The organism is Pectobacterium polonicum, from assembly GCF_005497185.1.
In the GTDB taxonomy this organism is placed as follows: Bacteria; Pseudomonadota; Gammaproteobacteria; order Enterobacterales; family Enterobacteriaceae; genus Pectobacterium; species Pectobacterium polonicum.
In genome coordinates this window covers 345,770-461,112 of the sequence record NZ_RJTN01000002.1, presented here as the reverse complement: position 1 = coordinate 461,112, position 115,343 = coordinate 345,770, and the positions used below count along the sequence as shown (strand labels likewise).

Annotated in this window: 101 protein-coding genes (2 of these 101 running past the window's edge); 60 read left to right on the top strand and 41 right to left on the bottom strand. The window is 51.3% G+C overall.

Going from position 1 to position 115,343, the window contains the following annotated elements:
- Positions 1 to 131, top strand: the 3' portion of a protein-coding gene (locus EDI29_RS04430; RefSeq protein ID WP_137739897.1) for a DUF1289 domain-containing protein. It extends 109 nt beyond the left edge of the window; 131 of the gene's 240 nt are visible here — the last part of the coding sequence; its start codon lies off the left edge, out of view; it ends in the stop codon at positions 129 to 131.
- Between the two features lie 231 nt (positions 132 to 362).
- Positions 363 to 800 carry a transcriptional regulator SlyA gene (gene slyA, locus EDI29_RS04425; RefSeq protein WP_107167589.1) on the top strand — a complete coding sequence of 146 codons (438 nt, stop codon included), beginning with the start codon at positions 363 to 365 and terminating at the stop codon, positions 798 to 800.
- A 131-nt stretch (positions 801 to 931) separates the two neighbouring features.
- Here the strand turns inward: slyA and EDI29_RS04420 are convergent, their stop codons facing one another.
- The gene (locus EDI29_RS04420; RefSeq protein WP_137739896.1) at positions 932 to 1,399 is read right to left on the bottom strand and encodes an outer membrane lipoprotein; all 468 of its coding nucleotides are present in this window, start codon (positions 1,397 to 1,399) and stop codon (positions 932 to 934) included.
- A gap of 348 nt (positions 1,400 to 1,747) precedes the next feature.
- Here EDI29_RS04420 and anmK point away from each other — a divergent pair, with 348 nt between their 5' ends.
- The 5 genes from anmK to pdxY all read left to right on the top strand — a co-directional run bounded on the left by anmK (position 1,748) and on the right by pdxY (position 6,524).
- Complete coding sequence (anmK, locus tag EDI29_RS04415) at positions 1,748 to 2,860, top strand: anhydro-N-acetylmuramic acid kinase (protein ID WP_137739895.1); 1,113 nt, start codon at positions 1,748 to 1,750, stop codon at positions 2,858 to 2,860.
- A gap of 97 nt (positions 2,861 to 2,957) precedes the next feature.
- Positions 2,958 to 3,275, top strand: a complete 318-nt coding sequence (locus EDI29_RS04410) for an MliC family protein (RefSeq protein WP_137739894.1) — start codon at positions 2,958 to 2,960, stop codon at positions 3,273 to 3,275.
- Positions 3,276 to 3,382: 107 nt separating this feature from the next.
- Positions 3,383 to 4,066 carry a pyridoxamine 5'-phosphate oxidase gene (gene pdxH, locus EDI29_RS04405; protein ID WP_137739893.1) on the top strand — a complete coding sequence of 228 codons (684 nt, stop codon included), beginning with the start codon at positions 3,383 to 3,385 and terminating at the stop codon, positions 4,064 to 4,066.
- 235 nt (positions 4,067 to 4,301) lie between these two features.
- Entirely contained in the window at positions 4,302 to 5,579 is a 1,278-nt protein-coding gene (tyrS, locus tag EDI29_RS04400; protein WP_137739892.1) for a tyrosine--tRNA ligase, read from the top strand.
- An 84-nt stretch (positions 5,580 to 5,663) separates the two neighbouring features.
- Positions 5,664 to 6,524: a pyridoxal kinase PdxY gene (pdxY, locus tag EDI29_RS04395; RefSeq protein ID WP_137739891.1), complete on the top strand. Its 861-nt coding sequence runs from the start codon at positions 5,664 to 5,666 to the stop codon at positions 6,522 to 6,524.
- A 46-nt stretch (positions 6,525 to 6,570) separates the two neighbouring features.
- Here the strand turns inward: pdxY and gstA are convergent, their stop codons facing one another.
- Positions 6,571 to 7,179 carry a glutathione transferase GstA gene (gene gstA, locus EDI29_RS04390; RefSeq protein ID WP_137739890.1) on the bottom strand — a complete coding sequence of 203 codons (609 nt, stop codon included), beginning with the start codon at positions 7,177 to 7,179 and terminating at the stop codon, positions 6,571 to 6,573.
- 891 nt (positions 7,180 to 8,070) lie between these two features.
- On the opposite strand from gstA, the gene EDI29_RS04385 reads away from it, so the two are divergent.
- Positions 8,071 to 9,375 (top strand): dicarboxylate/amino acid:cation symporter, encoded by a 1,305-nt coding sequence (locus EDI29_RS04385; RefSeq protein ID WP_137739889.1) that lies wholly within the window; start codon positions 8,071 to 8,073, stop codon positions 9,373 to 9,375.
- Positions 9,376 to 9,673: 298 nt separating this feature from the next.
- Positions 9,674 to 12,346: an aconitate hydratase AcnA gene (gene acnA, locus EDI29_RS04380; RefSeq protein ID WP_137739888.1), complete on the top strand. Its 2,673-nt coding sequence runs from the start codon at positions 9,674 to 9,676 to the stop codon at positions 12,344 to 12,346.
- Between the two features lie 73 nt (positions 12,347 to 12,419).
- Here acnA and EDI29_RS04375 read toward each other — a convergent pair whose 3' ends face one another.
- The gene (locus tag EDI29_RS04375; protein WP_137739887.1) at positions 12,420 to 12,851 is read right to left on the bottom strand and encodes a putative T6SS immunity periplasmic lipoprotein; all 432 of its coding nucleotides are present in this window, start codon (positions 12,849 to 12,851) and stop codon (positions 12,420 to 12,422) included.
- 557 nt (positions 12,852 to 13,408) lie between these two features.
- On the opposite strand from EDI29_RS04375, the gene EDI29_RS04365 reads away from it, so the two are divergent.
- The gene (locus EDI29_RS04365; RefSeq protein ID WP_137739886.1) at positions 13,409 to 15,043 is read left to right on the top strand and encodes an ABC transporter substrate-binding protein; all 1,635 of its coding nucleotides are present in this window, start codon (positions 13,409 to 13,411) and stop codon (positions 15,041 to 15,043) included.
- Positions 15,044 to 15,111: 68 nt separating this feature from the next.
- Here EDI29_RS04365 and ribA read toward each other — a convergent pair whose 3' ends face one another.
- Entirely contained in the window at positions 15,112 to 15,705 is a 594-nt protein-coding gene (gene ribA / locus EDI29_RS04360; RefSeq protein ID WP_137739885.1) for a GTP cyclohydrolase II, read from the bottom strand.
- A 279-nt stretch (positions 15,706 to 15,984) separates the two neighbouring features.
- Between ribA and pgpB the strand changes: the two genes are divergently transcribed.
- Positions 15,985 to 16,761, top strand: a complete 777-nt coding sequence (gene pgpB / locus EDI29_RS04355; protein ID WP_137739884.1) for a phosphatidylglycerophosphatase B — start codon at positions 15,985 to 15,987, stop codon at positions 16,759 to 16,761.
- 35 nt (positions 16,762 to 16,796) lie between these two features.
- Here pgpB and EDI29_RS04350 read toward each other — a convergent pair whose 3' ends face one another.
- Positions 16,797 to 17,966, bottom strand: coding sequence for a MalY/PatB family protein (locus EDI29_RS04350; RefSeq protein ID WP_137739883.1), 1,170 nt, complete (start codon positions 17,964 to 17,966; stop codon positions 16,797 to 16,799).
- Between the two features lie 227 nt (positions 17,967 to 18,193).
- Here EDI29_RS04350 and EDI29_RS04345 point away from each other — a divergent pair, with 227 nt between their 5' ends.
- The 8 genes from EDI29_RS04345 (at position 18,194) to EDI29_RS04310 (ending at position 27,009) form a co-directional block, all read left to right on the top strand.
- Positions 18,194 to 19,135 carry a D-ribose ABC transporter substrate-binding protein gene (locus tag EDI29_RS04345; RefSeq protein ID WP_167494474.1) on the top strand — a complete coding sequence of 314 codons (942 nt, stop codon included), beginning with the start codon at positions 18,194 to 18,196 and terminating at the stop codon, positions 19,133 to 19,135.
- A gap of 44 nt (positions 19,136 to 19,179) precedes the next feature.
- A complete protein-coding gene (locus EDI29_RS04340; RefSeq protein WP_137739882.1) occupies positions 19,180 to 19,812 on the top strand; it encodes a DUF2291 family protein in 633 nt (210 codons plus the stop codon).
- Positions 19,812 to 21,365 (top strand): sugar ABC transporter ATP-binding protein, encoded by a 1,554-nt coding sequence (locus EDI29_RS04335; RefSeq protein WP_137739881.1) that lies wholly within the window; start codon positions 19,812 to 19,814, stop codon positions 21,363 to 21,365. Before EDI29_RS04340 ends, EDI29_RS04335 begins: the two co-directional genes overlap by 1 nt.
- A gap of 1 nt (position 21,366) precedes the next feature.
- Positions 21,367 to 22,464: an ABC transporter permease gene (locus tag EDI29_RS04330; protein ID WP_137739880.1), complete on the top strand. Its 1,098-nt coding sequence runs from the start codon at positions 21,367 to 21,369 to the stop codon at positions 22,462 to 22,464.
- A gap of 174 nt (positions 22,465 to 22,638) precedes the next feature.
- The gene (locus tag EDI29_RS04325; protein WP_137739879.1) at positions 22,639 to 23,469 is read left to right on the top strand and encodes a transketolase; all 831 of its coding nucleotides are present in this window, start codon (positions 22,639 to 22,641) and stop codon (positions 23,467 to 23,469) included.
- Positions 23,462 to 24,406: a transketolase family protein gene (locus tag EDI29_RS04320; RefSeq protein ID WP_137739878.1), complete on the top strand. Its 945-nt coding sequence runs from the start codon at positions 23,462 to 23,464 to the stop codon at positions 24,404 to 24,406. The genes EDI29_RS04325 and EDI29_RS04320 overlap by 8 nt, the downstream gene beginning before the upstream one ends.
- A gap of 2 nt (positions 24,407 to 24,408) precedes the next feature.
- On the top strand, positions 24,409 to 25,899 hold the full coding sequence (locus EDI29_RS04315) for an FGGY-family carbohydrate kinase (protein ID WP_137739938.1): 1,491 nt from the start codon (positions 24,409 to 24,411) through the stop codon (positions 25,897 to 25,899).
- Positions 25,900 to 26,010: 111 nt separating this feature from the next.
- Positions 26,011 to 27,009 carry a sugar phosphate isomerase/epimerase family protein gene (locus EDI29_RS04310; RefSeq protein WP_029368836.1) on the top strand — a complete coding sequence of 333 codons (999 nt, stop codon included), beginning with the start codon at positions 26,011 to 26,013 and terminating at the stop codon, positions 27,007 to 27,009.
- Between the two features lie 87 nt (positions 27,010 to 27,096).
- Here the strand turns inward: EDI29_RS04310 and EDI29_RS04305 are convergent, their stop codons facing one another.
- Positions 27,097 to 28,041 (bottom strand): sugar-binding transcriptional regulator, encoded by a 945-nt coding sequence (locus EDI29_RS04305; RefSeq protein ID WP_137739877.1) that lies wholly within the window; start codon positions 28,039 to 28,041, stop codon positions 27,097 to 27,099.
- A gap of 184 nt (positions 28,042 to 28,225) precedes the next feature.
- Here EDI29_RS04305 and EDI29_RS04300 point away from each other — a divergent pair, with 184 nt between their 5' ends.
- From EDI29_RS04300 to yciH, 4 genes are all read left to right on the top strand, one after another.
- On the top strand, positions 28,226 to 28,531 hold the full coding sequence (locus tag EDI29_RS04300) for a LapA family protein (protein ID WP_137739876.1): 306 nt from the start codon (positions 28,226 to 28,228) through the stop codon (positions 28,529 to 28,531).
- 12 nt (positions 28,532 to 28,543) lie between these two features.
- Positions 28,544 to 29,713, top strand: coding sequence for a lipopolysaccharide assembly protein LapB (lapB, locus tag EDI29_RS04295; protein WP_137739875.1), 1,170 nt, complete (start codon positions 28,544 to 28,546; stop codon positions 29,711 to 29,713).
- A gap of 181 nt (positions 29,714 to 29,894) precedes the next feature.
- A complete protein-coding gene (pyrF, locus tag EDI29_RS04290) occupies positions 29,895 to 30,638 on the top strand; it encodes an orotidine-5'-phosphate decarboxylase (RefSeq protein ID WP_137739874.1) in 744 nt (247 codons plus the stop codon).
- A complete protein-coding gene (gene yciH / locus EDI29_RS04285) occupies positions 30,635 to 30,964 on the top strand; it encodes a stress response translation initiation inhibitor YciH (RefSeq protein ID WP_137739873.1) in 330 nt (109 codons plus the stop codon). The genes pyrF and yciH overlap by 4 nt, the downstream gene beginning before the upstream one ends.
- A 75-nt stretch (positions 30,965 to 31,039) precedes the next feature.
- Here the strand turns inward: yciH and osmB are convergent, their stop codons facing one another.
- On the bottom strand, positions 31,040 to 31,255 hold the full coding sequence (osmB, locus tag EDI29_RS04280; protein WP_137739872.1) for an osmotically-inducible lipoprotein OsmB: 216 nt from the start codon (positions 31,253 to 31,255) through the stop codon (positions 31,040 to 31,042).
- Between the two features lie 336 nt (positions 31,256 to 31,591).
- Between osmB and araD the strand changes: the two genes are divergently transcribed.
- Positions 31,592 to 32,287: an L-ribulose-5-phosphate 4-epimerase gene (gene araD / locus EDI29_RS04275; protein ID WP_137739871.1), complete on the top strand. Its 696-nt coding sequence runs from the start codon at positions 31,592 to 31,594 to the stop codon at positions 32,285 to 32,287.
- A gap of 185 nt (positions 32,288 to 32,472) precedes the next feature.
- On the opposite strand, the gene EDI29_RS04270 is transcribed toward araD, so the two are convergent.
- The 4 genes from EDI29_RS04270 to EDI29_RS04255 form a co-directional block, all read right to left on the bottom strand.
- Positions 32,473 to 34,536 carry a carbon starvation CstA family protein gene (locus tag EDI29_RS04270; protein ID WP_137739870.1) on the bottom strand — a complete coding sequence of 688 codons (2,064 nt, stop codon included), beginning with the start codon at positions 34,534 to 34,536 and terminating at the stop codon, positions 32,473 to 32,475.
- A 377-nt stretch (positions 34,537 to 34,913) separates the two neighbouring features.
- A complete protein-coding gene (locus EDI29_RS04265) occupies positions 34,914 to 35,831 on the bottom strand; it encodes an aldo/keto reductase (RefSeq protein WP_137739869.1) in 918 nt (305 codons plus the stop codon).
- A 155-nt stretch (positions 35,832 to 35,986) separates the two neighbouring features.
- Positions 35,987 to 37,921, bottom strand: a complete 1,935-nt coding sequence (locus EDI29_RS04260; protein WP_137739868.1) for an exoribonuclease II — start codon at positions 37,919 to 37,921, stop codon at positions 35,987 to 35,989.
- Positions 37,922 to 38,157: 236 nt separating this feature from the next.
- Positions 38,158 to 40,470, bottom strand: a complete 2,313-nt coding sequence (locus EDI29_RS04255) for an FdhF/YdeP family oxidoreductase (RefSeq protein ID WP_137739867.1) — start codon at positions 40,468 to 40,470, stop codon at positions 38,158 to 38,160.
- 171 nt (positions 40,471 to 40,641) lie between these two features.
- Between EDI29_RS04255 and EDI29_RS04250 the strand changes: the two genes are divergently transcribed.
- The 5 genes from EDI29_RS04250 to EDI29_RS04230 all read left to right on the top strand — a co-directional run bounded on the left by EDI29_RS04250 (position 40,642) and on the right by EDI29_RS04230 (position 46,645).
- On the top strand, positions 40,642 to 41,544 hold the full coding sequence (locus EDI29_RS04250) for a LysR family transcriptional regulator (RefSeq protein ID WP_137739866.1): 903 nt from the start codon (positions 40,642 to 40,644) through the stop codon (positions 41,542 to 41,544).
- 351 nt (positions 41,545 to 41,895) lie between these two features.
- The gene (locus tag EDI29_RS04245) at positions 41,896 to 44,769 is read left to right on the top strand and encodes a flavocytochrome c (protein ID WP_137739865.1); all 2,874 of its coding nucleotides are present in this window, start codon (positions 41,896 to 41,898) and stop codon (positions 44,767 to 44,769) included.
- A gap of 88 nt (positions 44,770 to 44,857) precedes the next feature.
- The gene (locus tag EDI29_RS04240; RefSeq protein WP_137739864.1) at positions 44,858 to 45,829 is read left to right on the top strand and encodes an FAD:protein FMN transferase; all 972 of its coding nucleotides are present in this window, start codon (positions 44,858 to 44,860) and stop codon (positions 45,827 to 45,829) included.
- A gap of 104 nt (positions 45,830 to 45,933) precedes the next feature.
- Positions 45,934 to 46,257, top strand: coding sequence for a hypothetical protein (locus EDI29_RS04235; protein ID WP_137739863.1), 324 nt, complete (start codon positions 45,934 to 45,936; stop codon positions 46,255 to 46,257).
- 1 nt (position 46,258) lies between these two features.
- On the top strand, positions 46,259 to 46,645 hold the full coding sequence (locus tag EDI29_RS04230) for a DUF6331 family protein (RefSeq protein WP_137739862.1): 387 nt from the start codon (positions 46,259 to 46,261) through the stop codon (positions 46,643 to 46,645).
- Positions 46,646 to 46,716: 71 nt separating this feature from the next.
- Here the strand turns inward: EDI29_RS04230 and EDI29_RS04225 are convergent, their stop codons facing one another.
- The 7 genes from EDI29_RS04225 to sapA all read right to left on the bottom strand — a co-directional run bounded on the left by EDI29_RS04225 (position 46,717) and on the right by sapA (position 53,875).
- On the bottom strand, positions 46,717 to 47,364 hold the full coding sequence (locus EDI29_RS04225) for a hypothetical protein (RefSeq protein ID WP_137739861.1): 648 nt from the start codon (positions 47,362 to 47,364) through the stop codon (positions 46,717 to 46,719).
- 179 nt (positions 47,365 to 47,543) lie between these two features.
- Complete coding sequence (fabI, locus tag EDI29_RS04215) at positions 47,544 to 48,332, bottom strand: enoyl-ACP reductase FabI (protein WP_137739860.1); 789 nt, start codon at positions 48,330 to 48,332, stop codon at positions 47,544 to 47,546.
- A 191-nt stretch (positions 48,333 to 48,523) separates the two neighbouring features.
- A complete protein-coding gene (gene sapF, locus EDI29_RS04210; protein WP_005972439.1) occupies positions 48,524 to 49,339 on the bottom strand; it encodes a putrescine export ABC transporter ATP-binding protein SapF in 816 nt (271 codons plus the stop codon).
- Complete coding sequence (gene sapD, locus EDI29_RS04205) at positions 49,339 to 50,331, bottom strand: putrescine export ABC transporter ATP-binding protein SapD (protein WP_137739859.1); 993 nt, start codon at positions 50,329 to 50,331, stop codon at positions 49,339 to 49,341. The genes sapF and sapD overlap by 1 nt, the downstream gene beginning before the upstream one ends.
- Positions 50,332 to 50,347: 16 nt before the next feature.
- Positions 50,348 to 51,238, bottom strand: a complete 891-nt coding sequence (gene sapC, locus EDI29_RS04200; protein ID WP_040043321.1) for a putrescine export ABC transporter permease SapC — start codon at positions 51,236 to 51,238, stop codon at positions 50,348 to 50,350.
- On the bottom strand, positions 51,225 to 52,190 hold the full coding sequence (gene sapB, locus EDI29_RS04195; RefSeq protein ID WP_107167546.1) for a putrescine export ABC transporter permease SapB: 966 nt from the start codon (positions 52,188 to 52,190) through the stop codon (positions 51,225 to 51,227). The genes sapC and sapB overlap by 14 nt, the downstream gene beginning before the upstream one ends.
- On the bottom strand, positions 52,187 to 53,875 hold the full coding sequence (gene sapA / locus EDI29_RS04190; RefSeq protein WP_137739858.1) for an ABC transporter substrate-binding protein SapA: 1,689 nt from the start codon (positions 53,873 to 53,875) through the stop codon (positions 52,187 to 52,189). Before sapA ends, sapB begins: the two co-directional genes overlap by 4 nt.
- A 169-nt stretch (positions 53,876 to 54,044) precedes the next feature.
- Here sapA and EDI29_RS04185 point away from each other — a divergent pair, with 169 nt between their 5' ends.
- From EDI29_RS04185 to EDI29_RS04175, 3 genes are all read left to right on the top strand, one after another.
- Entirely contained in the window at positions 54,045 to 54,485 is a 441-nt protein-coding gene (locus tag EDI29_RS04185; protein WP_137739857.1) for an antitoxin Xre/MbcA/ParS toxin-binding domain-containing protein, read from the top strand.
- A complete protein-coding gene (locus tag EDI29_RS04180; RefSeq protein WP_040031582.1) occupies positions 54,482 to 54,970 on the top strand; it encodes an RES family NAD+ phosphorylase in 489 nt (162 codons plus the stop codon). The genes EDI29_RS04185 and EDI29_RS04180 overlap by 4 nt, the downstream gene beginning before the upstream one ends.
- A 382-nt stretch (positions 54,971 to 55,352) precedes the next feature.
- Positions 55,353 to 56,870, top strand: a complete 1,518-nt coding sequence (locus EDI29_RS04175; protein WP_137739856.1) for a cellulase family glycosylhydrolase — start codon at positions 55,353 to 55,355, stop codon at positions 56,868 to 56,870.
- A gap of 71 nt (positions 56,871 to 56,941) precedes the next feature.
- Here the strand turns inward: EDI29_RS04175 and pspF are convergent, their stop codons facing one another.
- Positions 56,942 to 57,928 (bottom strand): phage shock protein operon transcriptional activator, encoded by a 987-nt coding sequence (gene pspF / locus EDI29_RS04170; protein ID WP_137739855.1) that lies wholly within the window; start codon positions 57,926 to 57,928, stop codon positions 56,942 to 56,944.
- Positions 57,929 to 58,153: 225 nt separating this feature from the next.
- On the opposite strand from pspF, the gene pspA reads away from it, so the two are divergent.
- The 12 genes from pspA to tyrR all read left to right on the top strand — a co-directional run bounded on the left by pspA (position 58,154) and on the right by tyrR (position 69,917).
- Positions 58,154 to 58,819 (top strand): phage shock protein PspA, encoded by a 666-nt coding sequence (pspA, locus tag EDI29_RS04165; RefSeq protein WP_107167540.1) that lies wholly within the window; start codon positions 58,154 to 58,156, stop codon positions 58,817 to 58,819.
- Between the two features lie 84 nt (positions 58,820 to 58,903).
- Positions 58,904 to 59,128, top strand: coding sequence for an envelope stress response membrane protein PspB (gene pspB, locus EDI29_RS04160; protein ID WP_137739854.1), 225 nt, complete (start codon positions 58,904 to 58,906; stop codon positions 59,126 to 59,128).
- Positions 59,128 to 59,493, top strand: coding sequence for an envelope stress response membrane protein PspC (gene pspC / locus EDI29_RS04155; RefSeq protein ID WP_137739853.1), 366 nt, complete (start codon positions 59,128 to 59,130; stop codon positions 59,491 to 59,493). The genes pspB and pspC overlap by 1 nt, the downstream gene beginning before the upstream one ends.
- A gap of 159 nt (positions 59,494 to 59,652) precedes the next feature.
- Positions 59,653 to 61,050: a YcjX family GTP-binding protein gene (locus EDI29_RS04150; RefSeq protein ID WP_137739852.1), complete on the top strand. Its 1,398-nt coding sequence runs from the start codon at positions 59,653 to 59,655 to the stop codon at positions 61,048 to 61,050.
- The gene (locus EDI29_RS04145; protein ID WP_137739851.1) at positions 61,047 to 62,096 is read left to right on the top strand and encodes a YcjF family protein; all 1,050 of its coding nucleotides are present in this window, start codon (positions 61,047 to 61,049) and stop codon (positions 62,094 to 62,096) included. The genes EDI29_RS04150 and EDI29_RS04145 overlap by 4 nt, the downstream gene beginning before the upstream one ends.
- A gap of 204 nt (positions 62,097 to 62,300) precedes the next feature.
- A complete protein-coding gene (locus EDI29_RS04140; protein ID WP_137739850.1) occupies positions 62,301 to 63,461 on the top strand; it encodes a mandelate racemase/muconate lactonizing enzyme family protein in 1,161 nt (386 codons plus the stop codon).
- 23 nt (positions 63,462 to 63,484) lie between these two features.
- The gene (locus EDI29_RS04135; protein ID WP_137739849.1) at positions 63,485 to 63,790 is read left to right on the top strand and encodes a PTS sugar transporter subunit IIB; all 306 of its coding nucleotides are present in this window, start codon (positions 63,485 to 63,487) and stop codon (positions 63,788 to 63,790) included.
- 27 nt (positions 63,791 to 63,817) lie between these two features.
- Complete coding sequence (locus EDI29_RS04130; RefSeq protein ID WP_241664887.1) at positions 63,818 to 65,107, top strand: PTS sugar transporter subunit IIC; 1,290 nt, start codon at positions 63,818 to 63,820, stop codon at positions 65,105 to 65,107.
- A 32-nt stretch (positions 65,108 to 65,139) separates the two neighbouring features.
- Positions 65,140 to 65,445, top strand: coding sequence for a PTS lactose/cellobiose transporter subunit IIA (locus EDI29_RS04125; protein WP_107167532.1), 306 nt, complete (start codon positions 65,140 to 65,142; stop codon positions 65,443 to 65,445).
- Between the two features lie 72 nt (positions 65,446 to 65,517).
- Entirely contained in the window at positions 65,518 to 66,522 is a 1,005-nt protein-coding gene (locus EDI29_RS04120; RefSeq protein ID WP_137739847.1) for a LacI family DNA-binding transcriptional regulator, read from the top strand.
- Positions 66,523 to 66,667: 145 nt separating this feature from the next.
- On the top strand, positions 66,668 to 68,212 hold the full coding sequence (locus EDI29_RS04115) for a M20/M25/M40 family metallo-hydrolase (protein ID WP_137739846.1): 1,545 nt from the start codon (positions 66,668 to 66,670) through the stop codon (positions 68,210 to 68,212).
- 136 nt (positions 68,213 to 68,348) lie between these two features.
- Positions 68,349 to 69,917, top strand: a complete 1,569-nt coding sequence (gene tyrR, locus EDI29_RS04110; RefSeq protein WP_137739845.1) for a transcriptional regulator TyrR — start codon at positions 68,349 to 68,351, stop codon at positions 69,915 to 69,917.
- Positions 69,918 to 69,968: 51 nt separating this feature from the next.
- On the opposite strand, the gene tpx is transcribed toward tyrR, so the two are convergent.
- Both tpx and mpaA read right to left on the bottom strand, forming a co-directional pair.
- Positions 69,969 to 70,472, bottom strand: coding sequence for a thiol peroxidase (gene tpx / locus EDI29_RS04105; RefSeq protein ID WP_005972398.1), 504 nt, complete (start codon positions 70,470 to 70,472; stop codon positions 69,969 to 69,971).
- A 79-nt stretch (positions 70,473 to 70,551) separates the two neighbouring features.
- Complete coding sequence (gene mpaA / locus EDI29_RS04100; protein WP_137739844.1) at positions 70,552 to 71,271, bottom strand: murein tripeptide amidase MpaA; 720 nt, start codon at positions 71,269 to 71,271, stop codon at positions 70,552 to 70,554.
- Between the two features lie 164 nt (positions 71,272 to 71,435).
- Here mpaA and EDI29_RS04095 point away from each other — a divergent pair, with 164 nt between their 5' ends.
- The 3 genes from EDI29_RS04095 (at position 71,436) to EDI29_RS22685 (ending at position 74,881) form a co-directional block, all read left to right on the top strand.
- Positions 71,436 to 73,052 carry a peptide ABC transporter substrate-binding protein gene (locus EDI29_RS04095; protein ID WP_137739843.1) on the top strand — a complete coding sequence of 539 codons (1,617 nt, stop codon included), beginning with the start codon at positions 71,436 to 71,438 and terminating at the stop codon, positions 73,050 to 73,052.
- 124 nt (positions 73,053 to 73,176) lie between these two features.
- Positions 73,177 to 74,160: a zinc transporter ZntB gene (gene zntB / locus EDI29_RS04090; protein ID WP_137739842.1), complete on the top strand. Its 984-nt coding sequence runs from the start codon at positions 73,177 to 73,179 to the stop codon at positions 74,158 to 74,160.
- Positions 74,161 to 74,722: 562 nt separating this feature from the next.
- The gene (locus EDI29_RS22685; protein WP_167494473.1) at positions 74,723 to 74,881 is read left to right on the top strand and encodes a hypothetical protein; all 159 of its coding nucleotides are present in this window, start codon (positions 74,723 to 74,725) and stop codon (positions 74,879 to 74,881) included.
- Positions 74,882 to 75,002: 121 nt separating this feature from the next.
- On the opposite strand, the gene ttcA is transcribed toward EDI29_RS22685, so the two are convergent.
- Positions 75,003 to 75,938, bottom strand: a complete 936-nt coding sequence (gene ttcA, locus EDI29_RS04085) for a tRNA 2-thiocytidine(32) synthetase TtcA (protein WP_137739841.1) — start codon at positions 75,936 to 75,938, stop codon at positions 75,003 to 75,005.
- Positions 75,939 to 76,234: 296 nt separating this feature from the next.
- On the opposite strand from ttcA, the gene EDI29_RS04080 reads away from it, so the two are divergent.
- On the top strand, positions 76,235 to 76,603 hold the full coding sequence (locus EDI29_RS04080; protein WP_137739840.1) for a hypothetical protein: 369 nt from the start codon (positions 76,235 to 76,237) through the stop codon (positions 76,601 to 76,603).
- Positions 76,604 to 77,078: 475 nt separating this feature from the next.
- Here the strand turns inward: EDI29_RS04080 and EDI29_RS04075 are convergent, their stop codons facing one another.
- Positions 77,079 to 77,351, bottom strand: a complete 273-nt coding sequence (locus tag EDI29_RS04075) for a hypothetical protein (protein ID WP_137739839.1) — start codon at positions 77,349 to 77,351, stop codon at positions 77,079 to 77,081.
- Between the two features lie 683 nt (positions 77,352 to 78,034).
- Between EDI29_RS04075 and EDI29_RS04070 the strand changes: the two genes are divergently transcribed.
- Complete coding sequence (locus EDI29_RS04070) at positions 78,035 to 78,325, top strand: putative hemolysin (protein ID WP_137739838.1); 291 nt, start codon at positions 78,035 to 78,037, stop codon at positions 78,323 to 78,325.
- A gap of 223 nt (positions 78,326 to 78,548) precedes the next feature.
- Here the strand turns inward: EDI29_RS04070 and EDI29_RS04065 are convergent, their stop codons facing one another.
- From EDI29_RS04065 to EDI29_RS04055, 3 genes are all read right to left on the bottom strand, one after another.
- Positions 78,549 to 79,541, bottom strand: coding sequence for a 2-hydroxyacid dehydrogenase (locus tag EDI29_RS04065; protein ID WP_137739837.1), 993 nt, complete (start codon positions 79,539 to 79,541; stop codon positions 78,549 to 78,551).
- A gap of 118 nt (positions 79,542 to 79,659) precedes the next feature.
- Complete coding sequence (locus tag EDI29_RS04060) at positions 79,660 to 81,213, bottom strand: methyl-accepting chemotaxis protein (protein WP_137739836.1); 1,554 nt, start codon at positions 81,211 to 81,213, stop codon at positions 79,660 to 79,662.
- Positions 81,214 to 81,564: 351 nt separating this feature from the next.
- On the bottom strand, positions 81,565 to 83,118 hold the full coding sequence (locus EDI29_RS04055) for a methyl-accepting chemotaxis protein (protein WP_137739835.1): 1,554 nt from the start codon (positions 83,116 to 83,118) through the stop codon (positions 81,565 to 81,567).
- 372 nt (positions 83,119 to 83,490) lie between these two features.
- Between EDI29_RS04055 and EDI29_RS04050 the strand changes: the two genes are divergently transcribed.
- Both EDI29_RS04050 and EDI29_RS04045 read left to right on the top strand, forming a co-directional pair.
- The gene (locus tag EDI29_RS04050; protein WP_137739834.1) at positions 83,491 to 86,082 is read left to right on the top strand and encodes a YdbH family protein; all 2,592 of its coding nucleotides are present in this window, start codon (positions 83,491 to 83,493) and stop codon (positions 86,080 to 86,082) included.
- A gap of 15 nt (positions 86,083 to 86,097) precedes the next feature.
- Entirely contained in the window at positions 86,098 to 86,328 is a 231-nt protein-coding gene (locus EDI29_RS04045) for a YnbE family lipoprotein (RefSeq protein ID WP_107167517.1), read from the top strand.
- A gap of 48 nt (positions 86,329 to 86,376) precedes the next feature.
- On the opposite strand, the gene EDI29_RS04040 is transcribed toward EDI29_RS04045, so the two are convergent.
- Positions 86,377 to 86,982, bottom strand: coding sequence for an FMN-dependent NADH-azoreductase (locus EDI29_RS04040; RefSeq protein WP_137739833.1), 606 nt, complete (start codon positions 86,980 to 86,982; stop codon positions 86,377 to 86,379).
- A gap of 314 nt (positions 86,983 to 87,296) precedes the next feature.
- Between EDI29_RS04040 and hrpA the strand changes: the two genes are divergently transcribed.
- Positions 87,297 to 91,184 carry an ATP-dependent RNA helicase HrpA gene (gene hrpA, locus EDI29_RS04035; RefSeq protein WP_137739832.1) on the top strand — a complete coding sequence of 1,296 codons (3,888 nt, stop codon included), beginning with the start codon at positions 87,297 to 87,299 and terminating at the stop codon, positions 91,182 to 91,184.
- Positions 91,185 to 91,273: 89 nt separating this feature from the next.
- On the opposite strand, the gene EDI29_RS04030 is transcribed toward hrpA, so the two are convergent.
- The 3 genes from EDI29_RS04030 to EDI29_RS04020 all read right to left on the bottom strand — a co-directional run bounded on the left by EDI29_RS04030 (position 91,274) and on the right by EDI29_RS04020 (position 94,933).
- Positions 91,274 to 93,052 (bottom strand): sensor domain-containing phosphodiesterase, encoded by a 1,779-nt coding sequence (locus tag EDI29_RS04030; RefSeq protein ID WP_137739831.1) that lies wholly within the window; start codon positions 93,050 to 93,052, stop codon positions 91,274 to 91,276.
- A 504-nt stretch (positions 93,053 to 93,556) separates the two neighbouring features.
- A complete protein-coding gene (locus tag EDI29_RS04025) occupies positions 93,557 to 94,402 on the bottom strand; it encodes a trypsin-like serine peptidase (RefSeq protein WP_137739830.1) in 846 nt (281 codons plus the stop codon).
- Between the two features lie 234 nt (positions 94,403 to 94,636).
- A complete protein-coding gene (locus tag EDI29_RS04020; RefSeq protein ID WP_137739829.1) occupies positions 94,637 to 94,933 on the bottom strand; it encodes a type 1 fimbrial protein in 297 nt (98 codons plus the stop codon).
- A 736-nt stretch (positions 94,934 to 95,669) separates the two neighbouring features.
- Between EDI29_RS04020 and fimA the strand changes: the two genes are divergently transcribed.
- The 5 genes from fimA (at position 95,670) to EDI29_RS03995 (ending at position 101,359) form a co-directional block, all read left to right on the top strand.
- Positions 95,670 to 96,221 carry a type 1 fimbrial major subunit FimA gene (gene fimA / locus EDI29_RS04015; protein WP_137739828.1) on the top strand — a complete coding sequence of 184 codons (552 nt, stop codon included), beginning with the start codon at positions 95,670 to 95,672 and terminating at the stop codon, positions 96,219 to 96,221.
- Between the two features lie 81 nt (positions 96,222 to 96,302).
- Positions 96,303 to 97,007, top strand: coding sequence for a fimbria/pilus periplasmic chaperone (locus EDI29_RS04010; RefSeq protein WP_137739827.1), 705 nt, complete (start codon positions 96,303 to 96,305; stop codon positions 97,005 to 97,007).
- Positions 97,008 to 97,088: 81 nt separating this feature from the next.
- Positions 97,089 to 99,719 (top strand): fimbrial biogenesis usher protein, encoded by a 2,631-nt coding sequence (locus tag EDI29_RS04005; protein ID WP_137739826.1) that lies wholly within the window; start codon positions 97,089 to 97,091, stop codon positions 99,717 to 99,719.
- Complete coding sequence (locus tag EDI29_RS04000; RefSeq protein WP_241664886.1) at positions 99,710 to 100,765, top strand: fimbrial protein; 1,056 nt, start codon at positions 99,710 to 99,712, stop codon at positions 100,763 to 100,765. Before EDI29_RS04005 ends, EDI29_RS04000 begins: the two co-directional genes overlap by 10 nt.
- A gap of 15 nt (positions 100,766 to 100,780) precedes the next feature.
- Positions 100,781 to 101,359, top strand: a complete 579-nt coding sequence (locus EDI29_RS03995; protein WP_137739825.1) for a fimbrial protein — start codon at positions 100,781 to 100,783, stop codon at positions 101,357 to 101,359.
- 51 nt (positions 101,360 to 101,410) lie between these two features.
- Here EDI29_RS03995 and EDI29_RS03990 read toward each other — a convergent pair whose 3' ends face one another.
- From EDI29_RS03990 to rstA, 4 genes are all read right to left on the bottom strand, one after another.
- A complete protein-coding gene (locus EDI29_RS03990; protein WP_137739824.1) occupies positions 101,411 to 102,022 on the bottom strand; it encodes a helix-turn-helix domain-containing protein in 612 nt (203 codons plus the stop codon).
- A gap of 833 nt (positions 102,023 to 102,855) precedes the next feature.
- On the bottom strand, positions 102,856 to 103,326 hold the full coding sequence (asr, locus tag EDI29_RS03985; protein ID WP_137739823.1) for an acid resistance repetitive basic protein Asr: 471 nt from the start codon (positions 103,324 to 103,326) through the stop codon (positions 102,856 to 102,858).
- Positions 103,327 to 103,504: 178 nt separating this feature from the next.
- A complete protein-coding gene (gene rstB / locus EDI29_RS03980; protein WP_137739822.1) occupies positions 103,505 to 104,818 on the bottom strand; it encodes a two-component system sensor histidine kinase RstB in 1,314 nt (437 codons plus the stop codon).
- Positions 104,815 to 105,552: a two-component system response regulator RstA gene (rstA, locus tag EDI29_RS03975; protein ID WP_107169671.1), complete on the bottom strand. Its 738-nt coding sequence runs from the start codon at positions 105,550 to 105,552 to the stop codon at positions 104,815 to 104,817. The genes rstB and rstA overlap by 4 nt, the downstream gene beginning before the upstream one ends.
- A 208-nt stretch (positions 105,553 to 105,760) precedes the next feature.
- Here rstA and EDI29_RS03970 point away from each other — a divergent pair, with 208 nt between their 5' ends.
- Positions 105,761 to 106,957, top strand: coding sequence for an immunity 26/phosphotriesterase HocA family protein (locus tag EDI29_RS03970; protein WP_137739821.1), 1,197 nt, complete (start codon positions 105,761 to 105,763; stop codon positions 106,955 to 106,957).
- 162 nt (positions 106,958 to 107,119) lie between these two features.
- Positions 107,120 to 107,695 (top strand): YceI family protein, encoded by a 576-nt coding sequence (locus EDI29_RS03965; protein ID WP_137739820.1) that lies wholly within the window; start codon positions 107,120 to 107,122, stop codon positions 107,693 to 107,695.
- 51 nt (positions 107,696 to 107,746) lie between these two features.
- On the opposite strand, the gene EDI29_RS03960 is transcribed toward EDI29_RS03965, so the two are convergent.
- The 6 genes from EDI29_RS03960 to EDI29_RS03935 all read right to left on the bottom strand — a co-directional run bounded on the left by EDI29_RS03960 (position 107,747) and on the right by EDI29_RS03935 (position 114,080).
- Complete coding sequence (locus EDI29_RS03960; RefSeq protein WP_137739819.1) at positions 107,747 to 108,550, bottom strand: anti-sigma factor family protein; 804 nt, start codon at positions 108,548 to 108,550, stop codon at positions 107,747 to 107,749.
- Positions 108,547 to 109,062, bottom strand: a complete 516-nt coding sequence (locus EDI29_RS03955; RefSeq protein WP_193555639.1) for a sigma-70 family RNA polymerase sigma factor — start codon at positions 109,060 to 109,062, stop codon at positions 108,547 to 108,549. Before EDI29_RS03955 ends, EDI29_RS03960 begins: the two co-directional genes overlap by 4 nt.
- Before the next feature lie 30 nt (positions 109,063 to 109,092).
- Positions 109,093 to 109,815, bottom strand: coding sequence for a dihydromonapterin reductase (gene folM / locus EDI29_RS03950; protein WP_137739817.1), 723 nt, complete (start codon positions 109,813 to 109,815; stop codon positions 109,093 to 109,095).
- 165 nt (positions 109,816 to 109,980) lie between these two features.
- Positions 109,981 to 111,684, bottom strand: a complete 1,704-nt coding sequence (dauA, locus tag EDI29_RS03945) for a C4-dicarboxylic acid transporter DauA (RefSeq protein ID WP_137739816.1) — start codon at positions 111,682 to 111,684, stop codon at positions 109,981 to 109,983.
- A gap of 163 nt (positions 111,685 to 111,847) precedes the next feature.
- Entirely contained in the window at positions 111,848 to 112,948 is a 1,101-nt protein-coding gene (chaA, locus tag EDI29_RS03940) for a sodium-potassium/proton antiporter ChaA (RefSeq protein ID WP_137739815.1), read from the bottom strand.
- Positions 112,949 to 113,276: 328 nt separating this feature from the next.
- Positions 113,277 to 114,080 (bottom strand): siderophore-interacting protein, encoded by an 804-nt coding sequence (locus EDI29_RS03935; protein WP_137739814.1) that lies wholly within the window; start codon positions 114,078 to 114,080, stop codon positions 113,277 to 113,279.
- A gap of 431 nt (positions 114,081 to 114,511) precedes the next feature.
- On the opposite strand from EDI29_RS03935, the gene EDI29_RS03930 reads away from it, so the two are divergent.
- The gene (locus EDI29_RS03930; protein WP_137739813.1) at positions 114,512 to 115,198 is read left to right on the top strand and encodes a gamma-glutamylcyclotransferase; all 687 of its coding nucleotides are present in this window, start codon (positions 114,512 to 114,514) and stop codon (positions 115,196 to 115,198) included.
- Between the two features lie 75 nt (positions 115,199 to 115,273).
- Here EDI29_RS03930 and EDI29_RS03925 read toward each other — a convergent pair whose 3' ends face one another.
- A protein-coding gene (locus EDI29_RS03925) for a DUF481 domain-containing protein (RefSeq protein ID WP_137739812.1) crosses the window boundary here: on the bottom strand, positions 115,274 to 115,343 show its final stretch. The gene runs 971 nt beyond the window's last position; the window shows 70 of its 1,041 coding nt (coding positions 972-1,041); its start codon lies beyond the right edge, outside the window — the gene reads right to left on this strand; its stop codon occupies positions 115,274 to 115,276.

Here is a 115,343-nt window from a genome sequence, read left to right as displayed (position 1 = left end):
TTAGCTGGGGCCAAATGAGTGATGCTCAGAAACAGGATGTACTGCGTTTGTGTCGGCAAAGAATGAAACGGTCACAGCGTTCAGAGAAAACCGATACACCAGCAGAATCCCATCAGCCATCGTTGTTTTAAGTCATTTTGTCTTAGACGATCTATTTACGTGAAATTTTGTTTAAGCAACGCAGGAGCGTTCGATTGAATAAAATAAGCCAAAGATCATTTTTAAAAGACTTTTATTTGATAGAATCATGTTCAGGAAAGGTTCTATTTTTTTACGATAGTAATATCGTTTTTTATTCTTATAAATCAGAATTGATTGCAATCCAGGGATATAACTTAGCGTGCTAACAATAAGGAGAGGTGATGGAATTGCCATTAGGATCTGATTTAGCTCGTCTGGTGCGCGTGTGGCGTGCGCTGGTCGATCACCGATTAAAACCACTTGAGCTGACTCAAACGCATTGGGTCACGTTGCATAACATATACCACTTACCCCCTGGCCAGTCGCAGATTCAATTGGCCAAAGCAATCGGTATTGAGCAACCCTCATTAGTTCGAACACTGGATCAGCTTGAGGAGAAAGGGTTAATCACTCGTCACGTTTGTGCTCACGATCGCCGAGCAAAACGTATTATGCTGACTGAATCAGCGGAACCAATAATACAGGCAGTCAATGGTGTAATTAGTCATACACGAAGTGAGGTGTTATTTGGAATTACGCCAGAGCAGGTTGATGAATTAGCGCTGTTGGTTTCGCGTCTTGAAAAAAATATATTGGCATTGCATGAACATCAAGTGTAGCTAAATTCGGGTTACGCAGAGGGAGAATGAAATCCCGGTGATATTACCAATACCCGTTATTGGTTATTTATTCCGGGAGTTGATTATTCGTTGTGACGATCGCCGCGGAGAGCAGCGATCGTCACACAATGTTAGCGTGGAGAAACGGTGACGCTACGGCCATTGCTTGCCATGGCAACACGTTGACCCTTGCTGAATTTCGTATCGCCCTGTTTCTGTACCACCATAATGGTACTGCCGTCATCACGACGGATTTCCAGCTCTACGCCCTGTGTACGGTTCAGTGCACCTGTCGCGCTTTGACCTGCTACACCACCGGCTACTGCGCCAGCGGCCGTTGCCAGACTACGACCGGAACCGCCGCCGATAGTGTTGCCCAGGAAACCACCCAGAACAGCACCGCCCAGTGCGCCGATAACGTTAGAATCTTCCCCAGCCTGAATCTGAACCGGACGCATAGAAACGATGGTGCCATAGGTAACGGTCTGCACCTGTTTAGCTTCGGATGCGCTGTATACATCACCGGAAAGCGTACTGGTATTAGCACAACCAGCGAGCGTGATACCAGCAAGGGTAACCACAAGCAAACGCTTCATCATAATAAAAACTCCTTAATAGCGAATATGTCGGGCTGGCTCAGCCTCGGCCGACGCAGTGTTATACCAATAAATTATGGTCTGGCTCAGTGTAGCATGCCACTCTTTTTACTCTTTTTTTCAGATTATAATAGTGCGCTTAAATTGCGTTTAAACAGAGAAGTAAATAGCACAATACATGGCTTTTTTTGTAGCAAATATTATCAAAAATTCCTTTTTGGTTAAAACCTAACCCGTGTGGCAAAAACGTAAAAAATTTAATAATTCAGCGTGTTAACGTGCTATTTTTATTCTCAGCGTAACGGCTGTTATCGGTGTTCTCTTTTTATCCCATAGGGGAAAGGCTATATAATGAGGTCAGGCAGATATATTGGCGTGATGTCCGGCACCAGTCTTGATGGCGTCGATGTTGTGCTAGCCGCGATTGACGAGCATACGGTTGCACAGCAGGCAAGCTACTGTCATCCGATACCGCAGGATATCAAAATGGCCATCCTTGGGATGTGTCAGGGGCAGGCTGTGACGCTGTCAGCGCTGGGGCAGTTGGATACACGTTTAGGTATTTTGTTTGCCGAAGCGGTACTGACACTGCTTAAAGAGACAGCGTTGGGAGCGCAGGATATTACCGCAATTGGCTGTCATGGGCAGACGGTCTGGCACGAGCCTACGGGGGATGCACCGTGTACGTTACAGATCGGCGATAATAACCGCGTTGCCGCATTAACGGGCATCACCACTGTGGGGGATTTTCGACGCCGCGATTTGGCCTATGGCGGGCAGGGTGCTCCACTGGTGCCATCATTCCACCATGCGTTGCTGCTACATCCTGTCGAGCGTCGTATTGTGCTCAATATCGGCGGGATCGCCAATCTGTCACTGCTGGTGCCAGGTGCGCCCGTGCGCGGTTACGATACCGGGCCGGGGAATATGCTGCTAGATGCCTGGATCTGGCGGCATTGCGCACAACCGTATGATAAAGACGCGGCGTGGGCAGTAAGCGGGCAGGTGAGTCCGCTATTGCTACGTCGGATGTTGACCGATCCTTATTTTGCGTTACGGGCACCGAAAAGCACCGGACGGGAGTATTTCAATCTGGGCTGGCTGGAAAGAATGCTGGCTGGCTTGCCGCCGATTGCGCCGCAGGATGTTCAGGCGACGCTGGTCGAATTGACAGCCATGAGCATTGCTGAACAGGTGCTATTGGTTGGTGGATGTGAGCGTTTGTTGGTTTGTGGCGGCGGTGCGCGTAACCCGCTCATCATGATGCGCCTCTCGGCTCTGCTGCCGGGCATTGAAGTCAGCACCACGGATGAATGTGGTGTGAGCGGCGATGATATGGAAGCGCTGGCATTTGCCTGGCTGGCATCACGGACGTTATCGGGATTGCCGGGCAATTTGCCGTCCGTCACGGGGGCGAGTGAGGAAACGGTGTTAGGCGCGATTTATCCCATCAACGTGGATTAATCAGATTTTGCCGAAAGGCTCATGTTTATCCTCTTGTTAAACTTACATGAGCGGCAGTGATAGTTGCCGCCATTGACAAGTATAACCGGAGAAAAAAATGAAACGATTGCTGACGGGGACAGCGCTGATTCTGCTGAGCGGATGCAGTTATTTTGGTCATAAACAGACAGTGGAAACGCTGCATTATCAATGTGGCACGCTGCCGCTCACTGTCACGCTACAGCAGGGGGGAGAAACGCCTGCACAGGTGAGTTTCCTGCTGGATGGTGAACGGCTGGCGCTTCCTCAAGTGGTGTCTGCTTCTGGGGTCAGATACAGCAATGATGTCTATACATTCTGGAGTAAAGGCGATCGTGCATTTATCCAACGGGGTGAACGTGTTATTGTTGACGATTGCGTGTTGGCACCGATGTAACTGACGCTAAATGTGAGCTGTGCCACTGCTGATTGCGATTTTTCGGGTACGGGAGCAGAATGAGGTTTTCGCCCGCTTCTGGCCCGACATTGCGATAGCAGGATATTATGACTCAGGAACGCTCCCCCTCTGACACGACTCCTCTCCTTCAACCCACCGATATCGCCGACATCCGCCGCGAATACACGCGAGGCGGGCTTCGTCGCGGCGATCTCCCCGCTAACCCGCTGGATTTGTTTGAACGCTGGCTGAAACAGGCTTGTGAAGCGAAACTGGCCGATCCTACCGCGATGTCTGTCGCGACCGTTGATGAACACGGGCAGCCTTACCAGCGCATCGTTCTGCTCAAACACTATGATGAAAAAGGCATGGTGTTTTATACCAATATGGGCAGCCGCAAAGCGCATCATCTGGAAAACAATCCACGTATCAGTCTGCTGTTCCCTTGGCATATGCTGGAACGGCAGGTGATGGTGCTGGGACGAGTAGAAAAACTGCCGACGCTTGAGGTGCTGAAATACTTCCATAGTCGTCCGAAAGACAGCCAGATTGGTGCGTGGGTATCAAAACAGTCCAGCCGGATTTCAGCGCGCGGTGTGCTGGAAAGCAAATTTTTGGAATTGAAGCAAAAATTCCAAAGTGGCGAAGTCCCTTTGCCGAGTTTCTGGGGGGGCTTCCGCGTCGTTATCGATTCTGTCGAGTTCTGGCAAGGCGGTGAACACCGCTTGCATGACCGATTTTTCTACCAGCGACAGGAAGAGGGCTGGCAGATTGATCGTTTAGCGCCTTAATCACGAAATATCCGTGTTAAACGCTGGCGCTCCTACCATCGGCACTTTATCCTATGAAGTTTCGTGTTGGCTGGATATTGCCCAGCGATATGGCGTTCGTAGTTTGTTGCGTAAGGTAATGCAGCAGCGAAATCATCATGCGACAGCAGACAGGTATGCTGCGCATCCCTCACGGCTCGGTGCGTAAACCCCAAAGGGAACGTCACGGCCTGTTTTTATAAAAATGGAGTTATCGATGGCGAGTAGTAACCTGATTAAACAATTGCAAGAGCGGGGCTTGATTGCCCAGGTGACGGATGAGGAAGCGTTAGCAGAGCGGCTGGCGCAAGGGCCAATTGCACTGTATTGCGGTTTTGATCCTACCGCTGACAGCTTGCATTTGGGGCATCTGGTGCCGCTGCTCTGCCTGAAACGCTTCCAACTGTCTGGGCACCAACCTGTTGCGCTGGTAGGCGGGGCGACGGGACTGATCGGTGACCCAAGCTTTAAAGCCACAGAGCGTAAACTGAACACGGCTGAAACCGTGGGTGAATGGGTAGAAAAAATTCGCCGTCAGGTTTCTCCCTTCCTGGATTTTGACTGCGGCAAAAACAGCGCGATCGCCGCCAATAACTACGATTGGTTCGGCAATATGAACGTGCTGGATTTCCTGCGTGATATTGGCAAACACTTCTCCGTTAATCAGATGATTAGCAAAGAAGCCGTCAAACAGCGTTTAAATCGTGATGATGTGGGTATTTCATTCACTGAGTTCTCTTACAACCTGTTGCAGGGATATGACTTTGCCTCGCTGAACAAGCAGCATGGCGTCGAACTGCAAATCGGTGGCTCTGACCAGTGGGGTAATATTACATCTGGTATCGATTTGACGCGCCGTATGAACCAGAAGCAGGTTTACGGCTTGACCGTTCCACTGATCACCAAATCTGATGGCACGAAATTCGGTAAAACGGAAGGCGGCGCAATCTGGCTGGATGCCAGCAAAACCAGCCCTTACAAATTCTACCAGTTCTGGATCAACACGGCAGATGCCGATGTGTACCGCTTCCTGAAATTCTTCACGTTCATGAGCCTCGAAGACATCGATGCGTTGGAAGAAGAAGACAAGAACAGCGGCACAGCGCCACGCGCTCAGTATGTGCTGGCGGAAGAAGTCACCCGTATGGTACACGGTGAATCGGGTCTGGAAGCGGCTCGTCGTATTACACAAAGCCTGTTCTCTGGCGCGTTGCAGGATATGACGCAGGACGACTTTGCTCAGCTTGCTCAGGATGGCATGCCGATTATCGAACTGGAAAACAGCGCTGATTTACAACAGGCGCTGGTCAGTGCCGAGTTGGTGCCGTCACGCGGTCAAGCGCGCACGATGATTGCGTCGAATGCGGTAACGATTAACGGTGAAAAACAGGCGAATCCTGAATACACCTTCAGTGCTGCTGACCGTCTGTTTGATCGCTACACCTTATTGCGTCGCGGTAAAAAGCACTACTGCCTGATCTGCTGGCAAGCATAAGTATCACCGATAAGGGAGCGTTAGCTCCCTTTCTTCTTGTAAGTTGAGGCGCATAGGCGCTGGCAAAGGTTTGAGTCATAGCTAATGAAAAATATACTTTCCATCCAATCACACGTCGTTTTTGGTCATGCGGGCAATAGCGCGGCAGAGTTTCCGATGCGTCGGATGGGCGCAAACGTTTGGCCATTGAATACGGTACAGTTTTCGAACCATACCCAATATGGTCACTGGACGGGGTGTGTGATGCCTGCCAGCCACTTGACTGAAGTGGTACAGGGTATTGCGAATATCGACAAACTGAAGACGTGTAATGCGGTGTTGAGTGGTTATATCGGCTCTGCTGAGCAAGGTGAACATATTCTGGATATTGTTCGGCAGGTAAAAGCCGCTAATCCTGATGCGTTGTACTTCTGTGACCCTGTGATGGGCACGCCAGAGAAAGGCTGTATTGTTGCTCCCGGCGTATCTGGTTTTCACTGTCAGCAGTCGCTACTCGCGGCTGACATTATTGCGCCGAATCTGCCTGAGCTGGAACTGCTTGGTGGCCGTACCGTGCATAACGTGACGGAAGCCGTGGAGACCGCCCGCGCACTGTGTGAAAAAGGACCAAAAATCGTTCTGGTGAAGCACCTTAGCCGAGCGGCAAGCCGTGAAGACAGTTTCGAAATGCTGCTGGTCACGCCGACGGATGCCTGGCACATTAGCCGCCCGCTGGTGGAGTTTGAACGCCAGCCTGTTGGCGTGGGCGATTTGACCAGTGGATTGTTGCTGGTGAATTTGCTGAAGGGCGTGGCGCTGGATAAAGCGCTGGAGCACACAACGGCAGCAGTGTATGAAGTTATGCTGGTGACGAAAGAGATGAACGAGTATGAGCTGCAATTGGTTGCTGCTCAGGATGGCATCGCCAATCCGCGCCATCGTTTCCAGGCCGTTCGCCTGTCGTGAAACGAAGCACGCCCCGACATTCGGGGCGTGATTGCGTGTTATTTTTTCAACCTTTCAACCTTTCAACCTTAAGCGCGGTAGCGACGGAAGGCCGCTCGGCAATATGGTCGAGATAGGCGGCCAGCGCAGGGTAGCGGAACATATCCAGCTTTAACGACTGTGCCCAGCGCATTACGGTAAACAGATAGGCATCGGCGATACTGAAGCGGTTGGCGACCAGATAGTTTTGTTCACTCAGCACCAGATTGATATAACGGAATTTGACCTGCAAATACTCGGTCAATAGCTCTTTGTACGTTTCCGGCGTGCCGGGGCGGAAGATCGGCGTAAACGTTTTATGCAATTCAGCAGAGATGTAATTCAGCCATTCAATCGTATGGTAGCGTGCCATACTCCCGGTGGGGGCGATAAGGTTACAGTGTGGAACCAGATCGGCGATGTATTCAGCAATAGCGACGCCTTCAGTTAGGATCGATCCATCATCGAGTTCTAACGCTGGCACCATTCCCTTCGGATTGATGGACATATAGTCGGTTCCACGCTCTGTTTTTTTCGTGCGCAGATTGACCTTCTCCAGTTTGAACTCCAATTTGGATTCGAGCAAAACGATGTGCGTAAAAAGAGAACTGCTTTCAGCCTTGTAAAACAGTTTCATGAAAACCCCTTTCTATTATTATTTTTCCACCAACACATGCGCTGATGATTGTTGAATGACGACATGTCGTTTTTTTACAACAAAACGTAACGATAGAGTGTGAGGCTTCTTCCAAAATACTCCTTATGTATGACTGCCGTATGAGACTTGGGCGGTTTTGACGGAGTAAAGGCCCATTATCATGCCATCCTTGGGCGACTTTGTGGGTTTGAGCACTCCCATGCAGAGGACCATGTCACATGTAATACATACACCAGACGGTGGTACGGATCGCTCACTGGCCACCAGAGACGATGCCGGTGGAAGAGACGATAGTGCGGGTAAAACGACTAAATAAAGTACTCTGTCTGCTTTTGAGCGCAAATGTTGTTCAATCAGCTATGTGAATGCTGTTTTTCACCGAGAGAGCAATCGAAGTTAATTAATTATTACTAAATTTATTGATAAGAAAAATTTCATTAGTGACAGATTTCGTATTTTTCATGATAACGTCAATTTAAGTTATTTCTCCATGGTTAGCGTCTAATTAATATTTTTGAAAATAGGAAAGGGTATGAATGGACGTCTTTTTTGTTTTATTTTGACTGAGCTACCCCTTTATTTTTCATATGTAATAAAGGAGGAGTAGCTATGCGCAACGATTCTCTTAGCGAACACATAATATTAATTACCTATGATGTTTCCCATTATACGTCACGTGTCGTCAAAACATTCCTTGTCAGTGCTGGAAAAATAAACGCTCTCCCCGAGTAGAGATGAACATTATACCAACACACAGATAATACGACGAAAAATCGGATAAACCGTAAGTTGCGTGCAACGGTGTGTCAGGCGGCTAACTGTTGCCAATAATGTGTATTGCCTGAATCTACTCATTACCATGAGGTTACTATGAAAAAGAACCGGTTATTATTTTTTATAGCCTTGGCTATTGTTTTGGGAATTATTGTCGGCGGAGCTTGTCACGCTTTATTGACTGCGCAGGAAGCCAAAGAGGTGGTGTCCTATTTTAATTTAGTGACCGACGTTTTTCTTCGTCTGATAAAAATGATTATTGCCCCGTTGGTATTTGCAACGTTGGTCTCTGGCCTTGCTAGCATGGGGAACTCTTCTTCCGTTGGCCGAATAGGGCTGAAAGCCATGGTGTGGTTTATTTGCTCGTCACTGGTTTCTCTTTTTATTGGCATGGTGTTGGCAAATATTTTTGAGCCAGGCGTCGGGATGAATCTTGAAATACCCAGTGCATCAGTACAGGTCGATGCTGGTGTGAGCACGGGCGGGTTTACACTGAAAAGCTTTATTGCCCATATATTTCCACGCAGCATCGTCGAAGCAATGGCGAATAACGAAATATTACAGATCCTGGTGTTCTCCATGTTTTTCGGTTCGGCACTCGCCTTTGTGAAAGGCCAAAATAAGCATGCCGTCATGATGGAGTCGATGATAGAGGAACTGGCGAAAGTGATGTTTCGGGTGACGGATTATGTCATGCGTTTAGCGCCTTTGGCGGTATTTTCCTCATTAGCATCTTCCATTACGACCGAAGGTCTGGGGCTTCTCTTTGATTTTGGCAAAGTTATTGGTGAGTTCTATATTGGGTTGGCGCTGCTATGGGGGTTAATGTTCGGTGCTGGTGCGCTGTTCCTCGGGAAGAAAGCAGCCTGGGGACTGATCAAATTGCTGCGTGAGCCCAGTATGCTGGCGTTTGCTACCGCAAGTAGCGAAGCGGCCTATCCAAAAACAATGGAGGCGCTGAGCGAGTTCGGTGTTGCTAAAAAAATTACCAGCTTCGTACTTCCATTAGGGTATTCCTTTAACCTTGTCGGCTCGATGATTTATCAGGCTTTTGCGATTCTGTTTATCGCGCAGGCCTACAATATTCACCTAAGTTTGACGCAACAGACGCTGATTCTGCTGACGCTGATGATCACGAGTAAAGGCATGGCGGGTGTCGCTCGCGCAGCGGTGGTGGTCGTGGCAGCCACACTGCCGATGTTCGGCTTACCCGAAGCGGGTATCTTGCTGATTATTGGTATCGATCAGTTCCTGGATATGGGCCGCACGGCGACCAATGTGATTGGCAACGGCATGGCGACAGCGGTTGTTGCCAAACTGGAACGAAACCATGACCTGGAAGAACGAGACCATGACCATTCCGACGAAGAAGCCCCTGTGATGGCAACCGGGAATGTCTAAATCCGCTTCAGATTAATGTACTGAGACAGGCGGCCTTCGGGCCGTTCTTCTCTACATTGCCTTCCGTAGCCTTTACCCATTGCCGCTGTTGTGTTCCATCCCATTCTCGTTCCCATTTGCACTTATTCCGATGTGCTTCTTTTCAATAGTTAACGGCTATCGCTGCGTTCATATCGCATTGTTGCAAAAACGTTATTTTTTGTTTGTGTTATCTTTAAATAAGACCGCAAGCTCAGGCTGGTTATTCATTAATCGCCCGATGCAGAATAACGAATAGCAAGTTAATTTGGGAGGAAGCATGTCATCACACCTTCGCGACACTTGTCTGGACACACTGACGGTACAGAAGCAGATTTACCATTACTACAGCCTGCCGAAGGCGGCGAAAACGCTTGGCAATATCGATAAATTACCGAAGTCACTCAAGGTCTTGCTGGAAAATTTATTACGTCATCAGGACGGCGACACGGTAGAGCAGGACGATCTTCAGGCGGTGGTGGACTGGCTGAAAACCGGTCACGTCGATCGGGAAATTGCCTATCGTCCCGCGCGCGTTTTGATGCAGGACTTTACCGGCGTGCCTGCCGTGGTCGATCTGGCGGCGATGCGAGCGGCGGTGAAACGGCTGGGCGGCGATGTGAATAAGGTTAACCCGCTGTCGCCAGTCGATCTGGTTATCGACCACTCGGTGACGGTTGACCACTTCGGCGATCGTCAGGCGCTCACAGATAACACGCAACTGGAAATGGCGCGTAACCGTGAACGTTATGAATTTTTGCGCTGGGGGCAGAATGCTTTTAGCCATTTCAGCGTCGTACCACCGGGAACCGGGATTTGCCATCAGGTGAATCTGGAGTATCTCGCCAAGGCCATCTGGTATGAAAAGCAGGGCGACAAACAGTTTGCTTATCCCGATACGCTGGTGGGAACCGATTCGCATACCACCATGATTAACGGCTTAGGCGTACTCGGTTGGGGTGTCGGCGGGATAGAAGCCGAAGCGGCGATGCTAGGGCAACCTGTTTCGATGCTAATCCCCGATGTCGTTGGTGTGAAATTAAGCGGCAAAATGCGTGAAGGGATCACGGCAACCGATCTGGTACTGACGGTAACGCAGATGCTGCGTAAGCACGGCGTGGTCGGCAAGTTTGTGGAATTTTATGGCGATGGGCTGGATTCGCTGCCGCTGGCGGATCGCGCGACTATCGCTAACATGGCACCGGAATATGGTGCGACCTGTGGTTTTTTCCCTATCGATAATATCACGCTGGATTACATGCGGTTGACCAACCGCGCGGAAGAACAGATTGCCTTGGTGGAAGCCTACAGTAAGCAGCAGGGGCTATGGCGTAATACGGGTGATGAGCCGGTATTCACTAGCCAGCTCGCGCTGGATTTGGCAACGGTGGAAACCAGTCTGGCGGGGCCGAAGCGTCCGCAGGATCGTGTGCCTTTAGCCGGCGTGCCGGAAGCCTTTAAAGCCAGCCGGGAACTGGAAGTCAGCTCGGTGAAAAATCGCTCTGATTATGAAGAATTCACGCTGGAAGGCAAAACGCACCGCTTGCAGCAGGGCGCGGTCGTGATTGCCGCGATCACCTCCTGCACCAATACTTCTAACCCGAGCGTGCTGATGACGGCCGGGCTGCTGGCAAAAAATGCCGTAGAGCGCGGTCTGAAAACCAAGCCGTGGGTCAAAACCTCGCTGGCACCGGGTTCGCGGGTCGTCACGGATTACTATGCTAAAGCGGGATTGACGTCGTTTCTCGACGAGCTGGGATTTAATCTGGTGGGCTACGGCTGTACCACCTGTATTGGTAACTCCGGCCCGCTGCCGGATGCGATTGAAGCGGCGATAAAAGCAGGCGACCTGACCGTCGGCGCGGTGTTGTCAGGTAACCGTAACTTTGAAGGCCGCATTCATCCGCTGGTGAAGACCAACTGGCTGGCGTCACCGCCGCTGGTGGTCGCGTATGCGCTGGCGGGAAATATGAATGTCGATCTGACGCAAGAACCACTGGGGGAAGATCGTGACGGCAATGCAGTCTATCTGAAAGACATCTGGCCTTCGACGAAAGCGGTGGCAGACGCGGTATTGAACGTCAGTGCTGGCATGTTTCACCAACAATATGCCGCTGTGTTTGAAGGCACGGAGGAGTGGCAAGAGATCGAGGTCGATAACAACCCCACCTATCAGTGGCCGGAAGAATCGACCTATATTCGTCAAACGCCTTTCTTTCTGGATATGGGGAAAGAACCAGAACCGGTTCAGGATATCCACAACGCGCGCATTCTGGCGATGCTGGGGGACTCGGTCACCACCGACCATATTTCCCCAGCGGGTAATATCAAACGCGATAGTCCGGCAGGGAAATACTTGCTGGAGCGCGGCGTCGAAACCACGGAGTTTAACTCTTATGGTTCACGGCGCGGTAACCATGAAGTGATGATGCGCGGGACGTTTGCCAACATCCGTATCCGTAATGAGATGGTGCCGGGTAAAGAGGGCGGCTATACCCGGCATATTCCGTCGCAGAATGAGATGACGATCTATGACGCGGCGATGCGTTACAAGGACGATAATATCCCGCTGGCGCTGTTTGCCGGTAAAGAGTACGGCTCCGGCTCCAGCCGCGACTGGGCCGCGAAAGGCCCGCGTTTGCTGGGCGTCCGCGTGGTGATTGCCGAATCGTTCGAGCGTATCCACCGCTCTAATCTGATTGGGATGGGGATTCTACCGCTGGAGTTTCCTGACGGCGTGACGCGTAAAACGCTGCAATTAACCGGGGATGAACAAATCTCGATTACGGGATTAAATCAGCTGACACCGGGCGCCACAGTTGAAGTAAACATCACGGGTGCGGATGGCAATACGCAGGCGATCAAGACCCGCTGCCGCATCGACACCCGCAACGAACTGACCTACTACCAGAACGACGGTATCCTGCACTACGTTATCCGCAATATGCTGTAATTTTATGTCTAGCTACCGAGGGCAGAAAGCCTGCTCTCGGTGGATTCGCTCAATTCGAAATATAACGGGTACATCAATAATACGCGGCTTCATTCTTTCTAAGCGGTACGCTTCGGACACTGCCGCTGGTAAACGCTATCGCAGACACGACGCTTCTTCGTAAATCACCGTATTTTTTCGATTGCAGGATATACCTGACGACGTATGTGCTGTCGTCTAAAAAGCGGTAAAAAGAAGGCGGAATGCACAGTTCGCCCTGTGTAACGACTACGCTGGGATTTTCATACAGCGTCCATTCCTGTGGCTGAGCGGCTCTTGTGCTAATCGCAATAAGAGTGGGTTGGTAATCCCGAGCATCGCTAACTAAAAAGCAGAGATCGCTTCCCACTTGTCTGACTGATGTCAATTCGTCTAGCTTCAGGCGATCGCCCGAACCGGGGCAACCGACAAGAAGAAAACTCGTCACTATAAGCAGAAACGCAGACAATTTTGCAGTAAATGTCATCGTTAATTCCAGGGAAAGAACGGCATGGTTTTTTGATATTGTTGCCGTATGGCGGTCTTAGAAGTATCGCTATCAAGGGTGACATCTCCTCGTGCTCTCAACATTTTCCACACTTGATAGCCGTATGTTTTTAAAACGAAATAATCAGCGATTATTTATGCCTGCTGTTCCATTGGGTAGCATCTTAATGTGCGGTTACCACGTTGGTAGCGATAACTGACAGCCCAACTGACCAAACCTCTAAATTCTTTTTGATTGTCCATAACAATCTCCGTTTGTTATCGCTACATAGGTTTATAGCGTGGACTATTGACGGTTAAAAATGAAGCGTTAATCCCAGCAGTGTAACGTTCATTCCAGGCGGTTAAGAAAGATAGATTAACCCTGATGCACCAGCGCACGTTTTCCCACATTAAACTCTCGTATCCTCAGGCGAATTGTGGTTAGGTTGTAGTGATGCTAACTCTATGGGGAATAAGTAAAAACTATTTCTCATACATGCCCTGATGACAACGCGAATACCGCTTGAAGAATGACGGGATATAACAGGAGGTTATATGAATGGTGTAATCAAAAAACGTTTTAAACACTCGGTGTTGCTTCTTACTTTGTGTGCAACGGGGGCGATAACCTCGGTTTTTGCTGCTCAGGTTCCCGCTGGTGTGGTATTGGCGGACAAGCAAGAGCTGGTACGGGGCAATGGTTCAGAGCCTGCCTCGTTGGACCCGCATAAGGTAGAAAGCGATGTAGAAGGCCACATTATCAACGATTTCTTCGATAATCTGGTGCGCGTAGGTGATGATGGCACGATACAGCCGCGACTGGCTGAACGTTGGGACAATAAAGACAACACGGTGTGGACGTTCCACCTGCGGCCTGATGCTAAATGGTCTGATGGTTCGCCGCTGACCGCCGATGATGTGGTTTACAGCTGGCAACGCCTTGGCGATCCTAAAACACTATCGCCCTACGGCAGCTATGTCGCCAGTATGTATGTGAAGAATGCCGCAGAGATTATGGCTGGCAAAAAGGCACCGGATACGCTGGGCATAAAGGCGCTTGATAGTCATACGGTTGAGGTTACGCTGGAACGTCCGCTTTCCTATTTTTTGGAAATGTCGGCCTATCATGTTCTGGTGCCGTTGCCGAAAGCGGTGCTTGAAAAACACCCAGAAAACTGGACGCAGGTCGGAAATTTTGTCAGTAGCGGCCCTTACACGATGAGTGAATGGGTGGTGAACGAACGTATCGTCGGTAAGCGCAATACCCAGTATTGGGATGATGCGCATACTGTAATTAACAAGGTCACGTACCTGCCGATCAGCTCGCAGGCGGCGGAGCTGAACCGCTATAAATCCAGCGAAATTGATATAACCGGACCTTTATCGCCGATTCAGTTCGCGTCGCTGCAAAAAGAGTACCCGCAGGAAGTAAAAATATCGCCGCAGCTTGGTACGTACTTCTATCAATTTAATACGCAAAAACCGCCGTTTGATGATGCCAGAGTGCGCCGCGCCTTAGACCTGAGTTTGGATAAGACGGTTATCGCTGAAAAGGTAATGGGTATGGGGCAGAAGCCCGCATATAATCTGGTCCCTCAAAACACCGGTGGCTATACGCGGCAGGAGCCGGAATGGGCAAGTTGGACGCAAGAACAGCGCAATGCGGAAGCGAAAAAATTGCTGGGAGAGGCCGGTTTTAACGCGAAAAACCCGCTGCGCTTTAACCTGCTTTATAACACTTCAGAATCGCACCTGCGCGTTGCCATCGCGGCGAACTCAATGTGGAAAAAGAACCTCGGCGTAGAGGCGACATTACAGAATCAGGAATGGAAAACCATGCTGGATACGATCCGCACCGGCAACTATGAGGTGGTCCGCTATTCATGGATTGGAGATTACAATGAGCCGAGTACCTTCCTGGAGATTCTGCAATCGGGTAACAGCAATAACAATTCCAAATTCAGTAACGCGGAATATGATGCGCTGCTGCAAAAAGCGCTGGCAGTAGGCAACAGACAAGAGAAACAGGGTATTTATCAGCAGGCGATGACGATTTTGAATCAGCAAGCACCATTGCTACCTATCTATCACTATTCATTGCCCCAGATGGTGAAACCTTACATCGGTGGGTTCCTGCCAGATATTCGTGGTAACTACTACACACAGGATATCTACGTGATTAAACATTAGGTGAAAAAAAGACCGCCGGTAAAATGCTGGCGGTCTGTGTCTGTGAACAAATGACGCGAGCGGGAGCGTTATTTGATATCCAGCATGTGTCCCATTTTGGCCGCTTTGGTGGCCAAATAGTTTTCATTCTTCGGGTTGCGCCCGACGATTAATGGCACACGCTCAACGATGTTGATGCCTGCTTCGTTGAGAATTTTTACTTTCTGCGGATTATTCGTCAGCAGGCGAACTTCATCAACGTTCAGCAGTTTGAACATGTCAGCGCACAGCGTGAAGTCGCGCTCGTCGGCGGCAAACCCGAGTTGATGGTTAGCTTCCACCGTATCGGCTCCCAGATCCTGCAACGCATAAGCGCGGATTTTATTGAGCAGCCCGATATTACGACCTTCCTGACGATGGTATAACAGCACGCCGCGACCTTCTTCGGCGATGTGGCCCAATGCAGCCTCAAGCTGAAAACCACAGTCACAGCGCAGGCTAAACAAGGCATCTCCCGTCAGGCACTCAGAATGCACGCGGGCAAGTACGGGAACTGAACCGGAAATATCACCATAGACTAATGCAAGGTGATCGTGACCCGTGGCGATCTCTTCAAAACCCACCATCAGAAAATCGCCCCACGGAGTGGGTAACTTGGCTTCCGCCACCCGTTTTAGCTGCATACTTTTCTCCAAAAACGCGGTATCCAAAAAACGCTGTGTCCAAAAAACAAAAGTGCTGAGGCGAATCCTACTGCTGCCTATCGCGCTTGACCAGCAAAAAAGCCTGTCTAAGAACGTCACAAAAATTGAACTATAGCGTGACCTGACCTCAGTTTGGTTTCAACTTCGTTGACAGAACTGAGCGCTATTTTACGCCATACTGACAGTTCATGTCGGATTTTCTGATAGAATTGTGAAAGTTTTGTTGCAAAGCATCATGCTGAATTATGGGAAGAAATTATGTACGACATTGCCAAACGAACCACCATTGGCGCAGCGCTATTACTGATTATGCCAATCATTATTTGGATGAGCGGTTGGCAGTGGCAACCGGAATATGGTGGGTCTTGGTTGCGCGTACTCTTTTGGGTCACCGAGACAGTGACATCACCGTGGGGAATTCTGACCAGCATTATCCTAAGCATCTGGTTTCTCTGGTGCCTGCGTTTTCGTCTGAAACCTGCACTTGGCCTGTTGGTTATTATGGCGATTACGGTGTTGGTTGGGCAGGGCATCAAATCGGTGATTAAAGAGTGGGTGCAGGAATCCCGGCCTTATGTTGTCTGGCTGGAGAGAAATCATCAGGTGGACGACAGCTATTTCTACTCGTTGCCGCGTAAGGAACGTTCAGAACTGGTGAAAACGCAGTTGCAGGATCAAACGCAGATCCCACAATGGCTGCGCAGCCACTGGCAGTTTGAAACCGGCTTTGCTTTCCCCTCTGGGCACACCCTATTTGCCGCAACTTGGGCTTTGTTGGCCGTTGGGTTACTGTGGGCGCGCCGACATTATAAAACCGTGGTGATCCTGATGCTCTGGGCCAGTGGCGTCATGGGCAGCCGTCTGGTACTCGGCATGCATTGGCCTCAGGATCTGGTGGTGGCGACGTTAATCAGTTGGCTGCTGGTGGTGGTCGCCAGTTGGCTGGCACAGCGCTGGTGCGGCCCGCTGTCGCTCCAGTATGAGGAAATCAAAGAACAGGCAGAAGAGGATGCCGCCGAGAATAAATCCTCGTAAACGGCAGTAGAACTAAAATGGAAGGGGCTGGAACGCTATGAAAATGCTTGTTTTAGACGTTCTAGCCCTTCGAGAAGCACGGCTCTTGGGCAAGCAAAATTGATGCGTTCGAATCCATCGCCTTGGGGGCCGAAGGTTTCACCCCAGGTTAGGCCCACGCCAGCCTTGTCCAGAATGATACTTTTAAGTTCTTCTGCTGACAGTTGATACGCAGTGAAATCCAGCCAGGCAATATAGCCTCCACCCGGCCTAATGAGTCTAACGTTCGGCATGTTTTGACTGAAAAATTCGGCCATAACATCAAGGTTTTTTTGGAGATAAGCGTTAAGCTCAGTAAGCCACGCTTTTCCGTCGCGGTAAGCCGCCTCTGCTGCCGTAATACTGAAAATATTCGTCGCGAAGTCAAAATCCATACCGACTCTGATTTTCTCCAGTTGTTCCCACATTGCTCTGTTCGGGATTATACCAATTGCATAGGTTAGCCCCTGCAAGTTGAAGGCCTTGGAGGGAGAAGTTAGGGTCACGGAGTGGTGCTGGCTTGCAGAAGAAACGCTGCTGTAAGGAACAAACTCGCTATCATCGTAGATAAGATAGCTATTAATTTCATCCGAAACCACAGTGACTGCGTGTTGCTCGCAGATGTCAGCGACAATAGACAGTTCCTTACGGCTGAGCATAAGTCCCGTTGGGTTGTGCGGGTTAACCAGAAAGAATAGCTTCACTTTATTCTTGACGATAATCTGCTCGAATTCCGCAGCGTCAAACGCGTAATGATGACCGTTATAGAGCAGCGGTTGTGCCACGATCTGTCGACCCGCGCCTTCAATCACGCTCACTGCTGGGTGAAAATGCGGGGCATGAAGCAGTATGGCATCACCTTTCTGGGTATAGGCTTGCAGGCTCAGGGAAAACAGCGCCCACATCCCTGGGCAATTAGTCAGCCATTCGGGTTTCACATTCCAGCGATGGTTCTGCTTAAACCACTCAGTGACGGCTTGATAATAGGTATCTGGCTTATATTCATAAGCATACATACCGCTTTCAGCCTTGCGAACCAGCGCGTCGCGTATGCAGGATGGTGAAGGGAAGTCCATATCTGCCGTACCAAAAGAAATAATTCCTGCCCGTTCATAACGTCCCCACTTTATGGAGGATGAGTCGCTTCTGTTAATGACGAGATCGAAGATGCACTCTTGCTCAACCATATTCCAATGTCCTTATGAGAATAGCCGCGCAAACCGGCTCAGCCATAGCACTATCTCTCTAACCAAGCGGTAGATTCAACTTTTCTTACTCCTCGCACAAAATGTAAACAATTTGTGAGCTGCTTCGCTATTCCTGCTTTTGCTGTTGGACAATTTTTCGGTGGGTTGTAAAACTTCATTTGAATGTTAATTCAATATTGAATATATATTCAAACAGGAGAATAACAATGAAACCTTACCGTCTGAAATCCTCCCTGCTGGCTATCATGTTTTCCCTGTCTGCTGGCACGTTCGCCGCAGATAACGGCTTGATCGCCATTATTACCCCTTCACACGACAACCCCTTCTTTAAAGCGGAAGCCGAAGGCGCCAGAACCAAAGCCATCGAACTGGGCTACACCACGCTGGTGGCTTCGCACGACGATGACGTTAGTAAGCAAAATCAACTGATTGAAACTGCCATTGCCCGCAAGGCGAAGGCCATCATTCTGGATAATGCCGGGGCTGATGCCACCATTGGCCCGTTGAAAAAGGCGAAAGCGGCGGGTATTCCTGCATTCCTGATCGACCGTGAAATCAATGAAACCGGCGTGGCCGTGGCGCAGATTGTTTCCAATAACTATCAGGGTGCGCAGCTCGGCGCGGAGAAGTTTGTCGAACTGATGGGCCAGAAAGGCAAGTACGTCGAGCTGATTGGCCGTGAGTCGGACACCAATGCACACGTCCGCTCGCAGGGTTATCACGATGTGATCGACCAATATAGCGACATGAAACGCGTCGCCAGACAAACCGCGAACTGGAGCCAGACGGAAGCCTTTACCCGCATGGAGGCCATCTTGCAGGCAAATCCAGATATCACCGGCGTGATTTCCGGCAACGACACCATGGCGCTGGGGGCGGAAGCAGCGTTGAAAGCGGCGGGGCGTCACGATGTGATAGTGGTGGGCTTTGACGGCAGCGACTACGTGCGTGATTCCATCATCAATAAAGGCAACATCAAGGCCACGGTGCTTCAACCTGGCTGGCAACAGGCGCAGATGGCGGTCGAACAGGCGGATTACTACCTGAAGAACGGCAAGGCACAGCACGATGAAAAGCAGCTGATGGATTGCATTCTGATCGATGAGTCTAATGCGAACAAACTCAACACCTTTGCGTTGAAACCGTAATTGAGGCAGCGGGAGCGTTAGCTCCCGCAGGTAGAGGAGTCGTTATGTTGTTTGATGAACGATATCGCGCCGGTTGGATTGGGCTCTGTGCCTTGCTGCTGTCTGCCTGTACGGTGGTCGATCTGGATGAAAATGGTAAGCCGATCATTCCGGTCGATCCAACATCTACGCCGGGTTATAGCACCATGACGCCAGAGAATATCGCGACGGCGCTGTGGCAGCCAACGTTGCTCCCTGCGGCGCAGCAGCAGGCGCTGTCCTGGGATGACGTGAAGAAAACGCAGGCCGCGCTGGAGGGAACGGCACGTAAAGCCGTCTACGTGCGGCTTCAGGGCACGGTCAGCGGGATTGATCGGGAAAGCCGTGAAGGAAAATTGACGCTTGATGCGCAAGGTGACGCCGTCACGCTTCAATTGGGGCCGATAGTCAAAGGCAATGCGATTCGCGATGCGGCAGGGTTTATCCGCTTTGATGATTTCAAGAATCAGGTGCAATTTGCCCAATTGGCACGTGCGCTGAATAACAAAGCCATTGCGTCATTGCCGGAACTGGATGCCAGTGTGCAAGGTAAAACCGCTAACGTGTTGGCGGCGCTTGTGGTGACGAAACAGGGTATCAGCGATGCGGTGCCGATGACGTTAAACCTGACCAGTGCGAGCAACGGAGGGTCGCAATAATGGAAAAGTCTGCTGTCCCTCTACAACCTGACACGGTGAGCCGTCCCGAAATTGTGATGGCGACCCGTGGCATCACCATGCTGTTTCCCGGCACTAAAGCGCTGGATAACGTCGATTACAACGTTTATCGCGGCAAGGTCAACGTAATCATTGGCGAAAACGGGGCGGGTAAATCGACGCTGATGAAGATTCTGGCCGGTGTGCAACAGCCGACGTCCGGCCAGATTCTGCTCAATGGCGACGTCGTGCACATAGCGGATACCCGTGATGCGGCGACGAAAGGCATCGGCATGGTGCATCAGGAACTTAATCTGTCTGAAAACCTGAGCGTGGCAGAGAACATTTTTCTCGGGCGGGAACTGCAAAAGGGCGTTGCGCCTATCGATTATCTGGAACAGGAGCGGATTGCGGCGGAGTTGATGGCGCGTCTCGATCAGGCTATTTCGCCGCGTACCGAGGTCGCCAGTTTGAAAGTCGGCCAGCAACAGCTGGTGGAAATTGCTAAAGCGCTGGCGGATCAGGCTGACATTCTGATTCTGGACGAACCGACCTCCGCGCTGAGTAAAACCGAAGTGGAGATTCTGTTTCGCGTGATCCGCGAACTGACCCGCCAGAACGTTTCCATCATCTACATTTCGCACCGGCTGGAAGAACTAATGGCGATTGGTGACTACATCACCATCCTGCGCGACGGGTGTTTTCAGGCGGAAGCGGCGGTCAGCGACATCGATGTGCCGTGGATCGTGCGGGAAATGCTCGGCGGTGACCCTGTCACCAGCTTCTTGCATCCGGGCAGAACGTTCGGCGCGCCGATATTGGAAGCGGAGCACCTTACCTGTCTCAACGATGCCGGACATCAGGTGGTTAATGATGTGTCGCTGATGGTGCGTGAAGGGGAAATTGTCGGCATTTACGGGCTGATGGGCGCGGGACGCACCGAACTCTTTGAGTGTCTGCTGGGTATTCAGAATGATTATCTGGGCAAGATTTATCTCGATAGCAAACCGGTGAATCCGCGCCTTTCTACCGCACAGCGCATCCGTATGGGCATGAGTCTGGTGCCGGAAGATCGCAAAAAAACTGGCATCTTTCCGCTCTCGTCAGTGGCCTCCAATCTCACCATCGCCAGCCTGTGGCGGCGGCTGAAATACGGCATGGCGATCTTCCAGCGGCAAGAGCAGGAAGTGGTTGCCAGCACGATTGGGCAGTTGGCGATCAAAGTGTCTTCGCCCGACGTCGAAATTCAGGCACTCAGCGGAGGCAATCAGCAAAAAGTGGTGATTGGCCGCTCGTTGCTGACCAGCCCCAAAGTGCTGTTACTGGACGAGCCAACGCGGGGCATTGATGTCGGTGCCAAGGCCGATGTGTTTGAAATGATGGTTGGGCTGTCCGAACAGGGCATCGGCGTGCTGTTTTCTACCTCGGATCTGAAAGAAATTATGGCGGTATCGGACCGCATTTTGGTGATGTCGAATGGCAAACTGACGGCGAATATTTCGCGTCAAGCAGCCAGCGAGTCGGCATTGGTTTCGGCAAGTGCACAAGGGTTCTGACATGAAAACGACTCACCTTCCGGCGGCGTCAGGTGCGCTATCCCCGGGTAAGTTTGTACGCTCACGAGAGAGCATCCTGCTGTTGATCCTCAGGCTGCGCACGTTTATCGCGCTGTTCCTGATTTTGGGGTTCTTTGCCTTCACGGTGCCCGGGTTTTTGGCGACGGGTAGCCTTATCATCATGGTGAAGCACATTGCCATCAATGCGTTTCTGGCGCTGGGGATCACGTTTGTCATCATCACCGCGGGGATTGATCTGTCGATCGGCGCCACGCTGGGGCTGTGTGGCATGGTGGCGGGCTACATGATTACTCAGGGAATTGTGTTGCCGATGTTCGGCATCGCGATTTTCCCCAGCGTGTGGGTCATCGTGCCTGTCGTGCTGCTGATTGGCGCACTCATCGGAGCCATTAACGGTTGGATCATCACGCGGTATAACGTTGCGCCTTTTATCTGCACGCTGGGAACGATGTACATCGTGCGTGGGGCATCAATGCTGATTTCCGGTGGGGAAACGTTCCCCGGCTTGGGCGGTAACCCGCAGTTGGGCAACACCGGCTTTGAGCTGATTGGCTCTGCTACGATCCTGGGGCTACCGCTGGCTATCTGGCTGATGCTGGTGCTGGCCGTGGTGATTGCCTACGTGGCGCGCCGCCTGCCGTTTGGTCGCCATGTCTATGCGATTGGTGACAACGAACGTGCCGCTGAACTTTCTGGCGTCAAAGTGCGTCAGGTCAAAGTCTGGGTCTACACCATTTCCGGCTTCTGTGCGGCTATCGCGGGCATCGTGGTGTCCTCTCAACTGGTTGCCAGCCATCCGGCAACCGGCACCGCCTTTGAAATGAACGCGATCGCTGCTGTGGTACTCGGCGGAACGTCATTGGCAGGCGGGCGCGGCACGATTTTGGGCACGCTGATTGGTGCGTTTGTCATCGGGATTCTTGCCGACGGACTGGTGATGATGGGCGTGAGTGAATTCTGGCAGATGGTGATTAAAGGTATCGTCATCATTGTGGCGGTGATTATTGACCAGATGCAAAACCGGATGCAGCACAAGGCCGCAATTGTGTCACAGAAGGCTACTGCGGAAGGGACATAGTTAATGAAGGTACGCCGTCGCATGGTTAATTAAGCGTAAATAGCACGGGGCGTTGAGTCGCGGTGGGATTGATGTTGGTAGGCAGGCATACCGAGGCCCGATTTGAACGCAATTTTTTTTGATTCCATATGAATAAATATTCGTTTTTGAGTAAAAATTCAAGTGAGGTGAAGTATGAATCCGTACGCATTGTCGGTGGAGGCGCTGACGCACAAAGCCCGCGCCATTCGTCGCCGTATTATTCATCTGAATGCCAATAGCCCGGCTGGCGGACATACGGGTGCCGATCTGTCACAGGTTGAGATTCTGACAGCGCTGTATTTTCGCCTTCTGAACTGTGCGCCGGAGCGCCTTCAGGACCCGCAGCGGGATATTTATATCCAGTCAAAAGGCCATGCGGTTGGCGGTTATTACTGCTGTCTGGCGGAGGCGGGCTATTTTCCAGAAACGTGGCTGGCAACCTATCAGCACCCCGATTCGCATTTGCCGGGGCATCCGGTCAAGCACAAGACGCCGGGGATTGAACTGAATACCGGGGCGTTGGGGCATGGGCTACCAGTGGCGGTCGGTATTGCGCTGGCGGCCAAGCGCGATAACAGCCCGCGCCGGGTGTTCGTCCTGACGGGCGATGGTGAACTGGCGGAAGGCAGCAACTGGGAAGCGGCGCTGGCAGCGGCGCATTACCAACTGGATAACCTGATCATCATCAACGACAAGAACAAGCTGCAACTGGCAGGGCCGACGAGTTCCATTATGAACACCGATCCGCTGGCGGAGAAGTGGCAGGCTTTTGGTTTACAGGTCACGGAATGCGCGGGTAACGACATGCGTTCAGTGGTCGAAACGCTGGAGAATCTGCCGCGTAACGGCAAGCCGAACGTGGTGATTGCAAATACGGAAAAAGGCGCGGGCGTGTCGTTTATTCAGGGACGAGCGGAATGGCATCACCGGGTGCCGAAAGGCGAAGAAATTGCACTGGCGCTGGAGGAACTAAAAGATGAGTAATGCAGAGCATCTGGCAACCGTCATGGTTGAGCAGTTCATCAAGGCCGTCGAACAGGGGATTGATTTAGTTCCGGTATTGGCGGATTCAAGCTCAACGGCGAAGATTTCGCCTTTCATACAGCGTTTTCCTGACCGTATTGTCAACGTGGGGATTGCAGAACAAAGCATGGTGGGGACGGCGGTGGGGTTGTCCATTGGCGGCAAGATTGCGGTGACCTGTAACGCAGCGCCGTTTTTGATCTCCCGTGCGAATGAACAGCTCAAAGTCGATGTCTGTTACAACAACAGCAACGTCAAGCTGTTTGGGCTAAATGCGGGCTGTAGCTACGGTCCGCTTGCCAGCACACACCACAGTATTGACGACATCGCGGTGCTGAGAGGGTTTGGCAATATTGAGATCTACGCGCCGTCCAGCCCGGAAGAGTGCCGCCAGATTATCGACTATGCGTTTGAACATCAGGGGCCAGTCTATATCCGCCTCGATGGGAAACCGCTGCCTGCCTTGCACGATGAGCAGTACCGCTTTGTGCCGGGGCAGATCGATGTGTTGCGCAAGGGGCGCGATATCACGCTGGTTGGGCTGGGGTCGACCGTGCATGAAATTGTGACGGCGGCTGAATTATTAGCAGAAAAAGGACTCGCTGCTACGGTGGTTAATCTTTCCTCTATCCGCCCGTGTAATACTCAGCAATTGCTTGAAATTCTGAGCGAAACACCTCGTGTTATCACAGTAGAAGAACATAACGTCAACGGCGGTGCAGGCAGTCTGGTAGCGGAAGTGCTGGCAGAAGCGGGCAGCGGAATCCCTCTCGTACGGTTAGGTATTCCCGATGGCCAATACGCGATTGCCGCCGATCGGAGCGCGATGCGGGCGCATCACGGGCTGGACGCGACGGGCATTGTCAACGCGGCACTGCGTCTTTGCCCGGGAGGCTGATGATGTTTACGCCGGTTATTTTGGCAATCGATGAAGGGACGACGAACGCTAAAGCGATTGCCGTCGATGAGCGGGGGCGCATTCTGGCTAAAGCGGCGGTCGCTTTGCAGGTGACGCACCCGCAGCCGGGCAGAGCCGAGCAGGATGCGATGGCAATCTGGCGTGCGGTTTGTCAGGCGGCAGAAGCCTGCCTGTCGTCATTACACCGGGTTCAGGTGGTAGGTGTGGCGATCAGTAATCAGCGCGAGTCGGTGCTGATTTGGGACAGGCGAACTGGAAAACCGCTGACGCCGTTGGTCAGTTGGCAAGATCGCCGCGCGGAGAAATTCTGTCAGGCCTTACAGGGAAGTGCGGAGGCGCGTCTGATTGAATCCCGCACCGGGCTACAGGTTGATCCGCTTTTTCCCGCCGCCAAACTTCATGCCATGCTGGCGGAATTGCCGGACGGCGTCGCCCGTGCGATGCAAGGGGAGCTGTGCATCGGAACGGTGGACTGCTGGCTTAACTGGCAGTTTAGCGGCGGACGAGCGTATTCCACTGACTATTCCAACGCGGCGAGAACCCAGCTGTTTAATATCCAGCGTGGCTGCTGGGATGAGGATCTGCTGGCGCTGTTCGGCATTCCCAGCGTCTGCCTACCTGCCGTCACGCCGTCCTCGGCGTTACACGGTCACACTGGCGTGACGGGCATCAGTGGACTTGCCGCTGGTGTACCGATTGTGGCGTTGATTGGCGATTCTCATGCGGCTCTGTACGGTCAGGGCATCACCCAAAGCGGTGAAATCAAGGCGACATACGGCACCGGTTCGTCGCTAATGACGACCATCAACACGCCACATCTTCATGCTGCTGGGCTCAGCACCACGATCGCCTGGCACGATGGCGAACTGCGCTACGCACTGGAAGGCAACATTACCCACACGGGTTCGGGATTTGCCTGGATTGGCCAGATGCTGGGCATTCCTTCCGTGACACAACTGACCGAACTGGCGTTAAGCGTCGAATCGAATCAGGGCGTCTTCTTTGTTCCAGCCTTATCCGGGCTGGGTGCGCCTTATTGGGATGTGCAGGCGCGCGGCCTGCTGTGCGGCCTATGTGACGCCACCACGCCCGCTATCATCGCCCGTGCCGGGCTGGAAGCTATCGCGTATCAGATTGCTGACGTCTTTTTCGCGATGGAACAGGCATCGCAGGCCGCGTTACCCGCGCTGCGCGTTGACGGTGGGGCGACACAAAACCGCTGGCTGATGCAGTTTCAGGCCGATCTCTTGCAGCGTCCATTAATTCGCAACCATAACGCGGAAGTGTCTGCGCTGGGCGCGGCGTATTTGGGCGGAAAAATGCTGGGGTGGTGGGAACACAACGAACAGATTGCCGCACTGCCCAGAGAAGTTGAAGTTATCGAACCGTCGACGACAAACCACGCCATTCTGGAAAGCTATCAACAGTGGCGAACGGCGGTGGCGCGTGCGCGTCTGCGGCCTGAGCCATAACCATTTTTAACCGTAAGACATTTTTAGCAGTAAGAAATGTTAGCAGTAAGAACCTATCCGATACGAAAGATAAGCAGCTCAACACTATTATGAATCAATGAGGTGACTTTTATGGCAACGTATACCTACCCTGAATTTGGCGCCGGTTTGTGGCATTTTGCGAACTATATCGACCGCTACGCCGTTGACGGTTACGGCCCGGCCTTGAGCACGATCGACCAGATCAAAGCGGCAAAAGAGGTCGGTGAGCTTTCCTATGTCGATTTGCCTTATCCCTTCACGCCGGGTGTGACGCTCAGCGAAGTGAAAGATGCGCTGAAAGATGCAGGGCTGAAAGCGATTGGCATCACGCCGGAAATTTACCTGCAAAAGTGGTCGCGTGGCGCTTTCACCAACCCCGATCCGGCTGCGCGGGCGGCGGCGTTTGAACTGATGCACGAATCTGCTGGCATTGTGCGTGAACTGGGGGCGAATTACGTCAAAGTCTGGCCGGGCCAGGATGGCTGGGATTATCCATTCCAGGTCAGCCATAAAAATCTGTGGAAGCTGGCGGTTGATGGCATGCGCGATCTGGCAGGTGCTAACCCCGATGTTAAATTTGCTATCGAGTACAAGCCGCGCGAACCACGCGTGAAAATGACCTGGGATTCCGCAGCGAGAACGCTGCTGGGGATTGAAGATATCGGGCTGGATAACGTCGGCGTGCTGCTGGACTTCGGCCATGCGCTGTATGGCGGCGAATCACCCGCTGATTCTGCCCAGTTGATTATCGATCGCGGCCGGCTATTCGGTATGGATGTGAACGACAACCTGCGCGGCTGGGATGACGATCTGGTGGTTGGCACCGTGCATATGACCGAGATTTTCGAGTTTTTCTACGTGCTGAAAATTAATAACTGGCAGGGCGTCTGGCAGCTCGACCAGTTCCCGTTCCGTGAGAATCACGTTGAAGCGGCACAGCTGTCCATTCGTTTCCTGAAGCATATTTATCGCGCGCTGGATAAGTTGGATATCCCCGCGCTTCAGGCGGCACAGGAAGCGCAAAACCCATTACAGGCACAACGAATTGTGCAGGATGCGCTGCTGTCATCCATTAACGTTAACGAGTAATTTCGCCATGGTCCGTCAGGCGCGGAGCAGGGGAATCATGTTGCGCCTGACGTTACCGTTATTGCTTACCATTAGGTGCCTGGCGTGTTAGATCAGCGTCTCGGCGGTTAGTCGATCGGTAATCAACACATCAATGTAGTGGCCGATTAACGCGCCGCGAATCGCCGCACTTTTTTCGACTCCGCCAGCCAGCGCGACCACGCGCGGACATTGACGCAGCTGTGGCAGCGCCATACCAATCACTGGATCTTCATCGTCCTGTAACACCGGTTCGCCTTCCGCATTGTAGTAATGCAGGCACAAATCACCCACGGCACCGCGTTCAGCCAGCTGTTGCAGCATCGCTTCGTGATAGTAGTTACCGGAGTTTTTCAGCAGTTGCGACGGCTCTAGTACGCCGATGCCTACGAGCGCCAGGCTCACTTCGCTGAATTTGTCGACCACGTTGGAAACTTCATCGCTGGTCACCAAACGAGCGCGATCTTCCACCGAACGTTCAATGCTCTGCGCGGGTAAAAGATAGGCTGGACAACTTAGCTGGTTGGCTAGCGTTTGCGTCAGGATAGTTGCCTGTACATTGCCGTTCGGCCCCACGCCGCCCAGCAGTTGGATGACGCCCTGAGCTTTGACGCTTTGCGGATGCAGGCTGTCCACCATCGCCCGCAGCGTGCTACTCCAGGATGAGATACCGACCAAATCGTCAGGACGAATACTGGTTTGGACATAGTGCGCCGCCGCGGAACCAATCGCCTGTTTGATTTGCGTCAGCGTAGCATTGTCGGCGATATCCACCACAATAGCCTGATCGATGCCATACTGCTTCTGAATTGCGGACTCCAGCCCCATGAACATATTCGGGGGTTGAATTACGCTGATTTTGACCACACCTTCTTTAACACTGCGCGTGATAGCGCGGGATACAAAAGACTGTGACAAATGGAGTGAGGCGGCAATTTCTGCTTGTTTCATCCCTTCGCTATAATAGAGCGTAGCGATCTTGACCAATAATCGCTGTTCGTCCTGTTTTGACATGACTTTTCCCCTTGCTGGCACGCTGTTGTCATTTTTATTCAGTACAGAATAAATAACAAGCGTAGACGGCAGCAGAGTGTCGTTCTGGATTTCCCTGTCTGTATCGGACATGGTAATTTAATGGGGTTGGTCGCCAAAATTTGGCATAATTCATCCGGTTAATGGATATCACAGGAAGGAAAATGTGAAATATTTGCTGATTTTTTTACTCGTGCTGGCGATATTCATCATTTCTGTCACACTGGGTGCGCACAACGATCAGGTTGTGACATTTAACTATCTGCTGGCGCAGGGGGAGTATCGTATCTCCACGCTGCTTGCCACGCTGTTTGCCTTGGGTTTTGTCCTTGGCTGGGTTATCTGTGGTCTGTTTTATCTGCGCCAGCGCATTGCGCTTGGCCGCGCACAACGTAAAATCAAGCGTCTGGAACAACAGCTTGCTACCTCCACCGAGGAGAATGTGGCGCCAGTGCAGACGGTCACCCACTAAGGAATTCTCTCTATGTTAGAACTGCTGTTTCTGTTGCTGCCCGTGGCCGCCGCGTACGGCTGGTACATGGGTCGCAGAAGTGCGCAGCAGGACAAAGAGCAGGAATCCAACCGCCTGTCCCGTGAATATGTCACCGGGGTTAACTTCCTGTTGTCCAATCAGCAGGATAAGGCGGTAGAGCTGTTCCTCGACATGCTCAAGGATGACAGCAACACCTTTGAAGCCCATCTTACACTTGGCAACCTGTTTCGTTCGCGCGGCGAGGTTGACCGTGCGATCCGCATCCATCAGGCGCTGACCGAAAGCGCATCGTTAACGTTTGAACAACGTCTGCTGGCGGTGCAACAACTGGGCCGTGATTACATGGCTGCTGGGTTGTATGACCGTGCTGAAGAAAGTTTCAACCAACTCGTGGATGAAGAAGATTTTCGGCGCAGCGCCTTGCAGCAGCTCTTGCAGATCTATCAGGCGACCAGCGACTGGCAGACGGCGATTGAGGTTGCGGAAAAACTGGTCAAGATGGGAAAAGATCAGCTTCGTGTTGATATCGCCCATTTTTACTGTGAGCTAGCGCTGTTGGCGATGGGCAGCGACGATCTGGATAAAGCGCTAACGCTCCTGAAGAAAGGGGCGGCGGCAGACAGCCAGTGCGCTCGTGCATCCATCATGATGGGGCGTATTTACATGGCACAGCAGGATTATTTGCGTGCCGTGGAGGCGCTGCGGCAGGTTCTGGATCAGGATAAAGAGCTGGTCAGTGAAACGTTGCCGATGCTACAGGAGTGCTATCAGCATTTAGATAAACCTCTTGATTGGGCGGATTTCCTCAAACGCTGCGTAGAAGAAAATACCGGTGCGACGGCGGAATTGATGCTGGCCGACATCCTTGAAAGAGAAGAGGGGGCGGAGGTGGCTCAGATCTATATTAATCGCCAGCTTCAACGCCACCCCACGATGCGCGTATTCCATCGCCTGATGGATTTTCACCTGCATGAAGCGGAAGACGGACGTACAAAAGAAAATCTTCAAGGATTACGCGACATGGTGGGCGAACAGATTCGCACTAAACCCCGCTACAGCTGCCGCAAATGTGGTTTCACGTCACAATCACTCTATTGGCAATGTCCTTCCTGCCGCACCTGGGCTAGTGTAAAGCCAATCCGTGGATTAGACGGGCAATAGCCTCTCGCGATATCGAATAATTGTTCTTTAAACTAATTTAGTTACAACATACCAATGGTTGGGTGTGGTTTCCGTTTCAGCCTGCGTCTTTAACGGCATTCGTCTTCAGGCGCTGGGATTTCAGGGGCGGGGCATGTAGAATGCGGCGGGAATTTTGGCTTCGCAAAAGACTGGGTGACGAATGAAAAACGAGAATCTACAGCAAAAGAATCAAACGGTATCCTCCCCGATTGTTGTCGCGTTGGACTACGCCAGTCAGGATGCGGCGCTGTCGTTTGTTGACCGTATCGATCCGCAGGATTGCCGTTTGAAGGTAGGCAAAGAGATGTTTACCTTATTTGGCCCACAGTTCGTGCAGACGTTACAGCAGCGCGGCTTTGATGTGTTTCTCGATCTAAAATTCCACGATATTCCGAACACCGTCGCTCATGCCGTGGCGGCAGCCGCCGATCTTGGCGTGTGGATGGTCAATGTGCACGCCAGTGGCGGTACGCGCATGATGACGGCGGCGAAAGACGCGCTGGTGCCGTTTGGTAAAGATGCACCGTTACTGATTGCCGTGACTGTGTTGACTAGCATGGACGAAGAGGACTTACGTGGGCTTGGTATTACCGTCAGCCCGGCTGAGCAGGCGGAAAGGCTGGCTGTGCTAACACATAACAGCGGGCTGGATGGTGTGGTGTGTTCCGCACATGAAGCGCAGCGGTTGAAGCAGGTATGCGGGCAGGCATTTCAACTGGTCACGCCGGGAATTCGTCCTGCTGGCAGCGATGTTGGCGATCAACGCCGCATTATGACGCCAGTTCAGGCGCAGCAGGTTGGTGTGGATTATATGGTGATTGGCCGACCGATCACACAATCAGCGGACCCCGCACAGACGCTACGCGATATCCGTGCTTCACTGTTAAAGGGTGCTGCATCATGAATCATGATAAGAACAGCCAACTGGTTTATTCCACGGAAACGGGGCGTATTAAGCCTGAAGAAGAAAAGGATGTTCGGCCAAAAGGTGATGGCATCGTGCGTATCCAGCGCCAAACCAGTGGGCGCAAAGGAAAGGGGGTATGCCTGATTAGTGGCCTCGATCTTGATGATGCTGAGCTGGATAAGCTGGCGGCTGAATTGAAGAAAAAATGTGGCTGCGGTGGTTCAGCGAAAGAGGGCGTGATCGAAATTCAGGGAGATAAACGCGATCTGCTAAAACAGCTTCTGGAAGCGAAAGGGATGAAGGTCAAGCTGGCTGGCGGCTAAAGCACATGCGGCTTGAAGTATGACGAGTATAAAAAGCAGCAGGTTTACTCCCGTGAACCTGCTGCTATAAATGTGTTATTTATCGACCTGGCGGCCAATCAGCCCGCCGATAGCCGCACCGCCCAGCGTACCTAATGTTCCGCCATCCGTTAAGATCGCTCCACCTACCGCACCGGCACCGGCACCAATCGCGGTATTACGGTCACGTTTGGACATGTTTGAACAGCCTGCGAGAGTAACAGCAAGCGTAATTGCCAGAGTGGCTGTCGCAAAACGTTTGTTTAATTTCATTTTCTTCCCCTTTCTGCTCTTAGTCTCACGTTTCTTGTGAGTAAAATATCGAAAAAAGTTATTTTTGCGGTATTAAATAAAGGAATGGAGCCTTTTGCCGCCTAATGACAAGTATAATCATCGGAAAAAACGGCAACAGGTAAAAACTCCTAATTCCCCTGCGTTACCTTAACGATAGCAATAATTGATAATTCTGGCTGTTTTTTGCTCAATATTGTGGCGTGTCTCTTTCTTTTTCCCATAGCAGAACACCGCTAGGTCTTTAGCGATTTAGCCTATAGCGACGAGTTCGCCAGGCCGCGAAAATGGTGTTATCGCGTCGACGGGAGATTGGTTATGTTAGAAACGCTAAAAAGACAGGTGTTGGAAGCCAATTTGGCCTTGCCGCAGCATAATTTGGTGACGTTTACCTGGGGAAATGTCAGTGCGGTAGATCGGCAGCGCGGCCTGATGGTGATCAAACCCTCCGGCGTTGAGTACTCGGCTATGACGCAAGAGGACATGGTCGTTGTCGAACTGGAAAGCGGCAAGGTAGTGGAGGGGACGAAGAAGCCATCGTCAGATACCGATACCCACCGAGTGTTGTATCTGGAGTTTGCCGATATCGGCGGTATTGTGCATACCCATTCTCGCCATGCCACGATCTGGGCGCAAGCCGGTAAAGACATCCCCGCTTGGGGAACCACGCACGCTGACTACTTTTATGGTTCCATTCCCTGTACTCGTCTAATGACGGACGAAGAAATCAATGGTCGCTATGAGTGGGATACGGGAACGGTGATCGTCGAAACTTTCCGCCAGCGCGGCATTTCTCCGGTGGATGTCCCCGCTGTATTGGTTAATTCGCATGGCCCCTTTGCATGGGGGAAAGATGCTGATAACGCGGTGCACAATGCCGTGGTTCTGGAAGAACTTGCCTACATGGGGATTTTCTCCCGCCAGCTAACGCCTCAGTTAGGCGAGATGCAGCAAACGCTGTTGGATAAGCACTACTTACGTAAGCACGGTAAGAACGCCTATTACGGGCAGTAAACCGCAGCGATTCCTTCCTCATGACCTTTAAGCCATATAGCGCCGCATTTGCGGCGCTATTGTTATTTGTGCGGTTTGATGACCTCTCTCCTGAACGGCACGAGTTCCGTGCTAAATCCGTAAGGGTGGCGGCCATAAAAAATCCCTCCACGCAGGAGGGATTGAAAAATATGCGCTGATACCATTTAAGGTTGAGCGCTGTCGCGCAAGACAATCGGGGTTTCTTTTGCCGTTGGCACATTGCTGTTGATTGCACGGCGAATGACAAAGAACGCGGAAACCAGCATCGTCACAGCTACCAGCATGAAGAATCCACACAGCGCCGCGTTGATCTGATTACTGAAAACGATAGTTTCCATGTCTTTAATCGATTTTGCTGGTGCGATCAGCGTGTTCTGTTCAATGCCCGTTGCGAAGCGTTTCGCCTGAGCCAGGAAGCCGATACTGGGTTTTTCATGGAAGATTTTTTGCCAACCCGCCGTCATCGATGTAATAAACAGCCAGACGGTAGGGACGATCGTCACCCATGCATAGCGTTGTTTCTTCATCTTAAACAACACCACGGTGCCGAGAATCAACGCCATCGAGGCGAGCATCTGGTTACCGATACCAAACAGCGGCCAGAGTGTGTTGATGCCGCCCAGTGGATCGATCACGCCCTGATAGACGAAGAATCCCCAGCCGGAAACGGCAACGGTCGTACCGGCCAGATTCCCCAGCCAGGAATGGCTGTTCGCTAATCTGGGAATCGCAATACCGACCAAATCCTGCACCATGAAGCGACAGGCGCGCGTCCCGGCGTCAACCGCGGTCAGGATGAACAGTGCTTCAAACAGAATCGCGAAATGATACCAGAATGCCATCATCGCCCGGCTGTTAAAAATTTCGGTGATGATATAAGCCATGCCCACCGCGAAGGTCGGTGCGCCACCGGCACGGGAAAGAATGGAGGCTTCGCCGACGTCATTGGCAATCGCACTCAATTCCTGTGGCGTAATTACAAACCCCCAGCTATTAATGGCCAATGAGGCACTCTCAACTGTGGTGCCGATCAAAGCGGCTGGTGAGTTCATGGCAAAGTAGATACCCGGTTCGATAACCGAAGCACAAATCAGCGCCATGATGGCGACGAAGGATTCCATCAGCATTGCACCATAGCCGATGAAGCGGATGTGGCTTTCACGTTCAACCAGTTTTGGCGTGGTGCCGCTGGAAACCAGCGCATGGAAACCAGAAATCGCACCGCAGGCGATAGTAATAAACAAGAAGGGGAACAAGGAACCGGAGAAAACCGGGCCAGTACCGTCAATAAACCGAGAGACCGCAGGCATTTTCATTTCCGGCATTGCGAACACGATGCCGAAGGCCAGCCCGACAATCACGCCGATTTTCAGGAACGTAGAGAGATAATCACGCGGTGCTAGCAGCAGCCAGACTGGCAGGACAGAAGCGACGAAGCCATAAATGACCAGAACCCAGGTGAGCGATGTTCCCTTCAGTGTGAAGAACGGCCCCCAATAGGGGTGTGCGGCGATATTACCGCCGTAGACAATCGCCAGCATCATCAGCACAAAGCCGATAATAGACACTTCAGCAATTTTACCTGGCCGTAAAAAGCGCATGTAAACGCCCATAAAGAGCGCAATGGGGATGGTGGCGGCAATGGTGAACAATCCCCATGGACTTTCCGCCAGCGCTTTTACAACGACCAGCGCCAGCGCCGAAAGAATGATGATCATCACGCCCAGCGCGCCGAGCATCGTGATAATACCCGCGAACGTGCCCAGTTCCTGTTTTGCCATTTCACCCAGCGAACGACCATCCCGGCGGGTAGAGATAAATAGCACCAGAAAGTCCTGTACGGCACCGGCGAGCATCACGCCGACCAAAATCCAGATCGTACCAGGAAGAAAGCCCATTTGTGCGGCGAGAATTGGCCCAACCAGCGGGCCAGCCCCGGCGATGGCGGCGAAGTGGTGGCCGAACAGGACCCATTTATTGGTGGGAACGTAATCCAGACCGTCGTTATGACGTTCCGCCGGTGTCAGCCGGCGATCGTCGAGTTCAAACACTTTTTTGGCGATGAACAGACTGTAAAAGCGATAGGCAATGCTGTAACACGAGACGGCGGCGATAACTAACCACACCGCATTGACATGCTCACCGCGGCTTAGCGCCAGCGTGGCGAACGAAAAGGCGCCCGCCAGTCCGACCAGCAGCCAGATCACAATGCTCTTTACGTTATTCATAACAACGGCTCCTTCGTTATTCAGAAAGGGTATACCGTTAATACTTCAAGCTGCATGTGCGTTGGCTTCTCTTACTCACCCCAGTCACTTACTTGTGTAAGCTCTTGGGGATTAATGCCTTTGCCGCCTTCCTGCAACTCGAATTATTTGGGGTATATGGCGCGAGTGTTAATGCAATTTAACAATAGTGGGTTTGTTGGCGAAGAGAAGCGGATGGATGAGAAAGTGTGAGCGAACGTGAATTTCTGTAAAGAAACTTAAAGAGTAAACAATGGCTAAGGTAGTCGAGCAGTAAAATTAGCGTGAAAAGATGACAGACTCTGCCGGGGGAAATTCAGAGGATGGCAGAGTCTGAGCGTTTAAGACAAAACGTTTACTTAAGGCAACACGTTGCCGGCGGCGCGGTAAATCTCGTACCACTCTTCGCGGCTGAGCGTCAGCGTAGACGCCGCAGCGATATCACGAATACGTTCTGGGCTCATGGTGCCGATAACCACCTGCATGTCGGCAGGGTGGCGCAGAATCCACGCGGTGGCGATCGCAGTGTTGGTGACGTTATGATGCTTGGCGATGTGGTCAATCGTCGCGTTTAGCTTGGGGAATTTCTCATTGTCGAGAAAAACGCCCTCAAAAAAACCGTATTGGAAAGGTGACCAGGCTTGAATCGTCATTGAATTCAGGCGGCTGTACTCCAGAATCGCACCGTCGTGATTCACCGATGCGGGGTTCGTCATATTGACGTTAAAACCCGCATCAATCATGCCCGTGTGCATGATGCTGAACTGCAATTGGTTGGCGATAAGCGGCTGACGCACGGATTTCTTCAGTAGCTCAATTTGTAATGGGTTCTGATTGCTGACGCCGAAATGACGAACCTTCCCGCTACGTTCCAGTTCATCGAATGCTGCCGCGACTTCATCGGGTTCAAACAGCGTGTCTGGGCGGTGCAGCAGGAGTGTATCAAGATAGTCCGTTTTTAAGCGTTGAAGGCTGCCTTCAACGGACGCAACGATGTGCGCTTTGGAAAAATCGAAAAAGCCCTTGCGGATGCCGCACTTGGATTGCAGAAAAATCGATTCCCGGCGGATGGACGTCTTCTGTAAACCTGCGGCGAAAACCTCTTCCGACAAGCCAGAGCCATAGATATCGGCATGATCGAAGAAATCAATGCCGGCTTCAACGGATGCATTAAGGATGTCAGCCGCTTCATCCGTGCTTTTCTTCGCCATTCGCATACAGCCCAACGCAATGTTGGAAGCCTGTATCGCGGATGTGCCGATTGTTATTTTTTTCATCGGAAACACTCCTGTTAGTAGGGTGGCACGTCTGTCGTTGATAAACCATGCCTTGAAACCATGTGCGGAATAAACGCTGGTGACGCGCGGGGCGGTTCGCTGTGAACGCCCCGCGCGGAGATGTTGTCCGCCGAGATGACTCGGCGGTATGACGATTATGCGGCGGGTTTTGCCACGATGCTGCGGGTTTCCAGACGCACTTCAGCGATGAGGACGTCTAGCGTATCCCCCTGACGATAAACCACGTCGCCTTTCACCGAGAGGGTGCCCATTTCCTGGCTACACACCAACTCATCACGCACCGCATGGATAAAGGAGGACGGGATAAACGCCACCGCACCATTATCTAACAGGCGAACGCGCAGACCGCCGCGTGTGACATCAATGATTTCGGCGTTGAAGCGACTCTCCGTGCCGGCTTTATCTTTGAGGTAGCGGGCGTACAGCCAGTCGCCGACATCGCGCTCGGCCATGCGGTTAAGGCGACGGCGTTCGGCCAGTTGTACCGTGATGTCATCCTGCGGTTTTTCTGCGGCCTGTCCGGTGATAACCGCTTTCAGCAAACGGTGGTTCACCATATCGCCGTATTTACGGATCGGGGATGTCCAGGTGGCATAGGCTTCCAGCCCCAGACCAAAGTGTGGCCCCGGCGTGGTGCTCACTTCCGCGAAAGACTGGAAGCGGCGGATACGGCTATCCAGGAACTGTGTCGGCTGGGCATCCAACTCGCGGCGCAGCGTACAAAAGCCTTCCAGTGTCAGCAGCGTCGGTGCATCAGCCTGAACGCCATGCGTGTCCAGTACCGCAACGGCTTGTTCAACCGAGGCGGGATCGAAACCGTTGTGCACGTTATAGATACCAAAGCCCAGTTTATCGCGCAGCACAATGGCCGCACAGACGTTGGCGGCAATCATGGATTCTTCAACGATACGATTGGCGATGCGGCGGTGTTCAACCACGATATCCAGGACGTCACCCTTTTCACCCAGCAGGAAGCGATAATCCGGGCGATCTTTAAACACTAAGGCATGCGTGGTGCGCCATTCGCTGCGTGCCAGACAGAGGCGGTGCAGCAAACGGATTTGTTCAGCAATGGCCTCGCTTTGTGGCTGCCACTCGCCTTGATTTTCCAACCAATCAGAGACGTTGTCATACGCTAATTTGGCTTTGGATTCGATCCAGGCGGCAAAGAAGTGGATATCGTCACCCAGTGCTCCGTCGGCGGCAATCGTCACGCGGCAGGCGAGGACGGGGCGACGCTCGTTCGGGAGCAGGGAACAGATATCGTCCGACAGCGCACGCGGCAGCATCGGGATGTTGAAGCCGGGCAAATAGTTGGTGAAGGCGCGCTGGCGTGCAATGTTGTCCAGTTCGCTACCCGCATCCACATACGCGGTTGGATCGGCGATGGCGATAGTTAATTGCAGTGAACCATCACCGTTGTCCTGCACATGCAGCGCATCGTCCATATCTTCGGTGCTGGCGCTATCGATAGTGACAAAGTTCAGCGCAGTCAGATCTTCACGCACGAGCTCGCCGTCATGGCGTTCAGTGGTTTCAACTTCCGGGGCAGCACGCTCCAGATTGTGGCGTGACAACGTCACCCACCACGGCACCAGTGGGTCATCGCCCGTGGTGATGTACTGCGTCAGTTCAGCATGGAAACCACGGTCGCCTTTCAACGGGTGGCGGCGCATTTCGGCTACCGCCCAATCGCCTTCCTGAAAATCGTGCGTCACATCGCGCGCGGCGCGGCAAGGAATCGCATCTTTCAGCAACGGGTGGTCAGGCGTAATAGATAAGCGATCGTCTTTTTTATGAATGCGCCCAACAAATCGGGTAAGGAAGGGTTCGATCAGCGTTTCTGGTTCGACAATTTCCCGATCTTTTTCCGTATGCAGGGTGGCGGTAATCCGGTCGCCGTGCATCACTTTTTTCATGTGCGGAGGGGGAATGAAATAGCTTTTTTGTCCGTCAGCCTCAAGAAAGCCAAATGCCTTGTCGGTACCTTTGACGACACCTTCAACACGCGGTGTCTGAGAGTGAAGTTGCTGTTTTAGCTGTGCAAGCAGCGGATTATCTTGAAACATAGCGTCCAGAAATACGATTGTGAGTGGCTTAATTAGCAGTTCACAGTTTTACTCGAATCAGGTGCTGGCGGCAAGAATAATCGGGGGAGCCGTGGCCGTATAACGACGGGGAAAGCGCGAATAAATTTGAATAAAGTCAACGCTGATTTGAGAGAAGCCCTGTCGTGTGCGCTATTGGTTTCGCAACACGACAGGGGGATGCTTACGCTATGACATAGGCCCTAATGAAGAGCGGCTTAAGCGATACGCAGCAGAGATTCCGCTTGCGTACTGCGCCGAACGCTAACGGGCACCGACTTAGAGGTTGGTGTGTGCGTTTCATCGCCGAAGCTGGACAGCGGCACCAGCGGGTTGGTTTCCGGGTAATAGGCTGCCAGATTACCGCGTGGAATATTGTAGCTCACCAGCTTGAAGCCGTTGACGATGCGGGTAATACCATCGTTCCACAGCGTTTCGATATCGACCCGATCGCCATCTTCCAGCCCTAGCGCGGTAATGTCATCCGGGTGCATAAATAGCACTTCCCGCTGACCATAAACGCCGCGATAGCGGTCATCCAGACCATAAATCGTGGTGTTGTACTGATCGTGCGAACGCAGCGTTTGCAGCGTAAAGGGGACGTCGCTGCCTTGTAGCTGCGGGAACAGCGTATCGGGCAGAGCGGCATGGCCGAATTGGGCTTTTCCGTTGAGGGTGTTAAACCGCCGTTCTGCGGCCGCATTGCCGAGATAAAAGCCGCCTGGCAGGTCGCAGTTGGCGTTGAAATCGGTAAAGCCAGGGATGGTGGCGGCAATATGATCGCGGATGCGTGAATAATCGTCCGCCAGCGCCAGCCAGTCGAGCTTTTCATTGCCGAGAACCGCATTGGCAATACCGCAAACAATCGCTGTCTCTGAACGCTGCAACGGTGAAAGCGGCTGCCCGACACCCTGCGAGGCGTGCACCATACTGAAGGAATCCTCGACGGTAATAAACTGTGCGCCGCTGGCCTGCATGTCGAGATCGGTACGGCCGAGCGTTGGCAAAATCAACGCATCAACCTTGCCGGTAACCAGATGACTGCGGTTGAGTTTGGTGCTGATATGTACGGTCAGATCGCAACGGCTGAGAGCTTCTTCGGTGCGTGCTGAATCGGGGGCGGCGGCGGCGAGGTTACCACCCAGTGCGATCAGCACTTTTATCTCATCGCGCAGCATGGCTTCCAGCGCCTCTACCGTGTTGTGGCCTGCGGCGTAAGGTGGGGTGAAATCATAATGCGCTGCCAGACGATCGAGAAACGCAGCGGTCGGCTTCTCATCGATCCCCATCGTGCGATTACCCTGCACATTACTATGACCGCGTACCGGACACAGCCCAGCGCCCGGTTTCCCCAACTGCCCGAACAGCAGTTGCAGGTTCACGATTTCGCGCACGGTGGCGACGGAATGCTTGTGTTGGGTTATGCCCATCGCCCAGGTGCAGATCACGCGCGGAGATTGCTGATAAATCGCCGCCACATAGCGTAGCTGTGCTTCACTCAAGCCGGACTGCTGTTCGATTTTCTGCCAGCTTGTGGCATCGACAGCCGCCAGATACTCGTCTACTTGTTGAGTATGCGTAGACAGGAAATCCTGATCGAATAACCCCGACTCTCCGTCAGACAGACGCTGACGATGCGTTTCCAGCAGCGCTTTTACCATGCCGCGCACGGCAGCCATATCACCGCCCAAATTAGGTTGCAGGTAAGTTTCGCTAATGGTGCCGGACAGCGGCGTGAGCAGTTCCAGCGGATTCTGCGGATTGGCAAAACGTTCCAGACCGCGCTCGCGGAGCGTATTGAAGGAGACGATGTGTGCACCGCGATCGGCGGCGTGACGCAGGCTGTGCAGCATACGCGGATGGTTGGTGCCGGGGTTCTGACCGAAGACGAAAATCGCGTCAGCCTGTTCGAAATCATCCAGTCGGATAGTGCCTTTGCCAACGCCGATACTCTGTTTCAGGCCGGTGCCGCTGGCTTCATGGCACATATTCGAGCAGTCAGGAAAATTGTTAGTGCCTAGCATGCGGCCAAAAAGTTGGTACAGATAAGACGCTTCATTACTGGCACGGCCAGAAGTATAAAGCTCGGCCTGATTGGGGTGTGCCATGTTACTGATATGGTGAGCGATCAGTGCGAAAGCGGCGTCCCAGTCGATGGGAACATAGCGATCGCTGGCGCGATCGTAGCGCATCGGGTGGGTCAAGCGCCCCTGATACTCAAGAAAATAGTCACTTTGCTGGCGTAGCGTCGTAACGCTGTGAGCGGCGAAGAAATCCAGATCGACCGCCTTGCGCGTCGCTTCCCAACTGACCGCTTTTGCGCCGTTTTCACAGAAGCTGAAGGTGCTGCTGTTGTCATCACCCCAGGCACAGCCGGGGCAGTCAAACCCTTTTGATTTATTGACCCGTAACAAGTTTCGGATATTTTTCAGCGCTTGCTTGCTGTCGAGGACAAAACGCGTGGTGGCTTCCAATGAGCCCCAGCCGCCAGCCGCGTTGCGGTATGGCTTGATGGATGGTTTGAATTTCATGTACGTTCCGCAGGTGATGATGTTTTTTTTATGTGAACAAAATTTTAAATATTTGCTCTTGAGGGAAGTTTAGGTGCCGCCAGCGATCGCGTCTAATCAAATGCGGCTATGGTGGGATAGAGGCGGTTTATCGATGGTATACTTGTCGCTTACCCACTACAGAGTCTGACGATGGATATTAAACAGCTGCAATACCTATGCAATCTGGAGAAAGAGCGCCATTTTGGCCGGGCAGCGGAAGCCAGTTTTGTCAGTCAGCCCACGCTCTCCATGCGGTTGAAAAATCTGGAGAAGGAGCTGGATCTGGCGTTAATCAATCGGGGTAACAATTTTGAAGGTTTCACGGCCGAAGGCGAGCGCGTGCTGGCCTGGGCGCGGGAGATCGTTTCGGTCTATCAGGGATTAAAACTGGAAGTCGCGTCGCTGAAACGTGGCGTAAGCGGGGTATTGCGTATCGGGGCGGTGCCGCAAAGCAGTATCGCGCTGTCGAGCCTGCTGGCAGCGGTGAATAAGGAATATCCACAGTTGGATTTCCAGATCTCGCTGTTCAGTGCGGATCAACTGCTGGAAGCGCTGAATGCGCATTCGGTGGATGTCGGTATCGGCTTTTTTGAATTTTCGACGCTACAGGAGCTGCACTTTCAGGCGTCGCCACTGACGGAGCGGGGCGTTGACCTGTTGTTCCATCCGCACCATTTTCCGCAGTTGATAGGGGATGTACCGCTGACTCTCGATGCGCTTTCTGAGGTGCCACTCTGTCTGGCGGAAGCCAGCCGCTATTTCCGTCGCTATCTGGATAGCCATTTTCGTGAGGCTGGGGTCTCGCCGTGGGTCAAGGTGGAAAGCGCTTCCGTCCTGCAACTGCTCCAAAGCGTCTATGTTGGGCTTGGCTGCGGCATTGTGCCTCATGGCAGCCTGATCCCAGAGATGACGCCCGCATTAACGCTGCGGCCGCTGCAATTTCCCCCGATGCGCCGCCAGCCTGCGGTTGTCATCGCACAGGCTGGCAGAGCGACGCCGCTGGCGCAGAATTTCTTTGATGTCGCACAGCAGTGGTTGCATGCTCAGCCATAGCGGTGTGACCAATAATTCTCTCTTTTTGTTTCTGTTACGCCCCAGTCTTATTGTTTACCAGGGTGTTTTTTTGTTATGCAGAATATAAATAATATCAGATTGGTTATTTTAAGGATAAGAAGATGTTAATGAAGTGAATGGAATATTAAATATAAAAAAGAGTTGTACAAATACCCCTAATGAAAGCGGATCTACAAAATAGTTTAAATACTAAGAAAACATTTTATAACATTAAAAAAAATAGATACTTGGTAAGTAATAAGTTCGCAAATTATCAGCCAGAAGAATTAATAATTAAAAGAAAAACATGGCCTTTTCGAACAGGATTTTATTTTAAGTGGAGTATTCATTATGAAGAATAGTCACCATGATTTATTTGCTGCTTTTACTCTCCCCAACGGCGTGACGCTGAAAAATCGGGTTTTGATGGCTCCGATGACCACCTGTAGTGGATTTTATGATGGAAGCGTGACCAAAGAGCTGGTGGAATATTATCAGCTCAGAGCTGGCAGCATCGGCACCGTGATTGTGGAATGCTGTTTTATTGATGATAAAGGGTTGGCTTTTCCCGGCGCGATAGGGATAGACAACGACGACAAAATTGCCGGACTCGCCAACATTGCGACAGCGATTAAAGAAAAAGGCTCGACGGCGATCCTGCAAATTTACCATGGCGGCAGAATGGTTGAGCCGCGTTTCATTGGTGGTGCGACGCCCGTTGCCCCTAGCGCCATCGCGGCACCGCGCGCGGGTGCCATCGTTCCGGTCGCGCTGTCAGGTGATGAAGTGGAAGCCATGATCGGCAAGTTTGGTGATGCTGTCCATCGCGCCATTCAGGCGGGTTTCGATGGTGTAGAAATCCACGGAGCCAACACCTACCTGATCCAGCAGTTTTATTCACCTCACTCTAATCAGCGCTCAGATCAATGGGGTGGCAGCCGTGACAAACGCGCGGCGTTTCCGCTTGCCGTTCTGGATATTGCCCATGCTGTCGCCGATAACTACGCCGATCCGTCCTTTATCATCGGCTATCGCTTCTCGCCAGAAGAGATCGAAGAACCGGGCATTCATTTTGATGATTCGCTCTATCTGCTGGAAAAACTGGCGGCGCGCGGACTGGATTACGTCCACTTCTCTATGGGAAATATCCTGCGCTCATCGATTATCGAGACAAACGATCCGACGCCGCTGATTAAAAAATACGTTGCCCGCCGTTCTGCGACATTAGCGGCAATTCCGGTGATTGGCGTCGGGGATATTGTCAATCAAGCCGATGCCGATGCAGCGTTAGAAAATGGTTACGACCTGATTGCCGTTGGCAGAGCCTGTATTGCTTATCCAGACTGGATGGATTGCATTGCCGAACAGAAAAAACGCGATCTTTATATTGCCAGCGATAAACGTGAAGCATTAATGATTCCTGAACCGCTGTGGCGTTTTTCATTAGTTGAAGCCATGATTCGGGACGTGAATTTAACCGGCAAGAAATTTAAATCCGGCGCTTATCAGGAAAACGTTCAGGATGAAGGTGGCGAACTGCTAATTACCGTCCATTTCGAGCAAAATCGGGTCGCCGATATTGCGCTGGATAATAGCGAGATTGATGATTCACTGAAAATCAGTTTTGAGATTATCCGTGAGCGCATTCTGGATACCAATAGCCCCCACGTAGATGCAGTAACGGGCGCAACGGCGCAGAGTGAAGCGATTAAAAAAGCCGTCACCAAGGCGATGGTGAAATCCAGCAAAGACGCTATTATCGCCGATGGCGGTAACCCGGATGCGCGTCGCGAGGCGGATGTGGTGGTGATTGGCAGCGGCGGCGCAGGGCTGGCGGCGGCGATTCAGGCCAGTGAAGAGGGCGCGCGCGTTATCGTGATTGAAAAGATGCCGGTCATCGGCGGCAACACGATTAAGGCCTCTGCTGGTATGAACGCGGCGGGAACGGTCTTCCAGCAAAATAAAGGCATCGAAGATAGCCACGCGCTGTTTTATAACGAAACGCTGAAAAGCGGAAAACAGAAAAATAACCCGACGCTGGTGCAATATTTTGTCGATCACGCATCTGATGCGATTAACTGGCTGGCGCAGCACGATATCGAACTGAGTGATATTACGACGACGGGCGGCATGAGCGTTGACAGAACGCATCGCCCTGCCAATGGCGCAGCGGTGGGCGGCTATCTGGTCAGCGGGCTGATTAAGAACCTTAATAAATACAATATTGAGGTGCTGCTGGAAACGTCGGTGACCGAAATTGTGCAGGAGAAGGGCAAGGTTACCGCCGTCAGAGTCGTCAATGATGAGCAGGAAGAGAGCCTGATTGCGACAAAAGCGGTGATTGTTGCCACGGGCGGTTTTAGTGCCAATCAGGCGATGGTGGAGTCATACCGCCCAGACCTGAAAGGCTTCGTCACCACCAATCACAAAGGCGCGACAGGCGGTGGCATTCGCCTGCTGGAACAGATCGGCGCGGATACGGTGGACATGGGGGAAATTCAAACCCATCCGACGGTCGAACAGACCACCTCTTATCTGATCTCCGAATCCATTCGCGGCGGTGGTGCCATTCTGGTATCGCAGCGCGGGGAGCGTTTCTTTAACGAAATGGAAACGCGCGATAACGTCTCGTCCGCCATCGTCAATTTACCGGAAGAATACGCGTATATCCTGTTTGATGAACAGGTAAGAAATCGCAACCGGGCGGTTGAAGAATATGTCGCTCAAGGGCTGACCGTCAGCGCAGGCAGCGTAGCGGAACTGGCCGAGAAACTCGATATACCGCAGGCAGCGCTGCACGCCTCGCTTGAGCGCTACAATACCTTTATTGCCGACAAACACGATGAAGACTTTGGCCGAACCACGGGGATGCGCGATCCGCTGAATCAGGCACCTTACTATGCGATTAAGGTGGCACCGGGCGTGCATCATACGATGGGCGGTGTGACGATTAACGCGAAAGCGGAGGTGTTGAACCGTCACAAAGAGACGATCTCCGGCGCTTATGCGGCAGGGGAAGTGGTGGGTGGGATTCACGGTGCGAACCGCATTGGGGGTAACGCCGTGGCGGATATCATTATCTTCGGTATTCAGGCGGGGATTCAGGCTGCGGCGTATGCTCGTGCACCGCGTCATTCTGGGTTTTCTCCTGCTAAGGCTCGTAAAGCAAGGTTTGTGGAATCCACGGATAAAATCGCTGAAAAACAGTCGGCTATGATGGAGTAGTGGAGCCGCTGGCGAGCGTCTGAAAGGGCGTTCGCCCTGTTTCGACCGTTTCCTCTCTGCACTGCAATTTGTTCATGGGAGTTACCCTATGCCTTCTGTCGATAACGCCTACGTCTATTCCGTACATCTGATGGGCAGTCCTATCCTGCTTAAACTGTTTACCCATGATGAAACCGCCGTCAGGCAGGTTTTCCATCGCATCAAGCAGCTCGAAGATTTGCTCACCGTTAATCGGGCACAGTCGGAAGTGATGAGTATCAACCACGCGGCGGGTAAAGCATTCGTTTCGGTCAGCCCGATTGTCTTTGCGCTGATTAAGCGCGCTAAAACGGTAAGCCTGATTGAAAATAGTCGCTTTAACGTGGCGATCGGCCCTGTCGTCAAACTATGGAAAATCGGTTTTAGCGGCAGCACGGTGCCTGACAGTGAATCGATAGATCGGGCGCTGGCATTAACCGATCCCGAACGTATTATCCTCAGAGAACAAGACTGCGCCGTATTGTTAGAAAAAGCAGGAATGGAGATCGACCTGGGCGCGATTGCGAAAGGTTATATTGCCGATATCGTCAGGGACGTGCTGCATCAACACGCTATTCAGGATGCGCTGATTAATCTGGGGGGGAATGTGCTGGCTATCGGCAGCGCGTTGACGGATGAGCAGGGGCTATGGAGCGTGGGATTGCAGAAACCTTTTGCGGACCGCGATAGTCTGCTCGGTGTGATTAGAGTAAAGAATAAATCCGTGGTGACGTCCGGCGTCTATGAGCGCTTTTTTACCGTGGACGATCATATCTATCATCATATTCTCGATCCCCGGACGGGGTATCCGCTGGATAATGAACTGCACAGCGTGACGGTTATCTCGAACGATTCCCTCGATGGTGATATCTATACGACATTGCTCTACGGCATGGGCGTGGACGCAGGTATCAAGTTTTTACAACACCAGCCGGATATTGAAGCGATTTTTGTGACAAAAGCGCGAGAGATTATCTTTTCTTCTCAGCGGCATTATAGGTTTGAATTGCTGGATAAAGATTATTTGGTGGCTATACGGTGAAAGTGAACATTGTATTCGCGCCTCCTGAGGAATTTGATTGTTTAACTCACTATTTTCCCAGCCTTTCGGTAAAATAGCCTTTTCTCTATTAAACAAAAAATACCATGTCCTCTACACTAGAACTTCCCGCCGGATGGGAATATGCCAACGGCAAAAAACAGCAGGCTTTACTGGCTGAATATCAGCTTGAGTTGCCAACCGTTCATCCACTCCATGGCGTTGATATTGATGTGATTGCCTATCGTGATGGTAATGATGACATCCTGCTGAAACATATTCAGGAGGCTGATCGTGTATCGGTTGTACATTTAACCTGGGCTATGCAAAAAGAGTTTGCCAATCTTCCTCGGATGACATTTATCGGTTCTTTTCAGGGATTCGTTGAATGGGAATACCTGATGTATGGCACGGAACCAGAAGGGGACTAACGTGGCGCTTATTAAGGAAAATTTTATCTCGATAGGAGATAACGACCGCATTGTCTTACCCGATTTAACGGGGCGGTATCAGCAGGCTGTTAATATTGATTACCTGCTCGAAGGATTGTTGCCCTTATGGGCGGCTATTGAAACTGAGTGTGTGGCCGCCTGCTGCGGCTTTGATGCCTTTGATTTCTATGCTGATACACTGTACGCCGCCGCTCGTAAACTGGAACCAGCAGAATTCGGTCACGCACTGCACTATGCTATTGAGCAGATCGCATTACTGGACACCACGGTGATATCCAGCCGCGTGCTGAATAATTTGGCAGATAAACAGGCCTTTATTGCCCTATTGCAGCATATTCGTACCAGTTTGCCGCAAGGAAATGAGTAACCAGAACGACGGTGAAAAATCACTTCTTCATTCCATCGCCCTGTGTGCTGGGGTCGATAATGCATAAGCGCTTATTTAATAGCTGAGTTCAATTCAATCTGTTCCAGCACTAATGCAACACTTTGATAAAATTCATTTTTATGGTTCACAAATGCTGATTTATTATCAATAAGATAGGCGTAGGAGATAGATTCCTTACTTATATTTTTAATTGCATTATTAATTGTAGCGGTGATGCGCTCTTCGAGAATAATTTCGTTTGGGCTTTCTTTAGTGTAGAAAACAATAAATGTTGCCGAAAAATGGCGGTTTGCTTGTTCTTTTAAACGTCCTGCGTCGTCGCGCGCACTATTCATCCCTCTATCTATTCTAATGGTATTTGTATTTTCATCCAGGTTGTGCCATACATGCTTAGCTTCGAGGGCAATGCTTTTCAATTCACTTTTTATATAAAGATCAACTCGCCCTTTACTGGTATTACTATCAGGATTTTCTCCTGTATCACCCTTTATTTTTTTGCCTGATGGATATTCCTCAATCGCTGTCCAGCCTAATGACCACGCCGCCCCAGCAAGAACGCTGACATTAGTGCGTTCGTTGTACCACCAACAGCAATCTGTTCTGTTTAATAGTTCAACATAGCGTTGATTTGCGCTAATCCACCCATTTAACAATTCCTCAATAAAGCTATCGTTTGCGCAGACTTTGTGAATAACCATTTAACACTCCATGTGAAGTTTTAATTATTTTATTATCTGCCCATAATCCGCTAATACAGAATTAACTATCAAAAAGAAAGCAGAAATTCACTGCCAAAGATTAAGAGGAATAATAAATAGGAGTAGGGAATATTTGACGTAGAGAAAGTAGCCTATACGAGATAGGCTACTTTTATGACTTATTTCAGTTCCAGCTCGTTCATCGCGGCGATGCTGAAGCCGCCGTCAACGTGCAGAACTTCACCGGAGATACCGGCAGCCAGATCGGAACACAGGAACGCGGCAGAATTGCCCACGTCTTCAATGGTCACGACACGGCGGATTGGCGTAACGGCTTCGCAATGCGACAGCATTTTCTTGAAGTCTTTGATGCCGGAGGCAGCCAGTGTACGAATCGGGCCCGCAGAGATGGCGTTGACGCGCACGCCCTGAGCACCCATGGCATTTGCCATGTAACGTACGTTCGCTTCCAGAGAGGCTTTTGCCAGACCCATCACGTTGTAGTTAGGGATAGCACGCTCAGCACCCAGGTAGGACAAGGTAACCAGCGCAGAGTTCGGGTTCAGCATCTTACGGCAGGCTTTCGCCATCGCGACGAAGCTGTAAGAGCTGATATCGTGAGAAATGCTGAAGCCTTCACGGGTAACGGCATCAACGTAGTCACCGTCCAGTTGGTCGCCCGGTGCGTAAGCAATGGAATGTACGAAGCCATCAAAGTTCGGCCATACGTTAGCCAGTTCGGTAAACAGTGCCTCGATGCTCGCATCTTCAGCGACATCACACGGCAGAACGATGCTGGAACCCAGTTCGCTGGCAAAGCCTTCAACGCGTGCTTTCAATTTTTCGTTCTGATACGTGAACGCCAGTTCGGCACCTTCACGTTGCATTGCTTGTGCAATACCGTAGGCAATAGAACGGTTGCTGGCAACACCTGTTACCAGAATGCGCTTACCGGTAAGAAAACCCATAGCAGTAATCCTTGTGATCATTGTTGCTGCGATCGCCACGTCTGTGCCTGTAAACCTACGCGGCAAGTGACGACCGAGATGAATAAACCGCGCAATTCTACCATGTTGGGGGCGGTAGGGGTACTCCGAGCAGTGTCCCCATTTTCCACCGACCTGTAGCTTAGCGGTACTTACCCGCTGGAGCACGCGGGTTAACGTTGTGCGCCGTCGCGTCGCCAGGCATCCGCGCTAAGCGCTTCGCCGAAGTGGCTGGCAATCAGACGTTTCGTCAGGTCATGGAGCGGGGCGGACAACACGTCGGCGGTACTGCCGCGTTCGACCACTTCACCTGCCTGCATCACCAGAATCTGGTCGCTGATGTGCTTCATCATGCCCAGATGCTGCGTCACGTAAATATAAGAGATACCGTGCTTTTCCTGTAATTCCAGCATCAGATTAATAATCTGTGACCGCATAGACATATCCAGCGACGCCAGCGCTTCATCGGCGACAATCACTTTCGGTTGCAGGATCAGCGCACGCGCCAGACCGACGCGCTGTTTTTGCCCCGGCGCGAGCGCATGTGGATAGTAATAAGCATGATCGGGACGTAACCCGACCTGCTGTAGCGCCTGATTAATCGCTCTTTCGCGCGCTTCGGCGCTGAGGTCGGTATTCAGCCGCAGCGGAACATCCAACAGTTGCCCGATACGCTGACGCGGGTTGAGCGCATTGCTCGCATCTTGAAAAATCATGCGGATACGCTGGCTGCGGTAGCCATAATCGCCATAATGCAGCGGATGATCATCGATAACGAGTTCACCGGACGTCGGCGCGATCATGCCTGACAGCATTTTCGCCAGCGTCGATTTCCCCGAACCGTTCTCGCCGATGATGGCAAGCGTCTGGCGCTCACGTAGCGTAAAGCTGACGGATTTCACCGCTTCAACATGTTGACGACGGAACAGCCCGGTCCGGTAGCGGAACGTCTTGGTCAGGTTGCGGGCTTCAAGCAGCATCTCAACCATCACGGTTCCTCCATGTTGAGCGGGAAGTGGCAGGCATATAAGTGGTTCTTCACGGAAAGCAGCGGCGGTGTTTGCATACACTGTTTTTGTGAATAAGGGCAGCGTGGGCCGAGCCGACAGCCAATCGGTAAGTGTTCCAGTGAGGGAATCGCACCGTTCAGGGTGTTTAACCGGCTTTTGTGCGGTAGTGAACGGCCAAAATCGGGCATCGCGCGGATCAGCGCCTGCGTATAAGGATGATGCGGCGCGGTGATCAAATCTTCACAGGTGGCACTCTCCACCGTTTGTCCGCAATAAAGCACGTTAATCCGGTCCGCCCATTTGCTCATGGTTTGCAGATCATGGCTGATGAGCAGGATCGTGGTGTTATTGTTTTGGTTCAGGCGCGACAGCAGGCGGAAAATCTGCGCCTGCGTGGTGGATTCCATCGCATTGGTCGGCTCATCGGCAATCAGCAGACGCGGCTGGTTCGCCAGTGCGATAGCAATCATCACTTTCTGACACTCACCGTCACTCAGTTCATAGGGATAACTGCCCATGATGTCTTTGTGATCTTTAATCCCGACGCGGTGCAGCAGTTCGATAGCGCGGCGTTTGCGCCAGTTAACTCGCTGCCACCACCGACCTTTATAGGTCCAGCCGGGGATCGCCTGCACCAATTGTCGACCGATGCTCTCTGACGGATCGAGACAAGATTGCGGCTCCTGAAAAATCATGGAGACGTTATGGCCGACCAGTTTCCGCCGTTCGCGCGCCGACAGTTGCAGCAGGTCGATATCATCGAAGCGGAAGCGGTCGGCAGTCACGCGCCAGTTTTCTTTGGTAATCCCGCAGATGGCTTTAGCGATCAGGCTTTTGCCTGAACCGGATTCGCCCACCAGCCCGCGAATTTCCCCTTCGCTCAGCGTCATACTGACGCGGTCAACGGCTTTTACGGCGCCGTCGGGGGTCAGAAATTCAATCGTCAGGTTACGGATATCAAGTAATGGCATAGGGAGTCGTCGCCTCTTATTCCGTTTCCGCGACGAGCGCGCGGCGGATGCCGTCGCCCAGCAGGTTGACGATTAACACGCTCAGCGCGATGGCCGCGCCGGGCAGCATCACGGTCCACGGCGCGGCATAAACCAGCTCCAGCGAGTTGCCAAGCAGGGCACCCCATTCGGTGGTGGGCAGCTGTGCGCCCAAATCGAGAAAGCCCAGCGCGGCAATATCCAGAATGGCGATCGACAGCGCGCGGGTAAATTCTGAAACCAGCAGTGCGGCGATGTTGGGCAGTACGACGTACCAGACCAGATAAAACGTGGACGCACCGTCAAGGCGGGCGGCGATCACATATTCTTTGTCCATTTCATCGTGCACCGCGTTGTAGATGGTGCGCACCATGCGCGGCAACAGCGCCAGCCAGACGGCGAGCATCGCGTGCTCGAGCTTCGGGCCGATAAAGGCAATCACCACGATCGCCAACAACAGCGACGGAATCGATAGCAGCGTGTCCAGAATATGGTTGAGCATCGCCGAACGTAGCCCGCGCGTAACGCCCGCAAAGACACCTAGCACGATGCCGCACAGCGCCGCCGCGTAGGTGACGATGAGCGACGCGCCAACGGTAGGGGCGGCACCGCTCAATAAGCGACTTAGCTGGTCGCGTCCTAAATCGTCGGTGCCGAGAAAGAACGACACTTCGCCGTAATGCGACCAGGAAGGCGGCAGCAGTTGATAGCCCAAGAATTGCTGATCAACTTCATAAGGTGCGAGAAACTTGCCGAACAGGCACAGGCCGATCAGGATCAAAAAGCCATATAGCCCGATCATTGCCAGCATATCCTGATGGAATGCCCGCCAGGTATCGCCCAGTCGGCTTGGCAGCCGCTTTTCGCTATAGACGTTATCGTAGGGCATACCATTCCTTATGTTTCAACGGATTTGCCATAGCGCCCCAGATATCAGACAGGATGTTGACCGTGATGACCATCGCGCCGACCACCATCACGCCCGCAGAAATCGCGGCGAAATCCTGCTGGCGAATGGCGTTCACCAGCCAGCGGCCGATACCCGGCCAGTTAAAGACCACTTCGGTAATCATTGTCAGCGTCAGCATGGTGGAAAATTGTAACCCCAGCTTGGGAATAATCGGCGGTAGCGCGTTGTGAATCAGGTGGCGGCGAATGATCGTAAAGCGTGATAGCCCACGGGTTGCCGCTGCTTTAATGTAATTTTTACTGATAATTTCCGTGGTACTGACGCGCATCAGGCGGATCACTTCGGTCGTTGGCCCGACGGCCAGCACGGTAATCGGCAGAATCAGGTGGCGGATGGCGCTGACGATCATTTCGCCGCGATGGGGTGAATCGGACAGCCAGGCATCAATCAGCGCAAAACCGGTCACGGTTTTCACCTGATAGAGCAGATCGAAACGGCCTGAAACGGGTAGCCAGCCGAGGTGCAACGAGAAGAACAGCGTCAACAGTAGCGCCAGCCAGAACACCGGCAGGGAAAAGCCGATCAGCGCCAGTGTGCTGATCACGATGTCCGCCCCGCGGTTCTGCATCACGCCTGCGGTAATCCCCAGTGGAATACCGACCAGCAGCGAGAGCGCAAACGCCAGCAGACAAAGTTCAATCGTGGCCGGGAACACTTCTTTCAGCAGCTCACTGATGGCCTGTCCGTTAATGCTGGAACGGCCAAAATCGCCCTGAAGCAGGCTAGAGAGATAGAAATGATAGGCATCAAACAGCGCAGCACCATTGAGTGGGGCGTTAGGCGTGTAATAGCTGAGGCTGAAGCCAACCAGCGTCAGCAGTGACAAGGTGACGATCAGCAACACCAGACGTCGCAAGGTAAAAATAATCACGGCTGTGCTTCCTCCACGGTTTCCGGTGCAGAGGGCTTCTGCTGCGCTTGCTGCTCCTCACGGTATACGCCCGCGAATGAGGCATTGCCGAACGGGCTCAATACCAGCCCTTTCATATCATAGCGGTAAGCGAGCAGCCGCAATGACGACGCCAGCGGTAGAACGGGTAACTGTTCTGCCAGAATACGCTGTGCCTGCTGATAATAGTCAATCCGCTTAGAGAGTTGCTGTGATGAAAGCGCGTTTTGCAGCACTTCATCAAAGGTGGGATTGCACCAGTGAGCATAGTTGCTCTGGGAACGAATCGCTGCGCAGCTTAGCAAAGGGCGGAAAAAGCTGTCCGGGTCATTACTGTCCGTTGCCCAACCCGCCAGCGTTAAATCGTGGCTAAGCTCCATTAACCGTGCTTCCTGAAAACGGCCTTCCACCGGAACGATGGTCACGGTGATGCCAACCTGTGCCAGATCGGCCTGTATCAGCTCTGCGGTTTTAAGCGGGCTAGGGTTGTAGGATTGTGACGCGCTCGGCACCCACAGGCGTAGGTTCAGGTTAGTCAGCCTCAGTTCCTGCAAGATTTGTCGTGCTTTCTGCGGATTATATTCCGTAATTTGCGATTCATTGTCGTACGCCCACGACGCGCGAGGCAGAATAGAGGCCGCCGTTTCCGCTGTGCCGTAATAAATTGACTGCATCAACCTATCGTTATTGATCGCCAGCGCGATGGCTTCCCGCACGCGGCGGTCATCCAACGGCGCTTTTCGTACGTTGAATGCCAAATAGGCGACGTTCATACCGGGACGTAGCGACAGACGCAGGCGCGGGTCGTTACGCAGGATGGCCAATTGGCTGGCAGCAGGGTAAGCGAGGACATCACATTCGCCCGTCAACAGTTTGGATAAACGGCCTGTGCCGCCAGAGCCAAGATCGATAACCACCTGCGGCATACGCGGCACGCCGCGCCAGTAGTCGACGTTGCGCGTCAGACGGATATATTGTCCGGTGCGGTATTCACTGAGCAGATAAGGCCCGGTGCCGACCGGTTCGCGATCCAGCAGCTCTTTCTTATCTTCTTTCACCAGACGTTGAGCATATTCAGCGGACAGAATCGGCGCGTAATGTGTAGCCAGATGCCACAGGAAAGAGGCATCTGGGCTGTTCAGGCGGATTTCAATACTGTATTCGCCCAATTTGCGAATACTTTGCACCGAATCGGCGAATTGCAGGCTATCGAAATAGGGATATTCACCGCCGTTGACATCATGATACGGGTGTTTCTTATCCAGCATGCGCTGGAAACTGAATATCACATCGTCGGCATTCATATTACGAGTCGGGCTGAACCAAGACGTGTTCTGGAACGGGACATCGTGACGCAAATAGAAACGGTACGTCGAACCGTTGTCCAATACTTCCCAGCGCTGCGCCAGTTCTGGCATTAACCGATAAGTATAAGGATCGACGTCCAGCAGGCGGTCATAAAGTTGCGCCGCCAGCGTATCGATCGTGACGCCACTGCGCGCCATTTGCGGGTTAAACGTGTTCAGGACATCATTGACGCAATAGACAAAACCGCTCTGGTGGATGTTTTCCAGCGGAGCAGGCGGCGTTAGCACGGGTTGCGGTGCGGCCAGTGCGGGTAAAGCCAGCCAGGTGAGTGCCAGTGCGAAACAGGTTTTTCCGAACATACGGGATTTTTCAGTCAATACGGTTATAGAGAGTGTATCGCACTCTTGGCGTCCTCCCCACTCTTGTTGTGTGCGTCTGGCGACTTTCCAACCGTTTGAGTCGCCGGATGGCTGATTGAAAACGTCATAATGAATGCTATAGTTAAGTCATAATGACGAGGAAATAATTATGAATGCCGAGATAAGCCTTAAAGTTGAAAATTTTGCTCGCGAAGCTGAATTGCCTGACGGCGTTTTTCATGACCCGTTGATGTTCGTTAATGTGGTGCGCAGCGGGATCTCCGGTGCGCTGCTGAAACGCGGGGCGGATGCCAGCGGGTTAAGCCGTAAGCTAATTGGCTCGGCGCTGTCCGTCGATCCCTCGAACATCTCCCGTTTGTTTCGCCGTAAACATTTAACGCTGGAGCAGGGGGAGGCGGCGCTGGAGACGTTCCGCCTGTGGTTAAAAGCCATGACGACGTTTGAAGATGAAGCGAAGGCGCAACTGTGGATGGAGAGCGGTATTCCGGCCTTTGGCGGAAAAACGCCAGCAGAAATGCTGGATACGCACAAAGGGCGTCAACTGGTTGATAACGCGCTGAGTCGTATTGAATACGGCGAATTTATATGAGGCTTTACCGCATTACCAAAGCGGTCTGGCTCGAAGCATTTTCAGGACAAACGGGCGTGAGTTTCCAGCACGGTGCGCGTTTCAATCAGCCTAATACGCCAGTGCTATATTTCAGTGAAACGCCCGCCGTCGCGATGCTGGAAATGGGCAATTATCTGCCTTCGCCGCAGTTGCTGCCCGCCAGCTATCGTCTGGGCGTGTATGAGCTGCCGGATGACGTCCCGCAAGAATCCATTACACTGGACATGCTGCCTGAGGACTGGCACCGCTACCCGTTTATGCCGGACGTGCAGGCGCTGGGGTCGCGCTGCTTGAACGCTGGGCAATCGCTGGTGATTTGGGTACCGACCAGCACGGTTAAGCCATTTGGCAGCATGCGTAATGCGCTGGTGAATCCGCTGCATCCAGCATTAAACCAGCTACGTCTGATTGAGGCGATCCCAGATTTTTACAGTCATAGACTGTTTAATCCCACGGGGCATTAAGTCTGCAATCGACAGCGATGATGCGGGCAGGAACCCCATAGTCAGTATGGAAATGAGAAAAATTCTCAACAAAGTGCTTTACAGATGATACTGATAACTATTATCATCATTTTCGCACTTCAGCAGTGGCTTATCGCAGGCACTGAAGGAGAGCACGACATTGCTCACATTGCTTCCAGTATTATTTTAGCCAGCCTACGTGCTGGCTTTTTTTTGCCTGAAAAATGACCTTGCCAGATACTTACCTTGCTTTCTATTTCCCTGTAAATAATTAATAAAATCAATATGGTTGGGATATTTCCTAAATTGTTTGCGGGAACAAAAATCTCCCTTATCATGCCTATACCCAAGATCATGTGGGTTCACAATGGAGATAAGGAATATGTGGATGAGAAGGAATCAAATCGTCAGGAAATTGACGTTAGGTGTGGTAACAACGGTGCTGGGGATGTCACTCAGTTTTTCAGCATTATCCGCCACGCCAGTAGAAACGCATGGTCAGCTGTCCATCGAAAACGGACGACTGGTGGATGAACAGGGGAAAAGGGTGCAACTGAGAGGGGTCAGTTCACACGGTTTGCAGTGGTTTGGCGACTACGTCAACAAAGATTCGATGAAATGGCTGCGGGATGACTGGGGAATTAACGTGTTCCGCGTCGCTATGTACACGGCGGCTGATGGCTATATTTCTAACCCGTCCCTCGCCAATAAGGTAAAAGAAGCCGTTGCGGCAGCACAAAGTCTCGGCGTCTATATCATTATCGATTGGCATATCCTGTCGGATAACGATCCTAATATTTATAAAGCTCAGGCAAAAACTTTCTTTGCCGAAATGGCGGGGCTGTATGGCAGTTCGCCGAACGTGATTTATGAAATCGCCAATGAACCCAACGGCGGCGTGACGTGGAACGGGCAGATTCGGCCTTATGCGCTGGAAGTCACTGACACTATCCGCAGCAAAGATCCTGACAACCTCATTATCGTTGGTACGGGCACCTGGAGTCAGGATATCCATGATGCCGCGGATAATCAGCTGCCCGATCCCAATACTCTGTACGCACTGCATTTCTATGCCGGTACGCACGGGCAGTTCCTGCGCGATCGCATTGACTATGCGCAAAGCCGTGGCGCGGCGATTTTCGTCAGCGAGTGGGGAACCAGCGATGCGTCCGGCAACGGCGGACCGTTCCTGCCAGAGTCGCAAACCTGGATCGATTTCCTGAATAACCGAGGCGTAAGCTGGGTGAACTGGTCGCTTACCGATAAGTCAGAGGCATCGGCGGCGCTGGCATCGGGGGCAAGTAAGTCAGGCGGCTGGACAGAGCAAAATCTGTCGGCGTCAGGAAAATTTGTCAGAGAGCAGATTCGTGCAGGTGCGGATCTGAGCGGTGGCGATACGCCGACCACACCAACGGAACCGACCAACCCAGGTAACGGAACCACGGGTGACGTCGTGCTGCAATATCGCAATGTGGATAACAACCCGTCCGATGATGCGATTCGTATGGCCTTCAACATCAAAAATACCGGAAGTACGGCGATCAAACTGAGCGATCTGCAAGTTCGCTACTACTTCCATGATGATGGGAAGCCCGGCGCGAACCTGTTTGTTGACTGGGCTAACGTCGGCCCTAACAACATCGTAACCAGCACAGGGACGCCAGCCGCCAGCACCGATAAGGCCAATCGCTATGTTCTGGTGACCTTCGCCAGCGGGGCGGGTTCCCTGCAACCGGGGGCGGAAACGGGTGAAGTGCAGGTGCGTATCCATGCCGGTGACTGGAGCAACGTGAACGAGACGAATGACTATTCATATGGCCCTAACGTCACGAGTTACACCAACTGGGACAAGATCACCGTGCATGATAAAGGTACGCTAGTCTGGGGTGTTGAGCCGTAATATCGCGTTATTGACTCATTAACCGACTGACTGTGCGGGCGCTAATTCGCCCGCATTTTCTTTCCAGTTTCTTACTCATTCACCGCGATATCGTGTTTCTTCAATAACCCACGCAACTGGTGGTAGGTTAATCCCAGCAGTTCTGCGGCCTTGCGCTGGTTAAATTTTGCTTGATTTAACGCCCGTTCGATCAAGCCTTTCTCTTGTTCCAGCAGCCACGGTTTCATGTCCAGCGGTAAATCCGGCTGACCCGCTGCTGTCTGTCGTTTTTCCTGAACGGCGGTAGTCCGGCGGAAAGGATTCAAAATGATGGCATCAAGGGGCTGCTCGCTATCGCCGTGACGATACACCGAACGTTCAACTACGTTTTTCAATTCACGAATATTGCCCGGCCAGTCGTAATTCAGCAGCGTCTCGCGTGCGGTAGCGGTAAAACCGGGAAACAGCGGCAAGTGCAATTCGCGGCACATCTGAATCGCAAAATTATCTGCTAATAACATAATGTCCTGCTGGCGTTCGCGCAGCGGCGGAAGTTGCACGACGTCAAAGGCCAGACGATCGAGCAGGTCGGCACGGAATTTACCGCTGGCAGCCAGCGCAGGCAGATCGTCGTTGGTGGCGCACACCAGACGCACATCAACCTGTAGCTGATCTCTGCCGCCGACGCGTTCCAGCATGCCGTATTCGATCACTCGCAGTAATTTTTCCTGCACCAGCATCGGCGCGGTGGCTAGCTCATCTAAAAATAGCGTTCCGCCGTCGGCGCGTTCGAAGCGTCCTAGATGGCGCTTCTGCGCCCCGGTAAAGGCACCGGCTTCATGACCAAATAGTTCGGAATCGAGCAGATTCTCGTTGAGTGCCGCGCAGTTGAGGGAAATGAACGGCCCTTGCCAACGTGGGGAAAGGTAGTGTAGGCGGCTGGCGATCAGTTCTTTGCCGGTTCCACGTTCACCGATTACCAGCACCGGTTTATTCAGTTGCGCCAGCTGCGACACCTGTTCCAGAACCTCTAAAAAGCTGTTGGCTTCGCCCAGCAGATTCTCTTTTTCCTGAAGCATGATGTTCCACCGTGTTATTTTTACTAACTGTTAGCGTATTTGACTAATCTAACGGAAAGGGAAAAATAGTCAAAATTATCTATTCCTTTATTTTCAATTAGTTAACTTAAATTAAAAGTTGGCATGTTTATTGATATACCTATAGGGAGATCGCGACTGGCTCGGCTGGTCACGATGATCAATCAGGCGTAATCAGACGCTGGAAATCATGAAGAGGATGTAATTATGGGTATTTTTTCTCGTTTTGCCGACATCGTGAACGCCAACATCAATTCATTGCTGGATAAAGCGGAAGATCCGCAGAAATTGGTGCGGCTGATGATTCAGGAAATGGAAGATACGCTGGTTGAAGTACGTTCAACCTCGGCGCGGGCGCTGGCAGAAAAGAAACAGATTGCCCGCCGTATTGAACAAGCGCACGGTCAGCAAGATCAGTGGCAGGAAAAAGCCGAGCTGGCGCTGCGCAAAGATAAAGACGATCTGGCTCGTGCGGCGTTGATTGAGAAGCAGAAACTGACCGACCTGATTGCGCTGTTACAGCATGAAGCCGAAAGCGTGGATGAAACGCTGGAGCGGATGAAGCGTGAAATCGGTGAGTTGGAAAATAAATTAAGCGAAACCCGCGCTCGCCAACAGGCGCTGACGTTGCGTCATCAGGCTGCGGCATCGTCGCGTGATGTACGTCGCCAATTGGATAGCGGCAAGCTGGATGAAGCTATGGCGCGTTTCGATCAGTTTGAACGCCGTATCGACACTATGGAAGCGGAAGCAGAAAGCCATGGGTTGGGGAAACAAAAATCGCTGGATCAGCAGTTTGCCGAGCTGAAAGCGGATGATGAAATCAGCGCGCAACTGGCGGCACTTAAAGCTAAAGTTAAGCCAGCAGAGTAATCAAAGCGTAAACGTCATCGGAGGGGCTGCCGTTTGAAAACGGCAGCCACCATAGGGCGTATGAATAATAACTAAGGAGACACAATGAGTGCGTTGTTTCTTGCCATTCCGCTGACCATTTTCATGCTGTTTGTGGCACCGATATGGCTTTGGCTACATTACAGCCAGCGTAAAAACGGTGCTCAACTGGGACAAAACGAGATGCAACGGTTGACGCATTTAACGGAAGAGTCCAGCCGTATGCGTGAGCGTATCAGGGCGCTGGAAGACATTCTGGATGCAGAACACCCGGACTGGAGAAAATCGTAATGAAAAATACGTGGTCAGGTAAAACGTTATACCGCTTACCGGAAGAAGGCATGTTGAAAGGGGTTTGCGCTGGTTTAGCACGTTATTTTGACGTGCCGGTGAAACTTGTACGGCTGATTACGGTGTTGTCGATGTTGTTCGGCCTGTTCTTTTTCACCATCGTGGCGTACATCATTCTGACCTTTATGCTCGATCCCGCTCCGGCAGGAATGAGATTTGAGGATGAAAAGACAAGCCGCACACCCAGCCAACTGCTGAATGAGGCGGATGCGACCTTGCAGGCCAGCGAACAGCGCCTACGTAATATTGAGCGCTATGTCACCTCGGATACCTTTGGCGTGCAGAATCGCTTTCGTCACCTGTAATCTGTCATCGGTTATACTCTTTCGCTGATGCTATCCACCGTTCAACCTGAACTGAAAGCGGATAGCATCGCGCTCCTTTTTTCTCCGCGATCAATGCGGTAGCCTGAATGCGCTTTTGCACCGCCACTAAACGCAACTACAGGAGTGATGGTTCATTCAATGAGTCGCCTACAGAACGAGATTAACTCACTGGTCAATCGTAGCGTGGATCGCCACCTGCGGATTGCCGTCACCGGGTTGAGCCGCAGCGGCAAAACCGCGTTTATCACGGCGTTCGTCAATCAATTATTGAACACTCACAGCGGGGCACATTTGCCGATGTTTTCCCCCGTGCGCGAAGAGCGTTTGCTCGGTGTGAAACGTGTGCCGCAGCGCGATCTGGGCGTGCCGCGCTTTGCCTATGATGAAGGCATGGCGTCGCTGTATGGTTCACCGCCGGACTGGCCGACGCCGACGCGCGGCGTGAGTGAAATCCGTCTGGCGCTGCGCTATCGCTCCAAGGATTCGTTGCTGCGTCACTTCAAAGATACCTCGACGCTCTATCTGGAAATTGTCGATTACCCCGGCGAGTGGCTGTTGGATTTACCGCTGCTGGAGCAAACCTATCTGAGCTGGTCGCAGCAGATGAGCGGCTTGCTGCATGGAGGACGCATTGAATGGGCGAAATCGTGGCTGGCGCTGTGCGAGAAAATCGATCCGCTGGCTCCGGCCGATGAAAACCAGCTTGCCGAGGTGGCACAGGCTTATACCGACTATCTGCACCGCTGCAAGCAGGAAGGGCTGCACTTTATTCAGCCGGGTCGATTTGTGCTGCCGGGCGATCTGGCTGGCGCGCCGGTGCTGCAATTCTTCCCCTGGCCGCAGGTGAATAATATCGGTGAAGCCAAACTGGCGCAGGCGGATGAGAAAACCAATATTGGTATGCTGCGCAAGCGTTTTGACTATTACTGTCAGTCGGTTGTGAAAGGATTCTATAAAGATCACTTCGTGCGCTTCGACCGACAGATCGTCCTGGTCGATTGCCTGCAACCGCTCAATAGCGGCATTCATGCGTTTAACGATATGCGCCTGGCGCTGACCCAACTGATGCAAAGTTTTCATTACGGGAAGCGCACGCTGTTCCGGCGTTTGTTCTCGCCCTGTATCGACAAACTGATGTTTGCCGCGAGTAAAGCGGATCACATTACCGCCGACCAGCACGCCAATTTGGTGTCTTTGCTTCAGCAACTGGTGCAAGAAGCCTGGCAGAATGCCGCGTTTGAAGGCATTGATATGCGCTGCGAAGGCATTGCGTCAATCCAGTCAACGCAGAGCGGCGTTGTCGATCATCAGGGGCAAAAAATTCCGGCGCTGAAAGGGCATCGGCTCAGCGACGGCCAGCCGTTAACGGTCTATCCCGGTGAAGTGCCTGCACGTCTACCGGGTGCAGCATTCTGGCAAACGCAGGGTTTCCACTTCGATCAATTTCGTCCACGCGAGATGACGGTAGACACGCCGTTGCCGCATATCCGGCTGGATACGGTCATGGACTTTCTGCTAAAGGATAAATTGCGATGAACGAGCCATTAAAACCACGCGTCACGTTCGACGATGTTGCACCACAAGCGCCACAGCCACAGCCACAGCTACGTGCCGGGTTGGCGTTTGACGAACAGAGTGGCACGCCATTTTCCCCTATTAGCCGCGAAGAAGAAGTGCCGGAAGAAGGCGTGGCGGAAGACGCTATCAGTGCGGCGTTGCGTCCTAAACGCAGCCTGTGGCGGCGTATGGTGATGGCGGGAATAGGGCTGTTTGGCGTCAGCGCGCTGGCACAGGGCGTACAGTCGCTGCATAACGCCTGGGTGCAACAGGATTGGATCGCGCTGGGTGGTATTACGGCGGGGAGCCTGATTGTGGCGGCGGGCGTTGGTTCGCTGGCCGTCGAGTGGCGGCGGCTCTATCGCCTGCGAGAACGCGCGGAAGAACGCGACGTGGCACGCGATCTGCTGCACAGTCACGGTGTGGGACGTGGACGCGAATTCTGTGAAAAACTGGCGCGGCAAGCGGGGTTGGATAGCGGTCATCCGGCGATACAGCGTTGGCAGGCTTCACTCCACGAAACCCACAACGACCGTGAAGTGCTGGAACTGTATGCGCGTCTGGTTCAGCCCGTACTGGACACACAGGCACGGCGTGAAATCAGCCGCTCGGCGGCGGAATCCACCTTAATGATCGCCGTCAGCCCGCTGGCGCTGGTGGATATGGCCTTTATTGCCTGGCGTAATTTGCGGCTGATTAACCGTATTGCCGCGCTGTACGGCATCGAACTTGGCTATTTCAGCCGCATTCGCCTGTTCCGCCTGGTGCTGATTAATATCGCGTTTGCCGGGGCATCGGAGCTGGTGCGGGAAATTGGCATGGACTGGATGTCGCAGGATCTTGCGGCACGGCTATCAACGCGCGCCGCGCAGGGCATTGGTGCCGGTTTGCTGACCGCACGTTTGGGTATCAAAGCGATGGAATTATGCCGCCCACTGCCGTGGTTGGATGACAAACCACGCCTCGGTGATTTCCGCCGCGAACTGATTGGCCAGGTAAAAGAAACGCTGCAAAAAGGGCGTTAGGGGTGGAAAAAGCTATCGACAGGAAGGGGATTCCCTTCCTTTTTCTTTTGTTTATTCTCCATACAGCAACACAGTAAACTTTCCTTAATATTGAAATGTGCACGTTCACATTTATGCTTTATCTGTGATCTTGATCGGCTTTTCTGTCTTGAATGAAAATGTGAACGTGCACATAATGTTTTCAGGCTGTATTCGGGGTGAATTATGAAAGTTACGCAGTTAAATGTTTACGATGTTGATCTAAGGCACCGTGCACCAGCACATAACCTGATCGTGGTTGAGATTGAAACCGATGAGGGGGTGACCGGGATTGGCGAAGTGGCGATGAGCTATGGAGTGGGGGCTAAGTCGGTCATTCCAATATTGGATGCACTAACGAAAAAATTCCTGATCGGGCAATCGCCCTTCGATTCTGAGAAAATCTTCCAGCAATGTTTTGATAATACCTATTGGGGAAGAGGGCGATCGCTGGCTATTTATGGTGCGATTAGTGCAATAGATATGGCGCTGTGGGATATCAAAGGCAAGCTATTAAATGTCCCGATTTACCAACTGCTGGGAGGAAAATGTCGCGATACTATCCGGCTTTATGCCAACCATTGGTATTTTGATGCCTGGCGGCCTGAAGAATTTGCTGAAAAAGCCATGAGGGTGATAAACGACGGCTATACCGGATTAAAGTTTGATCCTTTTAAAATGTCGCCAACGGGTGAGAAATCAACGCCATCCCGACCTATTAGTAAAGAATGGGGAGACATGGCAGTTGCCCGGGTTAATGCAGTAAGAGAGGCCGTGGGTGAACATATCGACATTATGCTCGATCTTCACGGCTGCCTGAACGTTTCTGATGCCATTAAATGGGGGAGAAAATTAGAAGAGTTTACCCCTTATTTTTATGAGGAACCGACGGATACCTTATTAATCAATTCAAGCCTGGAAGTAAAAGCGGGGGTGAATTTATCGCTGGCTGGCGGAGAGCGCTTATATACCCGTTTTGACTTCGCCCCTTTTATTGAAAATCGGGTGTTCGAACTGATTCAGCCCGATATGGGGTTGGCTGGCGGATTCACAGAAATGAAAAAAATTGCTTCTTATGCAGAAACGCATCAGATCCAGGTTCAGCCGCATAATGCCTCAGGGCCAATCTTAACGGCAGCCTGTATTCAATTTGATATCAGTACGACAAATGTGCCAATACAGGAATGGTTTCCCTATTGGCAGGATGAACGCTACAACATCGTGCAGCATGCGTTAGAGCCACAGGCTAAAAATGGTTATTTCACCGTAGGTGAAATGAAGTCGGGTCTGGGAGTGGAATTAAATCATTCCTATTTATCAAACTTTAAAAAACACACTTTCCAATAAATAAAACTTGCTAAGGTGACAAAATGAAAAAAATCTTTCTCTGCTGTAATGCAGGCATGAGCACATCCATGCTCGTAAAAAAAATGAAAGAAGCCGCAGCGGCAGAAAATATTGATGTGGAACTGACAGCGCTTCCTTTAGAGAAATTTAACGAAGGCATCGAACAGTACGACCTCTGTTTATTGGGGCCTCAGGTTAGATATAAATTGGATGAATTTAAGAAAATTGCCGCACAGAAAAACAAAAAGGTAGAGACAATAAATCCAATGGATTACGGCATGATGAAAGGCGACAATGTACTTAAGTTCGCCCTTGGTCTGCTTTCATAATATGTTGCTAACACCAGGGGGATGATAATGAGTATCTATAATAATGTGATCTCTTTTATTGAAAGAAAAATAGCGCCCTTAGCTGGAAGCATCGGCGGGCAGCGGCATGTTCTTGCCGTGCGTGATGGCTTTATTTCTGCCATGCCTTTCATGATTGTCGGCAGCTTTCTGATGATTATGGCGTTTCCGCCTTTTTCAAAAGATACGACGTTCGCGCTAGGGCAGATGTGGGTGGAGTTTGCGACCAACAATAAAGACGCAATCATGATGCCATTCCGCATGACAATGGGGATTATGACTATCTATATTGCCGTTGGGATTGGGTACAACCTTTCTCAGGGATATAATCTTAGCCCGTTGATGGGCGGACTACTGTCACTCTGTTCTTTCCTTATTGTTGCTGCACCCTTTACCAATGGCAGCATTCCTGCGGCATTTATGGGCGGCACCGGTATCTTTACAGCATTGATGACATCGATATATTCGGTTGAACTGATGCGGTTTTTAAAAACCAGAAACCTGACCATTCGTCTGCCGGAGCAGGTACCTGAAAAGATCGCCCAGTCATTTGAATTGCTTGTGCCTGTGCTGGTGATGATTGCGACGTTATACCCCTTATCGCTGTTGGTTCAGCATTTTACTGGGATGCTGGTGCCTGAAGTGATTATGGCTGCCTTCAAACCCTTTGTTGCTGCATCTGATAGCTTAACCGCAATACTTATCTGTGTACTGGTTTCCCATCTGCTATGGTTCTGCGGTATTCATGGTGCGGCTATCGTGACTAATTTACTGCAACCGTTCTGGTTGGCGAATATTGCCGCTAATCAAACGGCGCTGGAATTAGGGCAGGCGCTTCCCCATAGCTTTGTTGATCCATTCTGGCGCTTTTATATTGTTATTGGCGGCTGTGGTTCCACGCTTGCGCTCGTCATCATGTATTTGCGTAGTCGTTCAGCGCATCTACGTTCGATCGGAAAATTGAGTGTTGTTCCCTCTTTTTTTAATATCAATGAACCCGTTATTTTTGGTTCGCCAATTATCATGAATCCTCTGATGCTGCTCCCCTTCATCGGTGCACCGCTAATTAATGCCACAGTAGCCTGGTTTGCATTGAGTTCAGGGTTTGTTGATAAACCGATGTCTATTGTTCCCTGGACGACGCCTTCTATTTTAGGGGCTCCATGGGCAGCAGGATGGTCTATCGGACCGATAATCTTAGTTCTGACTAATTTCGCTATTTCCTGTGTGATATGGCTTCCATTTTATAAGGCATATGAAAAACAGCTGTTAGCACAAGAAGCCGAATCTAAAGCGTAACAAATCATTTAATTTTGAAAGAGGAGAGCTTTATGGATCTTGAATTGGAAATAATGGAGATCATTACCAATGCGGGAGAAAGTAAAAGCGAAGCGATGATTGCATTACAGCATGCGAAAAAGGGGGAGTGGGAAGCATGCGATAATGCATTGATTCGTTCACGAGAAGCGGCAAGTCGGGCGCATGGCGTGCAAACTAAATTGATCGGTATGGATGAAGGGGAAGGAAAAATCCCTGTAACGTTAGTTATGGTTCATGCACAGGATCATTTAATGACATCGATGTTGGCAAATGACTTAATCAAAGAAATGATTGAACTTTACCGCGATAAAGTGTAATAGTTTCAGTATTATTGCTAATAAATAAGCAGTGCCGCAGTCAGGCATTGCTTTTCTTTATAATGGAATTCTATGTCAACAATCGTCGATGTTGCCCGGATGGCAAATGTTTCGCGTGCAACGGTAACTCGCGTACTTAACGAGCCGGAAAAAGTTAAGGAAGAGACAAAGTTACGCGTCGAGAATGCCATTAAACTATTGAACTACAAACCTAATTTAAGTGCCCGCTCATTGGTAAGCAAAAGTAGCGGTGTGATCGGAATGCTTATTCCTAACAACGTGTCAGGCTTCTTTGGTTCAGTGATGAGCGCAGTGCATAAGGAAGTGAATGCCAAAGGAAAAATGCTCATGGTGCTGGAAAGCGCCGGGCAAGTTGAAGAAGAAAATGCATTAAGAAAACTGGATGAAATCAATTGCGATGGATTTCTTCTCTACACCCGCCATTTATCAACCGAAACGATTAAAGCCTATACTGAAAATAAACCCGTGGTGTTGCTCGATGCTTCGGGTACGGCGGATATTTATTCAGTGTCATTCGATCATTATTTATCGGCATTTGATGCTACGAATAAATTGATTGCGGCAGGACATAAAAAAATCGCCGTGATTGGTGGGCCGGAATCACGTCACAGTGCGTCCCAACGATTAAAAGGCTGCATTGATGCCATCCGAGCGGTTAATAAAACGTGGGGAGACGAGTATTATATTCAAGGCAGTTACGATCATGTCTTCGGTGAGCAAGCGACATTAACATTAATACAGCGAAAACTGGATATTACGGCCATTGTCTATTGTGGTGAACGTGCCTGTTCGGGGGGATTAAAAACGCTACGTTTACAGGGTTTGTCTGTGCCGAGTGATATTTCGGTCATTTCTTTTGATAGCTTTGGACTTACTGAATATCTGGCACCACATATTGATAGCGTAGTGTACCCGGTAAAAGAAATGGCGGAGTATGGAGCAAGAGAAATTCTTATGAAATTGACGCGTAAGGATTATCTTATACAGTCGCGACAGTTCCCCCATTCCTTCATCGAAGGGCAATCTATCAGCCAGATACGTGATGAATCGCGATAGTATATCCATATAAATTGATAGTACATCCATATAAATAGAGACCGCAATCTAGAATAGACGTCATACTGGTATGATGGGGAGTACCGTTGTTACAGAATCGTGTGTAGGATAAATATTCCTCATTTCTGTATAACAGGACGTTTTTATGATTCCCGGTAAAAAACTGACGCTGGCTGCACTGTCGCTGTCGGCAGCCATTCTCTGTTTACCTGCCAGCGCCCAGTTGGTATTGGCGCCTGCCGAGGCTGAGCGTTACGCGCAACACAGCTTTCCCGAATATCTCGAATTACTGACGTTGCCCAACGATGCCGCCGCGCCCGCTGATATCCAGCGTAATGCCGACTGGTTGGAAAAGGCGTTTCAGAAGCGCGGCTTTACCACGCAGAAACTAAAAAATGGCGATAAACCGTTGGTTTATGCTGAGCTGGGTACGCCAAAATCCGATCGTAAAACCATCCTGTTCTACATGCATTTTGACGGGCAACCTGTGAATCCGACCGAGTGGCAAACGCCGCCGTGGCAGCCTGTGCTAAAAGAAAAAGATGCCGCTGGAAAATGGCAAACGCTGCCTGAGTCGCGTCTTCTGAAAGGGGATATCAACCCTGAATGGCGTCTCTTCGCGCGGGCATCGGCTGATGATAAAGGGCCGATTGTTATGTTTCTCGCCGCCATGGACGCGATGAAAGATAAGGGCGTGGAGCCCGCCGTCAACATCAAAGTGTTGCTGGATTCTGAAGAAGAGAAAGGTTCACCTGGTCTAACGACGGTGATGGCGGAGCATCTGACGCGGCTGAAAAGCGATGGCATGGTGATTTATGATGGCGCGATGCCATCAAGCAATCGCCCTGGTATCAACTTTGGCAATCGTGGGTCAGTCCAAATTGACATGACGGTATTTGGTGCAAACGCGGCTGCGCACAGCGGTGGTTATGGCAATGTCATTCCCAATCCGGTGCAAAATCTGGCTATGCTGTTGGCCAGCATGAAGGATGCGGACGGCAAGGTGACGATCCCCGGTTATTATGACCGCGTTACGCTTAGCGATAGCGACAAGAAACAGGTAGCCGAGACCGCACCTCCAACTGGCGCGTTGGAGAAACGCTTTGGTGTGGCGCGGCTAGAGAATGTCGCCAGCAATGCGGCAGAAGCGGTGCAATATCCTTCTCTGGATATTCTCGGTATTAAAGCGGGCGATACGGGCAAAAAAGCGTCGAATGCCATTCCGTCAACCGCAACGGCTAGCGTGAATATTCGCACCGTGCCGGAAACGCCGCCGGATGATATGTATGCGCTGTTACGCCAATATATCGCCAGCAAAGGTTTTCATATCATTGCTGGTGAGGTGCCAACACAGGCTGAGCGCGAACAGTATCCGCACCTGATTTCCCTTAGCCTGACGGCCTATCCGAGCAGCGCCTATGCGGCGAGAACGGAGATCGACTCCCCGCTGGGCCATTGGGCCGTCGCTACGACAACCGCACCGCGCGGCATCGCGCCGGAGAAGAACCGTATGATGGGCGGTACGCTGCCGATGAGTGGTGCGGTCAGCGTGTTGAAGGTGCCATACGTGATCGTCCCTCTGGTTAATGCCGATAATAATCAGCATAGTTTTGATGAGAACTTACGTCTCGGTAACTATCTGGAAGGCATCCGAACCATTGTCGCGATGGCAACGACGCCGCTGTCTTAACCCCGTATCGTTATTGACGTGGAAAAAACGTACAGATGTGTCAACTTTTGCTGCCACCTTACTTCATCCGGTGCAAACGAAAGGGTATTATCAGTAGTAATAGCCATGTCGTGTCTCTTGAAGAAGGTAGCCGTTGATGCATCTGGAAGTAATTTGTAAAGACCGCATTGGTATGGTCCGTGAACTGTTAGATCTGCTTGCGTCACGCAATATTGATTTACGCGGCATCGAAATTGCGTCTATTGGTCGTATTTACCTTAATTTTGCCACCCTCGATTTTGATAATTTTCGCCTTCTGATGTCGGAAATTCGCCGTATTGACAGCGTTAGCGATGTGCGTACCGTGGCGTTTATGCCGTCTGAACGCGAACATCGGGCGCTGAATGCGCTGTTAGAATCTATGCCTGAGCCGGTGTTTTCGCTGGATATGAAAGGGAAGCCCGAACTGTTTAACCCCGCCGCACTGGCGTTGTTTGAACAATCGGCAGAAACCATCAGCGAGCTGACGATTGCCACGATGATCCCCGGTTTCAATTTTGCCAGTTGGCTGGAGAAGAGCGGCTCCGTCGTAGCGGAGCGCGTGGTGATTCGTGGTCAGGATTTCTTGCTGGAAATGACGCCAGTTCGTCTGGAAGATGATGCTGGGAAAGCCGCAACGGCAGGGGCATTGGTTATGCTGAAATCTGCCGCACGTATGGGTCGACAGTTGCAGAACCTCACGGTGAACGATGACAATGAATTTGATCACATCGTGGCGATTAGCCCCAAAATGCGTCAGGTGGTGGAACAGGCGCGCAAGCTAGCGATGCTGGATGCGCCGTTGTTGATCGTCGGCGATACAGGGACGGGCAAAGATATGCTGGCGCGTGCCTGCCACCTGCGCGGACCGCGCGGCAAGAACCCTTTCCTGGCGCTGAACTGTGCAGCGTTGCCCGATGACGTGATGGAAAGCGAGTTATTCGGTCATGCTCCCGGTGCGTATCTCAATGCGCAGGAAGGCAAAAAAGGCTTCTTCGAGCAGGCTAATGGCGGCTCAGTTTTGCTGGATGAAGTCGGTGAAATGTCGGCACAGATGCAGACTAAGCTGCTGCGTTTCCTGAATGACGGCACATTCCGCCGCGTGGGCGAAGATCATGAAGTTCATGTGGACGTGCGGGTGATTTGCGCAACAAAGAAAAATCTGCTGGAACTGGTGCAGCGCGGTGAGTTCCGCGAAGATCTTTATTATCGCCTGAATGTGCTTACGTTGATGTTACCGCCTCTGCGTGAGCGTCCGGCCGACATTATGCCGCTGGCTGAGCTTTTCGTGGCGCGTTTTGCCGACGAACAGGGAATTTCTCGCCCCAAACTAGCGGCAGATGTAGAACATTTCCTGCCACAGTATGGCTGGCCGGGCAATGTTCGGCAGTTGAGAAATACTATTTATCGGGCGCTGACGCGGTTGGAAGGTAATGAATTGCATATGCAGGATATCGATCTTCCTGCATTTTCGATTGATGTGCCGCAAGATGAAACTCTGCTTGATGGCTCGCTGGACGACATCAACAAACGCTTTGAGCGCTCTGTGCTGACCCGCCTTTATCAATCTTATCCAAGTACGCGCAAACTGGCGAAACGGCTAGGGGTATCGCACACGGCGATCGCCAACAAACTGCGGGAGTATGGACTCAGCCAACGCAAGTCGGCGGGGGATGATGAGGAGTAATTAACAAAACGGCTGCGTGCGCAGCCGTTTTTCACGTAATGCCAGTGTTGCTTATTTCAGTACAGCCAGCGCAGCGTCATAGTCTGGTTCAGTGGTGATTTCGTTCACCAGTTCACTATGCAGCACGTTGTCGTTTTCATCCAGCACCACGACAGCGCGAGCGGTCAGACCTTTTAGTGCGCCATCTGCGATAGCGACGCCATAGCTTTCTTTGAATTCACCGCCACGCAGGGTAGACAGTACCACCACGTTGTTCAGACCTTCCGCGCCGCAAAAGCGAGACTGCGCGAACGGCAGATCGGAAGAGATACACAGAACAACGGTGTTATCCAGTTCAGAACCCAACTGGTTGAATTTACGCACGGACGCGGCACAAACACCGGTATCGATGCTTGGGAAAATGTTCAGGATTTTGCGTTTGCCAGCATAGTTGCTGAGTGAAGCATCTGACAGGTCTTTAGCGACCAGAGTAAATGCTGGCGCTTTGCTTCCTTTAGCTGGAAATGACCCTGCTACTGGCACAGGGTTGCCTTGAAAATGTACGTTCTGTGACATGTTTGCGTCCTTAATTACAGGTGATTAACACGCTGCTCAGTTTAGGGCAACATTAGCAACATTGGTATAAAAATTACGATTAAAATTGCTGGCTTAGCAACGCGACCATCGCGTTAAGGTAGCATTCGCTGGCCGCATCTGCCGAGATTGGCGGAAGCTCTGCGGTAATGCAATGGAGCGAACGATCGGCGCACCAGCTTCCGAAAGAGCCGGGTGTGTCGTAGCCGATACTCGATACTAACGGCAGCTCGCACTGTTGCGCCAACCAGCGACCCAGTTCGGAGCGGTGCGGATCTTCAATACAGGCGAGTGGCTCATGAAAAGAGACAACCCAGCGCGGGTTAAGTTTCTCAATCAGCGTACAAAGAGCTTTCGTTTCCGGCTCTGAGCCCGCGGTTTCCCCCGTGGATAACTCGACATCACGTTCATCTGCGGCGCTATTCCAGCGATAAACCGTACTCCCCGGTTGCCAATTGCTGGCTGGGAAATTGCGATTCAGATCGACGCCGTTAGCGTTGGCACGTAGACCCAACTGACAGCCATCAGGATTGACCGCAAGAACAACGTGATGGCGTCTCTGGCCTGAGAATAGGGTACGCAGCGCGCAGGAAAGCGTCACCACTGCCGCAGTCTCATCACCGTGTGTTCCGGCAATAATCAGTCCGCTCTCTGAAGGCGCTAATTCGGCTGGAAAGTAGAGTAATGGTGCGCCCAGCAGCGATTTCCCATACGGTTCGCCCAGCGACGGCAAATTACCTCGTTGCTGGCGTGCCTGAAGAGGAATGATTGTGTTTTCCATGATATCGCCCTGTGATTGCCTATGCGTTTCATCATAAAAAAATCGGCCCGGAGACGCAAACGGCGATGCAGGCTGACAAATTGCGGGGTATCGCTGGATGATAGCGCCGATTTCTGACTATTATATTCTTCAATCAATTCATTACGCTTTCAGGTCAAATCATCATGCACTATGGATATTCTGCATTTTATGCCGCGTTGATGGCGGCCATGACGGGCAATGCTGTCGCGGCACAGGTTCCGGCGGGAACGGTTCTGGCTGAAAAGCAAGAAATCGTTCGCCACATTAAAGATGAACCCGCTTCTCTCGATCCGATAAAAGCGGTGGGGTTGATGGAAGCACAGGTGGCGCGCGATCTGTTTGAAGGGCTGGTCAATCAGGATGCCAAGGGTAACATCGTCCCAGGCGTAGCGCTGCGTTGGCAGACGACCGATAACCGCACGTTTATCTTTACCCTGCGAGATAATGCCCACTGGTCTAATGGTGAACCCGTCACAGCAAAGGATTTTGTCTATAGCTGGCGTCGTCTGGTCACGCCTGAAAACAGCTCGTCATTCGCCTGGTTTGCCCGACTCGCAGGGATTCAGAACGCTGAGCAGGTTCTCGCCGGCGACATGCCTGCTGAGCAGCTTGGGGTGACTGCGGTTAATGACCACACGCTGAAAGTGCAACTCAGCAAGCCAGTGCCATATTTTGTTAGCCTTACGGCGAATTTTAGTTTGTTCCCGGTACATCAAGCTACGGTAGAAAAATTCGGAAACGACTGGACGAAGCCGGGAAATCTGGTCGGGAATGGCGCGTTTAAGCTGGATCATCGCGTCGTGAATGAGAAGCTGGTGCTCACGCAGAATCAATATTATTGGGATAACGCTAACACGCGCCTGACAAAGGTGACTTTTGTTCCGATCAATCAGGAGTCAAACGCGACAAAACGCTATCTGTCCGGGGATATCGATATCACCGAGTCATTTCCTAAAAACCTGTACCAGAAGCTGCTGAAAGATTTACCCGGCCAGGTTTATACGCCGGATCAGCTTGGCACCTATTACTACGCGTTTAACACGCAACGTGCTCCCACCAATGATGTCCGGGTACGAAAAGCGCTGTCTTATGCCATCGACCGTAAAGTGATTGCGGAAAAAGTATTGGGCACGGGGGAAAAACCGGCCTGGAACTTTACGCCGGATGTCACCGCGGGCTTCAAACCGACGGAAAGCCTGTTGCAGCAATATTCCCAGGATGAGCTGGATGCGCAGGCCAAAGCGCTGATGGCAGCCGCAGGCTATGGCCCCAACAACCCGCTAAAACTATCGCTGCTGTATAACACATCGGAAAGCCACCAGAAGATTGCGATTGCTGTGGCCTCTATGTGGAAGAAGACATTGGGTGTTGACGTACGGTTGTCCAACCAAGAGTGGCAAACCTACATCGACAGCCGTAATAGCGGTAATTTTGACGTCGTACGGGCGTCTTGGGTCGGTGATTACAACGAACCGTCGACATTCCTTTCACTACTGACATCACACCACAGCGGCAATATCGCTCGCTTTAAAAATGCGAACTACGATCGCGTGCTGGATGAGGCGGGTAACCAGACTAACCCGCAGGCGCTGAATGCGGACTACAATCGGGCTGAGCAGATTTTGATGGATGAAGCACCGATTGCGCCGATCTATCAATATACCAACGGACGCTTGATCAAACCGTGGGTGAAGGGCTATCCCATTACTAACCCTGAAGACGTGGCCTACAGCCACATGCTTTACATCGAAAAGCATTAAGTACCGTATTAATACATCGAATGATGTGACGATAAAGCCGGAGCGATCGTGATGGTCACTCCGGCTGGTAGCGTGCAAAACTGATAGCCAAAGCGCTGATAGCAAAAACCGTTGGAGGCAAGACGTGGAATCCTTTGCAGGAAAAGAGTTGCAACACAGCGGTGCGGTTCATGCGTATCAGTTGGATGGAAAGGGCGGAATTACCCCGATAGGCGAGCAGGACGTCGTCAACAGCGAGAAACCCTGTTGGCTGCACCTCGACTCTACATTACCGGCTAGTGCTCGCTGGCTGAATAAAACGACGCTGGTGCCGGATAGCGTGCGCAATGCGTTGGCGGGGGAAAGCGTCCGCCCTAGAGTCACACGTTTGGGCGAGGGCACGCTGATCACGCTACGCAGTATTAACTTGAATGCCAATGCACGACCGGATCAACTGGTGGCCGTTCGGGTGTTTATTACCGACAAGCTGATTATCTCTACCCGACGTCGTAAGATTTTGGCTATCGACGAGATTCTTACCGATTTGAAGGAAGGCAATGGCCCGACAGATAGCGGAAGCTGGTTGGTCTCCATTGCGGAATCGTTGACCGATCATACCAGCGAGTTTATTGATGATTTGCATGAGAAAATCATCGATCTGGAAGAGGACTTGCTGGAGCAAAAAATTCCACCGCGCGGTGAGCTGGCGCTGATCCGCAAACAGCTTATCGTGTTACGCCGCTATATGACGCCACAGCGCGATGTATTCTCGCGTATTTCCGGCGAGAAACTGCCCTGGATGCAGGATGACGATCGTCGCAGAATGCAGGAAATTGCCGATCGATTAGGGCGCGGGCTGGAAGATCTGGATGCCAGTATTGCGCGTACCACGGTGCTCTCGGATGAAATCACCGCCTTGATGACCGAAGCGATGAACCGCCGCACCTATACGATGTCGCTTTTGGCGATGGTTTTCCTGCCGACAACGTTCTTAACCGGCTTATTTGGCGTCAACTTGGGGGGGATTCCCGGTGGCGATGCGCCGTTTGGTTTTTTCACGTTCTGCCTGATGTTAGTGATATTAGTTGGCGGCGTTGCATGGTGGTTAAAGCGTAGTAAATGGCTATAGCGACTGACGGTGAGTGGGAGCGTAGATACTCACAAACTGTTGCGAAGGGTTAAAAAACCACGCGTAAATTGAGCAATATCAACATTTTTTACCCTGTTGTGCGGCACTATCATTCCCGCAGGTGAATGCAACGTCAAGCGATGGGCGTTGCGCTCCATATTGTCTTACTTCCTTTTTTGAATTACTGCATAGCACAATTGATTCACACCATGCCGACAGTTTTGTCGGCTTTTTTTTGTCCCTCGATCTGGACTCTTTCCATTTCATCCCAAGCGACGTTATAAAATGCCTTTGGCATTTTATTATGGTGGGCTACGCGCCACACCCTTCGGGCCGTCGCAAGCGACGTTGTAAAATGCCTTTGGCATTTTATTATGGTGGGCTACGCGCCACACCCTCCGGGCCGTCGCAAGCGACGTTATAAAATGCCTTTGGCATTTTATTCATTAGCTTACTACGCTTAAGGGGAAGCGCTGGCGCTGTTTGGCTAGCCGTAACGCATGTCTGTACTGCTTCAGTAGCTGGATTTGCCTTAACAGTATCCAACACCGAGGAGGAAAATATGCTCACTCAAGACGCGACGGATTATCTGCAAGCTGATACGGTTCCGGTTGAACCGATTCCCATTATACCGAACGATCCGACACCTCGTCCGCTTCCCGATCCACCGCCGACAGGGCCGGAACACGAACCTGTCACTGAACCACCGCAAAATAAATAACCGCGCTGTACTCGATGGAAAACGGCAATAAAAAACACGGTGGTGAAACAGCATTTGCTGCTTCTTACCACCGTGTCCATCTTCTTACCGGTAGTGCCGTTTCTGATGATTAATATCGCGCTTATTTTATTTCCAGCACGTCAAGGCGGGTGAGTGACGAGGTTTCATCTTCTTCTTCCGGCTGCCAGCCAACAGGCTGCAACGGCAGTTCTTCACGATCAAAGGCCAAATCGCCACCATCCACCACGTCGCTGCCGTGACGAATGCTTTTGAAATCAAACAGCGCATGATCGGCAAGATGAGATGGCACAACGTTCTGCATGGCGCTGAACATGGTCTCAATACGGCCAGGATAGCGTTTGTCCCAGTCGCGCAGCATATCTTTAATCACCTGACGTTGTAGATTTGGCTGCGATCCGCATAGATTGCACGGAATAATCGGATATTGGCGTGCTTCAGCGAAACGCTCGATATCTTTTTCACGGCAGTAGGCAAGAGGGCGGATAACGATATGTTTCCCGTCGTCGCTCATCAACTTCGGCGGCATACCTTTTAGCTTTCCACCGTAGAACATGTTCAGAAACAGCGTTTGCAGAATATCGTCGCGGTGGTGACCAAGGGCGATTTTTGTCGCGCCGAGTTCCGTCGCGGTACGATACAAAATCCCGCGACGCAGGCGTGAACACAGCGAGCAGGTGGTTTTGCCCTCTGGGATTTTGTCTTTCACAATCCCGTAGGTATTTTCTTCGACGATCTTGTACTCCACGCCGATGCTATCAAGGTATTGCGGCAGGACATGCTCTGGAAACCCTGGCTGCTTCTGATCCAAATTCACCGCGACCAGAGAAAAGTTAACAGGCGCACTCTGTTGCAGATTGCGCAGAATTTCCAGCATGGTAAAACTATCTTTCCCACCGGACAGGCACACCATAATACGGTCGCCTTCTTCAATCATATTGAAATCAGCGATAGCTTCGCCGACGTTACGACGCAGGCGCTTTTGCAATTTGTTGAGGTTGTATTGTTGTTTTTGGTTAATTTGTTGATTTTCTTGCATTTTTATCTGTGCTCGTTGCAAAAGGCGTTGCGGATAGAAAACGGTTCAATGCAGACGCCAACACGTTCTGCACGATCATGGCGTGTATGGTACGGATTACGGCGACGAATGCCAGATCGTTTTACGGCAGTGTCATAACTTCGTGTTCGGCACCGATGGTTTCATGCTGTGAAGTTATGGCTCACCGTGCGCTTCATGTTGACTCTATGTGCTCTTTATTGTTGAAAATAAGAGATATTTCGGTGTATAAGCATCGTTTAGATGGGTTGATGGCGTTATGAACTTAAGGAAGAGTTATGATTTTTGTTCGTTCAGAAAATATCAAAAGTCACCACTGGCTGGCGAAGATTGCGCGTGGAGACTGCGGCGTAGAAGGTACATTTGGGCATCTTGCTATTGCGTTGCTTCTGGCTGTTATCGATCATATTTTAGCCACATATATTACAGACGGCAGTGTTAGTATGGGATACCTTGCGATAGCCGCTATGATTTTTTATGGCATTTATGTCGCTAATATTGGCATGGGATTCTGGCGTCTGACGCGGAAACTATCAGGAGAGGTTAAGATATTTCTGCTGCGTATTTTGGCTGCTGGTTGTGTGATAGTGGGAATCTCGGCGATCTTTAATGGGTTTATTATAGTCTTTGCGTTACTGGTTTTCTGAGCATATATACTCGTAATACTTCAAGTTGCATGTGCGTTGGCCGCGTTCATTACTCGGCACACTTGCGTGTGCCTCGCCCCGCTGGGGCCGCTGCAAGCAGCGTTCAAATCTGCTTCCGACAGATTTGTCACCGAATCACTTACCTAAGTAAGCTCATTGGGATTATATGAGAGACATCCTGTCTCTCACCGAAGGCCAGCCTTTGGCTGGTCAAATTCGTTCCCGACGAATTTGTCCTTCTCTTGCCGCCTTCCTGAAACTCAAATTATTTGGAGTATAGATTTGTTTGATAAATGATCCATCAATATATATCTAAAGAAACGGCGTCAAAACGTCTTCGAGTGGATATTCGAATAAAACAGAAAGGTCTGGGTAACCAGGAAAGTAAAGGTTATTCTATAAAACGACTGAATTATAAGATGACACCACGGCTAGAGAAATAATCTAGCCGTAGTGTCATCTCTTTGCTTATATATTATTGCGGCAGAACTTCTTCGATCTTAGTAATGTGCGCATCGCCACTTAGTGGTTTATAAATGTGGATTTTGACAATTTTTAACGGTGCATCTGGAGATGTTACCGTGCCTTTTGTCAGAAAAGAGTAGTTCGTACCGGACACCACCTGCGTTGCGACAAACAAAGGGGAGTAATCTACACCCAGCAGATGTACGGTAGATTTAAAAAGCGCTTTATCTGCATCATTCAAATCGCGGAAAGCAGTCCATCCACCAAGAAGTTGATCTGACATTATTTCACCTCATTGAATTTTATTAATAATGCTGTTGCCGTGATGCTCTATTGGCTTTCTGAGAGCATTGGAATGATATTATTCGATGTGATTTTATTCAGCAATGGTAATTTATCACTTTCTTTATATAAATAAAGTTTATGGATATCAAAAAAAATAACAACTGTGTGTTTGATTTTAAATAAATCAAAGTAATGTAATCCTACCAATTTAAATAATTTGACGTCTAATTATTTATTTAAAAATAAATTCTGATGCTGAATTTATTTAATATACCCCAAATAATTCGAGTTGCAGGAAGGCGGCAAGAGAGGGAGTCCCGATGAGCTTACTCAGGTAAGTGATTCGGGTGAGTGAACGCAGCCAACGCACCTGCGGCTTGAAGTATTACGGGTATAAAACCAGAATAAGTTATCTTTGCTATTACCCATCTTAAAGATCGATATGTGGAAGCGTACTTAACGTGAGTAAAATACGGCGTTCGAGACAGCATTTCGGTTTGTAAGTGATGGTTTTTTCGTCTCCTTGGGAGCGAGAGTAAGAGGGGAATATCTTTTACTTCACGATCGTGGTTGCCGGCGTGGGGCCTGATAGATATAGTCTTTGTCTGAAAAGTCATTCTCTGGGCTATGGCGCAAAGTGTAGTGTCGGAAGCGACAGCCCACCCGATCCGAGGCCAAAACATGAAAGTATTGCCATGGTTATGTACTGCTGCTGCGTTGTTGCTGGCGGGATGCAGCAATCATAGTGAAAGTACGGCGGCTACCCAACAAAAAGCCACGCAAAATGATGATGAAAGTGTAGCCGTGCTATTGAAAAGCAGTTCTCCGATTGACGTTAACTGTACGCTGATTGGTGGGACGATGGCTGTTTCCAGGCAGCTTGATGGTGCAAGCGTGGGAGCCTGTCAGTTAGCCAATGGCAAGCGCTGTAGCGAGCAATCGCTGATGAATGGCAGTTGTCCGGCAGGGTGAGTGTTGCGGCAGTCTGCACTGCCGCAATATACCCGTCATACTTCAAGTTGCATGTGCGTTGGCCGCGCAACTCGGCACACTGGCGTGTGCCTCGTCCCGTTGGGGCCGCTGCAAGCAGCGTTCAAATCTGCCTTGTGGCCTCACCCCTTCGGAGCCAACGCTTTGCGTCGTTCAAAACGCTAACGTTTTGCCCTGAAACTCGAATTATTTAGGGTATATAAGGTCAAGATGTAACCAGATTGGCGCAGGGTGCGTTTTGGCTGATGTCTTTCAGGTTCTGTAGCGTGGTTTGAGAAATGCTGATCAGCGCTTCTTCGGTCAGGAAAGCCTGATGTCCGGTAAACAGTACGTTGTGGCACGCTGATAGGCGGCGGAAAATGTCGTCCTGGATCACATCGTTAGATTTATCGGCAAAGAAGAGATCGCGTTCGTTTTCATAGACGTCCATCCCCAGTGCGCCAATTTTTTGCTGCTTCAACGCATCGATAGCGGCCTGCGAGTCGATCAATCCGCCACGGCTGGTGTTAACGATCATGACGCCATTTTTCATTTGCGCAAAGGCCGCCTGATTGAGCAGATGGTGATTTTCCGGCGTCAGCGGGCAGTGCAGGGAAATAACGTCTGCGTTGGCATACAGCGTTTTTAGATCGACATACTCCGCACCTAGCTCCAATGCCTGCGGGTTTGGGTAGGGATCGAAGGCCAGCAGGCGCATACCAAAGCCTTTCAGGATACGCATGGCGGCGACGCCGATTTTTCCGGTGCCGATAATGCCCGCTGTCCGGTTATGCATGTTGAACCCAATCAGCCCCTCCAGAGAGAAGTTCGCGTCGCGGGTACGCTGATAGGCGCGGTGAATACGGCGGTTAAGCGTCAACATCAGACCCACCGCATGTTCGGCTACGGCTTCAGGGGAATACGCAGGAACGCGTACGACGCTGATACCTAGCTCCTTGGCGGCTTCCAAATCGACATTGTTAAAACCGGCACAGCGTAACGCCAGCGTTTTGATGCCTAACTCTGCCAGTTCGGTCAGCACCTCGCGGCCACCGTCATCGTTCACGAAGATGCAAACGGCCTGACAGCCCGCGGCTGTTTTTGCGGTACGCGATGTCAGCATGAAATCAAAAAACTCCAGTTCATAGCCAAACTGTTGATTGACCTGCTCCAGATATTTACGGTCGTACTGCTTAGTGCTGTAAATTGCCAGTTTCATTGATAGTTTCTCCGAAAAATCCTCAGATTAAGCTATCAGAAAATCGGGCGGTAACAAACCGTTACCTGACTGACAGTAACGGTTTGCAAATAAGAGATGTAACGGCGTAAGAGCGGGTTTAGCGAGGGATGCTGAAGACCGACACGGCTTCAGACATGGTAGCAATCTGTTGTTCCAGGCTGCTGATGGCAGAACTGGAATGGGTAGCCAAAATGGTGTTCTGGCGGGTTAATTCATCAATGTTATTCACCGCTGAGTTAATTTGCCCCAGCCCTTGTGATTGCTCTTGTGTCGCCAGGCTGATTTGATTCACGAGCTGCGTCACCTGCTGTACCTGCGTCAGTATATTCTGCATTGACTGGCTGGTGTGATTGACCAATTTATCGCTGGTGTGAATGTTGGTAATGGTGGCATCAATGATCTCTGCGATGTCCTTGGCTGCGGCGGCACTTCGCTGCGCCAAAATACGGACTTCCCCCGCAACGACGGCGAAGCTCTTGCCTTGTTCCCCAGCATGGGCGGCCTCTACTGCTGCATTGAGCGCCAGAATATTGGTCTGGAACGCCAGATTATCCAGCACGCTGATGATGTCGGTGATCTCTTTACTGGAGCGGGTCATGGTCGCCATGGTGTCCGTGACTTGACTGACCGCTTTCTCTCCCGCATCGACGGCCTGATTGGCATCACTGGCGCAGCGTGTCGCTAACTGGGTGGCCGAAGCGTTACTTTTAATCGTCGCGGTCAGTTGTTCGACTGAGGAAGCGGTAGATTGCAAACTTTGTGAGGTATCTTCGCAACGCTGACTTAGCGTGTAATTCCCCGATGCAATCTCGCCGCAGGCGTGACGCAATTCTGCTAGCTTGCCGTTGACATCATCGACAAACGTGCGGAAATTCATACCGGATTGGTTGACGGCGCGTAATAGCATACCGACTTCGTCCACTCGATTAAGTTGAAACGAATTATCCGCCTGCCCGGATGCAGAATTAATGGCTTGGTGGAGAATTTTTTCTAGTGGTTTTGCCAGGTGTTGAACTAATAATTCACTGGTTATTGTCGCGCCAGCGAGTAGCACTAAAACAAAAACGAGTAGCGGTGTAGTAACAGGAAGGGTAGTCAGTAAGAAAAGCAGCGTGAAGAGCATGAAAAGGAAAATATAGCTTCGTATCCGCCAACGTACGGGAATGACGTTAAATAAGCTAAGAAGTTTTAACGGCCCTTTATAAATCAATAGTCCCTGATAGAGCCGACGGTTTTTTAATTTATCCTCGTTCATTCGGCGGTAAAGTGACTCTGCTTGTCGAACCTCTTCCGGTAAAACGCGTGTTCGCACCGACATATACCCGGTTATTTTCCCTTCCTTCATCAGCGGTGTTGTACTCGCTTTCACCCAATAATAATCGCCACTCTTACGGCGATTCTTGACGACAGCAGTCCAGATTTTACCGGCCTTCAGTGTTGCCCACATGTCGGCAAACGCCTGTGGGGGCATGTCCGGGTGGCGCACGATATTGTGAGGCTGATGGAGAATCTCCTCGAAGTCGTAACCACTGGCATCAATAAAATCGTCATTGGCGTAAGTGATATGGCTATCGGTGGTCGTAACCGACATTAGCTTGGCTTTTTCATCTAATAAATACTGAATATCACTGACAGGAAAATTCTTACGCATTTATTGATCCTTTTAGTATAAGCAAGCATAAAAATAATGTTTTTAGATCCATTAGCTAACTGAAAAGCGATTAATGCTATTTAATTAACGGCAATCTTCACGAAATACTTAGCGAGTAGACTTATATATTCTTACTAGTTTCGTCCGTTATTTTTTCTTTAGGAAACCGTTACTTTTTCTTCAGAAAAGTCGTTGTCTGGCTCGACTCGCTGTACGCGCTCGTGCCGATGACCAAAAGCATTCATTTGTTAAGTATATTATGACTCTGCGAATTTGCACGGTGGGCAACGTACGTTAAATGATGGGGATCAGGTGATGGACGCCCAGAGGTGAGCGCCCGTGAAAACGAGGTTATCGGGAAAGGCTGAAGACAGAGGCTGCCTGTACCATGCTCGATATTTTCTGTTGCAGATGATCGGTAGCCGAGTGCGATTGGCTGGCCAGTGCGGTGTTTTGATGCGTGAGTTCATCAATGCGATTTACCGCTTCATTTATTTGTTCCAGTCCCTGAGATTGTTCCTGCGTTGCGAGGCTGATCTCATTCATTAAATTGGTGACATGTTGGACCTGAAGTAGAATATTGCTCATGGATTTGTGCGTATGTGAAACCTGCTGTTCACCGGTGCGAATGCTATTCAGCGTTTCGTCGATGATAGTCGAAATATCGCTGGAAGAGGTGGCGCTACGCTGTGCCAGAGAGCGAACTTCACTGGCGACGACCGCAAAACTTTTGCCCTGTTCTCCCGCATGCGCCGCTTCGACGGCAGCATTAACGGCAAGAATGTTGGTCTGAAACGCGAGGTTATCCATGACGCTGACAATATCCGTAATGCGTTCACTGGAACGCGTGATGGTCTCCATGGTATCAGAGACCTGGCTCACGGCCTGTTCACCAGAGTTGACGGCCTGATTCACATCCTGCGTATAGATTGAGGCCTGAAGCGAGGCTTCCGCGTTGCTTTTGATGGTTGCGGTCAGTTGCTCCACGGACGCCGCCGTTTGTTGCAGGCTTTCTTCGGTTTCCTCACAGCACCGTGCCAGCGTGTGGTTACCTTGCGCAATTTCATTACAGGCGTTTTTCAACTCGCTCAAATTGGTGTTCACATCGTCCACAAAGGTGCGGAAATTCATGCCGGACTGGTTTACCGCGCGCATTAACATGCCAATTTCATCCACGCGGTTAAATTGTGTCAGGTTGTCTGCTTGTCCGGCGGCAGAACGCATAGCCTGAGACAAAATTTGCTCAATAGGGCGCGCGACATGGTGCACCAGAAGTTCACCACTGATAAAACAGCAGGCAATGAGCAGCGGAAAGAGTACGGATGCCAATGCTGTTCCCGCTAACAGGGCATAGGCGGCGACGAGTGGGAGCAGGCTAAAAAGCAGAAAATAACTGCGGATACGCCAGCGTAGCGACATGGTTTTAAACAGGCTCAGGGCGCGCAATGGCCCGGTATAAATGAGCAGACCATGGTGGAAGGTGCGGTATTTTAATTTACCGTTGTTCGCACTGGCATAGAGCGCCTCTGCCTGATGAATTTCTTCGGCTGATGCTGCGGTTCGCACAGACATATAGCCGGTAATCTCACCGCCTTTTCTCAGCGGCGTGGTGCTGGATTTTACCCAATAGTGGTCGCCATTTTTACGCCGATTTTTCACAATTCCTGTCCAGATATTACCTGCACGCAGCGTTTTCCACATATCCGCGAAGGCGGCTGGTGGCATATCCGGGTGGCGGATAAGATTATGGGGCTGTCCCATTAACTCATCCATGCTATAGCCGCTGACATCAATAAAGTCTTTGTTTGCGTAGGTAATGTGGCTTTCTGGCGTGGTGACCGACATAAGTCTGGTTTTTTCAGAAAGAGGGAGTTGATGGTCGGTGACAGGGGTGTTATTACGCATAAAGCAGTCCTTGATATGCTGTGTCCGAATACTGATTTAACATGAGGCATACCCACGAAGATGAATCAGTAGATAGCGGTAATGGTTCAGGTTGCTCATGGCTTTTTTACGGCGAGTCGGGCAAAAGGAGACAATCCTGATATCCGATCGGAAACGCTTTGTTCATGATGAGATAACGCGATTCATTACAAAATATAACCTCAATTAAACATTTTACCACGAAAGGGTAATAAGCCTGTATGCACAATAGGGGTAAATGTGAGGTGGATAGAATTGTTTGTTAAAAAAAAGAGCGATTTATGAATAAATAATCGACAGGTCGATGCAGCGCTGGTTTTTACAAATAGTTAACGGGATGCTTAATATTCGCTAATGATTAAAAAATACGCACTTCCAATGGCGCTCCTGCTTGTCACTTTGCTATTGGTTTCCTGGCGGACGACGCCGCAGTGGTTGCCGCGCCTTGCCAATACCTGGCTACCGACTGGCATGTCTTTGGCTGTAAAGGATACGCTGAGTTGGCAGAACAGCGGGTTACATAGCAAAGGCTTTAGCATTAAGGCTGGAGAATGCGTATTGCTTGATGTGCAGAGTATCACGCTGGGTTGGCATCGCTGGCAGTGGCATGCTGATATTGATGCTGTGACGTTAAACAGCGACTGCCTGCAATATGTGCCAGCGAGCCATAGCACTGAGCCACCCGCGCAACTGTCGCAGTGGCAAGAATGGTTGCCTGCTGCCGCTATTCAGGTGAAAAAACTGACGCTACAACCCTGGCAGGACTATGCCGGACAGGTGCGGTTCAGTAGCAAGGGCAAACAGCAACAAACGCTCGATTATCAGGGCGATCAACTGGCGTTTAGGGCCGAGCTGAATGATAAACGTCTAACTCTCCATGAGAGCATGCTCGCAACGCCTGCGGGTTTTGTGCGTCTGCAAGTCAGCGGTGAGATGGAATTAGCCGATACGCTGGATGCCGCGCCAGTGCAGGGACGTCTCACTGGGAAACTGGATTCAGGGCAGACGCCGGACCCGCTTTCTCTTCTGTTGAATTGGCATAATCAGCGAGGCGAACTGGTGCTGAATGCTGCGCATGATGACGCACCGCTGATATCGCTGCCGTGGCAATTGACGGATGAGGTGATTCAGGTTTCTGACGGCATCTGGCGGTGGCCTTATGCGGATCAGCCACTCTCTGGGCAAGTGGCGATGACATTGCAGCATTGGCGACAAGGGTTGGATGCCACCACGATTAACGCGCGTTTGAATATGCTGACGCAAGGGCATAACGGTAAGGCTAACGCCGTGTTGGTACTTGGGCCGGGTAATATTGGTCTGCTCAACAGTGAATTGCGCTTTCAGCTTACCGGACAAGCGAATTTACCGGCACTCTCCTTGACGGCGACGCTACCAGGGGTTTTGCAGGGTTCTATTCTTAATCCCGAACTCTCTCTTTTACCGGGCGCACTGCTGCGTGCCTGGGGGACGCCCGCGCCGCAGATTTATCTTGAAGAAGCGCGCTGGCCGCTGGCGGGCGTTCGGGTGAGCGCGACGGGCGTGAATGGGCGGTTACAGGCGATAGTTAAGGCGCGGGAAGCATACTGGGGACGCTTTAACCTACATCTTGACGGTCAGGCACAGGATTTCTGGCCGGATCAAGGACAGTGGCAATGGCGGTATTGGGGCAACGGTCGTCTGCCACCGCTAAAAGGGCAATGGGATGTGGCTGGGCGAGGGCACTGGCAGGATACTCTGATAGAAGTCAGCCAACTATCGAGTGGGCTGGACCAACTGGGCTATGGCATTGTGACGGTACACCAGCCTCGCCTGACGATTACTGAGCCGATTCGTTGGCAACGCGCCCGTTCAGGCGAACATTTTCAAGGGGCGCTGCAATTAGCCTCAGAGCGGACAAATTTCAGTAACGGTGGCTACTTGCCGCCTTCATTGCTAACGCTGGCGATGCAGGGGCGTAGCCCGGATGATTTCCAGTTACAGGGGCAGCTACAGGCTGAAGATATCGGGCCAGTCAAGCTGCGTGGGCGTTGGGATGGGGAACGGCTACGCGGTGGTGCGTGGTGGCCAATGCAGCCACTTAAAGTGTTTCAGCCTCTGCTTTCTCCGCTGTTGAAAATGAACATCCGCGCCGGGCAGTTTTATGCTCAGGCGGCATTTTCCGCTGCGCGTAGAGAAGGGTTCAGTGCTGGCGGACACTGGGTCGTGAAGAATGGCGGACTGTGGCTACAGGATGGTGAAGTCAGTGGGGTAAATTTTGTCCTGCCTTACCGCCTGAAAGATCAACGCTGGCAATTGGGCGTCAGGCAACCGGTCACGCTGCGAATTGACGTGTTGGACAACCTGTTTAGGATGAGCAATATTCGCGTCGATCTACAGGGTTTTTATCCGTACAGCGATCGACGCCCTTTGGTTATGTCTCAGGCCGATCTGGACGTATTGAATGGGCATATTGGGCTGTCTACGCTACGCTGGCCGCAGCGTGAACCGGCGCTGTTCACCGTTAAGCGCGTCGATCTCAGCGAACTGACTACGGCGCTGAAGCAAAAGCAGTTTGCGCTGTCAGGGCGTGTGAGCGGCACACTACCGCTGAATTTCAATCATCCGACCATGTTGATTGAGCGCGGGCGTATTACCAATGAGGGTTTCCTGACGCTGCGGCTGGATGATCAACTGGCAGATGAGTTAGCGAGTAAAAATCTGGCGGGAGGCGCGGCGATTGGCTGGTTACGCTATCTGGAGATCGGGCGCTCCTATGCCACACTTGACCTGAGTAACCAAGGTGAGCTGACATTAACGTCGAGAGTGCAAGGGAAAAATCCGCAGCTCAGCGCAAACCGACAGGTCATTCTTAACTATCGCCATCAGGAGAATATCTTCCAGCTCTGGCGAAGTCTGCGCTTTGGCGATAACTTGCGGGATACGTTGGAGCAGCAGGCGAATGAATAAACTCAAGGCAGAACAATGAATAAAAGTGAGACGGTGATGATGTGTTGCACGGTAGCTTTCCTGACGGGCTGTGTGCCGCGCATTGAGGTCGCTGCCCCCAAAGAGCCGATCACCATCAATATGAATGTGAAGATCGAGCATGAGATTCACATCAAAGCAGATAAAGAAGCGACGCAACTGCTGGAACGATCGGACAATGCCGCAGGTGATGAGATAAAGAAAAGCGCGCCGGAGGGCGCGCAATAATTAAGCCAATTAAATCAATATAATGGCAAGGGTAGTAACGATGATTCGTTATGCGGTGACCAGCTGAGACAGCTGTGTTTTCGCGTCTTCGGTCGCTTTCTGTGCCACATCTGGGCCGTAGCCGTAACCTTCGGCGAACACGAATTCCAGGTCGGTCAGACCAAGGAAGCCCAGGAACACACGCAGGTACGGTTCCAGCAGGTCGGTTGGCGTGCCTTTATGAATACCGCCACGGCTGGTTAATACGATAGCGCGTTTGCCTTTCACCAGACCTTCAGGGCCTTGCTCGGTGTAACGGAAGGTCACACCCGCGCGAGCCACCAGGTCGAAGTAGTTCTTCAACTGGGTAGGAATGTTGAAGTTATACATTGGTGCCGCGATCACGATCACGTCATGTGCCTGCAATTCAGCGATTAAATCGTCGGACAGTTTCAGGGCTTCTTGCTGACGCGGGGTCAGTGCTGCATCGGATGGGCGCAGTGCACCGACTAATTCACCATCAAGAACCGGAATCGGTTGAGCGGCCAGGTCGCGTACGGTGATGCTATCGTCTGGATGGGCAGATTGCCACTGGGCGGTGAAGTGGTCGGCCAGTTGGTTTGACTGAGAATAACCTGCCAGAATGCTTGATTTCAGGACCAATACTTTGCTCATTGCCAATTCCTTTAGTGATTGAAGTGGGCGACAACATAACGCCCTTTGATGTGTCACATCTTATGCGGTGCTCAGGAAAGTGAAAAGTGCAAATATTCGAGGTCTTTATTCGATTTTCTTGAATAAGACGATGTTTGAATGATGTTTGAATAAGGCAGAGCGGAGCGATTAGAGCCGGTTATGACAATGTGCTACTATCCACGGCTTAAAAAGCCTGTGCCTTAAAATCAGGTTAGGCTCAGTCGAGCCAGATTCGGCGACGCGCAATGTCCCGGCAGAGAAAAGAATTAGAGAAACGATTAAGGAAGAGCAACGTGAAATCACCTCTCAGTGCATTATCTACGCAGTTAAGTGAGCTAATGCTTCGCGATCGGCAACGTCTGCGCCGTCGCTTGCAGGGCGCAGCGAAGGTCAGCAGCCCGCAGGCTCAGTCCGCGATCGCGCAGGAAATTGAGGGGGAAATTGTTGCTGCGCGTCAGAAAGTCGAGAACCGGCGGGCAAATTGCCCGACTATTCGTTACCCTGAACAGCTTCCTGTTAGCCAGAAAAAAGATGAAATACTGGAGGCGTTGCGCAATCACCAGGTGATTATCGTCGCAGGTGAGACGGGGTCGGGTAAGACCACTCAGTTGCCGAAAATCTGTCTAGAACTGGGGCGCGGTATACATGGTCTGATTGGCCACACGCAGCCGCGCCGTCTGGCTGCCAGAACCGTTGCCGACCGCATTGCGGCAGAGTTGGAAACGCCGCTGGGCGGCAGTGTCGGATATAAAGTCCGTTTTAACGATCAGGTCGGTGACAATACGCTGGTCAAGTTGATGACCGACGGTATTTTGCTGGCGGAAATTCAGCAAGATCGCCTGCTGATGCAGTACGACACGCTGATTATCGATGAAGCGCACGAACGTAGCCTGAATATCGATTTCATTATGGGCTATTTGCGTCAGCTGTTGCCAAAACGCCCCGATTTAAAAGTGATTATTACGTCAGCCACTATCGATCCACAGCGTTTCTCCCGCCATTTTAATCATGCGCCGATCATTGAAGTGTCTGGCCGGACGTATCCGGTGGATGTGCGTTACCGTCCGGTGGTGGAAGACGCGGATGACAGCGAGCGCGACCAGCTACAGGCGATTTTCGATGCAGTTGATGAGCTGACGCGTGAAGGGCCGGGAGATATTCTGGTCTTCATGAGCGGTGAACGTGAAATCCGTGATACGGCAGAGGCGCTGACCCGTCTGGATTTGCCGCATACCGAGATTCTCCCGTTGTACGCGCGCCTGTCGAATCAGGAACAGAACCGCGTCTTTCAGTCACATCATGGTCGCCGCATCGTGCTGGCGACCAACGTGGCAGAAACCTCACTAACCGTACCGGGGATTCGTTACGTGATCGATCCCGGCACGGCGCGTATCAGCCGCTATAGCTTCCGCACCAAGGTACAGCGCCTGCCGATTGAACCTGTCTCTCAGGCGTCGGCGAATCAGCGTAAAGGGCGCTGTGGTCGCGTTGCCGCTGGGGTGTGTATTCGCCTTTATTCCGAGCAGGATTTCCTGTCGCGACCTGAATTTACCGATCCCGAAATTCTTCGCACCAATCTGGCTTCCGTCATTCTGCAAATGACGTCGCTGGGGTTAGGAGATATCGCCGCGTTCCCGTTTGTTGAAGCGCCGGATAAGCGCAACATTCAGGACGGCGTGCGCTTGCTGGAAGAGCTGGGCGCGATTCATCTGGCGGATAACGGGCATTACCATCTGACGCCGCAAGGACAACAGTTGGCGCAATTACCGATTGATCCACGCCTAGCGCGTATGGTGCTGGAAGCGCGTAAAATGGGCTGTGTGCGTGAGGTAATGGTGATCACCGCCGCGTTGTCGATTCAGGACCCGCGTGAAAGGCCGATGGATAAGAAGCAGGCGTCGGATGAAAAACATCGTCGCTTTGCCGATAAAGACTCTGATTTTCTGGCCTTCGTCAATCTGTGGAACTATCTGCGTGAGCAGCAGAAGGCGCTGTCTTCCAGCCAGTTCCGCCGTCAGTGTCGTACCGATTTCCTTAACTACCTGCGCGTTCGTGAATGGCAGGATATCTACACGCAGTTGCGTCAGGTAGTGAAAGAGTTGGGGCTACCGGTCAACAGTGAACCCGCTGATTATCTGAGTATTCACTGTTCGCTGCTCACGGGCTTGTTGTCGCATATCGGACAGAAAGATATTGAGAAACAAGAGTTCAGCGGGGCACGCAACGCCCGGTTTGCTATTTTCCCTGGCTCTGGGTTATTCAAAAAACCGCCAAAATGGACAATGGTGGCCGAACTGGTGGAAACCAGCCGCCTGTGGGGGCGCATTGCCGCGCGTATTGAACCTGAGTGGATCGAACCGCTGGCTCAGCACCTGATTAAACGGAGCTACAGCGATCCTCACTGGGAGAAAGCGCAGGGCACGGTGATGGCTCAGGAGAAGGTGACGCTCTTCGGGCTGCCGATTGTTGCGGCGCGTAAGGTGAACTACAGCCCAATCGATCCGACGCTGGCACGTGAGATGTTCATCCGCCACGCGCTGGTGGAAGGCGATTGGCAAACGCATCACGCTTTTTTCCGCGCCAACCTCAAGTTGCTGGCGGAGGTGGAAGATTTAGAGCATAAATCGCGCCGCCGCGACATTCTGGTGGACGACGAAACGCTATTTGCGTTTTACGATCGGCGTTTGCCACATGATGTTGTCTCGTCACGCCATTTTGACAAGTGGTGGAAGGCTGCTAATCGGGATAATGCCGACCTGCTTAATTTTGAAAAGAGCATGTTGATTAAAGACGGCGCGGAGAAGGTGAGTGCGCTGGACTACCCGAACTTCTGGCATCAGGGCAGCCTGAAATTACGCTTGTCCTATCAGTTTGAACCGGGAGCTGATGCGGATGGCGTAACGGTACACATTCCGCTACCGATTCTCAATCAGGTGCGTGAAGAGGGCTTCGAGTGGCAGATTCCTGGTGTGCGCCGTGAACTAACGATTGCGCTGATTAAATCGTTGCCCAAGCCGTTACGTCGTAACTTTGTCCCTGCGCCGAACTATGCAGAAGCATTTCTGGCACGAACCACGCCCTTGGAGAAAGGACTACTGGATGCGCTGGAGCGTGAACTGCGGCTGATGACGGGCGTCACGGTGCCGCGTGAGGCATGGCAGTGGGATCAGGTGCCCGATCATCTGAAAATCACGTTCCGCGTCATCGATGAGAAGAATCGCACGCAGCGTGAAGGTAAAGACCTAAACGCGCTGAAAGACCAGCTCAAAGATAAAGTCCAGCAAACGCTGTCATCCGTTGCGGATGATGGCTTGGAGCAGCGAGGTCTGCACGTTTGGAGCTTCGGTTCGCTACCAGATTGTTATGAGCAGAAACGAGGTGGCTACTCGGTCAAAGCCTATCCGGCGTTGGTGGATGAAAAAGACAGCGTGGCGATTCGCTTGTTTGATACGCCACACCAGCAACAACAGGTCATGCGGCACGGGTTACGTCGTCTGTTACTGCTGAATATTCCGTCGCCGATCAAATATCTGCATGAAAAACTGCCAAACAAGGCGAAGCTCGGCCTCTATTTCAATCCATACGGCAAAGTACTGGATCTCATCGATGATTGTATCGCCTGCGCGGTAGATAAACTGATTGAATCATCCGGCGGCCCGGTCTGGCAGGAAGACGCTTTCCAGCAGTTGCATGAAAAAGTACGCGCAGAGCTGAACGAGACGGTAGTGGATATCGCTAAACAGGTTGAGCAAATTTTGACGGCGGTCTTCGCCATCAACAAGCGTCTGAAAGGGCGTGTAGACATGGCGATGGCGCTGGCATTAAGTGACATCAAGAGCCAGATGAGTGCTCTGGTGTTCCGTGGTTTTGTGACCCAAAACGGCTGGCAACGTCTACCGGACGTGTTGCGTTATCTGCATGCGATAGAGCGCCGTTTGGAGAAACTGGCGCAGGATGTCCACCGTGACAGGGCGCAGATGCTGAAAGTTGAGCAGGTTCAACAGGCATGGCAGCAGTGGTCGAATAAGTTGCCTACGGAGCGGCGTGACGATGACGACGTGAAGGCGGTGCGTTGGATGCTGGAAGAGTTACGCGTCAGTTATTTTGCTCAACAACTGGGGACACCATTCCCCATCTCGGATAAGCGCGTCTTGCAGGCGATGGAGCAGGTTGAAGGATAATTTCTCTGGAGTGCAGGTCGGCGGCATTGGCTGCCGACTGCTTACTGCAACATCTTGCTTCGGCGGCGATGTTATTAGTCCGGATGATGCTATTCTGACGTGCGTGAGGCGTACTCATTCATCCAGGTAATAAACGCTTCCGGTGGGATAGGCCGGGAAAAGTAATAACCTTGTACTTCGTCACAGCCAAAACGAGCCAGATGTTCGAGCGTTTCCCTATTCTCTACGCCTTCGGCCAGCACGATATAGTCTAGTTTGTGCAGCATATTGATAATAGATTGCACAATGACGCGGCTCTTACGATCAGTTTTTATATCTTTAATCAGCGATTTATCCAGCTTTATCACCGTCGAGGGGATATTACGCAGGTAGCTTAAATTGCTATACCCGGTGCCGAAATCATCGAGAGCGATAGTAAATCCCATCTGTTCCAGCGTTTGGATGGTGGCGAGTGTTTCCGCGCTTTCAATGATTTTCTGCGTTTCGACGCACTCGATGTCAATGTCCTGAGGGGTGAGTCCGTGGCTGTCCAGAATGGCGACAAGACGTGGGATGAAGTCATTCTCGGAAAAATTTCTGGCAGAGACATTAATGGATACCGGGAAGTTTAACCCCTGCTGACGCCATTGTTTCACCTGGCTTGCCGCCTGCCGGGTAACCCAATCGGTTAATGGCCGCATCAATGTCGTTCCTTCCGCTAGCGGAATAAACTGGTCGGGGTAAATCTCACCCAGTTCGGGGTGACGCCAACGAATGAGCGCTTCAGCACCAATAACGGTGTTGGTTTTAATACTCAACTTCGGTTGGTACACCAAATAAAGACCCGATTTATTATTCTGCACAACATCGGCTAACTCATTGAGCAGGGTAAACGCGATTTGCTGGGCTTTATCGGCCTCGGGGTCATAAGCGAACTGGCGGATATTTCTGGTTATGGCGGCGCGCAGGGCGCTCATGGATTCACGCAAAATTCGTTGTGGCTCGCTGGCCGGAATCTGGAATTCAGTGTATCCGACGAAAAATTCCAGTTTAAGCGGGATATGGCTGGAGATACTTTCATGAATTCGCTCGGCACAGGCATCGAGCTCTGCCAGAATCTGCGTTTTTTTATCCGCCTTCACCAGCAGAGCGAATCGGCCTACTGCCGCACAGTAAAGGCTATCTGGTGAACTCAAACTGAGACGCAGGAAGATGCCGATATCTTTCAGCAGGCCTTCTACGGTCGGCATACCTAACGCACACCCCATTTCATAGGCGTAAGAAATATCGATAGTATCAATCAGGATGAGCAGATAGCGTTCGTGAATGTCGGTAATGTGGCTGATGTCGTCAATCAGACGCTGACGGTTGGGTAACAGCGTGACTCCATCAATCAGGCCAATCGCGTTACGATATTCGATTAAAACCAGTGCAATCGCGGCTAAATCATGCAGTAAACGCAGTTGAATCTTACTGAACGTTCGCGGAACATAATCAATGACGCAGAATGTACCGATGGAATAGCCTTCTTTGGTTTTAAGCGGTACGCCGGCATAAAAACGGATAAAAGGCTTGCCGGTTACATAGGGGCTATCGTTAAAGCGGTTGTCTTGAGTGGCATCGGGGCAGACGAAGTGTTGACCTGTTTGTACGATGAAATGATCAAAAGAACCGATTTTATCCATATCATCCAGAGGAAAATGGTTTTTTGCTTTAACATGCAGAGATTGAGTACCGGTTAGCGTCACGAGCGCTGTCGGAGTTTCGAGCAGTTCGCAGGCTAGTTTCGTGAGTTTATGAAGAATATCATCTTGAGATATATCGGATTTCTGTAATTCGTCGAGAGTCTGCATGCGTTTTTTTTCATCATGGCTCAAATGTTTTAACATGTAGACTCTTCCTTTCCGCAATAATAATCGCGACGACATCAATTTAATTTAACGGCGACACAATAACATAGAGGTTAAAAGTTGAGGTAACTTATTATACCACTTTTATCTTTCCGTTAAGGCTCTAAGGATTCTTTGACTTAATCGCGGTTTCCGACGCCTGGCGTGCAGTATGAATTCTTGCTTTTTTTCAATGGGTTGATCGGGGAATGAGCGTGTTAACTGAGGATGTGCTCTGCGAATAAATAATAATCTAATTATAAAAAAGACATTTTCCATGGGGTAGAAATAGAATGTTGATAATTGTCATGCCTGCTGTGGATCACGACAATATGGATGATATACCCGTCATACTTCAAATCGCATGTGTGGCAGTTTCTCTTATTTACTCTGATAAGAATAGAACAGATATTTTTTTATACCATGAGGCCGGCGAGAAACGACGGTGTCAGGCGGTATCCTAAATAGTGGTTTCCGCCTGACGGGGCATCTACGCCGTGAACGCTAGTGCTCTTTTGGTGTACCTGGTTTTGGTGAATGTAGTTTTGCCAGCGCTTCTAACTGTTGGCGAATGGCAGTAACGGAAACCGCGCGATTATCGGCCCGTTCGCGTTCACTGGCATCGGGGGCTGAGCTTTGAATTCCCATCAGCACCCAACCTGTTGCCGAGTTTAACATGAGAGGGGAACCGCTATCGCCAGGCAGCGTATCGCATTGGTGTGCCACGACGGCGGCCTGAACCCAACCGGTGATTAAGCAATCCTGATGACGATAAAGTGTGTCCTGATGATCCTCTGGGTAACCTGCCTGTGTGACGCGCTGATCGCTGTCTCGCAATGCCTGCATTAATTCCTGGCGGCTACCTTGCCATAGCGTAAGTGGGCGAATTCCTGGCGGTGTTTGCTTTAGCCTAATCAGGGCGTAATCCAGCGGTGCGGCTGATGGCGGAACGATCCATCCCTCGCCGTCAGCTTTCAATTTTTTGGCGAGCGTTTTATTCGTCAGTGCTTCAATTTCCGTGGTTTCATAACGCCATCCCTTTTCTGTCGCCAGAAAGCGCAGCGCGACGGGTTTATCTATTTCGCCAGTTGGAGGGGTAACCACGCAATGCCCTGCTGTCAGCGCCAAATGGGGAGAAATAAGCGTTGCGGTACAGAGATTGCCACTGGCGGTTTCCAATTGCCCAATCGCTTGCCATGGCCAGACTGCCGTGTCGGGAACGATGTCCCGATCGTCGTGGTTAAAAAATAAAATTTTTTGCTGCGTTGCGGCGTCTGTTGCTGCTGACGCTGCCCAACTTAACGGGGCAATGAAAGATAATGAACATAGCAACCAGGCTGATAGGCGCATGTCGTCAATGGACCTTATGATGAACGTCATTTTGAGGCGCTAAATATAGCGTGTTGCCTTAACTATAGATGTAATTGTGGGTGCGGCGCGGGAAATTAAAATGTTATCGAGTGTAAAAAGCCTCTGTTTTACGGATGATTAGCCCTGTCCATTATGTGATGAACGCTACGCCACATCTCGCATGGCGTAGCGCCCTTGAATCAGCAGAAACGGAGCGCTTTAGTTTCACCGGTTTTATTCGTAACTCACCGTCACGATGCGTACCTGTGAACTCAGGTTCTTTGAACTCACGGAACCGATGCCCTGTGGCAACGTGTGTAAACCGTTTTTAACTTGCAGCGTTTGCACTTCCCCTTGTCGTGCGCAACTGACGGTCACATTGCTTGATAGGGTCGTCACATCGCAGACGGGTTCAACGATGGCACCCACAAAGCGAATGATACCTGTCGATGAAGACGATGAGGCGAAAGTATACGGCGTGGCAGCCATCATGCAGAGCAGTATGGCTGATGTTTGCAGGATTTTTTTCATTATGATTATCTCGGTATTGCCTGGTGTGTAATGATATAAACGGCATCGCGTGATAAAACTTTACTGTGCCTAAACCTTGGTCTAGCAATCCGAGTTGTTATTAACTAATTACTTTTAAATCAATATATTGCACCTATCGTCAGTTGGCTGTGTTTAGCGGATAGGCTGATATGTTTTTTATTTCAATGTGTGTCGTTTTCTCTGCGGAATACTGTCGTCTTCTCCTTTATATCTGCATGTCCCTCTTGTTTATTTCCTTATTCGCATCGCTATCGCTTTACGGCGTTCGGCCCGTGTTACATCGTGAAATCAGGCATAAAACATAACAAAAAATAAACATACGAGCTCATTTGGCACATTTTACGCGTTCATGTTTTTTATGCGATGAATTCCTACTCAATAAAAAATAAATTTATATGTTGGATGTGTTTTATTTCCCAACTTTAAATTTCAATAAATTTTTATTTGTTAGGTTTTAGTTCTGGTTTTTCGGTTTTTTCATCAAGCCTCAAACAACTTTTACAAAATAACAATCATGAAAAATATTTATTAACGCATCGCGACGGGGAAATGCGTTGGGCATCTTGCCCGCACATTTCTCTCGTGTCGAAGGACGTCAGAGTGCTCCTGACTGATGCACTAAAAAAAAGGATCGAGACGTCGCTTTAGCGACAGAGCCACGATTGTTTTTTAAATGCGATCGTTAACTTTTATCTGTTATCAGGAAATATAAGTTATGCATAAATCTTTACTCAATACCTTGATTGGTGCCTCATTGTTGTCATCCAGTTTTACTGTTTTTGCGGCTACCGTTGCTGGCGGAACCGTACATTTCAAAGGTGAAATCGTTAATGCCGCTTGTGCGGTCAGTACCAATACCGCTGATCAGATTGTGAACCTGGGACAATACCGTACCGCCCGTTTTACCGGGGTGGGAACCTACTCAGGCAAAGTCCCTTTCACCATCAATCTCGAAGATTGTGATTCCACCGTATCCACCACCGCAGCGGTTGCCTTTACCGGTACAGCCGATGCAAATGACAACACCGTCCTGGCTGTCAGCAATATTGGTGGTGGAGTCGCTGGCGCAGCAGGCGGTGTGGGGATTGAAATTTCCGATCGTGCCGGTACGGTTCTGACGCCAAATGGTGCAGTCTACTCAGCCCCACAAACGCTGAACGATGGCAGCAACGTGCTGGCATTCAGCGCACGCTATAAAGCCACGCAAGCGACCGCGACACCGGGCGCGGCAGATGCTGATGCCACGTTCACCATCGATTATCAATAAGAACGGTTAGCAAGGAGGCCATAAAGCCAAGGATGGCCGTCTTTATACCCCATTCAACAACACGTTATTGTGAGGTGGTGTGTGCCGAATACATCTCTTTTATTCCGATCTTTCTTATTTGGACTGCTGTCTTTTTCTTTATTGATTGCTCAACAGGCACAGGCTGGTGGTATCGCGCTGGGAGCCACACGGGTGATCTATCCCGCTGGGGCCAATCAGGCTTCGCTGTCAATTATTAATAGTGATGAAAAAAACCGCTTTTTGATTCAATCCTGGGTGGAAGATAAGGACGGTAATAAAACCACGGATTTTCTGGCGACGCCGCCGCTTTTTGTGGTGAAACCTAAGGGCGAAAATACGCTGCGGTTGATGCATGTAGGGGCGTCGTTACCGACCGATCGCGAGTCTGTTTACTGGCTCAACGTGAAAGCGATCCCCGCCGTTGATAAGCGCGACCTTCAGGATAAAAACGCGCTGCAATTGGCAGTGTTATCCCGGATAAAACTTTTCGTTAGACCTGCCAACCTGCCGATGGGGGCAGATAGCGCATCGACTATGCTGCGTTTCCACCAGTCGAGCAATACGCTCACGATCGCCAATCCTTCTCCCTATTTTATTACGTTGGTCAACCTCCAATCTGGTAGTCAGAAACTCCCCAACACCATGGTGTCGCCTAAAAGCTCGGCATCCGTGACATTGCCTGGCAAAGCCTCCGGTGCGGTGAGTTACCAGACGATTAACGACTACGGTGCGATGACGCCGCGCGTCACGGGCTCAGGGCTATGAAACGGTGAGATACCAGCCGCCGTCGAATGACATTGCGACGACTGCCTGCGCTTTTCATCGTCATAGATGAGGAATTTTTGTATGCGTTCACAACCTACGATACAACCGCCTTCAACTGCATGTCATCGCGTCATACCTACGCGATTACGCTGGTATCCGGCCATGATGCTATGTCTGGCATTTCCATTGAGCGGTGAGGCCGAAACTTTCTTTAATCCGACGTTTTTATCGGACGATCCTTCTGCCATCGCCGATCTTTCTCGTTTTGATAACGGTGAAGGGCAACCGCCGGGCATCTATCGGGTCGAGATTTATGTTAATGCCGAATATGCGGTTTCTCGTGATATTGCGTTTCAAGTACGCACGCCCACCGCTAAACCCTCAGGCGATGATACGGGTCTTGAACCTTGCCTGACGACAACGCTGCTGGAACAACTTAATGTCAATCTGCGATCTTTTTCCTCTCTACATGACGAACCGGCTGCGGCGTGTGTCAATTTGCCGCTGGCGATCCCTGATGCACGCGTGGATTTTGATTTTGAACTTCAGAGATTGAATATCAGCTTGCCGCAGGTTGCGTTGAAAAATGCCGGACGGGGATACATTTCGCCGGAAGAATGGGATGAGGGTATTACGTCGGCATTATTTAATTATCAATTCACCGGCAGCAATGCCCACGGCAATGCCCGCAGTGACAGCTATTTCCTCAATCTGGATAGTGGGGTTAACTGGAATGGTTGGCGGCTGCGTGATTACTCCACCTGGCGTTATTCCCGTTATGCAAATTTGCGTTATAACGAATTTCAGCACGTCAGCACCTATTTACAGCGCGCTATCATTCCCTGGCGCAGCGAGTTGACCCTCGGTGACAGTAATACGGTCGGGGATGTCTTCGATAGTTTGGGATTTCGTGGCGTACAGATGGCGTCTGATGATGCGATGCTACCGGACAGTTTGAGAGGATTCGCGCCAACGATCAGAGGGATTGCTAAAAGCAATGCCCGCGTCACCATCCGACAGAATAGCTATGTTATTTATCAATCTTATGTCGCGCCTGGCGCCTTCGAAATTACCGATCTTTACCCTACGTCATCTAGCGGCGACTTACAGGTGACCATTACTGAGAGCGACAACTCGACGAACAGTTTTGTGGTGCCTTATTCCGCCGTACCGCTACTTCAGCGTGAAAATCGGATGAAATATACCGCGACGATCGGTAAATACCGCAGCAACAATGCGCAACAAGAGCAGCCTTTTTTTGGTCAGGGCACGCTGATTTGGGGGCGTTCGGCGGGGGTGACGCTGTATGGCGGCACGCAGCTTGCTGAAGATTATCAGGCGTTGACGTTGGGGACGGGTAAGAATCTCGGTGACTGGGGGGCTTTTTCTGCCGACCTCACTCAGGCTTACAGCACGTTGTCAGATGGCAGCGATCATCGTGGGCAGTCGCTGCGTTTCCTGTATGCCAAATCCTTGAATGACTTGGGAACTAACTTTCAGATTCTGGGCTATCGCTACTCAACCAAGGGATTTTTTACGTTGGATGAGGCCAGCTATAAAAACATGAGCGGTTACACCGTCGATTTTTCTGATGCTCAGCCTGTTGTACGTGACTACTACAATCTGAATAACGCGAAGAAAAGTAGGATGCAGATGAATATTACCCAGCAACTGGGTAATGGATACGGATCGTTATTTTTGACGGGGAGCCGACAGGATTATTGGCATACCGATGGCACGAACGATCTGCTGCAAATCGGCTACAGCAACGTGTACCGCGGCGTGAGTTATAACCTGAGCTATAGCTATAACAAAAATCAAGGGCTGGAAGAGCGAAACCAGCTGTTTGCTTTTAACCTTTCTATTCCTCTGGGTCAGTGGCTTAACGGACACCGAGAAGGTATTAGCCTTCGGCGTTCACAGAATATCGCGTATACCACGTACAACATGACGTCGGACAATCAGGGGCGCACGTTACAGCAGGTTGGGCTCAGTGGCACGATGCTGCCGGAAGGCAACCTCAACTACCATGTCTCCCAAGGGTATGGCAACCGCGGCATCGGAAACAGTGGGAACGCAGGACTCGGTTATCAGGGGACTTACGGTAACAGCAATGCCAACTACAACTACACGCGCCATAGCCGCCAGCTTAATTATGGGGTCAGCGGTGGCGTCGTGGCACATGCCGATGGCGTCACGTTTAGCCAACCATTGGGCGATACCAATGTGCTGATTAAAGTACCCGGTGCTAGTCGTGTCAGAGTGGAGAATACCACGGGTATTCAGACGGACTGGCGCGGCTATGCCGTCATTCCCTATGCCAGCGTTTATCGTAATAACCGCATCGCGCTGGACGTCAATTCGTTAAATCAAAACACCGAAGTGAACAATACTGTCGCTAACCTTGTGCCGACGCGGGGAGCGATGGTTCGCGCCAGCTTTACCGCTTATCAGGGGGGGCGCGCGCTGATCTCACTGCAACAGCGCAATGGTCGAGCGGTTCCCTTTGGCGCACTCGTTTCCCGCGTGGACAGCGATAGCACCGGTATTGTCGGAGATGATGGGCAGGTATTTCTCTCTGGGCTAGCCCCTGAAGGTGAGCTGAAGGTCGCATGGGGAAGCGGTTCACAGCAGCAATGTACGCTTCGCTACGCTCTGCCAAACGGCAGTGAAAACCAACCGATTTCCTACACGAAGGCGATATGTCAATGACATTACTGATGAAAAATAACAAAAGCGCTATGCGAAGTCATGTGTGGTGGCGCAGTGTTACCGCAGCGGGTTTGCTGGGCATCGCCGGGCAGGCTAGCGCGGTGCAATGCACGACATCAAGCGGTTCACCGTTAACGTATGACTACACTTACGCGCTGGCCTCCAGCCAGAACTATGTCGGATATGTGACGGGGTGGAATGAAAAAAATGATGCGGGCTCCTATACGATAAGCGGCCCATGTAATAACCGGGATACGGTTTATTATTCGGCACAGCCTGGTCCGTCATTGGTTCTGGCATCGACGGAAAGCGGCGTGAACTGGTTTAATATTACCGGTAATGATTATCTTCAGGTGTCATCGCGTATTTTTGTCTATAACCGGACCTCGGGAGGGACATTTCATAATGTGCCGTTTACCGATGTAAATAACAATTGTGCGGGACTGTGCGGGGGCAATGCGACAACGGGCAGTCGGGTTCAGGTGAACTTCCGTATCAAGCGCAAATTTGTGGGGGTTTCTAATATCCCGATGGCACCGATTTTTTATCTCTATGGTAACCAGGGCGGCAACGGCCAAAATGTGGGATCGCCGCTAGTCGTCGGCTATATGAGCGGTTCGGTTACCGTTCCTCAGAGCTGTGCCTTGAATGCGGGGCAGATCATCAGTATTGATTTTGGCGGGATCTCATCAGGATTGTTTAACACGGCAGGGGAAAAACCTGTTGGCGTTTCTCCTGTGACGCGGACGATAGGTATTGCTTGTAACGGCATCGATGCACAGGCAAGTCTGTCGATGCGGCTTCAGGCCGATAAATCGTCTGGGGATATGGTGGTTTCCGATAACCCTGATGTTGGATTTATTGTCACAGACAGTGGAAACAATCCCTTGACGCCTAACGATATTGCAAGCGTGATCCCCTTTACGTTGGATGAAACGGCAAGCGCTAATGTGGCGATCACTGCATATCCGGTCAGCGTGACAGGGAATAAGCCTCAGGAAGGTGTTGCGACGGCAAATGCCTATCTGCGCGTCGATTTTTACTAAAAGAGGGGGGAATCGATGAACCGACTTCAGGATATGATGGTGCCTACCGTGCGTGCACGAGTGACATGGAGCGTTCGTTTGTGCCTGGTTTCCTTGATCGCAAGTGTTTGTGCTTTGATGCCGGTGCGTGCCGATCTGGGGCTGACCAATATGCGACTTACCGCGACGCTGTTGGCAAACAGTTGCAGTGTCAGCGTGGGAACGCAGGAACAAACGGTCGATCTCGGCAGGTGGGCAAGCAAGCAGTTTGCTGTAGGATCGCAAAATCCGAATCCGACACGCTTCGAGATTGTTCTGGAGAACTGTGGAGTAGCGGCGTCTGGCGTCGAAGTGACGTTTTATGGCAGTGCGCCAACGGCGGATAATACGCTGCTTGCCCTTAACGCGAGCAGTAGCGCGACCAATATTGCCGTGGCGATTCTGGATAGCGAACGCCGTCGTGTGGCTCTTGGGCTGCCAACGCCTATTTATGCGCTGTCGGCTAATGCTGCCCGTGTGGCACTGGTTTTTTATGGGCAGTATGTGGCGCTCGGTACGCCAGTGACGGTCGGTTCTGCCAATGCGGATGCAACATTTACGCTAACCTACCTGTAGGCGTTGGGGAATATTCAGAAGGTGTGACGGGTCAGGCGACCCGTCATGGCATTAATTACACTCCGTGAGATGGCGTAATTTACCGCGCTCCAGTGTAATTAAGCCTTGCTGCTGTAGCCGCTTCAGTCCCCGTTTTATCGTACTTTTTGAGAGTGACGTACGTTGGGAAATATACGACAGAGCAGAGAAACGTCGTTTAACATCAGGGGGAAGTTGATTCAGAGAACGTAGCATTTTGTGCACGATGGAAAGTGAGTCACCATGATTGCCGATACAATGGTCAATCAATGCATGAAACCCGGTATTAACAATCGCTAAAACATCGTCGAAACGTTCATAAGCCGTAATAATGCGCATCGCGGTATTGAAAGGAATACTGCGAATTTTTCCATAATCAACCCTTTCCAGATAGAGTTCCCCACCATCAAGCGTCACCATGGACCAACCGATGATGGCAGGTGATAATATAACGGAAATAACTTTATCATCGATTGACTGCTTCATTAAGAATGTTCCTTCATCCAGAAAATAAATCACTTGCTCTCCTGATGGATAAAAGAAATAAAGTCGTTTCCCTTTGATGACTTTGGTCGGCGGGGCGATATTACTGTGTGGCGAAAGTATTTTTGTAATTCTAAAAATAGAGGTATTTAATTCTTTCATTGAAAACCTGTACGTGATGGAGTTATAACGCGTCCATTTCGTTTTATGAAAAATACAGCATCCTTAGAGGTGTGTTATTAAATTTGTGGTTTTGAAGTTCAATCCGTATTCGGCTAAGTATATTGTCGTCTTTTTATCAATAAATACCACCTTGTTTTAAGTGATTATGTGGTTAGCACGCTGTGGTGCTAATGCAATAAAACAGATACTGCGCGCAGCGCGGTGTTGTGGTTGGACATCGTGGATGTCTTGGTAAATTAAACCTTGTAATTAGTGTGCTTTATTTTCTAATAATAAATATACGTTGAAATCCAATGTGACTTATTATTGATTTCGAAATTGTAGTTTAAGATTTAGATAATTCCATTGTTATTGGCGTGTTTATCATCGTAAATGAGACGATAGTCTTCAAGTGATTGATTTAAACGGCAGTCTGGTCTGGTTTGACCTGTTGATAGGGAAGGGAAGAGATTAAAATATAGGAAGCAATAATATTGTTAATGAGAGTGGTTATCAATGTTGGTGCGTGTTTTTTATGCGGATAGACATCGGTACTTAATAATAGCGAGAATACGTGGGTAGGTGCGTGGTAGAGCAATTCTGAGAACTAGAGAAAAAAACTTAGGGTGATAATTCCACAGAGCAGAACGAGGGATAGCATAATTTCGAATGAGTAGCGACGCATCATGTTCCCTTCCCCCATGAAATAAACACCCGATGGACCGGGTGTTTGATGATGACTCTGTCGTTGCCCTTAGTGGCGAGATTCGAACCGGGCTGACCGTAAGTGACGCCTTCCCCATCGGTAGGGGGAAGGCGAGGATGACTATCGATTACGCCGCTGGCGTGGTATCAGCAGGTTTTGCAGTTTTCGCTTTTTTCACGTGTTTCTTGGCAGCCTGCGCTTTCTGCGCTGGAGCGGGTTTTGCTTTCTTCACGTGTTTCTTAGCCGCTTGTGCTTTCTGTGCTGGAGCTGGCTTCGCTTTCTTCACGTGTTTCTTAGCTGCCTGTGCTTTCTGTGCTGGAGCGGGTTTTGCTTTCTTCACGTGTTTCTTAGCTGCCTGTGCTTTCTGTGCTGGAGCGTGCTTCGCTTTCTTCACATGTTTCTTGGCAGCTTGCGCTTTCTGTTCAGCAGTTGGTTTCGCTTTCTTCACCTGTTTTTTATGGTGAACAGCTTTAGCTGGAGCAGAGGTGGTCGTGGTTGCAGATGTTTGAGCGGGTACGCTGGTTACGGTATCTGCGGCAAATGCGACAGAGGACAGACCCAGAGCCGCACCTGCGATCATAACTAATACTTTATTCATCATCATTTCCTCGTTATCTCATTCACGTTTCGTGACCCTCAGGTGGGCCGTTGAAGAGAGAATAGGATAAACAGAGGGCGGCTTCAGTGAGTGATTGGTTTCGGCGTGTAACCTAATGTACAGGCCGAGGAAAGCAAAGAAATCATTGAAAGACAGCGGGATTGCCGCTGTCTTGTCGTTAAGGCTGAATGGCGATAGTAGCCTGTGCTGTCGCGGTTTTTACTGGCCAGCAAAAGCGAAAACGGGCACCGCCGAGCGGGCTTTCATCCACCGTGATATTGCCTTCGTAAGCACGTGCGATAGCATGAACAATCGCCAGCCCCAACCCACATCCGCCGCTGCTGTTCTCAATGCCTGCTTCCAGGCGAATAAACGGTTCAAAAACACTGTCTCGGTTTTCGGGAGCAATGCCGGGGCCGTCATCTTCGACTTGCAGGCACGCGATATGCGCCGCGTCGGACGTCAGGCTGATACGCAGTTGGCTGTGGCAGAAGCGTAACCCATTGCCGATCAGGTTATTCAGGACTCGTTCCATGAGACGTAAATCAAGCGCACCAATTTGTGCCGAAGGAGGCATTTCCAGTGAAATCTGTTTGTCAGGATGGATAAGACGAAAATCGTCAACTTTCGCCTGTAACCACGAAGGAATATCAATATCGGCAAGATGCAGCGTTACCTGTGGGCGATCGAGCCTGGCATAGGTCAGCAATTCGTCAATCAGCGCTTCGAGTTGACCAATATCCCGGTTTAACGCCTGCTGCTCATCTTCTGTCAGGTTGTCGCTCATCGCCAGCCGATAGCGCAGCCTGACCAACGGTGTGCGCAGTTCGTGCGCGATATTGTCAATTAGCTGCTTTTTACTGTTGATGAGCTGGTTCAGGTTATCTGCCATTCGGTTGAAGGCGACCCCCAGCCGAAACAGGCTTGAAGTGCTATCAAAGTGAATGCGCTCTTCCAGATGACCATCCCCCAGACGCTGGGCGGCATTTTCCAGTTTTAGCATGGCTTGCCAATGTGGCCGCATCCACAAGAAAACGGGTAACGCGAGCGACAGCCCGATGAGCATCACCAGCAGTAAATCCAGCAGTCTCATTTCGTGCAGAAAGAATAAATAAGGAATAGGGCCAACGGCGAGAACGTAGTGGCTACGTGGGATACGTTGAATAAACGTGTACTCGTCATCCAGCGCGATAATTTCTCCTTGGTTCAGGCGCTGCCGATTCTTGGGGCTGAGCGCATATTTGCTCACCGGTTCGATGTGCAACTTGAACGACAGGTTTAAATCAAGCTGGTTGATGGTTTTATGCCATTCGCGGGGGGGGATCGCGCGTAGCTCATTACGAATGAGATACAGCGAACTTTTCATCAGGTCGTCCATGGACTGGCGTCCGGCGCGTTCGGCCGTGACTTTATAGACCAGCCCGACCAGTAGTGTCATGACGACAAAGCAGGCGAACAGCAGGAGAAAAAACTGGACGAACAGTTTTCTCATAGCGTCACGCTCTCCCAGGTATTGGGGGCAAACAGGTAACCTTTGTTACGCACGGTTTTGATACGAAATGGTTCCAGCGGGTTGTCGTACAGTTTTTTACGCAGGCGGGAAATTGCCACATCAATACTGCGATCCATGCCATCGTAGGTCACGCCGCGCAGATTTTTCAGCAGCGCATCCCGATCCATAATGTGGCCAGCATGGGTTGCCAACTGCCAGAGGAGATCGAAATCCGCGGTGGATAACACGATGTGCTCTTGCCCTAATGTCACTTCCCGATTGACCGGGTCGATACAGAGCAGGCCGAAGTGCAGTGATTTATGCACCTGCAACGCCGCGGGCGTTGTATTTTCTGCCACAGGCTGTGGCGTAGTGGCATATTGCCGCAAATGCAGGCGCAAGCGGGCAAGCAAGACGGCGGGCGGCGTGGTTTTCAGAATGTAATCATCGGCACCCATTTCCAGTGCCAGAATATGATTCATATCGCTGTCCAGCGAGGTCAGTAGCACAATCGGGCCGCTGTACTGTGGCCGCAACTCCCGACAGATGGTCATCCCGTCTTTGCCGGGCAGCATAATGTCCAGCAGCACAAGGTCGGGCTGCTGCTGTTCAATAAAGGCCTGTGCCTGATCGCCTCGCGCTTCAACCTGAACATCAATGTCATGCTTGCCAAGGTAGGCGGCGATCAATTTCCCCACCTCGGTATCATCTTCTATAAAAACAATCTTATGCATGGTATCTACGTCATCCCCATCTCTCTGTTGATAGCATAGCCTGATGAGCGACGATAAACGAGAAGCGAAGCGTAAATGGGTGTTAAGTATTTGTTTATTTTTCAAAATTAGATAAGCTGCGGTGCGTGTTTTTTTAGTCGACTCTTGCAATTTATCGAGGGCGACCGCGCCATGATTATCGATTATCCCACCGGGAACCGTGCTAAAGATGAAACCGATTGATCAGATAAATAGCTGGATGCAGGAAGCTTTACGCCCTTATTTCGGTCTGGAACCGTTATCGGCTGAATGGGATATTTTAACGGTGCGCGACGGTTATTTTATCTGCTTCGAGGGTGACACGATCCGCAAGCGCATTACCGCCACCGCGTTAAATTATCAGGAAGAAGACGTTATTATTCAAACGCGTGGACGTGAGGTTATTTTGCCGAGAACCTCGCGGGGTAAAGAAAAAAAACTCACTTACACCAGCGTTTCTAGCGTAATGGCTGATGGCATTGTGTTTTCGGCAGGTATCAGAACGCTGAACTCGGGAAATTACGGCTATATTAACGCCAGTAATTATCGAAATTCTATTCGACTCCCGCTGCCAGAGTGTCGGGACTTGACCAGTAAAGAAGAGATTGTCGACTGGCTGAAATCTTATCACGAGCGCTTACCTGTTGATTATGCTCATAAACTGGAACGGTTGATGAGTATGAAAAATCAGCAGCATAAAACCATTCCGGGCGACATCTTTCGCGTCGAAATAGATTTACATACTGATGGTTATGTTCTGGTGATTGGCAACCTGCGTCAGATGCAAAAGGACGAATTGTTTGCTGAACACAGTATCTGGCACGATGTAATGACGATGCCGCTGTTTGTTCGGCCTTATCTGCTTCGCACGACCGAGCGTAATCCTTCTCTGTCGGAGATTGTGGCATCGCCCTTGTCTGAAAAGTGCTCGATTGTTATGGATAACTCATTTCTGCGCGGTAACTACGAGTATGTGGGATCGAAAACGTTGTCGGAAGACGACATTCTGTTCCCGGTTGGCTATGGCCCAAGCATCAGCGCACAGAAAAGTGGCTATCGCCTGTCATGGGGACCGTGTTCGATCGAGAAAGCCAGTCAGGATACCGCTTTTAAGGCTGGGCGTAGCTATATGAATAACGGGGCTTATAGCAGCGTATCAGCCGAATGCTTCGCCGATAACGGTTTCCCTGACTACGATAAAACGCTACACAACCCGGCACATCGTGAAGCGTGGGAACAGGCATTGGCCGAGTTTGGTTTTCCACCTGATACGACCTACGATGCCTTCGCCCAGCGTACTTGCGGGCTGACGCGCGCAGCCTACCTGACGTATGTCGCCAACCATAAAGCGTACCAGCGTAAGGCGCGAGTGAAGAAAAAAGGTTAGCAATAGCGTCGGCGATTTCGTTGAGCGGGTTGTTAACGCAAAGCCCGTTCGACATCGAGGCCTGACGTGTTCCCTCAGAATCGGTAGAAATAATGAAACGTGTCCGAATAAAGTGGTGCTCTGGAGCGTTTACGCGTTGTCTATTCTGAGGAGAATTCTGTTATGACACGCATCGTTCCCGTATTGGCCTCCGGGCTGCTCATCAGCCCACTGTTGCACGCTATGCCTCTTAACTACACCGTTGCCACTGATAACACGGTCATTGCGCTTTCATGGCAAGCATTTGGTCACCTGTCACAAGCCTCTCTCGACGGCGTGACGGGCAACATCACGCTGGATGCTGAAAAGGAAGTAAATGACCGTATTGATGTGAAAATTCCCATCACGACGCTACAGGCTTCCAACAGTCTGTTGACCTACCAGTTAAAAAGCAGCCTGTTTTTTGATGCTGAGCACTATCCCGATATTACTTTTACTAGCAGCAGGGTAGTGGCGTTGGGGAATGGTCACTTTCGGGTTTTTGGGTCACTGTCGGTAAAAAACGTTCAACGCCCGGTCATTCTGGAAGCCACGCTTGAAGAACATGGCGGAACCGCATCTCATGACGGTTCGCTGTCTCTCCATGCCACCACCGCTATTTCGCGCTCGTCTTTTAACATGGATCGGTTTACCGGGGTGGTGGACGATCGCGTAGCGATTAATATTGAAATTCAGGCGAAAGCCCGGCACGCAGTATAACTATTTGCCCTCCACACGTGGGGTGCCCGTGTGTGGAGGGCAGTGTACAGGCTATGCCAGTGCGGTCTGTAACCTGAGCGCATTTTCTGTCAGCGGAATAACCGGGCTACGGCCAATTAATACGAACTGATAGCCGCGAGCGCGCCACCAGACAACCTGCATATCATGGCGTTGCTCATTGTTAAGCGCGGTGGCAGTTGCCTGACGCTCAGGAGAAATACATAGCGCCATCGGCCCATATTCGGCATGCATCCAGGTAATCTGCGCAATCGACGTATTGTCATAGCTCAGCAGGCGTACCATTTTTAACTCTGCACCGTGAAGCGCCAACTGCGGTGTATTGAGCTGCAATCCAATGTTTTCGGCAGTACGAGACAGCCCACGCTGCAAGGCCTGTGCGGAGTTATCCGCATCGAGTAGGGTTTCCGCGCTGTACAGCGACATGTATTGCGCTTCAAGATCGCGAATTTTCTCGCTGTCGCTGAGAATAAGCTGGGGTGAACGTGCGAGGTAGCCGATTCCAGAGCCAATCACCAGAAAGCTGAATGACGCGGCAATCAGCGAGCGGCGGCTGACACCCGCGTGAAATGAGAATTTGCCGGGTGTTGGAACCGGTGTTGCTAACGCTTCCAGCCTGGCCAGCATCCTTGCTTTAGGCGCTTTGTCGAGCAGTGGTGCGAAGGCTTCTTCAAAAGCAAGCTGGCTTTTCATCAGCTCGGCTGTGCGCTCGGCAAGCTCTTCGTCTCCCTTGAGCAATGCCTTGAATCTTTGCGCATCGGCCTCATTCATCTCGCCATCCAGCCAGGCGACAATGGCTTCGTCACTGTAGGGGGGCGTAAAATGTACTGGTTTCAAGACTGTTTCTCCTTTACCGAAGGCGGCGTGTCAACTGATTTAGCCAGCGCACTCCGCGCGGCGGCCAGCCGGCTCATAATCGTGCCGATCGGTACCGATAGCGTGTCTGCCGCCTCCTGATAGGTAAACCCTTCGACATAAACTAAAAATACGGTGTTGCGCTGTGCTTCTGGGAGCGCGCTGACACGCTGCATTATTTTTTGGTAATGCAGGCGATCGTCATCCCGTTCATGGGTATCCGGGGCTAGCAATTCCTCACTTTCAATAAATCCTTGCCCCTGACGTACGCGGCGGGCGCGCAGTTCGGAAATCCATATTGAGTGGAGAATGGAGAACAACCATCTGTCGATACGAGTACCCGGTGTAAATTGTGCACTCTTTTCGAGCGCCCGAACGCAGGTGGACTGGACTAACTCTTCGGCAACCTCGTGGCTGCGTGATAGGACTAACCCGTAACGCCACAGGCGTGTTAGGTGTGCAGTAAGCTGCTGGCGAACTTCACTGGTGGTGATTTTCTTATCCTCGCATTGATACTCAGGGATTTAGCGCAAAGCCCGTCCGCCATCGACGCCCAGCGTTTTCCCCGTCACATAACGGCTCTTGAACAAATAGTCTACCAGTTGAACTATTTCCTCTTCGCCAGGCGCGATTTTCATCAATGACTTTTCCAACGCCTGCTGACGATATTCGTCGTCATCCTGTTCCTTGAACAGGATTAAACCGGGAGCAATGGCGTTTACCTTCACTTCCGGTGCCAGTTTGCGGGCAAACGAACGCGTCATGTTATCCAGCGCCGCTTTGCTGGCGGCATAGGCGATGTGTTTTTCGCTGCCTTTTTCAACGACGTAATCTGTCAGATGAATAATATCCGCACCCGCAATACCTTGTCCGCGTAGGCAAGGTTCCAGCAGTTGGTTGAGTAAATAGGGGGCATAGACATGAATTTGCAGCATATCGCTCAGCGTCTGCTCCAATGGTGTGTCAGGCTTTTCTGGTGTCCAACTGCTGGCGTTGTGAATAATTGCGCGTAGCTGCGGAGTAAGCGATTGAATTTGCTCCGCAAAGGTATAGATGTTTTCCGTGGTGGAAAAATCAGCGTCCAGGCAAATCGCGCCGTCTTGCTGTAGCGTCTCAAGTTCGGGATAAGGCGTGCGATAGCTGATGATGACCGGGGTCGACTGAGCCAGAAACGAACGCGCCAGCGCTAGCCCAATACGCCGTGCACCGCCGGTAATTAACACGGGAGCAGAAGAAAACGTTGTCACGGTGAAATCTCCTCAACACGCGAGTTAAAGGGGGGAACCGTGACAATATACCTGAATTAACGACTATGCAGGATATGGTTTTATACCCGTTAGGGGCGGGCGTAGTAAACCGCTGGTGAAAAAGGATAAGGGGACGGTTGAGCATCCCCTGAGTCGTTGCCTCTGCTATGCTGAGCGTGCCGTCGTCGCCTCAATGGCTTGCGCCAATGAACCGTAGAAACTCAGTCGTCCTTCAATCGGGTGAACCTTTGCTCGCGCCAGCGTTTTTAACGGCTGGAAGGGAATGTCGGTAATGATGAGCTGTTTACCCTCGGGCAGCGTTTCGCTAAAGCGCAGGAACGCATTGAGCCCGCCGGCATCCAGCACCGGCACCGCATCCCACTGTAAGATGATATTTTGGTAGCCTTCACTGCGCACGGTCAGGTCGTTGAAGATGCGTTCTGCCGCGGCAAAAAACAGCGGGCCGTTAACGCGTAACACCAGATGATCCGGTATTTTGGTGTCCGGCAGTTCGCTCAGACGGGTCATTTGTGCGATGCGTCGCATGAAGAGCAACGATGCCAGCACAATGCCGACGGTAATCGCGATCACCATATCGAACAGCACGGTCAACGACATACAGAGCAGCATCACAATAATGTCGTCTTTCGGTCCGTGGCGCAGTAAATCTACCACCTTGTGCGCTTCGCTCATGTTCCAGGCGACAATCAACAGCAGTGATGCCATTGCCGCCAGCGGCAGATAAGACAACCATGGCGCAAGTATCAGCAATGCTAACAGCACCAACAGGGCATGAACCACGGCGGAGATCGGCGAGTTCGCGCCTGCGCGCACGTTGGCGGCAGAGCGGGCAATCGCGGCGGTCGCGGTAATACCGCCAAAGAAAGGTGCGATGATGTTACCGAAGCCTTGCCCCATCAGCTCGGCATTAGAATTGTGTTTTTTTCCTGTCATGCCATCCAGTACGACGGCGCACAGCAGCGACTCAATCGCACCCAGCATCGCCATCGAGAATGCCGCAGGCAGCAGAGCGGAAATGCTTTGCCAATCCAACGTCATCGTCTTCCCATCCGGCGACGGAATGTCCCACGGTAAAATAAGCTGCGGTAAAATGGGCGGAATCCCTTGCCCTTGCGAACCGTCCGCCAGCATGTAACTAAAGCGGGAGCCGATGGTGGCCACATTTTCACCCAGTAGCGACATAATCCCCATCACCGCGACGCCTGCCAGCAGCGCAGGCAAGTGACCGGGTAGGCGGATACCGAGTCTGGGCCAAACGATGAGAACCAGCAGCGTCGTTGCGCCGATCAGCGTATCGGCAAGATGGAGGGTTGGCAGCGATTGCGCCAGTGCCGACACTTTTTCGACGTAGTGCTCGGGGACTACGGCCATCTGCAAGCCGAAGAAATCTTTGATTTGCATCGTACCGATGGTGATAGCGATCCCTGAGGTAAACCCCAGCGTCACGGAGAGCGGAATATATTCGATCAGTCGGCCGAAGCGGCAGAGCCCCATCAGCAGCAGAAACACACCGGAAAGCAGGGTGGCGACCAGCAGGCCGGATAACCCAAACTGCTGTGACACGGGATAGAGAATGACGACGAAAGCTGCTGTCGGACCCGATACGCTGTAGCGCGAACCGCCGCTGACGGCAATGACGATCCCGGCAATCGCCGAAGTATATAACCCGTACTGTGGGGGAACGCCGCTGGCAATCGCCAGCGCCATCGCCAGCGGAATGGCGATGATGCCGACGGTAACGCCAGCGATAATGTCGTGGATAAAACGTTGTAGCGTATATTTTTCGCGCCAGCACGCGTCAATCAGCGCGCTGAACGGCCTGACGCCGTTAATTCCGTGCGTTTTCATCTAAGCAGAAACCAAAGTAAGGAAGTAAATCAACATGGCGGGCCTGCCGGTCCGTCGACGACAGCCTTACGATACGCTGGAGGCGCTGAGAAGATCCAGAGATACATCAAGAGAAGTGCAGTTTGACGAGGCTGACGCGGCGAAAACCGCGTCAACTGAGAGGTTATAGCGTGATGGTGATCAGATAGGCGGCAAAGAGTGCTAAATGCGCACTGCCGCTCAATACGTTCGTTCTCCCTGTGGAGAATGTAATGTGGCACAGCACCAACACAGACAGCATCACGACGATATGTGGCATATCCAGACCGAAGTTTAGCGTACGGCCTGTCATCATCGCGATGATGGTGACGGTGGGGACGGTGAGTGAAATCGTCGCCAGTACGGAACCAAAGAACAGGTTCATAGCACGCTGTACCTGATTTTTTAGAACCGCACGGATAGCTCCCAGCCCTTCAGGTGAGAGGATTAACAGCGCGACCAGAAAGCCCGTAAACTGCGTCGGCGCGTTCATTTCGGTCAGCAGCGTTTCCAGCGGCATTGAATTGGTCTTGGTCACGGCAATAACGGCAATCAGATGAACCAGAAGCCAACCGGTGTGCCACAGCGAGCTGTGCGCGGACGGTTTACCGTGATGTGGATCGTCGCCGTCACCTTCGTCTTCATGTTCATAGACAAACAGACTTTGGTGCGTACGCGTTTGAATCAACAGAAAAACACCGTACATCGCCGCAGAAATGGCGGCAATAATCAGCGACTGCGCTACGCTGAAGTTACCGTCGGGTAAGGCGCTGGGGAAAACCAGCACAATCACCGCCAGCGGGAATATCGCCATCAGATACTGCTTGATGCCACTGAGGTTGACATACTGCGTGGCGAATTTACGGCCACCGAGCAAGAGGGCAAAGCCCACCAGGCCGCCAGTGACGATCACGATAATGGAATAGAGCGTATCACGCATCAGGTCCGGGCCCGCGTCGCCAGTGGCCATCAGCGCCGAAATTAGGCTGACTTCAAGAATCACAACGGACAGGCTGAGGATGAGTGAACCGTAAGGTTCACCCAGGCGATGAGCGAGCACGTCAGCATGGCGTACTACGCTAAATGCACTGAAAAGAATACCGGCTAGCGCGAGGGCGTTGATACCGAGAATGGCGACAAAATCTTGTGAACTGCCCCACATGTAGAGCACGGCCAGCGCAATAACAGGAAAAATGAGTGAGTATTCATGATGGCGAGTTTTGACCACCTCAGCATGAGACTTCATTGTGGGTGTTCTCCTTATCCAGAGGAATGGTGCGGCAAAATATCCCCGTCATACATCAAGCTAGCGCACTGACAACTCGAATGACTCGGGCATAAAGCAATTTATTAAGGATATAAAACCATTTATTCATGGCCGTAACACAATAATAAACCGCAAAAGGTTACTAGAAAGTAGTTATAACGTAATAAAACGAACAATATGATAACAGATTGTCGTATTGGTGCGGGGAGTTTTACGGATTTTTACGTTTTGAGCATAAATTTAAATGAAAAGGGAGAATCTATCTATCTTCTCCCTATGACTATAATATCAAATGTATTTTTTATGGTTATTCGTCAGGATTGTCCATAATATCGTGACGTTTATGATGATAATCCTCTTCATTTAGCCCTTCTCGCCAATAAGGTACTGCATATATCTGATTTCGTTCACACCCGCGTTCGCGGCGCACGTGGCGACGAAGCTGAACCACGATACGATCCTCACCGGCTAACCAGTAAAATGCATTATCAGTTACTGGGAGTGCCTGAAAATGCTGCACCAGCGCGTCGGTCGTTTCTGTCCCGCCAATGATCCAATGCAGTTGAAGCTGTGATGGTTTCGCTATATCGAGTTTATCCGCCTCGCTATCGACACGGATCACGGCATGTCCCTGAGCGTCATCGGGCAGGTTCTCCAACAGCGCTATGAGCGCGGGGAGTGAAGATGGGTCAGCCGCCAGATAATATGCGGCAGCGGGAGGCAGCATCGGGAGTGGGCCGCCGGGTTGCGAAATACCCACCCAGTCGCCGGGCTTGGCCTGACGAGCAAAGTTGACGGCAGGGCCAACGTGCTCATGCAGCGCGAAAACCATATCCAGCTCCGCATCCTCTGGGCGCAACGCCCGGACGCTATAGGTGCGAACGATAGGGCGGGCTTCGCCTTCCGGCCAGATCGGACCGCGTTCACCGATGACGGGCAGAGCTGGTTTTTGTTGTCCAGCCTGAGGCAGAAACAGTTTGAGATGCGCACCGTATCGCTCGGCTGGGTAGTCGCGCAGCGCATCATGATGGAACGTAATACAGCGTAAATGTGGGGAAATATCGTGAATCTGTTTAACCTGAACTAAAACAGGCTGACGCGGCGTTGCCATTCAGTGTCTCCGTGGTAGTCAATTCCAGTATGGGAAATAATAACAACACGAGATGATAATTATTATCGTTTTGTGTCTAGTCGTGGTCATTTCCATCGAAATAAATACGCTGTTGGGCTTTCATCTTCAGCGAAAGGCCGAAGATAGGCTTCTGTTATCACAAAAATGGTGTTTATATCAGGAAGACGTCAAGTCTGACGCCGTATTGCCGATGAGTTGATATAAAGGCGGAACATTACGTGATGCGAAACATTATCACGAACTTTTTCAGCTTTTGTGACCTGTATCAAGCTTGATCGCGAAGCCATAAATGAATAACCTCAAGTTCTATGGTGTTGTAAAATTAAACAGATGAAGCAGTTGGGTTTTTAAACACAGGGCGAGAGCCGATCTGATGAGCAGAAAAAGAGTAGGGCTGGGGGTGGTAAGTAGTGTTAACACGCGATTTTTTGCAGAAAGCAGATTGTAGAACGTCTTTTGGATGTATTGAAGAAACCTTACTGCTCACGCCGCAACAGCGGGCTGATTCTCTGGATAGGACGCTGGCGCTACGGCCCAATAGCTGTCCTGTCTGGGTATTTGGCTACGGTTCACTTATGTGGAACCCGGTTTTTGACGCCGAAGAAATCTGTCTGGCAACGTTGGCGGGATGGCAGCGTGCTTTTTGCCTGCGCCTCACTATCGGTCGCGGCACGACAACACAGCCGGGGCGGATGCTGGCGTTGCAACCCGGCGGGCAAACAACGGGGTTGGCTTTCCGCCTGCCGGAAACCTCATTGCGTGAAGATTTGGAACTACTCTGGAAGCGAGAAATGCTGACGGGCTGCTATCGTCCACTCTGGTGCGAATTACAGCGTAAGAACGGCGCACCGTTGACGGCGCTGGTGTTTGTTTCCGAGCCGGAACATCCCCTGAACGAAAATGATACCTGCATTCAGAGCGTCGCACCGCTGATTGCGCGCGCTAGCGGTCCGCTTGGCACCAATGCGCAATATCTTTTTGCACTCGAGCAAGAACTGAAAAATCATGGAACAGAAGATGAACGCGTGAGCGAATTGGCGCAGCGGGTGCGTATTCTGCAACAGTCGTGCTCTGAGTCAGCAGGGAATAGTCAGTAACGGTAAGTGAGTGGAGAAATTCACGGTGAACGACGAGTTCGCCATTCACCGTGAAACGATGTGGAAGTGACGGTATTACCAGCCGACGCCAACACCCATGGTGTACAGCGTGTCGTCAACATTCCCCTGATTACTTTCGATACGG

Excerpts from the sequence above, each read along its gene's own strand:
- mpaA (WP_137739844.1), bottom strand. The coding sequence starts at position 71,271 with ATGGAAAACACAATCATTCCTCTTCAGGCACGCCAGCAACGAGGTAAT.
- EDI29_RS03995 (WP_137739825.1), top strand. The coding sequence starts at position 100,781 with ATGAACCGACTTCAGGATATGATGGTGCCTACCGTGCGTGCACGAGTG.
- pyrF (WP_137739874.1), top strand. The coding sequence starts at position 29,895 with ATGAAAAACGAGAATCTACAGCAAAAGAATCAAACGGTATCCTCCCCG.
- EDI29_RS04065 (WP_137739837.1), bottom strand. The coding sequence starts at position 79,541 with ATGAAACTGGCAATTTACAGCACTAAGCAGTACGACCGTAAATATCTG.
- EDI29_RS04260 (WP_137739868.1), bottom strand. The coding sequence starts at position 37,921 with ATGTTTCAAGATAATCCGCTGCTTGCACAGCTAAAACAGCAACTTCAC.
- EDI29_RS04030 (WP_137739831.1), bottom strand. The coding sequence starts at position 93,052 with ATGTTAAAACATTTGAGCCATGATGAAAAAAAACGCATGCAGACTCTC.
- EDI29_RS04025 (WP_137739830.1), bottom strand. The coding sequence starts at position 94,402 with ATGCGCCTATCAGCCTGGTTGCTATGTTCATTATCTTTCATTGCCCCG.
- ribA (WP_137739885.1), bottom strand. The coding sequence starts at position 15,705 with ATGCAGCTAAAACGGGTGGCGGAAGCCAAGTTACCCACTCCGTGGGGC.
- EDI29_RS04305 (WP_137739877.1), bottom strand. The coding sequence starts at position 28,041 with ATGTCAAAACAGGACGAACAGCGATTATTGGTCAAGATCGCTACGCTC.
- EDI29_RS03935 (WP_137739814.1), bottom strand. The coding sequence starts at position 114,080 with ATGGCAACGCCGCGTCAGCCTGTTTTAGTTCAGGTTAAACAGATTCAC.
- lapB (WP_137739875.1), top strand. The coding sequence starts at position 28,544 with ATGTTAGAACTGCTGTTTCTGTTGCTGCCCGTGGCCGCCGCGTACGGC.
- EDI29_RS04150 (WP_137739852.1), top strand. The coding sequence starts at position 59,653 with ATGAGTCGCCTACAGAACGAGATTAACTCACTGGTCAATCGTAGCGTG.
- pdxH (WP_137739893.1), top strand. The coding sequence starts at position 3,383 with ATGACTCAGGAACGCTCCCCCTCTGACACGACTCCTCTCCTTCAACCC.
- tyrS (WP_137739892.1), top strand. The coding sequence starts at position 4,302 with ATGGCGAGTAGTAACCTGATTAAACAATTGCAAGAGCGGGGCTTGATT.
- rstB (WP_137739822.1), bottom strand. The coding sequence starts at position 104,818 with ATGAGAAAACTGTTCGTCCAGTTTTTTCTCCTGCTGTTCGCCTGCTTT.
- EDI29_RS03965 (WP_137739820.1), top strand. The coding sequence starts at position 107,120 with ATGACACGCATCGTTCCCGTATTGGCCTCCGGGCTGCTCATCAGCCCA.
- EDI29_RS04385 (WP_137739889.1), top strand. The coding sequence starts at position 8,071 with ATGAAAAAGAACCGGTTATTATTTTTTATAGCCTTGGCTATTGTTTTG.
- EDI29_RS04320 (WP_137739878.1), top strand. The coding sequence starts at position 23,462 with ATGAGTAATGCAGAGCATCTGGCAACCGTCATGGTTGAGCAGTTCATC.
- EDI29_RS04365 (WP_137739886.1), top strand. The coding sequence starts at position 13,409 with ATGAATGGTGTAATCAAAAAACGTTTTAAACACTCGGTGTTGCTTCTT.
- EDI29_RS04050 (WP_137739834.1), top strand. The coding sequence starts at position 83,491 with ATGATTAAAAAATACGCACTTCCAATGGCGCTCCTGCTTGTCACTTTG.
- sapA (WP_137739858.1), bottom strand. The coding sequence starts at position 53,875 with ATGTTCGGAAAAACCTGTTTCGCACTGGCACTCACCTGGCTGGCTTTA.
- EDI29_RS04055 (WP_137739835.1), bottom strand. The coding sequence starts at position 83,118 with ATGCGTAATAACACCCCTGTCACCGACCATCAACTCCCTCTTTCTGAA.
- EDI29_RS04315 (WP_137739938.1), top strand. The coding sequence starts at position 24,409 with ATGTTTACGCCGGTTATTTTGGCAATCGATGAAGGGACGACGAACGCT.
- EDI29_RS04410 (WP_137739894.1), top strand. The coding sequence starts at position 2,958 with ATGAAACGATTGCTGACGGGGACAGCGCTGATTCTGCTGAGCGGATGC.
- tpx (WP_005972398.1), bottom strand. The coding sequence starts at position 70,472 with ATGTCACAGAACGTACATTTTCAAGGCAACCCTGTGCCAGTAGCAGGG.
- pdxY (WP_137739891.1), top strand. The coding sequence starts at position 5,664 with ATGAAAAATATACTTTCCATCCAATCACACGTCGTTTTTGGTCATGCG.
- EDI29_RS04145 (WP_137739851.1), top strand. The coding sequence starts at position 61,047 with ATGAACGAGCCATTAAAACCACGCGTCACGTTCGACGATGTTGCACCA.
- EDI29_RS04020 (WP_137739829.1), bottom strand. The coding sequence starts at position 94,933 with ATGAAAAAAATCCTGCAAACATCAGCCATACTGCTCTGCATGATGGCT.
- acnA (WP_137739888.1), top strand. The coding sequence starts at position 9,674 with ATGTCATCACACCTTCGCGACACTTGTCTGGACACACTGACGGTACAG.
- EDI29_RS04245 (WP_137739865.1), top strand. The coding sequence starts at position 41,896 with ATGAAGAATAGTCACCATGATTTATTTGCTGCTTTTACTCTCCCCAAC.
- EDI29_RS04185 (WP_137739857.1), top strand. The coding sequence starts at position 54,045 with ATGAATGCCGAGATAAGCCTTAAAGTTGAAAATTTTGCTCGCGAAGCT.
- EDI29_RS03990 (WP_137739824.1), bottom strand. The coding sequence starts at position 102,022 with ATGAAAGAATTAAATACCTCTATTTTTAGAATTACAAAAATACTTTCG.
- dauA (WP_137739816.1), bottom strand. The coding sequence starts at position 111,684 with ATGAAAACGCACGGAATTAACGGCGTCAGGCCGTTCAGCGCGCTGATT.
- EDI29_RS04420 (WP_137739896.1), bottom strand. The coding sequence starts at position 1,399 with ATGATGAAGCGTTTGCTTGTGGTTACCCTTGCTGGTATCACGCTCGCT.
- EDI29_RS04115 (WP_137739846.1), top strand. The coding sequence starts at position 66,668 with ATGATTCCCGGTAAAAAACTGACGCTGGCTGCACTGTCGCTGTCGGCA.
- sapD (WP_137739859.1), bottom strand. The coding sequence starts at position 50,331 with ATGCCATTACTTGATATCCGTAACCTGACGATTGAATTTCTGACCCCC.
- EDI29_RS04330 (WP_137739880.1), top strand. The coding sequence starts at position 21,367 with ATGAAAACGACTCACCTTCCGGCGGCGTCAGGTGCGCTATCCCCGGGT.
- EDI29_RS04335 (WP_137739881.1), top strand. The coding sequence starts at position 19,812 with ATGGAAAAGTCTGCTGTCCCTCTACAACCTGACACGGTGAGCCGTCCC.
- EDI29_RS22685 (WP_167494473.1), top strand. The coding sequence starts at position 74,723 with ATGCTCACTCAAGACGCGACGGATTATCTGCAAGCTGATACGGTTCCG.
- EDI29_RS04235 (WP_137739863.1), top strand. The coding sequence starts at position 45,934 with ATGTCCTCTACACTAGAACTTCCCGCCGGATGGGAATATGCCAACGGC.
- EDI29_RS04045 (WP_107167517.1), top strand. The coding sequence starts at position 86,098 with ATGAATAAAAGTGAGACGGTGATGATGTGTTGCACGGTAGCTTTCCTG.
- pspC (WP_137739853.1), top strand. The coding sequence starts at position 59,128 with ATGAAAAATACGTGGTCAGGTAAAACGTTATACCGCTTACCGGAAGAA.
- EDI29_RS04225 (WP_137739861.1), bottom strand. The coding sequence starts at position 47,364 with ATGGTTATTCACAAAGTCTGCGCAAACGATAGCTTTATTGAGGAATTG.
- EDI29_RS04130 (WP_241664887.1), top strand. The coding sequence starts at position 63,818 with ATGAGTATCTATAATAATGTGATCTCTTTTATTGAAAGAAAAATAGCG.
- EDI29_RS04325 (WP_137739879.1), top strand. The coding sequence starts at position 22,639 with ATGAATCCGTACGCATTGTCGGTGGAGGCGCTGACGCACAAAGCCCGC.
- EDI29_RS04000 (WP_241664886.1), top strand. The coding sequence starts at position 99,710 with ATGTCAATGACATTACTGATGAAAAATAACAAAAGCGCTATGCGAAGT.
- EDI29_RS04140 (WP_137739850.1), top strand. The coding sequence starts at position 62,301 with ATGAAAGTTACGCAGTTAAATGTTTACGATGTTGATCTAAGGCACCGT.
- yciH (WP_137739873.1), top strand. The coding sequence starts at position 30,635 with ATGAATCATGATAAGAACAGCCAACTGGTTTATTCCACGGAAACGGGG.
- sapF (WP_005972439.1), bottom strand. The coding sequence starts at position 49,339 with ATGGTTGAGATGCTGCTTGAAGCCCGCAACCTGACCAAGACGTTCCGC.
- fabI (WP_137739860.1), bottom strand. The coding sequence starts at position 48,332 with ATGGGTTTTCTTACCGGTAAGCGCATTCTGGTAACAGGTGTTGCCAGC.
- EDI29_RS04135 (WP_137739849.1), top strand. The coding sequence starts at position 63,485 with ATGAAAAAAATCTTTCTCTGCTGTAATGCAGGCATGAGCACATCCATG.
- EDI29_RS04060 (WP_137739836.1), bottom strand. The coding sequence starts at position 81,213 with ATGCGTAAGAATTTTCCTGTCAGTGATATTCAGTATTTATTAGATGAA.
- EDI29_RS04250 (WP_137739866.1), top strand. The coding sequence starts at position 40,642 with ATGGATATTAAACAGCTGCAATACCTATGCAATCTGGAGAAAGAGCGC.
- EDI29_RS04265 (WP_137739869.1), bottom strand. The coding sequence starts at position 35,831 with ATGAAAAAAATAACAATCGGCACATCCGCGATACAGGCTTCCAACATT.
- slyA (WP_107167589.1), top strand. The coding sequence starts at position 363 with ATGGAATTGCCATTAGGATCTGATTTAGCTCGTCTGGTGCGCGTGTGG.
- EDI29_RS04075 (WP_137739839.1), bottom strand. The coding sequence starts at position 77,351 with ATGTCAGATCAACTTCTTGGTGGATGGACTGCTTTCCGCGATTTGAAT.
- anmK (WP_137739895.1), top strand. The coding sequence starts at position 1,748 with ATGAGGTCAGGCAGATATATTGGCGTGATGTCCGGCACCAGTCTTGAT.
- pspA (WP_107167540.1), top strand. The coding sequence starts at position 58,154 with ATGGGTATTTTTTCTCGTTTTGCCGACATCGTGAACGCCAACATCAAT.
- sapC (WP_040043321.1), bottom strand. The coding sequence starts at position 51,238 with ATGCCCTACGATAACGTCTATAGCGAAAAGCGGCTGCCAAGCCGACTG.
- EDI29_RS04005 (WP_137739826.1), top strand. The coding sequence starts at position 97,089 with ATGCGTTCACAACCTACGATACAACCGCCTTCAACTGCATGTCATCGC.
- EDI29_RS04240 (WP_137739864.1), top strand. The coding sequence starts at position 44,858 with ATGCCTTCTGTCGATAACGCCTACGTCTATTCCGTACATCTGATGGGC.
- EDI29_RS04350 (WP_137739883.1), bottom strand. The coding sequence starts at position 17,966 with ATGGTTGAGCAAGAGTGCATCTTCGATCTCGTCATTAACAGAAGCGAC.
- EDI29_RS03970 (WP_137739821.1), top strand. The coding sequence starts at position 105,761 with ATGAAACCGATTGATCAGATAAATAGCTGGATGCAGGAAGCTTTACGC.
- EDI29_RS04080 (WP_137739840.1), top strand. The coding sequence starts at position 76,235 with ATGATTTTTGTTCGTTCAGAAAATATCAAAAGTCACCACTGGCTGGCG.
- araD (WP_137739871.1), top strand. The coding sequence starts at position 31,592 with ATGTTAGAAACGCTAAAAAGACAGGTGTTGGAAGCCAATTTGGCCTTG.
- EDI29_RS04040 (WP_137739833.1), bottom strand. The coding sequence starts at position 86,982 with ATGAGCAAAGTATTGGTCCTGAAATCAAGCATTCTGGCAGGTTATTCT.
- gstA (WP_137739890.1), bottom strand. The coding sequence starts at position 7,179 with ATGAAACTGTTTTACAAGGCTGAAAGCAGTTCTCTTTTTACGCACATC.
- asr (WP_137739823.1), bottom strand. The coding sequence starts at position 103,326 with ATGAATAAAGTATTAGTTATGATCGCAGGTGCGGCTCTGGGTCTGTCC.
- fimA (WP_137739828.1), top strand. The coding sequence starts at position 95,670 with ATGCATAAATCTTTACTCAATACCTTGATTGGTGCCTCATTGTTGTCA.
- EDI29_RS04310 (WP_029368836.1), top strand. The coding sequence starts at position 26,011 with ATGGCAACGTATACCTACCCTGAATTTGGCGCCGGTTTGTGGCATTTT.
- ttcA (WP_137739841.1), bottom strand. The coding sequence starts at position 75,938 with ATGCAAGAAAATCAACAAATTAACCAAAAACAACAATACAACCTCAAC.
- EDI29_RS04125 (WP_107167532.1), top strand. The coding sequence starts at position 65,140 with ATGGATCTTGAATTGGAAATAATGGAGATCATTACCAATGCGGGAGAA.
- EDI29_RS04345 (WP_167494474.1), top strand. The coding sequence starts at position 18,194 with ATGAAACCTTACCGTCTGAAATCCTCCCTGCTGGCTATCATGTTTTCC.
- EDI29_RS04070 (WP_137739838.1), top strand. The coding sequence starts at position 78,035 with ATGAAAGTATTGCCATGGTTATGTACTGCTGCTGCGTTGTTGCTGGCG.
- EDI29_RS04095 (WP_137739843.1), top strand. The coding sequence starts at position 71,436 with ATGCACTATGGATATTCTGCATTTTATGCCGCGTTGATGGCGGCCATG.
- EDI29_RS04180 (WP_040031582.1), top strand. The coding sequence starts at position 54,482 with ATGAGGCTTTACCGCATTACCAAAGCGGTCTGGCTCGAAGCATTTTCA.
- EDI29_RS04120 (WP_137739847.1), top strand. The coding sequence starts at position 65,518 with ATGTCAACAATCGTCGATGTTGCCCGGATGGCAAATGTTTCGCGTGCA.
- EDI29_RS04375 (WP_137739887.1), bottom strand. The coding sequence starts at position 12,851 with ATGACATTTACTGCAAAATTGTCTGCGTTTCTGCTTATAGTGACGAGT.
- chaA (WP_137739815.1), bottom strand. The coding sequence starts at position 112,948 with ATGAAGTCTCATGCTGAGGTGGTCAAAACTCGCCATCATGAATACTCA.
- pgpB (WP_137739884.1), top strand. The coding sequence starts at position 15,985 with ATGTACGACATTGCCAAACGAACCACCATTGGCGCAGCGCTATTACTG.
- EDI29_RS04340 (WP_137739882.1), top strand. The coding sequence starts at position 19,180 with ATGTTGTTTGATGAACGATATCGCGCCGGTTGGATTGGGCTCTGTGCC.
- pspB (WP_137739854.1), top strand. The coding sequence starts at position 58,904 with ATGAGTGCGTTGTTTCTTGCCATTCCGCTGACCATTTTCATGCTGTTT.
- rstA (WP_107169671.1), bottom strand. The coding sequence starts at position 105,552 with ATGCATAAGATTGTTTTTATAGAAGATGATACCGAGGTGGGGAAATTG.
- EDI29_RS04270 (WP_137739870.1), bottom strand. The coding sequence starts at position 34,536 with ATGAATAACGTAAAGAGCATTGTGATCTGGCTGCTGGTCGGACTGGCG.
- EDI29_RS04255 (WP_137739867.1), bottom strand. The coding sequence starts at position 40,470 with ATGAAATTCAAACCATCCATCAAGCCATACCGCAACGCGGCTGGCGGC.
- osmB (WP_137739872.1), bottom strand. The coding sequence starts at position 31,255 with ATGAAATTAAACAAACGTTTTGCGACAGCCACTCTGGCAATTACGCTT.
- tyrR (WP_137739845.1), top strand. The coding sequence starts at position 68,349 with ATGCATCTGGAAGTAATTTGTAAAGACCGCATTGGTATGGTCCGTGAA.
- pspF (WP_137739855.1), bottom strand. The coding sequence starts at position 57,928 with ATGCTTCAGGAAAAAGAGAATCTGCTGGGCGAAGCCAACAGCTTTTTA.
- EDI29_RS04175 (WP_137739856.1), top strand. The coding sequence starts at position 55,353 with ATGTGGATGAGAAGGAATCAAATCGTCAGGAAATTGACGTTAGGTGTG.